Here is a 112,216-nt window from a genome sequence, read left to right on the forward strand (position 1 = left end):
AAACCCCCGCGGGGGGCCCCCCACCCGTGGGGTGGGGCCCCCCCCGGCGGCACGTTTCTGCTGGGTGCTGCGCGAGGCGTCAGGCGTCCTCGTGGGAGACCGCACGGCGCGCGTCCGCGTCGAGGACGCCCCAGCTGATCAGCTGCTCGGTGAGGACCGAGGGGGACTGGTCGTAGATGACGGCGAGTGTGCGCAGGTCGTCCTGGCGGATCGAGAGCACCTTGCCGTTGTAGTCACCGCGCTGGGACTGGATCGTCGCCGCGTAACGCTGCAGCGGGCCCGCCTTCTCGGCCGGCACATGGGCCAGGCGCTCAAGGTCGAGAACCAGCTTCGGCGGCGGCTCGGCGGCGCCACCAGGGGTCGTACCAGGAAGCAGCTCCTGCACGGGGACCCCGTAGAAGTCCGCCAGCTCCGCGAGGCGCTGCACGGTGACGGCGCGGTCGCCGCGCTCGTACGAACCGACCACGACCGCCTTCCAGCGTCCCTGGGACTTCTCCTCGACACCGTGGAGGGAAAGGCCCTGCTGGGTGCGGATGGCCCGGAGCTTGGCCCCGAGCTGTTTGGCGTATTCGCTGGACATATGGCTCCCCGGACGAAGGCTGGTGACTCACTGTGAGGTTACGCAGCGTGACTCTGCCCCGTCAAGCCGGATGGTCCGGACCGACTCTTCCGTGGTAACCGCGTTCCGTTGGGCCAGGGGGGTGATCAGGGGCGTTGCGGGGCCTGATAACGTTGACGGCGCAAATCCGACGTCCTTTAAGGTCCGTCCCGTGAGGCGGAGAAGGAGGTCCGTTTCCTATGGACACGCACGACCCGCAGCACCTGCCCCAGGACGCGCAGTCGTCCGATGCGAGGCCCGTTCTCGAGGGCCCCGACATCGCGCGCGTACTGACCCGCATCGCCCACGAGATCGTCGAACGCGCCAAGGGCGCCGACGACGTGGTGCTCCTCGGCATTCCGACCCGGGGCGTCTTCCTCGCCCAGCGGCTCGCCGCCAAGCTCGCGGAGATCACCGACCGCAAGATCCCGGTCGGCTCGCTCGACATCACCATGTACCGCGACGACCTGCGCATGCACCCGCCGCGTGCGCTGGCCCGCACCGAGATCCCCGGTGACGGCATCGACGGCCGTCTGGTCGTCCTCGTCGACGACGTGCTCTTCTCCGGCCGCACGATCCGCGCGGCGCTCGACGCGCTGAACGACATCGGCCGCCCGCGCGCCGTCCAGCTCGCGGTCCTCGTCGACCGGGGCCACCGCGAACTGCCCATCCGCGCCGACTACGTCGGCAAGAACCTCCCCACGTCGCTGCGGGAGACGGTCAAGGTCCAGCTCGCCGAGGAGGACGGTCGGGACACCGTCCTGCTCGGTGCGAAGCGGACCGCCCAGCAGTAGCACGCGCGCGTGCGGCCCCGCGCCGTACGTCCCCTCGCGATGCCCCTGACTGCCCGTAATCTCCCGAACTGCCTTACGGAGCCTGAAAGATGCAGCGTCATCTCATCTCGGCCGCCGACCTCACCCGTGACGACGCCGTCCTGATCCTCGACACCGCCGAGGAGATGGCCCGGGTCGCCGACCGGCCGATCAAGAAACTGCCGACCCTGCGCGGCCGCACGATCGTCAACCTCTTCTTCGAGGACTCCACCCGCACCCGGATCTCCTTCGAGGCCGCCGAGAAGCGCCTCTCCGCGGACGTCATCAACTTCACCGCCAAGGGGTCGAGCGTCTCCAAGGGCGAGTCCCTGAAGGACACCGCCCAGACGCTGGAGGCCATGGGCGTGGACGCGGTCGTCATCCGGCACGGCGCCTCGGGGGCCCCGTACCGCCTGGCGACCTCCGGCTGGATCGACGCCGCCGTGATCAACGCGGGCGACGGCACCCACCAGCATCCCACCCAGGCCCTGCTCGACGCCTTCACCATGCGCCGCCGGCTCGTCGGCCGGGACGCCGGGCTCGGCCAGGACCTGTCCGGCAGGCGCATCACGATCGTCGGCGACGTCCTGCACAGCCGGGTCGCCCGCTCCAACGTCGACCTGCTGCACACCCTCGGCGCCGAGGTCACCCTCGTCGCCCCGCCCACCCTGGTGCCGGTCGGCGTCGAGAGCTGGCCCTGCGAGGTCTCCTACGACCTCGACAGCACGCTCGCCAAGTCCGACGCGGTGATGATGCTGCGCGTGCAGCGCGAGCGGATGAACGCCGCGTTCTTCCCCACCGAGCGCGAGTACTCACGGCGCTACGGCCTCGACGGCGACCGCATGGCGCGGATGCCCGAGCACGCCATCGTGATGCACCCCGGCCCGATGGTCCGCGGCATGGAGATCACCGCCGAGGTCGCCGACTCCGACCGCTGCACCGTCGTCGAGCAGGTCGCCAACGGTGTCTCCATCCGCATGGCCGTGCTGTACCTGCTGCTCGGCGGCAACGAGCCCGCCGTCGCCCACGCCCGCACCCCCGAGGAGAAGTAAGACCATGAGCAAGATCCTGATCCGTGGCGCGAAGGTGCTGGGCGGCGAGCCGCAGGACGTCCTGATCGACGGCGAGATCATCGAGCGGGTCGGCGCCGGACTCCCCGACGACGACGCCCTGGTCGTCGAGGCCGAGGGCAAGGTGCTCCTGCCGGGCCTCGTCGACCTGCACACCCATCTGCGCGAGCCCGGCCGCGAGGACTCCGAGACCGTGCTCACCGGCACGCGCGCCGCGGCCTCCGGCGGCTACACGGCCGTCTTCGCCATGGCCAACACCTTCCCCGTCGCCGACACCGCCGGTGTGGTGGAGCAGGTCTACCGGCTCGGCCAGGAGCACGGCTACTGCGACGTGCAGCCCATCGGCGCCGTCACCGTCGGACTGGAGGGCAAGAAGCTCGCCGAGCTGGGCGCGATGCACGAGTCGGCCGCCGGGGTCACCGTCTTCTCGGACGACGGCAAGTGCGTCGACGACGCGGTGATGATGCGGCGCGCCCTGGAGTACGTGAAGGCCTTCGGCGGGGTCGTCGCCCAGCACGCGCAGGAGCCGCGGCTGACCGAGGGCGCCCAGATGAACGAGGGCGTCGTCTCCGCGGAGCTGGGGCTCGGCGGCTGGCCCGCGGTGGCCGAGGAATCGATCATCGCCCGGGACGTCCTGCTCGCCGAGCACGTCGGCTCCCGCGTCCACATCTGCCACCTCTCGACCGCCGGGTCCGTCGAGATCGTCCGCTGGGCCAAGTCCCGCGGCATCGACGTCACCGCCGAGGTCACCCCGCACCACCTCCTGCTCACCGACGAGCTGGTGCGCACCTACAACCCGGTCTACAAGGTCAACCCGCCGCTGCGCACCGAGCGCGACGTGCTGGCCCTGCGCGAGGCGCTCGCCGACGGCACGATCGACATCGTCGCCACCGACCACGCCCCGCACCCCCACGAGGACAAGGACTGCGAGTGGGGCGCGGCCGCCATGGGCATGGTCGGCCTGGAGACCGCGCTGTCGGTGGTCCAGGAGACGATGGTCACCACCGGTCTGCTCGACTGGGCGGGCGTCGCGGACCGTATGTCGTTCAAGCCCGCGAAGATCGGGCGGGCCGCCGGTCATGGACGTCCCGTCTCGGCAGGTGAGCCCGCCAACCTCACGCTCGTCGACACGGCATACCGTGGGTCGGTGGATCCCGCGGGCTTCGCCTCGCGCAGCCGCAACACCCCCTACGAGGGCCGCGAGCTGCCGGGCCGTGTCACGCACACGTGGCTGCGGGGCAAGGCCACGCTCGTCGACGGGAAGCTCACGTGACACCTGTAATTCTGCTGGCCGCCGAGAAGGAATCGGCCGAGGTCACCGACTGGGCCGCGCGCATCGGCTGGGTCGTCGGACTCGCCCTCTTCGTCGCGCTCGTCTACTGGCTGATGCGTGAGGGCTGGAAGTGGCGCGGCACGCTCCAGAGCGATCTTCCGGAGCTCGCCACCGCGCCGGACGAGCCCGGTGCGGCCAGACTGAGCATGAGCGGCCGCTACCACGGCTCCACCACCGCCGGGCAGTGGCTCGACCGCATCGTGGCGCACGGCCTGGGCACCCGCAGCCGGGTCGAGCTGACGCTGACGGACGCGGGCCTGGACGTCGTACGCCCGGGGGCGACGGACTTCTTCGTCCCCGTCGACGCCCTGCGCGAGGCCCGGCTCGACAAGGGCATCGCCGGGAAGGTCCTCACCGAGGGCGGCCTGCTGGTCGTCACCTGGGAGCACGGCGGCAAGCTGCTGGACTCCGGGTTCCGCTCCGACCGCGCGGCCGAGCACAACGAGTGGGTCGAGACCATGAACCAGATGATCGACAAGACGGAAACGGAAGGCGCACGATGACGACCTCCACTCAGGGGAACGCCTCGCAGAGGAAAGGGGCGCTTCCCGCCGTACTCGTCCTGGAGGACGGCCGGATCTTCCGCGGCCGTGCCTACGGGGCCGTGGGGGTGACCTTCGGCGAGGCCGTGTTCTCCACCGGGATGACCGGCTACCAGGAGACCCTCACCGACCCGTCGTACCACCGCCAGGTCGTCGTCATGACCGCCCCGCACGTCGGCAACACCGGCGTCAACGACGAGGACCCCGAGTCCAAGAAGATCTGGGTCTCCGGGTACGTCGTCCGCGACCCCGCGCGCGTGCCGTCCAACTGGCGCTCCCGGCGCTCCCTGGACGACGAGCTGCGCGCGCAGGGCGTCGTCGGGATCTCCGGCATCGACACCCGCGCCCTCACCCGCCACCTCCGTGAGCGCGGCGCCATGCGCGTCGGCATCTTCTCCGGCAACGCGCTGCCCGACGCGGGCGTCATGCTCACCGAGGTCCGCGAGGCCCCCGAGATGAAGGGCGCGAACCTCTCCGCCGAGGTCGCCACCAAGGAGACGTACGTCGTCCCCGCGATCGGCACCAAGAAGTTCACCGTCGCCGCCGTCGACCTCGGCATCAAGGGCATGACCCCGCACCGCATGGCCGAGCGCGGCATCGAGGTGCACGTCCTGCCCGCCACGGCGACGGTCGACGACGTGTACGCCGTGAACCCCGACGGTGTGTTCTTCTCCAACGGTCCGGGCGACCCGGCCACCGCCGACCACCCCGTGTCCGTCATGCAGGCGGTCCTGGAGCGCTCCACCCCGCTCTTCGGCATCTGCTTCGGCAACCAGATCCTGGGCCGCGCGCTCGGCTTCGGCACCTACAAGCTGAAGTACGGCCACCGGGGCATCAACCAGCCGGTGCAGGACCGTACGACCGGCAAGGTCGAGGTCACCGCGCACAACCACGGCTTCGCCGTCGACGCCCCGCTCGACCAGGTCTCCGACACCCCCTACGGCCGCGCCGAGGTCTCCCACGTCTGTCTCAACGACAACGTCGTGGAGGGGCTCCAGCTCCTCGACCGGCCGGCCTTCAGCGTCCAGTACCACCCCGAAGCGGCAGCGGGCCCGCACGACGCCGCCTACCTGTTCGACCGCTTCGTATCCCTGATGGAGGGCCAGCGTGCCTAAGCGCACCGATATCCAGTCCGTCCTGGTCATCGGCTCCGGCCCGATCGTCATCGGCCAGGCCGCCGAGTTCGACTACTCCGGCACCCAGGCGTGCCGCGTCCTCAAGGCCGAGGGCCTGCGCGTCATCCTGGTCAACTCCAACCCGGCGACGATCATGACCGACCCGGAGATCGCCGACGCCACGTACGTCGAGCCGATCACCCCGGAGTTCGTCGAGAAGATCATCGCCAAGGAGCGCCCCGACACCCTCCTGCCCACCCTCGGCGGTCAGACGGCCCTCAACACGGCCATCTCGCTGCACGAGGCCGGGACGCTGGAGAAGTACGGCGTCGAGCTGATCGGCGCCAACGTCGAGGCCATCAACAAGGGCGAGGACCGCGACCTCTTCAAGGAGGTCGTCGAGGCCGTCCGCGCCAAGATCGGGCACGGCGAGTCCGCCCGCTCGGTCATCTGCCACTCCATGGACGACGTGCTGAACGGCGTCGAGACACTCGGCGGCTACCCCGTCGTGGTCCGTCCCTCCTTCACCATGGGCGGCGCCGGCTCCGGCTTCGCCCACGACGAGGAGGAGCTGCGCCGCATCGCCGGCCAGGGCCTGACGCTCTCCCCGACCACCGAGGTGCTCCTGGAGGAGTCCATCCTCGGCTGGAAGGAGTACGAGCTGGAGCTGATGCGCGACAAGCACGACAACGTCGTGGTCGTCTGCTCCATCGAGAACTTCGACCCCATGGGCGTCCACACCGGCGACTCGATCACCGTCGCGCCCTCGATGACGCTCACCGACCGCGAGTACCAGGTGCTGCGTGACGTCGGCATCGCGATCATCCGCGAGGTCGGCGTCGACACCGGCGGCTGCAACATCCAGTTCGCGGTGAACCCCGAGGACGGCCGGGTCATCGTCATCGAGATGAACCCGCGCGTGTCGCGCTCCTCGGCGCTCGCCTCCAAGGCGACCGGCTTCCCCATCGCCAAGATCGCCGCGAAGCTGGCCGTCGGCTACACGCTCGACGAGATCCCGAACGACATCACCGAGCAGACCCCGGCCTCCTTCGAGCCGACGCTCGACTACGTCGTCGTCAAGGCGCCGCGGTTCGCCTTCGAGAAGTTCCCGTCCGCCGACTCCTCCCTGACCACCACCATGAAGTCGGTCGGCGAGGCCATGGCGATCGGCCGCAACTTCACCGAGGCGCTCCAGAAGGCGCTGCGGTCGCTGGAGAAGAAGGGCAGCCAGTTCACCTTCGTCGGCGAGCCCGGCGACAAGGCCGTCCTCCTCGAAGAGGCCGTCCGGCCCACCGACGGCCGTATCAACACCGTCATGCAGGCCATCCGCGCGGGCGCCACGCCCGAGGAGGTCTTCGAGTCGACCAGGATCGACCCGTGGTTCGTCGACCAGCTCTTCCTGATCAAGGAGATCGCGGACGAGCTGGTCGCCGCCGACAGGCTCGATCCCGAGCTGCTCGCCGAGGCCAAGCGGCACGGCTTCTCCGACCAGCAGATCGGCGAGATCCGGGGCCTGCGCGAGGACGTCGTGCGCGAGGTCCGGCACGCGCTGGGCGTACGCCCGGTCTACAAGACGGTCGACACCTGCGCCGCCGAGTTCGCCGCGAAGACGCCGTACTTCTACTCCTCCTACGACGAGGAGTCGGAGGTCGCCCCGCGCGAGAAGCCGGCCGTGATCATCCTCGGCTCGGGCCCGAACCGCATCGGTCAGGGCATCGAGTTCGACTACTCCTGCGTCCACGCCTCCTTCGCGCTGAGCGACGCGGGCTACGAGACCGTGATGGTCAACTGCAACCCGGAGACCGTCTCCACGGACTACGACACCTCCGACCGGCTGTACTTCGAGCCGCTGACGCTGGAGGACGTGCTGGAGATCGTCCACGCCGAGTCGCTGGCCGGGCCGATCGCGGGCGTCGTCGTCCAGCTGGGCGGCCAGACCCCGCTGGGCCTGTCACAGGCGCTCAAGGACAACGGCGTGCCCGTCGTGGGCACCTCCCCGGAGGCCATCCACGCCGCCGAGGACCGCGGCGCCTTCGGACGCGTCCTCGCCGAGGCCGGCCTCCCCGCGCCCAGGCACGGCACCGCGACCACCTTCGCGGGCGCCAAGGCCATCGCCGACGAGATCGGCTACCCGGTCCTCGTCCGCCCGTCCTACGTGCTCGGCGGACGTGGCATGGAGATCGTCTACGACGAGGCCCGCCTGGAGTCGTACATCGCCGAGTCGACCGAGATCAGCCCTTCCCGGCCGGTGCTCGTCGACCGCTTCCTCGACGACGCCATCGAGATCGACGTGGACGCCCTGTACGACGGCCACGAGCTCTACCTCGGCGGCGTGATGGAGCACATCGAGGAGGCCGGGATCCACTCCGGCGACTCGGCGTGCGCCCTGCCCCCGATCACCCTCGGCGGCTTCGACATCAAGCGCCTGCGCGCCTCCACCGAGGCCATCGCCAAGGGCGTCGGCGTGCGCGGACTGATCAACATCCAGTTCGCGATGGCCGGCGACATCCTCTACGTCCTGGAGGCCAACCCGCGCGCCTCTCGCACCGTCCCCTTCACCTCGAAGGCGACCGCGGTGCCGCTGGCCAAGGCCGCCGCCCGGATCTCGCTGGGCGCGACCATCGCCGAGCTGCGGGCGGAGGGGCTGCTGCCGGCCAACGGCGACGGCGGCGAACTGCCGCTCGACGCGCCGATCTCCGTCAAGGAGGCCGTCATGCCGTGGTCGCGCTTCCGCGACATCCACGGGCGCGGCGTCGACACCATCCTCGGCCCGGAGATGCGCTCCACCGGCGAGGTCATGGGCATCGACTCGGTCTTCGGCACGGCGTACGCCAAGTCGCAGGCCGGCGCGTACGGGCCGCTGCCCACCAAGGGCCGCGCGTTCATCTCGGTCGCCAACCGTGACAAGCGTTCGATGATCTTCCCGGCGCGCGAGCTGGTCGCCCACGGCTTCGAACTGCTCGCCACGTCCGGCACGGCCGAGGTCCTCAAGCGCAACGGCATCAACGCCACCGTCGTACGCAAGCAGTCCGAGGGCACCGGCCCGAACGGCGAGAAGACGATCGTCCAGCTCATCCACGACGGCGAGGTCGACCTCATCGTCAACACCCCCTACGGCACCGGTGGCCGCCTCGACGGCTACGACATCCGTACGGCCGCCGTGGCCCGCTCCGTGCCGTGTCTGACGACCGTGCAGGCCCTCGCGGCAGCCGTCCAGGGCATCGACGCGCTCAACCACGGCGACGTGGGCGTGCGCTCGCTCCAGGAACACGCCGAACACCTGACCGCGGCCCGCGACTAGCAGCCGAAGAGGGGGACACCGGAAACGGTGTCCCCCTCTTCATGAGGACACCACCATGTACAAGCTCTTCTTCCGCCTGGTCTTCACACGGATGGACCCCGAGGAGGCCCACCACCTGGCCTTCCGCTGGATCCGTCTCGCCGCCCGTGTCCCCGTGCTGCGCACCTTCCTGGCGGCGGCCCTCGCCCCCCGCTACGAGGAACTGCGCACGGAGGCCTTCGGGCTGCGGATGCACGGCCCCTTCGGACTCGCCGCCGGCTTCGACAAGAACGCGATCGCCGTCGACGGGATGTCGATGCTCGGTTTCGACCACGTCGAGATCGGCACGGTGACGGGCGAGGGCCAGCCCGGCAACCCCAAGCAGCGGCTGTTCCGTCTGGTCGCCGACCGCGCCCTGATCAACCGCATGGGCTTCAACAACGAGGGCTCGCTCGCCGTCGCCGCCCGCCTGGCCTCCCGTACGCCCGTCTTCAGGACGGTCGTCGGCGTCAACATCGGCAAGACGAAGGCCGTCCCGGACGAGGAGGCCGTCGGGGACTACGTGAAGTCCGCCGAGCGCCTCGCCCCCTACGCCGACTACCTCGTCGTCAACGTCTCCTCGCCCAACACGCCGGGTCTGCGCGATCTCCAGGCCACCGAGGCGCTGCGGCCCCTGCTGACGGCCGTCCGTGAGGCCGCCGACCGCACGGTCCGCACCCGCCGTGTGCCGCTGCTCGTGAAGATCGCGCCGGACCTCGCCGACGAGGACGTCGACGCCGTCGCCGACCTCGCCGTGGAGCTGGGCCTGGACGGGATCATCGCCACGAACACCACCATCGCGCGCGAGGGACTCGGTCTCACCTCCGGGCCCTCCCTCGTGAAGGAGACGGGCGGTCTCTCCGGCGCCCCCGTCAAGGCCCGCTCCCTGGCGGTCCTGCGCCGCCTCTACGCGCGCGTGGGCGACCGGATCACCCTGGTGGGCGTCGGCGGCATCGAGAACGCCGAGGACGCCTGGCAGCGCATCCTGGCGGGCGCCACCCTGATCCAGGGCTACAGCGCCTTCGTCTACGAGGGGCCCTTCTGGTCGCGCGCCCTGCACAAGGGCCTCGCGGCCCGTCTGCGCACGAGCCCCTACGCCACCCTCGCCGACGCGGTCGGCGCCGACGTGAGGAAGACGGTATGACCGAGCCCTTCGGCGCCCGCCTGCGCCGAGCCATGGACGAGCGCGGGCCGCTCTGCGTCGGCATCGACCCGCACGCCTCCCTGCTCGCCGACTGGGGCCTGAACGACGATGTCGCGGGCCTGGAGCACTTCAGCCGCACGGTCGTCGAGGCGCTGGCCGACCGGGTGGCGGTCCTCAAGCCGCAGAGCGCCTTCTTCGAGCGCTTCGGGTCGCGCGGCATCGCCGTCCTGGAGAAGTCCGTCGCGGAGGCGCGGGCGGCCGGCGCGCTGGTCGTCATGGATGCCAAGCGCGGCGACATCGGCTCCACGATGAGCGCGTACGCCGAGACCTTCCTGCACAAGGACGCGCCCCTCTTCTCGGACGCGCTGACGGTCTCGCCCTACCTGGGCTACGGCTCGCTGAAGCCCGCGGTGGCCCTGGCGCGCGAGAACGGGGCCGGACTGTTCGTGCTGGCGCTCACCTCCAACCCGGAGGGCGGCGAGGTGCAGCACGCGGTGCGCCCGGACGGCCGCGACGTCGGCGCGACGATGCTGGCGCACCTGGCGGCCGAGAACGCGGGGGAGGAGCCCCTGGGGTCCTTCGGCGCCGTCGTCGGCGCCACGCTGGGTGACCTCTCGTCGTACGACCTGAACATCAACGGACCTCTCCTCGCGCCCGGGATCGGTGCCCAGGGCGCCACACCGGCCGATCTTCCGGCGGTCTTCGGTGCCGCCGTGCGCGATGTGGTGCCGAACGTCAGTCGGGGTGTCCTTCGTCACGGTCGCGACATCGTCGCGCTGCGTGACGCCGCGTGTCGTTTCGCGGACGAGATCCGCACCGCGACGACGGGGGGCCGAGACCTCCGATGAGTGCCTGAGGGTCGGTTACCGGACGCCTTGAGTCTGAATACATTCTCAAATCCAGGGCGATATGCCGGTTATGTCCGACTCCAGGGAGGCTGACCAGGACTTTTCCGCTGTTCTCGCTGACTCTGGCGGAGTTGCCCGCTAGTCTCCGAGCAGGGTGAACGGGCGAGCGTGTTGCTCGTGGCACCCCAGGTGTGGGGCGACTAGGTTCCTCACCGGTCCGTATCCGACAGTTCGACATCCGAGGTGACGTAGGCGTGGCTCTTCCGCCCCTTACCCCTGAACAGCGCGCAGCCGCGCTCGAAAAGGCCGCCGCGGCTCGCCGGGAGCGGGCCGAGGTCAAGAATCGACTCAAGCACTCCGGCGCCTCCCTGCACGAGGTCATCAAGCAGGGCCAGGAGAACGACGTCATCGGCAAGATGAAGGTCTCCGCCCTGCTCGAGTCCCTGCCGGGCGTGGGCAAGGTCCGCGCCAAGCAGATCATGGAGCGACTCGGCATCTCCGAGAGCCGTCGTGTACGCGGCCTCGGTTCCAACCAGATCGCTTCCCTGGAGCGTGAGTTCGGCAGCACCGGTTCCTGATCCCGCCCTCTGGTGGGAAGGCAGTCCCGGGCACTCCGGGATTGCTGGAATAATCGCTGCATGGCTGCAACATTCCGGGGGACGACCCCCGAGCCCCCGGACGTACGTCCGCGGCTGACCGTGCTCTCCGGCCCCTCCGGGGTCGGCAAGAGCACGGTCGTCGCCCATATGCGCAAGGCGCACCCCGAGGTCTGGCTCTCGGTGTCGGCGACGACCCGCAAGCCGCGCCCCGGCGAACAGCACGGAGTCCACTACTTCTTCGTCACCGACGACGAGATGGACAAGCTGATCGCCAACGGCGAGCTGCTGGAGTGGGCCGAGTTCGCCGGCAACCGCTACGGCACTCCCCGGGCCGCCGTGCTCGAACGCCTGGAGCGGGGCGAGCCCGTCCTGCTGGAGATCGACCTCCAGGGCGCACGGCAGGTCCGCGAGACCATGCCGGAGGCCCAGCTGGTCTTCCTGGCGCCTCCCTCCTGGGAGGAGCTGGTGCGCAGGCTCACCGGACGGGGCACCGAGCCGCCCGAGGTGATCGAACGCCGTCTGGAGGCGGCCAAGATCGAGCTGGCGGCCGAGCCGGAGTTCGACGTCACCCTGGTCAACACCTCCGTCGAGGACGTGGCCCGCGAGCTGCTAGCCTTGATGGATGTTGTGTGATCACGGCGTCTGTCCGTTTTCTGTGATCACGACCGGTCTTTTCCCATCCATCGGAAGGTAGAGCGTGTCCTCTTCCATCTCCGCGCCCGAGGGCATCATCAACCCGCCGATCGACGAGCTCCTCGAGGCCACCGACTCGAAGTACAGCCTCGTGATCTACGCGGCCAAGCGTGCCCGCCAGATCAACGCGTACTACTCGCAGCTCGGCGAGGGCCTCCTCGAGTACGTCGGTCCCCTCGTCGACACCCACGTCCACGAGAAGCCGCTCTCGATCGCCCTGCGCGAGATCAACGCGGGTCTGCTGACGTCCGAGGCCGTCGAGGGCCCCGCGTAAGTCATATCGGCAGATCGCAGTAGGTTTTTCCACAGGCCCGGCAGTGCGACTGTCGGGCCTGTGGTGTGTCATTGAGGCGCCACACAGAGGCGTACACATCCGAGTGCGGGGAGGCCCGGTGGGCAAGCCGAAGGTCGTTCTGGGGGTCAGCGGTGGGATCGCCGCCTACAAGGCGTGCGAGCTGCTGCGCCGACTGACCGAGTCCGGTCATGACGTACGGGTCGTGCCGACCGACTCCGCGCTGCACTTCGTCGGCGCCGCCACCTGGTCCGCGCTCTCCGGCAACCCGGTCTCCACCGAGGTCTGGGAGAGCGTCCACGAGGTGCCGCACGTACGCATCGGGCAGGAGGCCGATCTGGTCGTGGTCGCCCCGGCCACCGCCGACATGCTGGCCAAGGCCGCCCACGGCCTGGCCGACGACCTCCTCACCAACACCCTGCTCACCGCTCGCTGTCCGGTCGTCTTCGCCCCCGCCATGCACACCGAGATGTGGGAACACCCGGCCACCCAGGAGAACGTGGCGACGCTCCGCCGCCGGGGCGCCCTCGTCATCGACCCCGCCGTGGGCAGGCTGACCGGCGTCGACACCGGCAAGGGCCGACTGCCGGACCCCGCGGAGATCTTCGAGGTGTGCCGCCGGGTGCTGGCGCGGGGCGTCACGGAGCCGGATCTCGTCGGCCGGCATGTCGTGGTGACCGCCGGCGGCACCCGAGAGCCCCTCGACCCGGTCCGCTTCCTCGGCAACCGCTCCTCCGGCAAGCAGGGGTACGCCCTCGCCCGCACGGCCGCGGCGCGAGGCGCCCGGGTCACGCTGATCGAGGCCAACACCGGACTGCCGGATCCCGCGGGAGTGGACGTCGTCCGGATCGGGACGGCGGTCCAGCTGCGCGAGGCCGTGCTCAAGGCGGCGCCCGACGCGGACGTCGTGGTGATGGCGGCCGCGGTGGCGGACTTCCGCCCGGAGAACTACGCCACCGGGAAGATCAAGAAGAAGGACGGCCAGGAACCCGAGCCCATCGTGCTGGTGCGTAATCCGGACATCCTCGCGGAGATCTCCGCGGACCGTTCGCGCCCCGGCCAGATGATCGTCGGCTTCGCCGCCGAGACCGACGACGTCCTCGCCAACGGCCGCGCCAAACTGGCCCGCAAGGGGTGCGATCTGCTGGTGGTGAACGAGGTGGGGGAGCGCAAGACCTTCGGCTCCGAGGAGAACGAGGCCGTGGTGCTGGGAGCCGACGGAAGCGAGACCCCGGTGCCCTACGGCCCCAAGGAAGCCCTGGCCGAAACGGTGTGGGACCTGGTGGCGAGCAGACTCGGGTGACAGTGGTATTCGCGTCAGGCCTCACTCGAACCACGCACATTCGGGCGTGGCGACCCTGGCGGACAGCGACGACCATTGGGCAGAATGCACGTGCCGCAGGTCACAGGGCTCCCGAGAGGCGAGACAGGTGGGCCGGTGGCCGAGCCCGACCGATAAACTGTTCTCGGACGACGCCGGGCGCAGCCCCCGAGCACGTCCGCCCATGATCAGCCAGCAGCCGCTGCAACCCCAGGGAGCGTTGTGTCCCGTCGTCTGTTCACCTCGGAGTCAGTGACCGAGGGTCACCCCGACAAGATCGCTGACCAGATCAGCGATGCCATTCTCGATGCGCTCCTGCGCGAGGACCCCACGTCCCGTGTCGCAGTGGAGACGCTCATCACGACCGGCCTGGTGCACGTGGCCGGCGAGGTCACGACCAAGGCGTACGCGCCGATCGCCCAGCTGGTGCGCGACACCATCCTGGACATCGGCTACGACTCGTCGAAGAAGGGCTTCGACGGTGCTTCCTGCGGTGTCTCGGTGTCGATCGGAGCGCAGTCCCCGGACATCGCGCAGGGTGTGGACACGGCGTACGAGTCGCGGGTCGAGGGCGATGAGGACGAGCTGGACAAGCAGGGTGCGGGCGACCAGGGCCTGATGTTCGGCTACGCGTCGGACGAGACGCCGACGCTGATGCCGCTGCCGATCTTCCTGGCGCACCGCCTGTCGAAGCGCCTCTCCGAGGTCCGCAAGAACGGCACCATCCCCTACCTCCGTCCCGACGGCAAGACCCAGGTCACCATCGAGTACGACGGTGACAAGGCGGTCCGTCTGGACACGGTCGTCGTCTCCTCGCAGCACGCCAGTGACATCGACCTGGAGTCCCTCCTCGCCCCGGACATCCGCGAGTTCGTGGTGGAGCCGGAGCTGAAGGCCCTCCTGGACGACGGCATCAAGCTGGACACCGAGGGCTACCGCCTGCTGGTCAACCCGACCGGCCGCTTCGAGATCGGCGGCCCGATGGGCGACGCCGGCCTCACCGGCCGCAAGATCATCATCGACACGTACGGCGGCATGGCCCGCCACGGCGGCGGCGCCTTCTCCGGCAAGGACCCGTCCAAGGTCGACCGCTCGGCGGCGTACGCGATGCGCTGGGTCGCCAAGAACGTCGTCGCGGCGGGCCTCGCCTCCCGCTGCGAGGTCCAGGTGGCGTACGCGATCGGCAAGGCCGAGCCCGTCGGTCTCTTCGTCGAGACCTTCGGCACCGCCAAGGTCGACACCGACCGGATCGAGAAGGCCATCGACGAGGTCTTCGACCTCCGTCCGGCCGCCATCATCCGTGACCTCGACCTGCTGCGCCCGATCTACGGCCAGACCGCCGCGTACGGTCACTTCGGCCGCGAGCTCCCCGAGTTCACCTGGGAGCGCACGGACCGCGTCGAGGAACTGCGCAAGGCCGCGGGCCTCTGAGCCTCCTGGCTCACCGTCTCTCCGGCTCTGGACGAGGCCCGGCATCCCCGAGGGGATGCCGGGCCTCGTCGCGTTCCTCAACCCGTGACCGCCGGGCCGCCGGGTGTGCCCCCGCCGGCCCGCTCCTGCCGTGATCTCGGGCGGCGTCGGCTGTCAGTGGGGTTTGGGAGGATGGGGGTGTGAGCAGCGAGGATGGGACGAGGGGCGGGGGCGCGGCGGGGGACGGGGAGCCGGAGCAGCTGGCTCTTGTTCGCGAGGCTGTGCGGAAGGCCAAGGTGCCGCGCGCGAAGCCGCGGACCTGGCGGGGGGCGGCGCTGGCCAAGGAGCTGCCGGTCGCTCGGGTGCTGGTCGACAAGGGTGTGCTGCATCTCGACCGGTACTTCGACTACGCGGTGCCGGAGGAGTTGGACGCGGTCGCCCAGCCGGGGGTGCGGGTGCGGGTGCGGTTCGGTGCCGGGGGGCGGAACGTTCGCGACGGGCGGCGCGAGGGCGGCTCGCTGATCGACGGGTTCCTCGTCGAGCGGGTAGCCGAGTCGGACTACTCCGGTCCCCTGGCCGCGCTCGCGCAGGTCGTCTCCCCGGAACGGGTGCTGGGACCCGAGCTGTTGGGGCTGGCGCGGGCCGTGGCTGACCGGTACGCGGGAAGTCTCGCCGATGTGCTGCAGTTGGCCGTTCCGCCCCGGCACGGCCGGGCGGAGGCGGCCCGGACGGGTGAGCCCGCGCCCCCGCCCGTCGCGCCGGAGCCGGGGTCGTGGCTGCGGTACGGGCGCGGGGAGGAGTTTCTGCGGGCGCTGGCCGCCGGGGGCGCGCCTCGGGCCGTGTGGACCGCGTTGCCGGGGCCGGAGTGGGCCGAGGAGATCGCACGGGCCGTGCAGGCGACGCTGGCGTCGGGGCGCGGGGCGCTCGTCGTCGTACCGGCCGGGCGGCCCGCCGCGCGGGTCGACGAGGCGCTCGGGCAGTTGCTGGGGGAGGGGCGGCACGCGCTGCTGACCGCCGACGCGGGGCAGGAGAAGCGGTACCGGGAGTGGCTGGCCGTGCGGCGGGGGGCCGTACGGGCCGTGGTGGGGACCCGGGCGGCCATGTTCGCGCCGGTCCGGGATCTCGGGTTGGTCGTCGTCTGGGACGACGGCGACGCGAGTCACAGTGATGACAACGCCCCCTTTCCCCATGTGCGTGAGGTGCTGGAGCTACGGGCCTCCAGGGACAAGTGCGGCTTCCTGCTGGGTGGTTGGACCTGCACGGTCGAGGCGGCCCAGCTCGTCGAGAGTGGCTGGGCCGCGCCGATCGTGGCCGGGCGGGAGCAGGTACGGGCCGCCGCGCCGCTGGTGCGGACGGTGGGGGACGCGGATCTCGCGCGGGACGAGGCGGCTCGGGCGGCGCGGCTGCCGAGCCTCGCCTGGCAGGTCGCGCGGGACGGGTTGCGGGACGGGCCCGTGCTCGTGCAGGTGCCCCGGCGCGGGTACGTGCCGCGGATGGCCTGCGCGCGGTGCCGTGAACCCGCGCGGTGCCGGCACTGCGCGGGACCCCTGGAGGCGCGCGACGGCACCGGAGCGCTGCGGTGCGGATGGTGCGGGCGTGAGGAGGGCGGCTGGCACTGCCCCGAGTGCGGGGGCCGGCGGCTGCGGGCTCAGGTCGTGGGGGCGCGGCGGACCGCCGAGGAACTGGGGCGGGCCTTTCCCGCCGTGCCCGTGCGGACCTCCGGCCGGGAGCAGGTGCTCGACACCGTGCCGGGCACACCCGCGCTGGTCGTGAGTACGCCAGGGGCCGAACCGGTCGCGGAGGGCGGGTACGCGGCGGCCCTGTTGCTCGACGGCTGGGCCATGCTCGGGCGGCCCGATCTGCGGGCCGGGGAGGACGCGCTGCGGCGGTGGATCGGCGCCGCGGCGCTGGTGCGCAGCCAAGGGGTCGGCGGCACGGTTGTGGTGGTCGCGGAGCCGACCCTACGGCCCGTGCAGGCGCTCGTGCGGTGGGATCCCGTGGGGCACGCGGTGCGGGAACTCGCCGAACGGGCCGAGTTGGGCTTTCCCCCGGTGTCGCGGATGGCCGCCGTGTCGGGGCCGGTCGAGGCCGTGGTCGATTTCCTGGCCGCGGTCGAACTGCCGCCGGACGCCGAGGTGTTGGGTCCCGTGCCCGTGGCCGGGCCGACGGGACCCGGTTCCGGCGCCGGTCCTGCGGCGGGTGGGGGAAGAGCTCGGCGGCCCGCCGCGCCGGCGACGGCGGAACAGTGGGAGCGTGCGCTGATCCGGGTGCCGCCGGGCAGTGGGGCGGCGCTGGCCGGTGCGTTGAAGAGGGCGCAGGCGGCGCGGATGGCGCGCGGGGTGCCTGAGGGGGCTCGCGTGCGGATCCGGATGGATCCGTTGGACATCGGGTGAGCGATGCGGGCGGGGCAGCTCCCGGCAGAGGTCTGCCTCCCGGTCGGGGACCGGGAGGCAGACGTGTTCGGGCGGTTCAGCCGTTGCGAGGGCCGGGGAAGGCCGTGGGTCTCACGTCGTCGCGGAGGGTCGGGCTGCCCGAGGTCGGCTGGGTCGGCATGTGCGCGGGCACCGGGGCGGGCAGGGGGGCGGGCATGGAGCGGGCGGCCGGGACCGTGGGAATGCCGGAGCCGACATTGACGGTGCGAGTGCTCTGGGGATCCCCCGTGCGCTCCGCTTCCGCGGCGGCCTGTGCGGCGGCGCGGCGGGCGCCGTAACGGCGGTGCACGGCCTGCTTGGTGACACCGAGGGCCGAGCCCACCGCGTCCCAGGAGAAACCGAGCGAGCGGTCGAAGTCCACGGCTGCCGTGACCAGGGTCTCGACACTGTCCCGCAGCTCCTGGGCGAGGCGGACGGTCGGGGCGGGGGCGCGTCCGTAGACGACGAAGCCCGTGGAGGGGCCGGAGCGGCGCGGGCGGTAGACGTTGCCCAACTGGGCGGTGAGGGTGCGCAGTGCGTCCACCTGCCGGCGGACCCGCTCGATGTCCCGCACCAGCAAGTGCAGGCTGGCCCGAGCCTGGGCGTCGTGGGTTGCGTGGTCGGCCATGAACAAGCCTCTCGAACCGGCGTTGAAAAAGGGGAGGTGCCGCGATTGCGGCGCGTATCGGTCAACTCTTTCTTGACCAACGCGAATTCGCTCCGCTGGTAACGGGCTGGGGGCGCGGGGGCATATGCGTGGGGCGCGTGGGTCGGGGTGCGCCCCTGCTGCCACTGGGCCGTGGGGCTGTTTCGTCGTCGGCGGCCGTGGGCGCCGGAGGGGGCGGGCGGGGCGCTCGTGTGGAGTGCGGACCATAGACTGGGGCGTTGTCCCTCGTTGTCGCGTGGGGGCGTACGAACTTCCGTCCGAGAGGCCGTCAGACATCCATGAAGCTTGTCTTCGCCGGTACCCCAGAGGTCGCTGTTCCCGCGTTGGACGCGTTGATCGCGTCGGGGAGGCATGAGGTGGCCGCGGTCGTGACGCGGCCGGACGCGCCGGCGGGGCGGGGGCGGCACCTGGTCGCGAGCCCGGTGGCGCAGCGGGCGGAGGAGGCCGGCATCGAGGTGCTGAAGCCCCACCGGCCCCGGGACGAGGCGTTTCTCGCGCGGCTCCGGGAGATCGCGCCCGACTGCTGTCCCGTCGTCGCCTACGGGGCCCTGCTGCCCCGGGTCGCCCTCGACGTGCCCGTCCACGGCTGGGTCAACCTGCACTTCTCCCTGCTGCCCGCCTGGCGGGGCGCCGCTCCGGTACAGCACTCGATCATGGCCGGGGACGAGATCACGGGGGCGTCCACCTTCCTCATCGAGGAGGGGCTCGACTCCGGGCCGGTGTACGGGACGGTCACCGAGGAGATCCGGCAGACCGACACCAGCGGGGATCTGCTGACCCGGCTCGCCTTCGCCGGCTCCGGGCTGCTCGCCGCCACGATGGACGGGATCGAGGACGGGACCCTGAAGGCCGTGCCCCAGCCCGTCGACGGGATCACGCTCGCGCCGAAGATCACCGTGGAGGACGCCCGGATCGACTGGGCCACGCCCGCGCTGCGCGTCGACCGGGTCGTGCGCGGCTGCACGCCCGCGCCGGGCGCGTGGACGACGTTCCGCGGGGAGCGGCTGAAGCTCGTCCAGGTCGTGCCGGTGCCCGAGCGGACCGAACTGGCGCCGGGCGCGCTCGAAGCCGGCAAGAACCACGTGTACGTCGGGACCGGGTCGTACGCCGTGGAACTGCTCTGGGTGCAGGCACAGGGCAAGAAGCCGATGCGGGCCGCCGACTGGGCGCGCGGGGTACGGATCGAGTCCGGCGAGTCGGTCGGAGACTGAACCACCCCGTTCCGACCCCCTCGCCACCCTGCCCGTAGGTCCACACGGCCGGCGCCCGGTGGTCCGCGCCCGCGGCGTACCCTGGCCGTGGTATCTCATCCCGTATCCGGAGCACCTTTTTCGTGAGTGAGCAGTCCCGTCCGCGTAAGCCGGGCAAACCGTACCGCCGTCCCCAGAAGGACCCCGTCCGTATGCTCGCCTTCGAGGCGCTCCGGGCCGTGGACGAACGGGACGCGTACGCGAACCTCGTTCTGCCGCCGCTGCTGCGCCGGGCGCGGGAGAAGGAGGGGCCCGACAAGTTCGACGGGCGGGACGCGGCGCTGGCGACCGAGCTGGTGTACGGCACGCTGCGGCGCCAGGGGACGTACGACGCCGTCATCGCGGAGTGCGTGGACCGGCCGTTGCGCGAGGTCGACCCGCCGGTGCTCGATGTGCTGAGCCTCGGTGTGCACCAGCTGCTGGGCACCCGGATCCCGACGCACGCCGCCGTGTCCGCCTCCGTCGAACTCGCGCGCGTCGTGCTCGGTGACGGGCGGGCCAAGTTCGTGAACGCCGTGCTGCGCAAGGTCGCGCGGCACGACCTCGACGGCTGGCTGGAGCGGGTCGCGCCGCCCTACGAGGACGACCCGGAGGACCATCTCGCGGTCGTGCACTCGCATCCCCGCTGGGTCGTCTCCGCACTGTGGGACTCCCTCGGCGGCGGGCGCGCCGGGATCGAGGATCTGTTGGAGGCCGACAACGAGCGGCCCGAGGTCACCCTGGTCGCCCGGCCCGGACGATCCACCGCCGAGGAACTCCTCCGGGAGGAGGCCGCGGTGGCGGGGCGCTGGTCGCCGTACGCCGTGCGGCTCTCCGAGGGTGGGGAGCCGGGTGCCGTGGACGCCGTACGGGAGGGACGCGCGGGGGTGCAGGACGAGGGCAGCCAGCTGGTGGCGCTCGCCCTCGCCCACGCCCCGCTGGAGGGTCCCGACAAGGCGTGGCTCGACGGGTGCGCCGGGCCCGGCGGCAAGGCCGCGCTGCTCGCCGCCCTCGCCGCCGAGCGCGGGGCCGTGCTGCTCGCCTCCGAGAAGCAGCCGCACCGGGCCGGGCTCGTCGCCAAGGCGCTGGACGGCAATCCGGGGCCCTACCAGGTGATCACCGCCGACGGGACCCGCCCGCCCTGGCGTCCGGGGACGTTCGACCGGGTGCTGATGGACGTGCCCTGTACGGGGCTGGGTGCCCTGCGGCGGCGGCCCGAGGCCCGCTGGCGGCGGCGGCCCGAGGACCTGGACGGGTTCGGCCCGCTCCAGCGGGCCCTGCTGCGGACCGCGCTGGAGTCCGTGCGGGTCGGGGGAGTCGTCGGCTACGCCACGTGCTCGCCGCATCTCGCCGAGACCCGCGCGGTCGTCGACGACGTGCTGAAGCAGTACGACGGCGCGGCCGACCTGATCGACGCGCGGCCCCTGCTGGAGGGCGTACCGGCGCTCGGCGAGGGGCCCGACGTCCAACTGTGGCCGCATCTGCACGGGACGGACGCCATGTATCTGGCCCTCATCCGCCGGGTCGCCTGACGCTCAACCCCGTTTGTACGTTCGCGACATCGTGCCCGTCTCTCATTTTGGTGGCCGGTGTGTCCGACCCCGCGGCGCACCCGTCAGACGGGCACGCGGCGGGCACGGCCGAGGGCTTGGCATGGTCGGCTGCGCAAGTCAGTTGACCGGAGGAGCCGCGGTTGCTCTACTGCCATGCCGGACCGGGGAGGATGTGTGGCAGAACTGCCGGAGAGCGTAGATCGCGACATTCTGGAGGGGCGCACCATCCTCGCAGTCGAGGCGATTCGTGAGGCACAAGGATGCCCGCTCCGCGAAGCGGTCGATCTTTACCATCAGCGCTACGGAGAGCTTCACCCTGGGCCGGACTCGGCCCAGGAAGCTCCCCGATCCCGTGTACTGCGGTTCGAGCGGGATGGCTCTTTGGTTGTGTTCGAGGGACTGCGAGACGGTCAGCAGCCGAAGAAGTGAGGGGCCGGCGGGCTCTCGGCAACTCCGGCAGTCACGGATAGGTGTCTGGCGGCCACGACCGAACTCGCCGGCCGGCATCCGCCACACGCCGCGGAGGTCAGGACTCGGCACCGGGCATGAGACGCGAGAACCTCCGCCCGTCAGCCCTCCGGCCCCGCCGCGCTGCCCGCCGGTTGCTTCGGGGGCGGCGGTGGTGTGCCGCCGTCCTCCCGGGCCAGCCGGTGGGGCCACCACACCTTCGGGCCGATGTCGAGGAACAGGGCCGTGACCAGCACGGAGCGGACGACGAAGGTGTCCAGGAGTACGCCCAGGGCGACCGCGAAGCCGATCTCGGCGAAGGCGACCATGGGGAGCGTGCCGAGGGCGGCGAAGGTGCCGGCGAGGACCAGACCGGCAGAGGTGATCACCGCGCCGGTCGTCGCGAGACCCGTCACCACGGCCTTGCGGGTGCCCTGGTGGGTGGCCTCCTCGCGGATACGGGTGGTCAGGAAGATGTTGTAGTCGATGCCCAGGGCGACCAGGAACACGAAGACGAACAGGGGGAAGTCGGTCGACTCGCCCGCGTAGTCGAAGAGGTGTCTGAACGCGAGCGCGCTGATGCCCAGCGCGGCGGCGAAGGACAGGATCACCGTCCCGATCAGCAGGAGCGGGGCGATCAGGGCGCGGAGCAGGGCACAGAGGATCAGCAGGACCACGAGCAGCACCAGCGGGATGATCAGGATGTTGTCGTGGGTGGTCGCCTCGTCCATGTCCAGCAGGGCCGCCGTACCGCCGCCCACCTGGGCGTCGGCGTCCGGCACCGCGTGCACGGCGTCCCGGACCCGCTCCACGGTCTGCTTCGCCGCCTCGCTGTCGGCGGGGTCGGACATCGTCGCCTCGAAGAGGACCCGGCCCTCGTGGGCGGGTTTCGTGCCCGGCGGCAGGCCGAGCGAGTCCGCCACGACCCCTTCCGTGTCGGCCACGGTCCGCCCCACCTCCCGGGCCTGCTCCTGATTGCTGATGATCACGAGAGGATCGCCGCTGCCCGCGGGGAAGTAGCGCGCGGAGACCTCCTGGCCGACGATCGAGTCCGGTTTGCCGGTGAAGGCGTCGGCGTTGCTGATGCCCTCCGCGCGCAGCTGGATCAGACCGAGCGAGCACAGCGCGAGGGCGGCCGCCGTCGCCACCCAGACCGTGCGGGGGCGGCGGGAGAAACGGTTGCCCATCCGGGCCCACACACCACGCTCGGTCGGGTCGGCGCTGCCGAGGTGCGGGATCACCGGCCAGAAGATCCAGCGGCCGAAGATCACCAGCAGGGCGGGGAACAGCGTCATCATCGCGACCAGCGCGACCGCGACGCCGATGGCCGCCACCGGGCCCAGGCCGCTCGTGGAGTTCATCTCGGCGGCCAGCAGCACCAGCATGCTCAGCACGACCGTCGCGCCGGACGCCAGCACGGCCGGGCCCGCCCGGTGCAGGGCGAGCGCCATCGCCTCGTGGCGGTCCTCGTGACGGCGCAGTTCCTCGCGGTAGCGGGCCACGAGCAGCAGGGCGTAGTCGGTGCCCGCGCCGAACACGAGGACGGTGAGGATGCCCGCGCTCTGGCCGTTCACGGTCAAGCCGGCGTGTTCCGCCAGCAGATAGATCAGGGCCTGGGCCGTGAACAGGGCCGCGATGACCGCGAGGAGCGGCACCAGGATGAGGGTCGGACTGCGGTAGGTGAGCAGGAGCATCACGATCACGACGGCCATCGCCGACAGCAGCAGCGTGGAGTCGATGCCCTCGAACGCCTCGGAGAAGTCGGCGGACGTACCGCCCGGACCCGTGATGTGCACGGCCAGCCCGTCGCCGCCTTCGCCCACGTCGTCCCGGATCGAGTCCACGGCGGGTGCGATCCGCTCCCAGCCCTTCTCGTCCATCGTGATCGGCACGTAGACCTGGGCGGCCCTCGGGTCGACGGCGCGGTCGTAGACGGGACCACGGGTCTGCTCACCGATGATCTTGTGGGCGGTCAGCTGTTTGAGCTCCCGTACGTCCGCCTCGATCGTCGCGCGGTCCTCGGCGGTCAGACCGCTCTCCCGGGCGTAGACGACCACGGCCGGGATCTGCTCGGGCCGGAACCCCTCGGAGATCTCCAGGACCTGGGTGGATTCCGCCGAGCCCGGCAGCCACGAGGAGGCGTCGTTGTCCTGTGCGTCGGTGAGCTTCGTGGCGAACGGCGCCACCACGAACAGCACCACCAGCCACAGACCCAGCACGACCCACTTGGCGCGCCGCCCGCAGACGAGATGCCCGATGCCCCGCTTGCCTGTCATGCCCACCTCCAGGGCCGCACCCCGAGAGGGGCGCGGGGAACTGTGCGAGCGACCACCGAGGGCCCGCGGCCGGGATACCACCGTCCCCACGCGGTACCGATGCCCGCAACCCCTGGACGGCATGGCAGTCTTGGCCCATGGCCGCGCAGATCAACCCCAGCATCCTGTCCGCCGACTTCGCCCGTCTCGCCGACGAGGCGAAGGCGGTCGAGGGAGCCGACTGGCTCCATGTAGACGTGATGGACAACCATTTCGTCCCGAACCTCACGCTCGGTGTGCCGGTCGTAGAGTCCCTGGCCCGTGCGACGGAGACGCCGCTGGACTGCCATCTGATGATCGAGGCCCCCGATCGGTGGGCGCCCCAGTACGTGGAAGCAGGTGCCGGGTCCGTCACCTTCCACGCGGAGGCGGCCGCCGCACCGGTGCGGCTCGCCCGCGAGATCCGGGCCAAGGGTGCCAGGGCCTCCATGGCGCTCAGGCCCGCGACGCCGATCGAGCCGTTCGAGGACCTGCTGCCCGAGCTCGACATGGTGCTGATCATGACGGTCGAGCCGGGCTTCGGGGGCCAGGCCTTTCTCGACATCATGCTCCCGAAGATCCGCCGGACCCGCGAGTTGATCAGCAAGCACGGCCTCGACCTGTGGCTCCAGGTCGACGGCGGCGTCGCCGAGTCCACCATCGAGCGCTGTGCCGAGGCAGGCGCGGACGTCTTCGTCGCCGGTTCCGCGGTGTACGGGGCGGAGGATCCGGCCGAGGCGGTGCGGGCGCTGCGGGCGCGGGCGGAGGCCGTGACGGCGACCGCCGGCTGGGCCTGCGGCCACTGAATCACGGCGGTACGGCCGTGTGAACGCCGAGGCGGGCGGGGCACGTCGTGCGTCCAGAGGGCCAAGGAAACGTGAACGGCTTTCCTTCGGGCTGATCGAAAACGCCGGATCTGCAAGGATGAACGGCGTATCCATGTGTGAAGAGCAGTGAGGAGATGGCCGTGTCGGGTATGTCGGCGGGCCGATCAGCTATGCGGATGGGACCCGCTGAGCTGGTACAGGCGGCGGCCATGGCTCGCCGCTTCTACCTCGAGGGCAAATCCAAGATCCAGATCGCCGAGGAGTTCGGCGTGAGCCGCTTCAAGGTGGCCCGGGTCCTGGAGACCGCCCTCGAGCGGGATCTCGTACGTATCGAGATCCGCGTCCCCGCGGAACTGGACGCGGAGCGCTCCGACGCGCTGCGGGCCCGGTACGGGCTGCGGCACGCCGTGGTGGTGGAGTCCCCGGCCGACGCCGAGGAGTCGCCCGATCCGGAGAACCTCGGCGAGGTCGCCGCGGACCTGCTCGGCGAACTGGTCAACGAGGGCGATGTGCTCGGCCTCGCCTGGGGCCGCTCCACCATCCACATGGCGGCGGCTCTCGACCGGCTGCCGCCGTGCACGGTGGTGCAGCTGACCGGGGTGTACGACGCCGGGACCGCCGAGCGCGGCTCGGTCGAGGCGGTACGGCGGGCCGCGCAGGTGTCGGGCGGCGACGCCCACCCCATCTACGCGCCGATGCTGCTGCCGGACGCGGCCACGGCTGCCGCGCTGCGCCACCAGACCGGGATCGCGCGGGCCTTCGAGTACTTCGACAAGGTCACCGTCGCCTGTGTCTCCATCGGCTCCTGGGAGGCCGGCATCTCCACGGTGCACGACATGCTCAGCGACGAGGAGCGCGGCCACTACGCCTCCCTCGGGGTCGCCGCCGAGATGTCGGCGCACCTCTTCGACGCCGACGGCCGCCGGGTCGGGCGCGACCTCGGCGAACGGTGCATCACCGTCAAGGCCGACCAGCTCCGCCGGATCCCCGAGGTCGTCGCGATCGCGGGCGGGCAGCGCAAGGCGGCCGCGATCGACGCCGTCCTGCGCTCGGGGCTGGTCACCAGCCTCGTCACGGACACCTCGGCGGCGGACTACCTGCTGACGGCCGGGCAGACGCCGCGTCCGGCACTCAACCGGGCGGACCCCGACGGGCCGTAGCGCTCCGCCGGTGGCGGGGGGCGCGTGGTCGAGCGGAGCGGGGTCGGGGGAGAGCCGCGGATTCGTCATGGCTGGACGCGCGATTCCCCGCGCCCCTTCGGGGCCGCGCCACTCGATCGGGACGGTACGGAAACGACCGACGGCGCCCTCCTGGAGGCCCTGACCGCGGGCGGCGGGGCGCACATCCGGCTGGAGTTCGGCGGTGTCACCGACAAGCCCGGCCCTTCATGGATCGCTCCTTCGTGCTCGCTCTCGGAGGATCCTCCTAGGCAGCCCACCGCCCCTCTGGACGATCCGTCGGGGCCGCTCGTACCCGCCGACATGGGACAATGAAGTACGTGCTCTTCCCCCTGGCGGTCCTGTCAGGGGGTCACCTCTGATCGACTGGGATGTGCGGCACGTGCGTTTCCTCAATGACATCCAGCCCGCGTACGACCTGACGTACGACGACGTCTTCATGGTCCCGAGCCGTAGCGCCGTCGGATCGCGGCAGGGAGTGGACCTGGCCTCCCCGGACGGCACGGGCACCACCATCCCGCTCGTCGTCGCCAACATGACCGCCATCGCGGGCCGCCGGATGGCCGAGACGGTCGCCCGCCGCGGCGGGCTGGTGGTCATCCCGCAGGACATCCCGATCGAGGTCGTCACCGACGTCATCTCCTGGGTGAAGAGCCGCCACCTCGTCCTCGACACCCCGATCGTGCTGAACCCCCACCAGACGGTCGCCGACGCGCTGGCCCTGCTGCCGAAGCGCGCGCACAACGCCGGCGTCGTCGTCGACGAGGCGCTGCGGCCCGTCGGCGTCGTCACCGACGCGGATCTCACCGGCGTCGACCGCTTCACCCAGCTCGAAGTCGTCATGTCCCGGGACCTGTTGCTCCTCGACGCCGACATCGATCCCCGGGAGGCCTTCAACCGGCTCGACACGGCCAACCGCCGGTACGCGCCCGCCGTCGACAAGGACGGCCGTCTCGCGGGCATCCTGACCCGCAAGGGCGCGCTCCGCGCCACGCTGTACACCCCCGCCGTCGACGCCGACGGCAAGCTGCGCGTGGCCGCCGCCGTCGGCATCAACGGTGACTTCGTGGGCAAGGCCCAGCAGTTGCTCGACGCCGGCGTCGACACGCTCGTCATCGACACCGCGCACGGCCACCAGGAATCGATGATCAACGCGATCAAGCTGGTGCGCGACCTCGACCCCCGGGTGCCGATCGTGGCCGGCAACATCGTCGCCGCCGAGGGCGTACGGGACCTGATCGAGGCCGGTGCGGACATCGTCAAGGTCGGTGTCGGGCCGGGCGCGATGTGCACGACCCGCATGATGACCGGGGTCGGACGGCCGCAGTTCTCCGCCGTCCTGGAGTGCGCGGCCGAGGCGAAGAAGTACGGGAAGCACGTGTGGGCCGACGGGGGTGTGCGCCACCCCCGCGACGTCGCCATGGCGCTGGCCGCGGGCGCGTCCAACGTCATGGTCGGATCGTGGTTCGCGGGGACGTACGAATCACCGGGCGACCTGCAGCAGGACGCCGGCGGCCGGCTGTACAAGGAGTCGTTCGGAATGGCGTCCGCGCGGGCGGTCCGCAACCGTACGAGCGAGGAGTCGGCCTACGACCGGGCGCGCAAGGCGCTGTTCGAGGAGGGCATCTCGACGTCGCGGATGTTCCTGGACCCGGCGCGGCCCGGCGTCGAGGACCTGATCGACTCGGTGATCGCGGGAGTGCGGTCCTCGTGCACGTACGCCGGGGCCGGGTCCTTGGAGGAGTTCGCGGAGCGGGCGGTCGTGGGGATCCAGAGCGCGGCCGGGTACGCCGAGGGCAAGCCGCTGCACGCCAGCTGGAGTTAGGACGCCTTCGAGCTCGGGGCGCGTCGGGTTCCGGCGGGTGCGGGTCTCGTCGTCGCTGGTCGCACGGGTCCGCGCGGCCCTGGTTCCATCGACGCCGCGCAACGGCTTTGAGGCGGCGTGCAACGAAGCTCCGCGCACCGGCGAGTAACGCAACGATCTTGCGTCGGCGCGCAAGGTTGCCGCATTACGCTCGTGAAGCTCTGGCTCATAGGGTCAGGCGCTGTACGTGGCGTGGCGGGGACCTCCTGCTCGGTGGCCCCCTGCTGTCCGGTGCTGTCGGTCCTCACCCGCCCTGACCGGCAGCGATGAAGGAGCCACGCGTGCTCGACCAAGGCGCACCCCCGCAGCGAGAGAACCGGCCCGCCCCGCCGTCCGGAGGCGTCGGGGCGCGGCTGATGCGCCGCAAACCCGTGGAACGCCTGGTCGCGGAGGGTGGCCAGGGCGAGGGAGGGTCGCTGCGGCGCTCCCTCGGACTGTGGCAGCTGACGATGATCAGCATCGGTGCCACGCTCGGCACCGGCATCTTCGTCGTCCTCGGCGAGGCCGTCCCCAAGGCCGGTCCCGCCGTCACCCTCTCCTTCGTGATCGCCGGTCTCACCGCGCTGTTCTCCGCGCTGTCGTACGCGGAGCTGGCCGGCACCATCCCGGTCTCCGGGTCCTCGTACTCGTACGCGTACGCAACGATGGGCGAGCTGGTCGCGTGGGTCTGCGGCTGGTGTCTGGTGCTGGAGTACGGGGTGTCGGTGTCGGCCGTCGCCGTGGGCTGGGGCGAGTACCTCAACGAGCTGCTGGACGGAACCCTCGGCGTGACCATTCCGGCCGCGCTGTCCGCGCCGCCCGGCGACGGCGGGATCTTCAACCTGCCCGCGCTGATCGTCGTGCTGCTCGCGATGGCGTTCCTGCTGGGCGGGGCCCGGGAGTCCGCCCGGGCCAACACGATCATGGTCGTGGTGAAGATCGCCGCCCTGCTGCTCTTCTGCCTCATCGGCCTCCAGGGCTTCCGGTCCGGCAACTACGAGAACTTCATGCCGCTCGGCATGGCGGGCGTCAGCGCGGCCGGGGCCACCCTCTTCTTCTCGTACATCGGGTTCGACGCGGCCTCGACCGCCGGTGAGGAGGCGAAGGACGCGCAGCGCGACCTGCCGCGCGCGATCATGCTGTCGCTGATCATCGTCACCGCGCTGTACGTGCTGGTCGCCGCCGTCGCCATCGGGGCGCGGCCGTGGGAGCGGTTCGGCGAGTCCGAGGCCGCGCTCGCCGGGATCATGAAGGACGTCACCGGGGACGCGTTCTGGGGCACGCTGCTGGCGGCCGGGGCCGTCATCGCCATCGCCAGTGTGGTGCTCACCGTGCTGTACGGGCAGACCCGCATCCTGTTCGCCATGTCCCGCGACGGGCTCGTGCCCAAGGTGTTCTCGCGGGTCCACCCGAGGACCGGCACGCCGCGCGTCAACACCGTGATCGTCTCGCTGTTCTGCGGTGTCCTCGCCGCCGCGATCCCGCTCGGGCAGCTCGCCGACGCCACGAGCATCGGTACCTTGTTCGCGTTCGCGCTGGTCAACGTGGCGGTCGTGGTGCTGCGGCGGACGCGGCCGGACATGCCGAGGACCTTCCGGGTGCCGCTGTCGCCGGTGCTGCCCGCCCTGGGACTGGCGTTCTGCGTCTGGATGATGGGCAGCCTCGACACCGTGACCTGGGTCGTCTTCGGGGTCTGGATGGCCGCCGGGCTCGTGTTCTACTTCAGTTACGGTTACCGCCGTTCCCGTCTCGCGACTCCAGAGAAGTGATCCACCCGCAGTGCTGAACGATCTCGACGAACGCATCGTGCACGCCCTCGCCGAGGATGCCCGCCGCTCCTACTCCGACATCGGCCAACTCGTGGGACTCTCCGCGCCCGCGGTCAAGCGGCGGGTGGACCGGCTGCGGGCGACCGGGGCGATCACCGGCTTCACCGTCCGGGTGGACCCGGCCGCGCTCGGGTGGGAGACCGAGGGGTTCGTCGAGATCTACTGCCGGCGCAACACCTCGCCGGAGACGATCCAACGGGGGCTGGAGCGGTATCAGGAGGTCGTGGCCGCGTCCACCGTCACCGGCGAGGCCGATGCCCTGGTGCAGGTCTTCGCCTCGGACATGCGGCACTTCGAGCGGGTGCTGGAGCGCATCGCGGGGGAGCCGTTCGTCGAGCGGACGAAGTCGGTGCTGGTGCTGTCGCCCTTGCTGCGCAGGTTCTCGTCCGGCTCGCCCGCCTGAGCGTTCGGAGCGGCCGGTGCGTCGCCGGGTGGGGGTTCGCCGTGGCTGATCGCGCCCGTCGAGTTGTACGGCTGCCCGGCCACCGCCTCCGCCGCCGAGTTCGTCGGCACCTCGACCGTGGTCCCGTCCAGCCGGAGACGGTCACCGTGCGGCCGGACGACACCCTGTGACGCCGGGGTCGTCGCCACCGCGTTCCTCGGCGCCGCCACCCGCCTCACCGTTCGGCTCGCCGACGGCACCGAGGTCAAGGCCGACCTGCCCACCCACGATGCGGCGGCCCTCGGCGCCGGGTTCACCGTGACCGTGAGCCTCCCCGCGCGGCCGGTGCTCGTCGCCGCGCGCCCCACCCGCTGAGACACGGCCGCCCTGCCCCCCCCCACAACCGGGCTCCCGCCCTGACGCCCACGGAACCGACGCTCCACGGAACCGACGCCCCCACGGCAAGAGCGTCCCTTGTCCCGATCCGACTGGCCGTCGGACCACACCGCGGTGATCACCACGTTCGCGCTGGACCCCGTGGTCCGGGAGTGATCCCCGAAAACCCCCTGGGCCGGACGGGGCGGCCCGGCTAACATCGGTGCCATGACCTGGCGACATTGATCCACCCGCCGCGCCTCCCGAGGACCGCCTCGGACGCCGCTTCGACGACGTCCGATTCGCTCCTTCGGGAAGGCCTCATGACTCTCTCACCTGCGCGTGCGCCCGGTGTCGCGACCAGTGGTGTCCGGCGGCTCACGGCCACGCTGTACGGGTACGCGTTCCTCGACGACTTCGTGCTGCTCTACCCGGTGTACGCGCTGCTGTTCAGCGACACCGGGCTGTCGCTCTGGCAGATCTCCTCGCTGTTCGCCCTGTGGTCCGTCACCGGGATCGTGCTGGAGGTGCCGTCCGGCGCCTGGGCCGACGCCGTCTCCCGGCGTCTGCTGCTGTGGGTGGGGCCGCTGCTGACCGCCGTCGGCTTCGCGCTGTGGCTGATCGTGCCCTCGTACTGGGCCTTCGCCCTCGGGTTCGTCCTGTGGGGTGTGCGGGGCGCCCTCGGTTCCGGTGCGCTGGAAGCGCTGGTCTACGACGAACTCGACCGGCTGGGCGCGGCCGACCGGTACGCCCGGGTCGTCGGTCGGGCCCAGGCGGTCGGAATGGTCGCCGTGATGGCGGCGATGGCGCTGGCCGGACCGGTCCTCGACCTCGGCGGATACCCGGCCGTGGGCGCGGCGAGCGTCCTGGTCTGTGTGCTGACCTCGATGGCGGCCACGCGGTTCCCCGAACACCGGGAAGCGGTGCCGGGGCCGAAGCACGCCTCGACCCTCTCCACCCTGCGGGCGGGGCTCACCGAGGTCCGCCGGGACCGTTCCGTGCGCGGCGCGATGCTGCTCGTTCCGGCGGTCGGGGCGGTCTGGGGCGCGCTCGACGAGTACACGCCGTTGCTGGTCCGGGAGACCGGGGTGGCCGAGGAGACGGTGCCGTATCTGCTGCTGTTGATCTGGGTGGGGCCGGCGATCGGCAGCCTGCTGACCGGGGCGGGGGAGCGGCTGGGCACGGCCGGGCTGGGGGTGGTGCTGGCGGGCTCGGCGGTCGCGCTGGCCGTGGGGGCGCTGTTGGGCACCCCGGTCGGCATCGGGCTCGTCGCCGTCGCCTTCGGGGGCTTCCAGCTGGTCAATGTGCTCGCCGACGCGCGGTTGCAGGACCGGATCGAGGGGGCGCGGCGGGCGACGCTGACGTCCGTCGCGAGCATGGGGACCGAGACGGCGACGGTCGCCGTCTTCGCGGCCTACGCCGTGATCGGCGCGGGGCACGCGCACGGGGTCGCGTTCGCGGTCTTCGCGGTGCCGTATCTCGTGACGGCGGGTGTGCTGGTGGCGCGGAGGGGCGCGTAAGGGTGCCCATGGCTGGGGTGTGAGGGGCGCGCAACGAATCGTCGTGCGGTCCGTCCCGCACGCAACGAATCCCCCATCGGTGCGCAATGGCCGCCGCTTGTCCGGTTCGGCGCGGCGGCCGTACCGTCTTTCTGGCCCCCGAATCCCCCTTTGTCCCCGTGAGGAACACGCATGCGTACCGCCCTGCTCCAGAGCTCCGGCCAGCCCGGCTCGGTCGTCGGGAACCTGAAGGTGCTCGACGAGGCCGCGGGGCGGGCCGCAGAGGCGGGGGCGGGGCTGGTGGTGGCGCCGGAGATGTTCCTGACGGGGTACGCGATCGGGGACGACATCGCGCGGCTCGCCGAGGCGGCCGACGGCGAATCGGCCGACGCGGTCGCCGAGATCGCGGGGCGTCACGGGGTCGCGGTCGTCTACGGCTACCCGGAGCGCGCCGGTGAGGCGGTCCACAACTCGGCGCAGCTCGTCTCCGCCGACGGCGTCCGGCTGGCGAACTACCGCAAGACCCACCTCTTCGGCTGCTTCGAGCGCGACCACTTCACGCCGGGCGAGCGGAGCGTCGTCCAGGTCGAACTGGGCGGGCTCCGCGTCGGGATCCTGATCTGCTACGACGTGGAGTTCCCGGAGAACGTCCGCGCCCACGCCCTCGCCGGCACGGATCTGCTGGTGGTGCCGACGGCCCAGATGCATCCGTTCCAGTTCGTCGCCGAGTCGATGATCCCGGTGCGGGCCTTCGAGAGCCAGATGTACGTCGCGTACGTCAACCGGGTCGGCCGCGAAGGGGAGTTCGACTTCGTCGGGCTCTCCACGCTGGCCGGGCCGGACGGGATCGCGCGCACCCGCGCCGGACGCGGGGAGGACCTCGTCCTCGCCGACGTCGACCCCGCCTTCCTCGCGGCCTCCCGCGAGGCGAACCCGTATCTCCAGGACCGTCGCCCCGGGCTCTACGGCTCCCTCGTCTGAGCCCCGCCCCCACTTCGCACACCCGTTTCGCCGCAAGGAGCCCGTACCCCATGACGTCCACCGTGCCCAACGCCGTCGAGCACGCAGACGAGCAGCAGCCGCCGATCACCATGTTCGGCCCGGACTTCCCGTACGCGTACGACGACTTCCTGGCCCACCCGGCCGGTCTGGGTCAGATACCGGCCACCGAGCACGGCTGTGAGGTCGCGGTCATCGGTGGCGGACTGTCCGGCATCGTGGCGGCGTACGAGCTGATGAAGATGGGGCTCAAGCCGGTCGTCTACGAGGCCGACCGGATCGGCGGGCGCCTGCGGACGGTCGGTTTCGACGGGTGCGATCCCTCGCTCACCGCCGAGATGGGGGCGATGCGCTTCCCGCCGTCCTCCACGGCTCTGCAGCACTACATCGACCTGGCGGGTCTGGAGACCCGCCCGTTCCCCAACCCCCTCGCGGAGGCCACGCCGTCGACCGTCGTCGACCTCAAGGGCGAGTCCCACTACGCCGAGACCATCGACGACCTGCCCCAGGTCTACCGGGACGTGGCCGCCGCCTGGAAGGCCTGCCTCGAAGAGGGCGCCGACTTCTCCGACATGAACCGGGCGCTGCGCGAGCGGGACGTGCCGCGCATCCGGGAGATCTGGGCGAAGCTCGTCGAACGGCTCGACAACCAGACCTTCTACGGCTTCCTCTGCGACTCCGAGGCCTTCAAGTCCTTCCGGCATCGCGAGATCTTCGGCCAGGTCGGCTTCGGCACCGGCGGCTGGGACACCGACTTCCCCAACTCCATCCTGGAGATCCTGCGCGTCGTCTACACCGAGGCCGACGACCACCACCGCGGCATCGTCGGCGGCAGCCAGCAACTCCCGCTGCGGCTCTGGGAGCGCGAGCCCGAGAAGATCGTGCACTGGCCGTACGGCACCTCGCTGAGGTCCCTGCACGCCGACGGGGAGCCGCGGCCCGCCGTGACCCGGCTCCAGCGGACCGCCGGCAACCGGATCACCGTGACGGACGCCAACGGTGACATCCGGACGTACCGCGCGGCGATCTTCACCGCCCAGTCCTGGATGCTGCTGTCGAAGATCGCCTGCGACGACTCGCTCTTCCCGATCGACCACTGGACGGCCATCGAGCGGACCCATTACATGGAGTCCAGCAAGCTCTTCGTCCCCGTCGACCGGCCGTTCTGGCTCGACAAGGCCGTCGACGACCAGGGGAATCCGACGGGCCGTGACGTCATGTCGATGACGCTCACCGACCGTATGACGCGCGGGACCTACCTCCTCGACGACGGCCCGGACAGGCCCGCCGTCATCTGCCTCTCCTACACCTGGTGCGACGACAGCCTGAAGTGGCTGCCGCTGTCGGCGAACGAGCGGATGGAGGTCATGCTGAAGTCGCTCGGCGAGATCTATCCGAACGTCGACATCCGCAGCCATGTCATCGGCAACCCGGTGACCGTCTCCTGGGAGAACGAGCCCTACTTCATGGGCGCGTTCAAGGCGAACCTGCCCGGCCACTACCGCTACCAGCGGCGCCTGTTCACCCACTTCATGCAGGACCGGCTGCCCGACGACAAGCGGGGCATCTTCCTCGCCGGCGACGACATCTCGTGGACGGCCGGCTGGGCGGAGGGCGCGATCCAGACCGCGCTCAACGCGGTCTGGGGGGTCATGCACCACTTCGGCGGCACCACGGACGCGACCAACCCCGGTCCTGGAGACGTCTACGACACGATCGCCCCCGTCGAACTCCCGGAGGACTAGGGCGTTTCGATGTCGTACCGCCGCCTCTTCCCCGGTCGAACGTCTGACGTTCACATGAGGGGGCGGCAGTCGGCCCGCTCGGGCATCGGGGTCAGCAGCATGCGGCCCGCGAGGCCCACCGCCGCGTCCAGCCGGTGGGCGAACTCCTCGGCCAGATCGGGCAGCGCACGCAGCGCCCACAGCGCGCGGGCGGCCGACCAGCTGGCCTCGCGCGCGCGTTCCAGGCTCCACGCGCCGAGCAGATGGGTGAGCGGATCGGCGATCTGGAGAAGATCGGGACCCGGCATCAACTCCTCGCGGATACGTTCCTCCAGCGAGACGAGGACGTCGCCCACCTGCTCGAACTCATCCTCCAGATCGGCCGGTTCGCAGCCGAGCGTACGACAGGTGTCCACGAGCGCCAGCGCGAGATCGTGCCCGATGTGCGCGTTGATGCCGCAGAGGGCGAACTGCAGCGGCCGTACCCCGGGATGGCGCCGGAACTGCAGCAGCGGCCGCCAACACGCGGGTGCGCGGCCGCCCTCGGCGACCCTCAGATACCGCTCGGCGAAGAGCACGTCCAGGGTGATCGCGGCCTCGGCGTCCGGGAAGTGACCCGTGTCCAGGCGCCGCCCGATGGCTTCCGTGACGGCGAGGTAGACGCCGTTGAAGACGGCGATCCCGTCCCGCTCGGGAAGGGCCGCGTCCACGGCGCGCATACGGGAGACGACCGTGTCCACGGCGCCGGCCCGGGCTGCCGTGTCCGCCGCCTCCCTCACCTCGACCAGGTCCACGGAGGTGTCCGTCGAGTCCACGGAATTGGTGAATTGTTCCCACTGCGCCATAGGGGGCAGGGTCGCAGGCCTACGCTGGCACCGGTGCCGCCGTGCCCGGCGCGTCCCCGGAACGGGGTAACGCGGGCGCGGCGGGAAGTGCCGGGAAGCCGACGGAGCGCGGTCCGGGGAGCAGGGGGGAGCACCACGTGTCAGGCTCACGCGCCCAACGTCTGGCCGCACGCCGAGCCGAACGCCGGCGGGCGGCGAGGCGCAGCGCCATGACGGCTGCGGCAGCGGTCTTGGCCGTCGTCGGGACGATCACCGGCATGGTGGCGGCGATGGGCGGTGAGAGAACCGCCGACGAGGCCCGGCCGCTGACGAGCCGCTCAGGGGCCCTGCCGTCCGACCCCGCCACCCTCTCCAACCCTTCCGGTCTTTCCGGGCCGACCCGAAAGGCGGGGCCGGCTCCGGACGGCCCCTCCCCGCGGCGGACCTCGCCGCCGCCCTCGAACTCGCCGGGCGCCTCGACGAAGGCCGGCGTGCGGCCCTCGGCGGAGCGGACCGGACGGCGTGCGGCGCCCGGGACCGGCCCCGGCGTGCTCTACCGCCATCCCGACTCCCAGGTCCTCGACTGGGTCCGTGACCACCCCGGCGACCCGCGCAGCGCCGCCATCGGGACCGGCATCGCCGACCGGCCCGCCGCCGTCTGGTTCACCGACCCCACGCCCGCCGTCGTCACCGCGCGGGTCGCGGCGGTCGCCTCCGGGGGAGCCGCGCGGGACCAGGTACCGGTCCTCGTGGCGTACGCGATCCCCGACCGTGACTGCGGCGGTGCCTCGCAGGGCGGGGCGCGGAGCCTGGACGCGTACGACGCCTGGATCGACGCGTTCGCCGCCGGACTCGGCTCGGACGACGTCATCGTGATCCTGGAACCGGACGCGATCGCCCAGTCCGACTGTCTCTCCGCCGACGGCCGCGCCGACCGCTTCGCCTCGCTCGCCCGCGCGGGGAGGGTCGTCAAGGCGGCCAACCCGGACGCCCGCGTCTACCACGACGCCGGGCACTCGGAATGGAACACCCCGGGCAAGCAGGCCGCGCTCCTGCGACAGGCGGGCGCCGCCGACCCCGCCGGCTCCGACGGCGTCTTCAGCAACGTGTCGAACTTCAACCGCACGGCAGCGGAGGTCGCCTACACCCGTCGGGTCCTCGACGCCCTCGGCGCTCCCGCCGGTCTCGGCGCCGTCATCGACACCAGCCGCAACGGCAACGGCGCCCCGGCCGACGGCGAGTGGTGCGACCCCAGCGGCCGTGGCCTCGGCCGCCCGCCCACCCTCACCACCGGCGAGCCCGGCGTCCACGCCTACCTGTGGGTGAAACTGCCCGGCGAGTCCGACGGCTGCCGGGGGCGGGCGGGGACGTTCTCACCGGGGTACGCGTACGAGCTGGCACGTGGGTGAGCGGGCCGGTGGCGGGGTGGGAGGCGAGCGGCGTTCGGTGGTGGGGCCGGTGAGGCGGGGAGGGCCGCCGGTCGGGGGCGGCCGGATCAGGACTTCGGATCGGGAAGCGTCACGTTCGGCCGGGACACCTGGGGGCGGTCCTTCTCGCTGGTGCGCAGGACGCCCGCGAAGGCGACCAGGCCGCACGCCAGCACGGTCACCAGGCCGAACGACACGACCAGGCTGGTCAGTTGCGCCAGACCGCCGATCGCGCTCGGCGCGACGAGCCCGGAGGTGTACGTGATGGTCGCGACTCCCGCGATGGCCTGACTGGGGTTCGGCCCGCTGCGTCCGGCGGCGGCGAAGCAGAGCGGTACGACGACCGCGATGCCGAGGCCCATCAGGGCGAACCCGGCCATCGCGACCGCCGGCTCGTTCGCGACGACGATGAGGACTCCGCCGACCGCGGCCAGGACACCACTGGCCCGGACGGTACGGACCGAGCCGAAGCGGTCGACCACCGAGTCGCCCGCCAGCCGGGCCACCGCCATGGTCAGCATGAACCCGGTGGTGCACGCCGCCGCGAGCCCCGCCGAGGTCTCCAACTGGTCCCGCAGATAGACCGCCGACCAGTCCAGGGCCGCCCCCTCCGCGAACACTGCGCAGAACCCGACCGCGCCGATCAGCAGCGCCGACTTCGGCGGCAGCGCGAACCGGGGCGGCGGCTCCTCGTCCTCGGTGGGCCGCAGATCCAGTACCCACTGGCAGGCGACCAGCCCGAGGGCGGTGAGCGCGACCGCCGCGAGCGCGTGGTGCAGCCGGGCGTCCGACCCGAGGTGCGCGGCGAGGGTGCCGCCCGCCGAGCCGACGAGGGCGCCCGCACTCCACATGCCGTGCAGGCCCGACATGATCGACTTCCCGAGGCGGCTCTCGACCTCGACGCCGAGCGCGTTCATGGCGACGTCCGCCATGCCGGCCGAGGCCCCGTACACGAACAGCGCGAAGCAGAGCGTCCAGAGGTTCGGCGCGAGGGAAGGCAGGACCAGCGCGAGCGTCCACAGCGAGAGCAGTCCGCGCAGCGCCGTACGGGCGCCGAAGCGGTGACTGATCCGGCCCGCGAGCGGCATCGCCAGCGAGGCGCCGATCGCCGGGAAGGCCAGGGCGAGACCCAGCTGGCCCGCGCTGACCCCCGCATGGTCCTGGATCCACGGCACGCGGGTCGCGAACGAGCCGGTGACGGCGCCGTGCACCGCGAACACGGCCGCCACGGCGTACCGTGCCCGCCTCACTTCGCGCTGCTCGTAGATCACCGCACTCATTCTCCGCCTCCCTGAATCCTCATCCTCGGCGCGCCGCGAGGGCGCCGCGCCCGCTTGCGCTCCGCCATGAGAGCACCGACGCTCGCCCGCGGCCGCCGTGTCGGACGGCGGCCCGCTCGACCTGAGCCGTCCTGGGACGGCGGTGCGCCCGGCCCTGGCTCAGTCACCCGGCCGCACGGCCCTCCGGTTTCCACGAAGTCCTCGGCCCACGCGGACCGGTAGCGCTGACGTAAACTATCAGGAACCCTGCCTGATAGATAGGGAGCCGAGGCGGAGAGCACGCGCCCAGGGTCGAGCGCCCGGCCGTGCCGCCTATCTGGGAGGATCCCGCCATGCCCGCATCACCCAGCACCGCCCGAGCCATCAACGACCGGCTCGCCCTGCGGCTGCTGCAGCAGGAAGGGCCGCTGACGGCAGGCCAGTTGAAGCAGCTCACCGGTCTGTCGCGGCCCACCGTCGCCGACCTGGTGGAGCGCCTCACGGTCGCCGGGCTGATCGAGGTGGTGGGGGAGTCAGGGGAGCAGCGGCGCGGGCCCAACGCCCGCGTTCACGGCATCGTCGCGGACCGCGCGCACCTCGCCGCGCTCGATGTGCGCACCGAGGGGGTCTCGGTCGTCGTGGCCGACCTGATCGGTACGGAGCTGGCGCGGGCGTCCGTCCCGATCGCGGACGACGCCGGCACCGGGCCCGCGGTGGAACAGGCGGTCGCCCTGGTCGAGCGCGCCGCCAAGGAGGCGGGCGCCGACCGGCTGCACACGGTGGCGGTCGGCGCCCCCGGTCTGATCGACCCGGCCACCGGCGAACTCCGCGACTCCAGCGGCCTCCCCGCATGGCATCGACGCCTGGTCGCCGCCCTCGGTGAACGGCTCCCCGCCCGCGTCCTCGTGGAGAACGAGACCAACCTCGCCGCACTCGCCGAACAGCGCGACGGCGCCGCCCGCGACCGCGACACCTTCGTCCTCCTCTGGCTGGGCCTCGGCACCGGCGCCGCCGTGGTCCTCGACGGCCACCTCCGGCGCGGTGCCTCCGGCGGCACCGGAGAGATCGGCTTCCTCCCCGTCCCGGGGACGGCCACGGTCCCCTCGGCTGTCGACTGCGAGGGCGGCTTCCACTCCCTCGGTGGCGCGGCGGCGGTGGTCGCGCTGGCCGCCGCGCACGGCCTCACGGCCGAGGCCGCGACGCACGAGCCGTACGCCGCGACGCTGGTGCGCGCGGCGGCGACCGCCCTCACGGCGGGCGGCGCGGCGAACTCGTCGACGCCCACCCCTCACACCGCCTTCCTCGACGCCCTCGCCGACCGCCTGGCCATCGGCGTGGCCTCGGTCGTCGCCGTGCTCGACCCCGGTTGTGTGGTGCTCGGGGGTGAGGTCGGGCAGGCCGGAGGTGAGGAGCTCGCCGTCAGGGTGGGGAGGCGGCTGGCGGCGATGTCGCCGCTGCCGACCGAGGTCAGGGCCGGCGGCCTCGGCGGGGCCGCCGTACTGCGCGGCGCGCTGCTGATGGCCCGGGAGACGGCCCAGGACGACTTGTTCGGACCGCCCGCGCGGTAGCTCGGACGGTCAGCCCGGCCTCGCCCCGAACCGCTGCTCCAGGTACTCCGCGAACGTCCCCCGCCCCACGGCCCGCCCCGGGGTGAGGTGACCGCCGTCTCTGAAGCCCCGGTAGGCCTTGCCGAACAGGGGGACGTTCAGGAGGGGGCGGCGGCGACCGGTGGCCGTCAGGTAGGCGCGGGCCAGCTGGGGGAAGGTGAGGATCTCGGGGCCGCCCATGTCGTCGACGCGGCCGGCGGGGGCGCCCACGGCCAGTTCCGCCAGACGGTCCGCGACCTCGGTGACGGCGACGGGCTGGTCGCTCACCCCGGCGGGGAGCATCATGACCGGCGGCTTGGAGAGACTCTGGAAGAGCAGCACGAGAAGATCGTGGAACTGGGTGGCGCGCAGGATCGTCCAGCCGAGGCCGGACCCCTCGACCAGCTGCTCGACGGCCAGCTTGGACCGGTAGTAGCCGAGCGGCACCCGGTCCACGCCGACGATCGAGATGTAGACCAGATGGCGTACCCCGGCCCGCCGCGCCGCCTCGATCAGATGCTCCGCCGCCCTCTCGTCGCCCCCGCGCGGCGAGGTCGCACAGTGCACGATCGTGTCCACCCCCGCCACCGCCGCGTCCAGCCCGCTCCCGCCCGCGACGAGATCGACGGCGTACGTCCCCGCGTGCCGGCTGAGCACCCGCACGTCGTGTCCGTCCGCCCGCAGCCGTCGGGTGACCGGCCGGCCGAGGACACCGGTGCCACCGGTCACCAGGATCGTGGTCATGCTGTCCATCCCCTTCGCGTCGACGAGTGGCGTCGACGAGTCGCGTCGACGGGAACGGGCGCGGCGGAAAGCGATCGGAACCGCCCCGCTCGGCTGCCGTCCCGCGACTCCAGCTTGCGGCTCCCGGCCCGGGCCGGCAGCGCGGGGGACCCGGCGGCGGGGCAAGGGCCGTCGTCACCGCCGCCGGGCCGTTCGAGGCGGGTACCGCGACGGCAGACTTTAAAAGGACTAGACCAAGCTGGTCAATGGTCGTGACCCCTTCGAGTGGAGTCCCCGTCACGGAAGTTGACCCTTGGTCAGTAATAGCCGAAACCCGTCGCTGCCCGCCGGAGAAGTCCAGCGATGTCGTCTGTGAGCCACCCCACAGCCCTCACCCGCATGGGTGCAGACCGGGCGTGGCAGACTGGCCCTGTACCAGAAGCAGCGCACTCCGGGGTCGGTGAAAGTCCGAACCGGCGGTTACAGTCCGCGACCCGGTCGCTTCCAGCGGCCGGTTGACCAGGTGAAATTCCTGGACCGACGGTTAAAGTCCGGATGGGAGGCAGTGCGCGGCGGGCGGGCATTCGTGCGCGCCGCCGTCTGTTTTTGGCCCACCTCGACAGGGGTGGGTCTTTCACACGGCGTCGCTCCCTGTGCCGTGGTCCGCTCTGTCTGTCGTCTTCGACAGCCCCGGAGTCCGTGCCCCATGAGGCAGGAGGACCCGGGAAGTGTTCACCGGAATCGTCGAAGAACTGGGTGAGGTCACCGCCGTCGAGAATCTCGGCGACTCCTCCCGCTTCCGTCTGCGCGGCGCCGTCGTCACCCAGGGCGCGAAGCACGGCGACTCCATCGCCGTCAACGGCGTCTGTCTCACGGTCGTGGAGCACGAGGACGACTGGTTCACCGCCGACGTCATGGCGGAGACCCTCGAACGCTCCAGCCTCGGCGCCCTCGGCGTCGGCTCCCGCGTCAACCTCGAACGCCCGATGGCCGTCGGTGAGCGCCTCGGCGGGCACATCGTGCAGGGGCACGTCGACGGCACGGGCCAGGTCATCGAGCGCAAGCCGTCCGAGAACTGGGAGATCGTCAAGATCTCGCTCCCGGCGGACCTCACCCGGTACGTGGTCGAGAAGGGCTCCATCACCGTCGACGGCATCAGCCTCACCGTCGTCGACGCCGGCTCCGACCACTTCACCGTCAGCCTCATCCCGACCACGCTCGACCTGACCACCCTCGGCCGCAAGCAGCCCGGCGACCCGGTGAACCTGGAGGTCGACGTCATCGCCAAGTACGTCGAGCGCCTGCTGGGCAGCCAGGGGGCGGCGGGCACCCGGGGAGCGGGGCAGTGAACTCCCTGAACACCGTCGCCTTCACCGCCTTCGGCCAGCAGATCCTGTGGTCGGACATGATCGGCAACATCCTCGGGCTGATCGCCCTCGCCCTCGGCGCGATCCGCTCCCTCTGGAACTGGCCCGTGCAGTTCCTCTCCGGCCTGGTCCTCTTCGGCGCCTTCGTCGGCCACCTCACCGGCAGCGCCGGCAAGCAGGTCATCGTCATGGCCGTGGCCGCGTACGGCTGGTGGCAGTGGAACCGTACGAAGGGGCAGTCCGCGGACGGCGCCATCACCCCGCGCTTCGCCACCTGGCGAGAGCGCGGCTACCTGGTCGCCGGCGCCGTGCTCGGCACCCTCGCCGTCGGTGGCCTCTTCACCGCCTTCCCGACCCTGTCCTGGGACCCGTGGCCGGACGCCTACATCTTCACCGGCACCATCGTCGCCATGTACGCCCAGGCGCGCGGCATGGTCGAGTTCTGGTTCGCCTGGCTGCTCGTCGACCTCGTCGGCGTACCCCTCAACTTCGCCAACGGTTACGCGTTCTCCGGTTTCGTCTACATCATCTACGGCGCGCTCGTCCTGTGGGGCATGCGCGACTGGTGGCTGCGCTCCCGCAAGCCCGCCCTGGAAGGAGCTCCCGCATGAGCACGGCGCCGATCCTGTACAGCACCGACGGCATCGAGGACTTCGGGCTCGACCCGATCGAGCAGGCCATCGCCGACATCGCGGCGGGCCGGCCCGTCGTGGTCGTGGACGACGAGAACCGCGAGAACGAGGGCGACCTCGTCATCGCCGCCGAGAAGGCGACCCCCGAGATCATCGCCTTCATGATGAGCGAGTGCCGCGGCATGATCTGCGCCCCCATGGAGGGCGAGGAACTGGACCGGCTCGAACTGCCGCAGATGGTGCAGCAGAACACCGAGTCCATGCGCACCGCCTTCACCGTCACCGTCGACGCCGGCCCTCAGCACGGCGTGACCACCGGTATCTCCGCATCCGACCGGGCGACCACCCTCCAACTCCTGGCGAGCGGCACCGCCGAGCCCGGCGACTTCGTCCGCCCCGGCCACATCTTCCCGCTGCGCGCCCGCACCGGCGGGGTGCTCGTGCGCGACGGCCACACCGAGGCCGCCGTCGACCTCGCCCGCCTCGCGGGCCTGCGTCCGGCCGGCGCGATCGTCGAGATCGCCGGCGAGGACGGCCGCATGCTGCGCCTGCCCGAGCTGATCCCGTTCGCCCGCAAGCACGGCCTGACGATCATCTCCATCGAGGACCTGATCGCCTACCGCCGCGACTCCGAGCCCACCGTCAGGCGCGAGGCGAAGACCCAACTCCCCACCGCCTTCGGTGACTTCACGGCCTACGGCTACCGCTCCACGGTCGACGGCGTCGAACACGTCGCCCTCGTCCACGGCGAGATCGGCGACGGCGAGGACGTCCTCGTCCGTGTCCACTCCGAATGCCTCACCGGCGACATCTTCCACTCGCTGCGCTGCGACTGCGGCCCCCAGCTGCAGACCTCCCTCCAACGCATCGCCACCGAGGGCCGGGGGATCGTCGTCTACCTGCGCGGCCACGAGGGCCGCGGCATCGGACTGCTGTCCAAGCTGCGCGCGTACGAACTGCAGGAGCTCGGCCGTGACACCCTCGACGCCAACCTGGAGCTGGGCCTGCCCGCCGACGCCCGCGACTACGGGGCCGGGGCGCAGATCCTGCGGGACCTGGGTGTGCGCAGTCTGCGCCTGATGACCAACAACCCCGAGAAGACCGACGCCCTCGTCCGGCACGGCCTCGACGTCACCGACCGCGAGCCGATGCCCGTCCGCGCGGGCGAGCACAACCTCCGCTACCTGCGCACCAAGCGGGACCGGATGGGCCACGACCTGCCCTGGCTGGACACGACCACCGCGTCCACCTGCGGCAACCAGTAAGACCAGCGAGTACGACTTTCAAGCACGGCGTTTTCAGAACCAAGGAGCAACGTGAGCGGCAAGGGCGCACCCGAACTGTCCGTACGCAACTGCGGCGACCTGCGCGTCGCGGTCATCGCGGCCCAGTGGCACGAGAAGGTGATGGACGGCCTCGTCGAGGGCGCCCTGCGTGCCCTGCGCGACCTGGGCATCGACGAGCCGACCCTCCTGAGGGTCCCCGGCAGCTGGGAACTCCCCGTCGTCGCCAAGGTCCTGGCCGGCCGCGGCTACGACGCGATCGTCGCCCTCGGTGTCGTCATCCGCGGCGGCACCCCCCACTTCGAGTACGTGTGCCAGGGCGTCACCCAGGGCCTCACCCAGGTCTCCGTCGACACCGGAGTCCCCGTCGGCTTCGGCGTACTCACCTGCGACACCGAGGAGCAGGCCCTGGACCGGGCGGGCATCGAGGGCTCGAACGAGGACAAGGGCCACGAGGCGGTGACGGCGGCGGTGGCGACCGCGGCCACCCTCCGCTCAGTATCTGAACCCTGGCGATGAGGCAGGGGCGGTTGCGCGTAGGCTGAGCCTCACCATGTCCAAGAAGACGTTCGAGGAGCTGTTCGCCGAGCTCCAGCACAAGGCCGCCACCGGCGACCCCGCCACTTCCCGCACCGCTGAGCTGGTCGAGAAGGGCGTCCATACCATCGGCAAGAAGGTCGTCGAAGAGGCCGCCGAGGTCTGGATGGCCGCCGAGTACGAGGGCAAGGAAGCAGCCGCCGAGGAGATCTCGCAGCTGCTCTACCACGTCCAGGTGATGATGGTCGCCCGCGGCATCTCCCTGGACGACGTGTACGCCTACCTCTGAGCCGTACCCCGCACACCACGCTGTACGAATCCGTACGAAACCGAACGAAGGAAGCTCGCCTCATGCTGCGCATCGCCGTCCCCAACAAGGGTTCCCTGTCCGGACCTGCGGGGGAGATGCTGCATGAGGCCGGCTACCAGCAGCGCCGGGAGTCCAAGGAGCTTCGGATCGTCGACCCGGCCAACGAGGTGGAGTTCTTCTACCTCCGCCCCCGCGACATCGCGATCTACGTCTCCTCCGGCCGCCTCGACATCGGCATCACCGGCCGGGACCTGCTCATCGACTCCGGCGCCAAAGCCGAGGAGATCCTCCCGCTCGGCTTCGCCCGCTCCACCTTCCGCTTCGCCTCCAAGCCGGGAACGGCGAACGGCGTCGCCGACCTCAAGGGCAAGACGGTCGCCACGTCCTACGAGGGCATCGTCGCCGGACACCTCGCGGACAACGGCATCGACGCCTCGGTGGTCCACCTCGACGGAGCCGTCGAGACCGCCATCGAACTGGGCGTCGCCGAGGTCATCGCCGACGTCGTCGAGACCGGCACCTCCCTGCGGAACGCCGGCCTGGAGGTCTTCGGCGAGCCGATCATGAAGTCCGAGGCCGTCGTCATCCGCCGCGTCGACGCCGACACGTCCTCGGAGAACGAGCCCAAGGTGCAGCAGTTCCTGCGTCGCCTCCAGGGTGTCCTCGTGGCCCGGACCTACGTGATGATGGACTACGACTGCCGCGTCGAGCAGTTGGAGAAGGCCGTCGCCCTCACGCCGGGCCTGGAGTCCCCGACCGTCTCGCCGCTGCACAACGAGGGCTGGGTCGCCGTCCGGGCGATGGTCCCGGCCAAGGAGGCCCAGCGGATCATGGACGACCTCTACGACATCGGCGCCCGGGCCATCCTGACCACCGCCATCCACGCCTGCCGCCTCTGACGGCCGGGGAGTCGTACGTCATGCCGGACCAGTCCGCCCTGCCCGCCCTGCCCGTCACTTTTCGGCCGAGCCGTACCCGGGCCGTGCTGCTGACCGCCGCGGGCGCGATCTTCGTGGTCATCACGGTCGTCGCGCTGCTGCTGCCCACGCTCGGCCCGGGGGAGCGGCTCAGCTTCGTCTTCACGGCGGCCATGCTCGCCGGGGTGCTGTGCATGCTGTCCCGGCCCAAGGTGGTCGCCGACGAGTCGGGGGTGACCGTCGTCAACATCACCGCCAGGCGGCAGTTGGGCTGGGCGGAGATCGTGCAGGTGAACCTGCGGGTCGGCGACCCCTGGGTCTTCCTCGACCTCACCGACGGCACCAGCCTGCCCGCGCTCGGCATCCAGCCGGGCATCGCCAAGCAGCGCGCCATCGAGGACGCCCGGACGCTTCGGGCGCTGGTGGAGGACCGCTCGGTCGCCGATCCCGAGCAGCGCCGGGGCTGAGCCGACACGACGGCCGGGACGGCCCCGGACCCGCGTCGGGGACGCTCCCGGACAAGATCAGGGCCGACTCGTGGCCGTCGCCCCTGCCGCACCGGCCCCTGTCTTGATTAATCTGTTTGCGGAGGCGTTTTCGTTGCGCCTCCGCCTCTGTCGTTCCACCCCGGAAGGCAGGGGCTCCCTGCTATTCGAGGAGTGACTCCCTCCAGCGATGGACGGATCGTCCTGTAGTACCTGCGCCGCCCCCTCCCGGCATATCGAGGCGGCGGCATGACCATCCCCCTGCTGCTCCTCGGAGCCGCGTTCCTGCTCATCCTCGCCAACGGCTTCTTCGTGGCCGCCGAGTTCGGCCTCGTCACGGTCGAGCGACCGGAGGCCGAGAAGGCCGCCGCCGAGGGCGACCGCCGGGCCCTCAAGGTGGTGAGCGCGCTCAAGGAGCTGTCGTTCCAGCTCTCCGGCACGCAGCTCGGCATCACCATCACCTCCCTCGTCGTCGGCATGCTCGCCGAACCGGCGCTCGCGGAGATACTCCACGGCCCCTTCACCGCCCTCGGCATACCCGAAGGCGCCGTGTCCGGGGTGTCCGTGGTCGTCGGCATGCTGCTGGCCTCCGCCGTGCAGATGGTGATCGGCGAACTGGTCCCCAAGAACTGGGCGGTGTCGAAGCCCATGCAGGTCGCCCGCTTCGTCGCGGGCCCCCAGCACGTCTTCTCCCGTCTCTTCCGTCCGGTCATCGCCGCCCTCAACGCGGTCGCCAACCGCCTGGTCCGCGCCTTCGGCGTAGAGCCCACCGACGAGCTGGCCTCCGCCCGCACCCCCGGCGAACTGGTCTCCCTCGCCCGGCACTCGGCCCAGGCCGGCGCCCTGGAACAGGACACGGCCGACCTCTTCGTCCGCACGCTCTCCCTGGGCGAGCTGACCGCGGAGAACGTGATGACACCGCGCGTCAAGGTCAGCGCCCTGCAGTCCTCGGCCACCGCCGAGGACGTGGTCAACCTGACCCGCGCCACCGGCCTGTCGCGCTTCCCCGTCTACCGGGAGCGGATCGACGAGATCGTCGGCATGGTCCACCTCAAGGACGCCCTAGCGATCCCGGCCCACGACCGGCTGCACACCCCGGTCGGCCGCATCGCCAGGACCCCCCTCCTCGTCCCCGAGTCGCTGCCCGTGCAACCGCTGCTGGCCCGGCTGCGCAGCGAGCAGCCCATCGCCGTCGTCGTCGACGAGTACGGCGGCACGGCCGGTGTGGTGACCCTGGAGGACATCGTCGAGGAACTGGTCGGCGAGGTGCGCGACGAGCACGACGGGCACGAGAGGCCCGAACTCGCCGCGGCCCCGCCCGAGGACGGCCGCCTCGCCTGGGACGCCGACGGCAGCTGCCGGGTCGATGTGCTCCAGCGCATCGGCCTCGACGTCCCGGAGGGCCCCTACGAGACGGTCGCCGGCCTCGTCGCCGACCTGCTCGGCCGTATCCCCGCCCCCGGCGACCGTGCCGAGCTGCCCGGCTGGCGGCTGGCGGTGCGCCAGGTGGGGCACTACCGCGCGGAGCGCGTACGCCTCGTCCGCACCACTCCCGTCACGGACACCGTCCCCGTCACGAAAGGGGCGCGCGGCCCGGAACCCACCCCCGTGAAGCGAGCGACCCGTGGCAGGGGACCGGGACCCATCCCCGTCCCGGACCCCGCCTCGGCCGTGGAGGCAACCCGATGAGCATGCTCCAACTCCTGTTCGCCCTGCTCCTCGTGCTCGCCAACGGCTTCTTCGTCGGCGCCGAGTTCGCCCTGGTCTCCGTCCGCCGCAGCCAGATCGAACCGCTGGGCACCACCCGGGCCCGCCAGGTCCTCTACGGCCTGGAGAACCTGCCCCAGATGATGGCGGCGGCCCAGTTCGGCATCACCGTGTGCTCGCTGACGCTGGGCGCGGTGGCCGAGCCGACGGTGGCCAAGCTGCTGGAGCCCCTGTTCGAGGCGATCCACCTGCCGCACGGCGTGATCCACCCCCTGGGTTACGTCATCGCGCTGGCCGTGGTCGTCTTCCTCCACCTCGTCATCGGAGAGATGCTGCCGAAGAACCTGGCGATGGCGGCGCCGGAGAAGACCGCGCTGTGGCTGAGCCCGGCGCTGGTGGCCTTCGCGAGGCTGTGCAAGCCGATCACGATCGGTCTCGGTGCCTGCGCCCGCCTGGTCCTGAAGCTCTTCCACGTCGAGCCCAAGGACGAGGTCGAGGCCGTCTTCACCAGCGTCCAGCTGGTCCGGCTGGTCGAGGACTCCGGTCAGGCCGGGCTGCTCGACCCCGAGGAGCAGGAGCGCCTGGAGGACGCGCTGGAGCTGGGCTCCCGCCCGGTGACGGACGTCCTGCTCAAGCGGGACACCCTGGTGACGGTGGTGCCCTCGGTGACCCCCGCGCAGGTCGTGGCGCTGACCGCCCGTACCGGCTACTCCCGCTTCCCGGTGGTCGCGGAGAACGGCGCCTTCATGGGCCGCTATCTCCACGTCAAGGACGTCCTCGACCTGGAGGACTCCGACCGTGCCGTCCCCCAGCAGATCTGGCGCCCCATGACCACCCTGCGCGCGGAGCTGCCGCTGGACGACGCGCTGACGGTCATGCGGCGGGCCGCCACCCATCTGGCCCAGGTGGCGGACGCCTCCGGCAAGGTGCTCGGCCTTGCCGCCCTGGAGGACGTCCTGGAGCTCCTGGTCGGCGAGGTCCGCGACCCGGCCCACCGAGAGATCCAGCCGGTCCGCGTGACGGAGCCGAGGGGCAGCGAAGCCGCGGAGGAGGCCCTCGCAAGCTGATTCCGCCCCAGCTCGCGCGGTTCCCCGCGCCCTTCTCAAGGGGCGCGGGGAACTATGCGAACGGGGTCCGGGGGTAAGGGCGCGGGGGCGAGGAACTCACATCGCCGACGGATCCTGCGGCCCCCGCCCCGACAGGACCTCCCCGTACGCCTGCATCAAGTCCGGCAACCGAAGCGTCGACAGATCGTCCCGCGTCGGAATCGACGGGTACCCCGACAGCCGCAGATCCCGATACGCACAGCTCTTCTCGTACAGCGTCCGCAGAAACCGCCCGTTCCCGAGCTCGTCGATCCACCCCTGCTCCACTACATGCCCGGAGATGGACCGCAACTCGTCGAGCGCCTCCTCGTCCCACACGTCCCCGTTCTCCGCCGCGAGCACCTCCCCGATGGAGGTCAGCTCCAGCGGCCGGTAGGAGGGGAAGTCGACACGCGTGGTGAACCGGGACGACAGCCCGGGGTTCGCGGTCAGCAGCCGGTCCATCCCCTCCGGATAGCCGGCCAGGATCACGACCAGATGATCCCGGTTGTCCTCGGCCCGCTTCAGCAGCACCTGAAGCGCCTCGTCCCCGTACGCGTCCCCCTTCCCGTACCCGGAGTTGGACAGGGAGTACGCCTCGTCCACGAACAGCACCCCGCCGATCGCCGAGTCGATCAGCTCGTTGGCCTTCACGGCGGTCTGCCCGAGGTACTCGCCCACGAGATCAGCGCGCTGCGCCTCGACGAGGTGGTCACCGCCCAGCAACCCGAGCGCGTAGAAGACGCGGCCCAGTATTCGCGCCACCGTCGTCTTCCCGGTCCCCGACGGCCCGGAGAAGACGAAATGCCGCTTGGGCGGCTGCACGGGCAACCCCTGCCCCGCCCGCAGCCGCGCCATGTTCAGCTGCGCGGACAACGCTTTGACCTGCCGTTTCACCGGCTCCAGCCCGACCATCCGCTCCAGCTCCGCCAGCGCCTCCTCCAGCAGCTCCGGATCCGTCGGCCCCGCCGGCAGGGACAGCGGCTCCACCGGCACGACGGACTTCTCGCGTACGAAGGTGTCGCCGGCCTCCGGCGGCAGCCCGCCCGAGGGCGGCGGTCCGGGCTCGGACACCTTCAGGTCCCGGCCCTCGGCGTCGAAGAAGGGCTCCAGGCCGTCGCCGTCGAGCACGTCCTGCCCGATCCCGGCGAGCGCGATCGCGGCGAAGTCGCTCGCGTCGTCGTCGTACCCGTCGCCCTCGGAGATCGCGGCCAGCCGCGCGGAGGTGTCCATGAAGGCGGGGTCGACCCGGTGCACGGCCCGGTACAGCGGCAGCGCGGCCGCGCTGCGTCCCGTGCCCTCGTGCGCGCGGGCCAGCCAGTACCGCAGCTCCTTGCGCTGCGGCTGCTCGCTGCGGCAGCGCATCAGCGCCGCGGAGAGCAGCGGCTCGGCCTGCCCGTACGTCTCCAGACGGACGCGGGCCATCCCGCCGAACAGGCCGGCCTCGATCCCCAGCAGGGGATCGTCGAGCAGCGGATCGGTGTGCCGGACCAGCTGCTCCCAGTCCTTGACCAGGTAGGCGCGGCAGGCGTGCAGAAACCGCACCTGGTGGTCCGCGTCGACCGGCGGGAGCCCCGCGAGCGCCCGGTCCAGCTCGGGCACATGGCGCCCGTCCAGCCAGTGCGAGGCGTGCGCGAGGAGCAGATCACGCGGACTCTCCAGCACCGGCTGCACCCACCAGCCCAGCCAGTACCAGGAGTTGAGGGTGCGGCGATGCCGGGAGCGCTGCTCCCCGAAGCGCTCCCGGTGCCGGAACATCCGCAGCAGCGCGGTGGTCGTGTCCACCCGCAGCGCGTGCAGCCCGAGCCAGCCGTCGGCCATTCCCGGATCCATCCGCACCGCGGCGCGGAACTCCTCCTCCGCCTGCGGATAGGCGCCCATCGTGTAGGCGTCCACGCCTCGCAGCCAGGCGAGGTCGGCCGGTGCCTCGGGGCCCCGCGAGCCGAAGTCCATCACGTCCCCCACAAACCGTGCCCCCGCTGGAAACCGAACGGGCCGGTGCCCGTCGGCAGCCTTCGTCGAACCGCTGTGCCGCGGACGGGAGTTGCGCCGGTGCGTTGCTGCAGCCGTCCGAAGGTCGCACCCTGGGCATCGTACCTGCGGGTCGGTCGCCCTTCGAAGGGTGCCGCAGCCCTCGTTCCCCGAGGTCGGGGCAGACGGGGCGCATTGCGGACGGTGACCGAGGGTGAAGGAATGGTGTCCCAGGAGTTCCGGAAAGCCGCGAAAAGGCAGAACGAAGCCCCCGATCACGGGGGAACAACCGGGGGCTTCGCGTATATGGGCGGTATCGAATGACCGCACATTGAGAACGTAAGTCCTGTACGGCCCCTCGGTCAAGCCGAGTTGGGGCACTCGGGGAACTTCCCGGACGGCTGTCTTCACAAGTTCAGCACATTGCGGATGGCCCGTCACCCTGAGTGAGGTGAGATGCCGATCCAGGAGTCGTCGCAGGTCCCGTGAGCACCTCGTACCCCTTCTTTCCCGGCCGAATCAGCAGATCGGCGAACGGCCGAGAAGGATCCTCGGAGAAATGCCGACGTTCCGCCCGGACCCAGCCGGCCCAGAAGTCGCCCTGTTCCGCCCCGTCCCGTTCCTGCCCCCGCGCCCAGGCCTCCCCTTCCGCCACCTCCATCCACACCAGCCACGCCAGAAACGGCCGCAGCACCCGCCGACCCGCACCCACCCCCTCGACGACGACCACGGGCGCGCTCGGCAGCACGCGCGCCGGACCGAAGCGGCGCTCCCGCCAGTCGTAGGGGGCATAGCGCGCGATCCGCCCGTGGCGCAGCGGCTCGATCACCTGGTCCCTCAGGCGGTCCGTCCACGTGAACAGTTCCTCGTGCGTGGCGATGTCGTCGAGGTGCAGCACCGGGGCGCCGCCGAGCGCGTCGGCCAGCCGCCCGGCGAAGGTGCTCTTCCCGGACCCGGCGTGCCCGTCGACGCCCACCAGCCGGACCGGCCCGCAGGAGGGCGACAGCCGCCGCAGCCGGGCGGCGAGCTCTTCGACGGCGGGGTCCACGGGAGCGGGGGAGGCGTGCATACGTGGATTGAACACCGTGCCGCGCGGCCTCGGGTACGCCACTGGTGTCGACCAATATTGGCGGGCGTGGCGCGGCGCGCGGTGCTGGCAAAGGTCGTTCCCCGGCGTCCATAGTGGGCGAACAGCCGTGCGTCTGAACTGTTCCTTCCGGACCACTGGGGGTCACCCACAGATGACGAGCCTCTCCGAGCCGTCCCGCAGGACCGTCCTGACCGCAGCCGTCGCCACCACCGCCGCCGCGGCGGTCGGAGGGGCGACGCACCAGGCGGTCGCAGACACCACGAGCGGCCGGGGCGAAGCCCTCGCCCGCCCCGCGCGAGCACCGGAACGCTTCACGGACTACCGCGCCTGGACCTCATACACCGACTGGTGCTCGGGCAGTGCCCGGGGCACCCTGGCGAAGGCGGGGACACGGCCGGGGCTGGTGATCGACACCCCGCTCGGGACCGCCGACTACACCGATCCGCACACCGGGCGCACCGCCGCCTGGGAGTACGCGACCTGGACCTCCCCGGCGCACCGGCTCACGGTGCCCGCCACCGAGGCCATCGCGTCCTGGAACGCGCACACACCCGAGGGCACCTGGATCGGGATCGAGTTGCGGGGCACGTACTCCGACGGCACCGACACACCCTGGTACGTGCTCGGCCGGTGGGCGGCCGGCGACCAGGACATCAGACGCACGTCCGTCGACGACCAGAAGGACGGCCGGAGCAGCGTCTGGACGGACACCTTCGCGATCGACGACCCGGCGACCGGCCTGCGCCTGGCCTCGTACCGGCTGCGCCTGACCTTGTACCGCACGCCAGGCACCCGGCTCTCTCCCACGGTCTGGCGGCTCGGCGCGATGGGCTCCGACGTCCCCGACCGCTTCACCGTCCCCGCCTCGACGCCCGGCCTCGCCCGGGAGCTGGACGTTCCGCGCTACTCGCAGGAGATCCACAAGGGCCAGTACCCCGAGTACGACAACGGGGGCGAGGCCTGGTGCAGCCCCACCTCCTCGCAGATGGTCATAGAGTTCTGGGGCCGGAAGCCCAGCGCCGCCGACCTGGCCTGGGTCGACCCGGCGTTCGCGGACCCGCAGGTGTGCCACGCGGCGCGGTTCACCTTCGACTACCAGTACGAGGGCTGCGGCAACTGGCCCTTCAACGCCGCGTACGCCGCCACCTACAAGGACATCCAGGGCGTGGTGACCCGGCTGGGCTCGCTCACCGACCTGGAGACGCTGATCGCGGCGGGGATCCCGGCGATCACCTCCCAGTCGTTCCTCGCGGAGGAGCTGACGGGCGCGGGCTACGGCACCGCCGGGCATCTGATGACGGTGATCGGCTTCACCGCCGACGGCGACGTCATCGCCAACGACCCGAACTCGCCGACCAACGAGGCGGTGCGCCGGGTCTACCGGCGGCGCGAGTGGGAGAACATCTGGCTGCGGACCAAGCGGTACAACGCGGCCGGCAAGGTCGTCTCCGGCACCGGCGGCGTCTGCTACCTGTACTTCCCGGCGCGTCCCACGGCCCGCCAGCGCGCGGCGCTCTCGGCGGTGGGCATCCGCTGACGCAGCGGGTCATGCACGGCGCGGCTCCCGGACGGCGGGGGCCGCGCCGATGTGTGACCAAGGTCTCGGCCGCGAACCGCCCATGCGGTGGCAAGGTGGACAGGCGGTGGGGGGAGCCCATCGCACACCGATCACACCAGCGAGCTGCCATGACCGCGACCTCCGCCACCGCCGCCCGCGTCCGGACCCGCACGGGCGGGCCCGAGGACGACGGCCCGAAGATCGTCGAGCACGTGATGGGCTGGACCCTGGTCGTGGTCGTCGCGATGCTGGTGGCCCAGCTGGGTCTGCTGTGACCTGATCCGCCGGTCGATTCTGTCGATCAGAGTCGAACAAGCTGGTGGTGAGGGTCTGCCATACTGCGGTTGTCCCGCTGGCAGTTGGAGACCAGGACCGAAATTGAATAGCAGTCAACAGCGTGGAGTCGAACCGCCGCGGGCCCGCGGCACCGACCGTTCGCTGGCGCGCCGCGCCGAACTCATCTCCATCGGGCGCAGGTTGTTCGCCGACACCTCCTACGACACGTTGTCGATGGACGACATCGCGCGACAGGCGCATGTGGCCAAGGGACTGATCTACTACTACTTCAAGTCCAAGCGCGGCTACTACCTCGCGATCGTCGAGGACTCGGTGGCCGATCTGATCACGTTCGCGGCGAGCGGGCTCCAACTGCCGCCCGTGGAACGGGTCCACCGGACCATAGACTGCTATCTGCGGTACGCGGAGGACAACCAGGCCGCCTACCGCACGATCGTCAGTGGCGGTGTCGGTTTCGACACCCAGGTGCACGCCATCAGGGACGGCGTCCGCGAGGCGATCGTCGCCACCATCGCCGAGGGCGCGTACGGCAGGACGGACATCGAACCGGTCGCCCGCATGGGCCTGCTCGGCTGGGTGTGCGCGGTCGAGGGTGCCACCCTCGACTGGATCGATCGCCCGGAACTGCCCCGCGACACCATGTGCGACCTGCTCGTCAAGATGCTGGGCGGCTCGCTGCGCGCCATCGAGGAACTCGCCCCGGCCTATCTCGCGCCGGAGCCGGCCCGGCGGGACACCTGAGCGCACCCGGGGTGGGGGTCCGCCGACCGACCCCCACCCCTGTCCCCCGTCGCGGTGGCTACTTGATCGCCTTGATCAGCTCACCGTCGGCGGTGTCGCCGCTCAGCTCCCAGAAGAAGGTGCCGCCGAGGCCCTGGGCGTCCTTGTACGCCATCTTCCCCTTGATGGTCCGCGGGGTGTCGTAACTCCACCAGTCGTCACCGCACTTGGCGTACGCGGTGCCGCCGACGATCCCGTTGGCCGGGCAGGTCTCCTTGAGCACCTTGTAGTCCTCGTAGCCCGCCTCGTACGTTCCCGCCGCCGGGCCGGTCGCCGTGCCGCCGGGCGCCGACCGGGTGACCCCGGTCCAGCCGCGGCCGTAGAAGCCGATGCCGAGCAGCAGCTTGGAGGACGGGATGCCGAGGCCCTTCAGCTTCTGGAGGGTGGCGGCGGTGTTGAAGTGCTTGTCGGCGATGCCCGGGTACGGGTACAGCGGCGAGTGCGGGGCGGTGGTCGAGTCCCACGCGCCGAAGTAGTCGTACGTCATCGGGTTGTACCAGTCGACGTACTTGGCGGCGCCCGCGTAGTCCGCCGCGTCGATCTTGCCGCCGGGCTTGGCGTCGGCCGTGATCGCCGCGGTGACGAGCTCCTTCTTGCCGAATCGTTTGCGCAGTGCGGCCATCAGATCCTCGAAGGCCTCGCTGCCGCTGGTGTCGCAGGTGAGGCCGCAGGCGTTGGGGTACTCCCAGTCGATGTCGATCCCGTCGAAGACCTCCTTCCATCTGGAGTTCTCGACGAGGTCGTAGCAGGAGTTCGCGAAGGCCTCCGGGTCCTTCGCCGCCTCACCGAAGCCGCCGGACCAGGTCCAGCCGCCGAACGACCACACGATCTTGAGGTTCGGGTGCAGCTTCTTCAACTTGAGCAACTGGTTGAAATTGCCGCTCAACGGCTGGTCCGCGGTGTCCGCGACCCCGTCCACGGACTCCTCGGCGGTGAAGGGCTTGTCGGTGTCGGCCCAGGCGTCGCCGAGGGCGCACTTGCCGTCGACGACGTTCCCGAAGGCGTAGTTGATGTGCGTGAGCTTCTTCGCCGAGCCGGACGTCTCGATGTTCTTGACGAAGTACTTGCGGCCGTAGATGCCCCAGTCGATGAAGTAGCCGACGACCTTGGACCGGGCGGCACCGGGCGCGGGTTGCCGGGAGTCGGGCTTCGCGGAGGCGGAGGTCGCGGTCGCGGTGCCCGCTCCGGCGAGGAGCCCGGCGCCGAGGGCGGCGCAACACGTGGCGGCGACGAGCGTCCGGACGGGGACGCGGGGGCTGTGCGGTCTGAGCATCGTGACTCCGGGGGAGGGGCGCGAGGCGGGGAGGGGTGCTGCCTGGACCTGCTGTGCCGATGGCATGAACGCGATGGCGCGTTGTTGGGGGAGAACGTAGAGGACTAGACCACTGGGGTCAATGGTTCGGACCAATTCGAGCCGGGGTGTGGCGATCGCCGAATGTGTCCTAATGAACGGTCGTTAACCGGTGACTGGCTGCTCCGGATCGGGCATACTCCAAGCGCCACCGCCGCTGATCAGCGGCTTCCGTGATCCGGAGGAGGACCATCGGCTGTGGCACGTGAGACCCGGCGGCACCACCTCATCCCCGGTGCGTGTCCGCCGCAGTGCCCGACAGGGAGGAGAGCGTCGCCATGCCCGACCGCGCCGCGCAGCCGGTGGAACGTCAACTGCCCACGGAAGAGGCCCGGGATCTGATCTCGCTCGTCCGTGAGATCGCGCAGCGGGAGATCGCCCCGCACGCGGCCGAGGAGGAGGACGCCGGCCGCTTCCCTCGTGAACTCTTCGGCCTGCTCTCCGAATCGGGACTGCTCGGCCTGCCGTACGACGCGGAACACGGCGGCGGAGACCAGCCGTACGAGGTCTATCTGCAGGCGCTGGAAGAGCTGGCGACGGCCCGTCTCACCGTCGGCCTCGGGGTCAGCGTCCACACCCTCGCCTGCCACGCCCTCGCCAAGTACGGCACCAAGGAGCAGCAGATCGAGCATCTGCCGGCGATGCTCGGCGGCCGCCTGCTCGGCGCGTACTGCCTCTCCGAGCCCTCGTCCGGCTCGGACGCCGCCTCCCTGCGGACCAAGGCCGTCCGCGACGGCGAGGACTGGGTGATCAGCGGCACCAAGGCCTGGATCACCCACGGCGGCGTCGCGGACTTCTACACGGTGATGGCCCGCACGGGGGGCGAGGGCTCCGGTTCCCGGGGCATCACGGCCTTCCTGGTGCCGGGTGACGCCGAGGGGCTGAGCGCCGCGGCGCCCGAGAAGAAGATGGGCATGAAGGGCTCACCCACCGCGCAGCTCCACTTCGACGAGGTGCGCGTCGCCGACAGCCGACGCATCGGCGAGGAGGGCCAGGGCTTCGCGATCGCCCTGTCCGCTCTCGACTCCGGGCGCCTCGGCATCGCGGCCTGCGCGATCGGCGTGGCCCAGGCGGCACTGGACGAAGCGGTCGCCTACGCCACCGGGCGGCAGCAGTTCGGACGGCCGATCTCCGACTTCCAGGGACTGCGCTTCATGCTCGCGGACATGGCGACACAGGTGGAGGCGGGCCGCGCGCTCTACCTCTCCGCCGCACGGCTGCGCGACGCGGGCAGGCCGTTCTCCAAGCAGGCGGCCATGGCGAAGCTGCTGTGCACCGACGCCGCGATGAAGGTCACCACGGACGCCGTCCAGATCCTCGGCGGCTACGGATACACGGCGGACTTCCCCACCGAGCGGTACATGCGCGAGGCCAAGGTGCTCCAGATCGTCGAGGGCACCAATCAGATCCAGCGGATGGTCATCGCCCGTCACCTCGCGGGGCCCGAGTCACGCTGAACGAACCCCGGAAGGAGTCGGGCGCCGTGAAGGGGTCCGAGGGGGTGCCGAACTGGTCGAGGCCGCTCGGCGGCGTCGCCAGTCGCACCCACTCCGGATCGTGACGCCCCGGCAGGGTGCGGCCTCGGTCGGCCCAAGTGCGCATCAGCGCCCGGTAGATGGGCGGGTCCTGATGCTGGGCCGACCCTTGCGGAAGCGATTCTGCCGAAGCCGGCACGAAGATGTGACGCCGACTCCCGGTCACCGAAAAAGTTGGGGTCATACCGGGACAACGCGCACGAGGGCGAGCCGGTCACCGTTCCCGGGAATCGTGTCTGAGTTCGCGCCGGAACCGAACGGGGCAGGACGGGCCCGCCCGCCGGGCGCTGAGGTGGTGGGCCGAACGGGGCCCGGAATCAGGCGGCTTGGCGCTGATCGGCCTGGCGCTGATCGGGCTGCTGACGCCGCATCACCGGTACGCGCATCGGGCGCGAGCCCGGGCCGCCGACGTGCGAGAAGGGCTGGGTCCGCCAGTCGAGTCCCTGAGGGAGCGTCAACAGGAGCGCGGTGTCCTGCTCCTGCGGCTCCACGGACTCGTCCGCCGACCGGGCCTCGTTCGCCGAACGACCGGTGCCGGCGCAGGCCGTGAGCCCGAACGGATTCCACGGCGACACGACGCGCGCATGCTCGGGCAGGCTGTCCTCGTCGGACAGCAGCGCGATGGGCTGAGCGCAGTCCGGGCAGATCACCCGGTACATCTCGAAGGTGTCGTACGCGTCGAACTCGTCGTCCGGTTCGACGCCCTCCGGCTCGGGTTCGACGACTGCCTGGAGACGCTTGGGTGCGGTACGACCAGGGCGCTTAAGACTCTGCATGGGATTCTCCCCCTCGGGCTGGGCCGTGAAGGCACTGCGGCCTCGACCACAGCAAGCACTTCCCGCCCCGTCTCGGCGGTAATCACGAGATCATCACGAAGCCTGTTCGGGTGCTGTGGTCTTCGTCACATGCCGCTCGCAGGTGCCCCACATGGTCCGGCTGTCACCCGTATGGCGCACAGGTGGCTCTCAGGCACATCACGAAGCGGGTATGACCTGCGCCGCTCAGGTATCGGAGGAGATCAACCGCCCTGTAGGTTCTTGCGCCATGGAGGAGCTGGACCGACAGATCGTGCAGCTGCTCGTCGCGGACGGGCGGATGAGCTACACCGACCTGGGCAAGGCCACGGGCCTGTCCACGTCGGCGGTGCATCAGCGTGTGCGCCGACTCGAGCAGCGTGGCGTCATCCGGGGCTATGCCGCGGTCGTCGACCCGGAGGCCGTGGGGCTGCCGATGACCGCGTTCATCTCGGTCAAACCGTTCGACCCCAGCGCCCCCGACGACATCGCCGAACGCCTCGCCGGCGTCCCGGAGATCGAGGCATGCCACAGCGTCGCCGGCGACGAGAACTACATTCTCAAGGTCCGCGTGGCGACCCCGCACGAGCTGGAGGAACTCCTCGCGAGGCTGCGCTCCCTGGCGGGCGTCTCGACCCGCACGACCGTGGTCCTGTCGACCCCTTACGAGGCCAGGCCCCCGAGGATCTGACGCTCGTTCGCCGCTGTGGCCGTTCGTTGCGAGGGGAACGGTGGGCGCGGCGGCGGCACCGGGTGCCTCGGAACCGCGGCCCTGGTGCGACGAGGCGGCCGGCACACGCGAGACTGTCCCCATGAGTGATCGCACCGCCCCGTCGAACACCGTGTTGCTCCGCGGTGGAGAAGTCCACAGCCCCGCCGACCCGTTCGCCACCGCGATGGTCGTGGAGCACGGCCAGATCGCCTGGGTCGGCTCCGAGGGCGCCGCCGACGCCTTCGCGGCCGGCGTCGACGAGGTGGTGGACCTCGAAGGTGCCCTGGTCACCCCGGCCTTCACCGACGCCCACGTGCACACCACCGCCACCGGCCTCGCGCTCACCGGTCTCGACCTCTCCGCCGCCCCCTCCCTGGAGGCCGCGCTCCTTCTCGTACGGGAATTCGCAGGCGCCCGTCCCTCCGACCGCGTCCTCCTCGGTCACGGCTGGGACGCCGCCCGCTGGCCCGGGGGCCGCCCCCCGACCCGCGCCGAACTCGACGAGGCCACCGGCGGACGCCCGCTCTACCTGAGCCGGATCGACGTCCACTCGGCCGTCGTGAGCACCGCCCTGCTGGACCTGGTCCCGGGTGCCGACGCCTTCGCGGACGGCCCGCTCACCCGCGACGCCCACCACGCCGTACGGGCCGCCGCCCTCGGGGCCGTCACCCCCGGCCAGCGCATCGAGGCCCAGCGTGCCGCGCTCGCCCACGCCGCCGCGCTCGGCATCGGCTCGGTCCATGAGTGCGCGGGACCCGAGATCTCCTCCGAGGACGACTTCACGGGCCTGCTGCGGCTCGCCGCCGAGGAGCCCGGCCCGCGCGTGGTCGGCTACTGGGCGGAGCGCGACGTCGAGAAGGCGCGCGCCCTCGGCGCGCTCGGCGCCGCCGGCGACCTCTTCGTCGACGGCGCCCTCGGCTCGCACACGGCGTGCCTGCACGAGCCGTACGCCGACGCCGCTCACACCGGCACGGCCTACCTGGACGCCGGCGCCGTCGCGGCCCATGTGGTCGCCTGCACCGAGGCGGGGCTCCAGGCGGGCTTCCACGCCATCGGGGACGCCGCGGTGGCCTCGGTGGTCGACGGTGTGCGGGAGGCGGCCGAGAAGGTCGGCCTGGCCCGTGTGCGGGCGGCCCGGCACCGTGTCGAGCACGCCGAGATGCTCACCCCGGACACCGTCGCCGCCTTCGCCGAACTCGGCCTCACCGCCTCCGTGCAGCCCGCGTTCGACGCGCTGTGGGGCGGGGAGGAGGGCATGTACGCCCAGCGGCTCGGTGTCGATCGCGCCCGCACCCTGAACCCGTTCGCGGCCCTGCTGCGCGCCGGCGTACCCCTGGCGTTCGGCTCCGACAGCCCGGTCACGGCGCTGGACCCCTGGGGCACCGTCCGCGCGGCTGCCTTCCATCGCACGCCGGAGCACCGGGTCTCCGTGCGCGCCGCGTTCACGTCGCACACTCGGGGCGGCTGGCGGGCGATCGGGCGGGACGACGCGGGGGTCCTCGTGCCGGGCGCCCCCGCGGACTATGCGGTGTGGCGCACCGGCGAACTCGTCGTCCAGGCTCCCGACGACCGTGTGGCCCGCTGGTCCACCGACCCCCGTTCGGGCACCCCCGGCCTGCCCGACCTCAGCCCCGGCTCCGACCTGCCCGTCTGCCTGCGGACCGTGGTCGCGGGGCGGACGGTTTTCGTACGGCCGGGCGAGTGATCTCGCCGGACGACAGGAAACCGATCATGGCCGTTCGGCGCGCCGCGCGACCTGCGGATCCTCCCCACCGACCAGGCATTTGAGGGAATTGTCGCAGGTCAGACGGCAGTTGACAGTGGACGGCAGCGGGCGGGTAGGTTCTGCCGGGTCCACCACCGGACGTCCGACCGGGGAACTTCCGCGCGGTCGTCGAAGCGCCGCTGGGTCAGGGGCGGTGTGCCGCACCGGCGCACCACCGCTGGCAGCCAGGCCCAGGGTTCGCGCTTCGACGAGGGAACGTTCCGGCCCGGTCGGGTAGGTGCGACCCGGGTGGGGCCCGGACGCTCAGTAGACAACGGCTTTCGGTCGACCCGCAGCCAGCGGGCCCCAGGTCGGCCCGAAGGGCGTCGGGCCCCCATCCGCAGCGACGGTCCCGCACCCGTGGCCGCCTCGCCGAGCGTGCGAGGTCTTCTTCGGCGGCGCGCAGGCTACACAGAGCGCGCTCCCGCACACCCCCTGTTGACCCGACACCCCTCTGGACACCGTCCGACACTCCATCGCAGGCCGCGGCCACTATGGTGGTCCCCTGCGTACGGAGGACTCGAAGGGGCAGCAGTGAACGACGGCGACGGGACCCTCGCGGCTCAAGGCCAGGAGAGGCGGTTCGGCCCGCTCGGCACGGCCTTGGTGATCATCCCGACCTACAACGAGGCGGAGAACATCAAGGCGATCGTGGGCCGGGTGCGCAAGGCCGTTCCCGACGCGCACGTGCTGGTGGCCGACGACAACAGCCCCGACGGCACCGGCAAGCTCGCCGACGAGCTGGCCGTCGAGGACGATCACGTCCAGGTGCTGCACCGCAAGGGCAAGGAAGGGCTCGGCGCGGCCTACCTCGCGGGCTTCCGCTGGGGCATGGAGAACGGCTACGGCGTCCTCATCGAGATGGACGCCGACGGCTCGCACCAGCCCGAGGAACTGCCGCGGCTGCTCACCGCGCTCAAGGGCGCCGACCTCGTCCTCGGCTCCCGCTGGGTGCCGGGCGGCCGCGTGGTGAACTGGCCCAGATCCCGCGAGTTCATCTCCCGCGGCGGCAGCCTCTACTCCCGTGTCCTGCTCGACGTCCCCGTCCGTGACGTCACCGGCGGCTACCGGGCGTTCCGCCGCGAGACCCTCGAAGGGCTGGGCCTCGACGAGGTCGCCTCCCAGGGGTACTGCTTCCAGGTCGACCTCGCCCGCCGCGCGATCAAGGCGGGCTACCACGTCGTCGAGGTGCCCATCACCTTCGTCGAGCGCGAGCTGGGCGACTCCAAGATGAGCCGCGACATCCTCGTCGAGGCGCTGTGGCGGGTCACGGCGTGGGGCGTGGGGGAGCGGGTCGGCAAGGTGCTGGGACGGGACGGCAAGAAGGCGTGATCATCCCCTTATCCCGTGCTGAGCCTGGGCCAGGCACACTGGGAGCATGACGACAGGCGTTCCGTCCTCGACGCACCCCGCCCGGCCCCGGCGTTCCCGGCTGCGCACGTTTCTGCCGCTGGGCGTCGCCGCGTGGCTGGTGCTGGAGATCTGGCTGCTCACGGTGGTCGCGGGCGCGGCCGGCGGGTTCACGGTCTTCCTGCTGCTCGTCGCCGGTTTCGTCGGGGGCTCGGCAGTGGTCAAGCGGGCCGGGCGGCGGGCGTTCCGGGCGTTGTCCGAGACGCTGCAACAACAGCAGGGCGGGGCGGCCGATCCCGGCACCGGCTCTGGCTCCGGCTCCGGGAAGAGTGAGGGCAACGGTTTCCTGATGCTGGGGGGCCTGTTGCTGCTGCTGCCGGGGCTGGTCTCGGACGCGGTGGGGCTGGTGCTGCTGATTCCGCCGGTGCAGAAGGCGTTGGGACGCTATACGGAGCGGACCTTCGAGCGGAAGATCCGTGAGGCCGGTGGGGGGACCTTCGGGGACGCCTTTCAGCAGGCGCGTATGCATCGGCCCGACGGGAAGGTCGTGCAGGGGGAGGTCATTCGGGACGACGCTGGTGCCGGGGAGCAGTCGCCGGAGGGGCCTCGTCCTCCGCTGGATCGCTGAAGCGGGTCCTCGCCCCGCCACCTTACCCGTCCCGTCCCGTACTCGAGGGGGCTGCGCCCCTTCGACTTCGACCCCGGCTGATCGTCCGGTGGGGGTTCTCTCGCGCAGTTCCCCGCGCCCCTAGCGGGCCGGCCTGCGGCCCCTTGGGGTCCCGACGTACGCATGCCGATGACCGCGGGCGCCGTACATGATCGTACGGCGCCCGCGGTCATCGGTTGCGCTGTGTGCCCGTCCGGCCCCCGCAGGGGTCAGGCGGACTTGCGGCTGTCTCGCGGATGTACCGCGATGTTCATCGCGCCGGAGCGGAGAACCGCCAGGCGCTCTTCGAGGACCTCTTCGAGCTCCTCACGGGTGCGCCGCTCCATCAGCATGTCCCAATGCGTACGCGCGGGCTTGGCCTTCTTTTCCTCAGGGCCGTCGCCGTCCACGAGGAGTGCCTGGGCCCCGCAGACCTTGCACTCCCACTCCGGCGGAATCTCCGCCTCGACCGAGAAGGGCATCTCGAAGCGGTGCCCCTTCTCGCATGCGTACTCCACGGCCTGGCGCGGAGCCAAGTCGATGCCGCGGTCCGTCTCGTAGCTGGTCACCACGAGGCGCGTGCCGCGAAGAGCTCGCTCACTCATGAATCGTGCCTCCCGGGCTTGTCGCCCACAGGACAGGTGTCGCTGTCGTCGTCATCCGGTCAACGTCCGGTCGGCGGTAAAGATTCCCGTTCCGTGTCCCGTTCCGGGTAGTGCGTCGCCGTCGTAGCCGCAGCCTTGTCAACCAGTGCAGTACCCACCGGCGCCCGGTTTGTCACATCTGACAGCAGATGTCACCCAGCGTTTCGGCATCTTTGACGCGCAGTAACGGTACGCCTGGCAGGCCAAACGCGTACACTACAGCCCTTTCGCCTCCAGCGCTAAATCCTGTCCGGCACGGGATTGCCCGCGTCGCTGATCGCCCGGCGCACGGGGACCCTCGTGAGCAGGGCGAACCCAAGGACGAAGAAGGCCACCAGCGAGATGATCGCGTCTCGATAACTTCCGGTCAGCTGATAGGTCACGCCGAACAACAGCGGGCCCAGCCAGCTCATGCCGCGGTCGCTCATCTCGTAGGCGGCGAAGTACTCGGCCTCCTTGCCGGGCGGGACGAGATGGGAGAAGAGGGAGCGGGACAGGGCCTGGCTGCCGCCGAGGACCAGGCCGATGCCCGAGGCAAGGACGAAGAACCACAGCGGGGCGTTCGCGGGGAGGAAGTAGCCGGCGGCGAGGATCAGGGTCCAGGCGACCAGGGAGCCGAGGATCGTGCGCTTGGCTCCGTAGCGCCGGGAGAGCCGCCCCATGCCGAGGGCGCCGCCCACCGCCAGGACCTGCACCAGCAGGACCGCCACGATGAGCGTGGACTGTTCCAGGCCGAGTTCTTCGGAGCCGTACACCGAGGCCTGGGAGATCACCGTCTGGATGCCGTCGTTGTAGACGAGGTAGGCGAGGAGGAAGCTCAGGGTCAGCGGGTGGCGCCGCATGTCACGGACGGTCGCGGCCAGTTGACGCAGCCCTGGGGCTGTCGCTCCTTCGGCGCCCGCGGACTTTCCGGCCGGGCGGCGCCGGTCGCGCAGGCGGTTCAGCGGGATCAGGGTGAAGGCGCCCCACCACAGGCCCGCCGAGGCCAGACAGATGCGGACGGCCATGCCCTCGGAGATGCCGAAGGACTCGTGGGCCGTGAAGAGGATCAGGTTCGCGACCAGCACCAGGGAGCCGGCCGCGTAGCCGAAGGCCCAGCCGCGGGAGGAGACGGCGTCGCGTTCCTCGGGCGGTGCGATCTGGGGCAGGTAGGAGTTGTAGAGCATCATCGCCACGGACTGCGCCGCGTTCGCCACCACCAGCAGGGCGCCGCCGAGCAGATAGCGCTCGCCGTCCAGGAAGAACATCCCCGCCGTCGCGGCGGCGCCGACATAGGCGGTCGCGGCCAGGAGGGGCTTCTTGCGGCCCGTACGGTCGGCGGCCGCGCCCACCAGCGGCATGATCACCACGGCCAGGATCACCGACAGGGAGACCGAGTACGCGAAGAAGGAGCCGGCGCGGACCGGTATGCCCAGTGGGTGGACGTAGCCGTCGGTGTCGGCGGCGGCCTTGGCGACCTCGGTCAGATAGGGGCCGAGGAACACGGTCAGGACGCTGGTCGAGTAGACGGAGCAGGCCCAGTCGTAGAAGTACCAGCCGCGCTGTTCGCGCCGTCTGCCCGCGGCCTCGTCGGCCGCGTCCGTCCGCACGGTGTCGGTGCCCACCCGTGCCCCTCGCTTCCCCGTGAACGGGCCGCGCGAGGGTGTCAGACCCAGGTCCCCCGGTCCTCCAGCACCTTGCGCAGCGTGTCGATGTGATCGGTCATGATGCCATCGACGCCCAGGTCCAGGAGCCGGTGCATGCGTTGCGGTTCGTTCACGGTCCAGACGTGCACCTGCAGCCCGCGCGCGTGGGCCGCCCGTACGAAACGGTGGTCGACCACGGGCACTCCGGCGTGCGACTCGGGCACCTGGGCGGCGACCGCCGAGCGGCGCACCGTGGCGGGGACGCCCCACGACCGCAGCCGCAGCGCCAGCACGCCGCTCGTGCCGTACGAGGTGGCCAGGCGCGGACCGGCGAGGCGCTGGGCGCGGGCCACCCGGGACTCGGAGAAGGAGCCGACGCAGACCCGGTCCCAGGAGTCGGTACGGGCGATCAGATTGAGCAGCGGGTGCAGCGCGGGCTCCGCCTTGACGTCGACGTTCCAGCGGACGTCGGGAAACTCTTCGAGGAGCTCCTCGAAGAGGGGGACCGGCTCGACGCCCGCCACGCGCGCGTCGCGGATCTCCCTCCACGTCAGGTCGGCTATCCGGCCGGCCCCGTCGGTCATCCGGTCCAGGGTCGCGTCGTGGAAGGCGGCGAGCTTGCCGTCGCGCGTGGCGTGGACGTCGGTCTCGATGTAGCGGTAGCCCGACTCCACCGCCCGCCGGAACTGGGCCGTGGTGTTCTCCAGGCCGTCGGCCGCCCCGCCCCGGTGGGCGAAGGCGATCGGGCCCGGGTGGTCGAGGTAGGGGTGGCGTATGAGGGCGGTCACCCGGGCAGTATGGCTCGCCTCGATGGACCGGTGGCAACGACCGTGCTGCCGGATTCCGAGGGCACGGCGAACACCCGCAGGAAGAACTGGGCGAGGGGGCCTATACAGAGGGCGTAGAGCAGGGTGCCCACCCCGACCGTGCCGCCGAGGGCGAAGCCGCCGGCCAGCACCGCCACCTCCACAGCCGTCCGCATCAGCCGGAGCGAGCGGCCGGTACGCCGGTGCAGCCCGGTCATCAGGCCGTCACGCGGGCCCGGGCCGAAGCGGGCCGCGATGTAGAGGCCGGTCGCCGCGCCGTTCAGTACGATCCCGGCGGCCAGCAAGGGGATGCGTACGACCATGGTGTGCGCCTCCGGCACCAGCGCCAGGGTGGCGTCCATCGCGATGCCCACCACGAAGACATTGGAGACCGTGCCGAGGCCCGGGCGCTGGCGGAGCGGGATCCACAGGAGCAGCACCACCGCCCCCACGACGATCGACACCACCCCGATGGTCAGCCCGGTCAGCTCCGCCAGGCCCTGGTGCAGCACGTTCCAGGGCTCCAGCCCGAGACCGGCCTGTACGAGGAGCGCGGAGCTGGCGCCGTACAGCGCCAGACCGATGTAGAGCTGGACCAACCGGCGAGCTCGATGCCGCTGGGCGGATGCCCGCGCGTCCTGTCGTGGGTCCTGCTGTGGCTGGTGCGGTGGCTCGTGCTGTGCGGGCAAGACGTTCCCCCTGGTGGTGCCGGTGGCCTGACGCATGACACTCTGTGGCTTGAAGAAAGTTGGCATCCATGGCCAATTCGCGGAAGGTGGACTGGAATCATGGCGCAGTGGACTTCGGCGGTCGGCGCGGCGCAGCTCGCGCGGCTGCTCACCTCGCAGCAGGAGCGTCCCGCCGGCCCCGGCACCCGCCGCCCGCCCGCCTACCGTGCGCTCGCCGACGGGATCCGTCTGCTGGTGCTGGAGGGGCGGGTGCCCGTCGCCGCCAGGCTGCCCGCCGAGCGGGAGCTGGCGCTCTCCCTCTCCGTGAGCCGTACGACCGTCGCGGCGGCCTACGAGGCGCTGCGCACGGAGGGGTTCCTGGAGTCCCGGCGGGGAGCGGGCAGTTGGACCGCGGTACCGGCGGGGAAGCCGTTGCCCGCGCGGGGCCTGGAGCCGCTGCCCCCCGAGGCGCTCGGCTCGATGATCGACCTGGGCTGTGCCGCCCTGCCCGCGCCCGAGCCCTGGCTCACCCGGGCCGTGCAGGGCGCGTTGGAGGAACTGCCGCCCTACGCCCACACGCACGGCGACTACCCGGCCGGACTGCCCGCCCTGCGCTCCATGCTCGCCGACCGCTACACCGCGCGCGGTATTCCGACGATGCCCGAGCAGATCATGGTGACCACCGGCGCGATGGGCGCCATGGACGCCATCTGCCACCTCTTCGCGGGGCGCGGTGAGCGGATCGCGGTGGAGTCGCCGTCGTACGCCAACATCCTGCAGTTGATGCGGGAGGCGGGGGCGCGGCTGGTGCCGGTGGCCATGGCGGACGGGCTCGCCGGCTGGGACATGGACCGGTGGCGTCAGGTACTGCGGGACGCGGCGCCCCGACTGGCGTACGTCGTCGCCGACTTCCACAACCCGACGGGGGCGCTCGCCGACGAGGACCGTCGGCGGGGGCTCGTCGACGCGGCTCGGGGCGCCGGGACGGTGCTCGTCGCCGACGAGACGATGAGCGAGCTGTGGCTCGACGACGTGAAGATGCCGCGGCCCGTGTGCGCCTTCGATCCGGCGGGATCCACGGTGATCACGGTCGGGTCGGCCAGCAAGGCGTTCTGGGCGGGGATGCGGATCGGATGGGTGCGGGCGGCGCCGGATGTGATCCGGAGTCTGGTCGCGGCTCGGGCGTACGCGGATCTGGGGACACCCGTGTTGGAGCAGTTGGCCGTGAACTGGCTGATGAGCACGGGGGGTTGGACGCAGGCCGTGGGGGTGCGGCGGGAGCAGGCCAGGGGGAACCGGGACGCCCTGGTGGCCGCGGTGCGCCGGGAGCTGCCGGACTGGGAGTTCTCGGAGCCTCGGGGTGGGCTGACGCTGTGGGTCCGCACCGGGGGGCTGTCCGGCTCGCGGCTCGCCGAGGTGGGGGAGCGGGTGGGGGTTCGGGTGCCGTCCGGGCCTCGGTTCGGGGTGGACGGGGCCTTCGAGGGGTATGTGCGGCTGCCGTTCACCGTGGGGGGAGCGGTGGCCGAGGAGGCGGCGGCCCGGCTGGCGGCGGCGGCGCGGTTGGTGCGGGACGGGGCGTCCGGCGGAGGCGAGGGGCCGCGGACGTTCGTGGCGTGAGGGTCCGGTGGCGGCCAGTCGTGCCGCCAGGGGACGGCGCGGGTGGGGAGCGGGGAGGAAGCCTGCGGCGGGGACGGTCGTGCGCCTGGGACCGGACGGGACGTGCTGGGCTCAGGTCTCCACCGGGGCCGTCTTGGTGAGGGCGTCCGCCGGGGTCGTGTGCGGTGGGAGCAGGTCGAGGACCGCCTGGCGGTGGGGTTCGGGGGTGATGTCGTCGTAGGGGTCCGGGGTGGTGGGCACCTGGAGGCGGAGGGCGGGGGCGAGGCCCAGGCGGGCGTAGCCGCGGCCCGGAGGCATGTCCGGGGTGGGCGTGGTGGGGGGTGCGGCACCCAGCACCGTCTCGACCTGCTCGGGGGAGGCGGGACCCAGGACGACACGCGCGCGGGTGTGCTGACGTACCGCCTCCGTGAGGGCGTCCAGGTGGTCGAACTGTTCGGTGATCACGACGGTGACGTCGACCGCGCGGCCGTGCCTGAGGGGGATCTGGAGGTGGGACTGCGGGTCGGGCCGGCCCTCGGCCGCGGCGAGGTGGGTCAGCACGCTCGGGCGGTCCAGGAGGAGCCAGAGGGGGCGGCGGATGTCGTCCGGCGCCGGACGGCCCGCCTGGCGGGCACGGTTCGTGGCGATCAGCCGGCGCTCCGTCTCCTGGGACGCCCACTCCAGGCTCGCCAACGCCCCCGAGAGCCCGTTCTCCACGGCGAGCACCCCGTCGCGGCCGGTCAGGCACGCGTACTCACCGCTGCCGCCGCCCTCGACGATGACGACGTCGCCGTGCTGGAGCGCCTGGAGGGCGATCGAGCGGAGCAGGGTCGTGGTGCCGCTGCCGGGTTCGCCCACGGCCAGCAGATGAGGTTCGGTGGACCGGGCGCCGGTGCGCCAGACGACCGGCGGCACATCCCGCTGCTCCTCCCCGAAGGAGAGGGGCAGGGTGCGCTGGACGTGGGTCTCGTCGGTGAAACCGAGGACCGTCTCGCCCGGTGCCGTCACGAACCGCTGGGCGGCGATGTCGGTGGCGAGCGGGGGGAGGACGGCGACGGTGAGCTCGTTGCCCTCCTCGTCCCAGGTGAAGCGGTACTCGCGGCCGCGTCCCGCCTTGGTGTGCAGCAGTTGCTCGATGCGCGCGCGGGCCTCGGGATCGCCGTCCGTGAAGTACGCCGGGTAGCGGATCAGCAGATGGCAGACCCGGCCGGTGCCGTCGAACGCGTAGGTGGGGAAGGCCTTGTCCCAGGCCCCGCCGTGCGCGTAGAGCGGTTCGGGGTCCTCGGCGGCCGAGAAGCAGGGGACCAGGGCCTCGTAGAGGGAGCGCAGGCGCTGGGTCTGGGACTCGTCGGGGCCGGGCGGCTCGGCGGCTGCGCTCCCGCGGCCCGCCCAGGCTGCCGCCGCCATCAGGGCGATGACGGCGAGCAGCAGGCCGTACGGCACCAGGGTCACGACCAGGACGATCGAGGCCGCCAGGAAGAGCAGTGACCCGCGACGGTCCTTCGGGGTCTCGGCCCATCTGCGGCGCCCGGCGGCGACCAGCCGGCGCAGTCCACGCGTGATCGTGATCAACGGGTGGAGGACGTCGGTGGCGCCGTCGGCCGCAGTCCGGGCCAGCTCCCGGCTCCTGGCGAGGTGCGCGCCACCGGTGCTCAGAATGCGGGGGAGGGGGACCCGGGCCACGGCTGTCTCCTGGGGGTGCGTGCGGAAGGGGGGCGGGTCAGAACTTGATCCCACCGAGGAGGCTCGCGAGGCTCTCGCCGCCCGCTGTGATGCTCGGGGCGATGCCCGTGCTGGCGAGGTAGAAGCCGAAGAGCGTGACGACGATGCAGTGCGAGGCCTTCAGTCCGTCCTTGCGGAAGAACAGGAAGACGATGACGCCGAGCAGGACGACGCCTGAGATGTTCAGGATCATTTGGGCTCTCCTGGTTGATGGGGACAATCACCATGAGTTCTTCCAAGGTCACAGCATGTATCCATACTATAAAAGGTGCATATGGGTGAAATTCCAAAGATTTCGCCCTGGTGGCCGAATCGGCGTTGGGCCGTCCGAGCTGGGCTGTTGCGCGCGGCGGGACTCGGTGTGATCTTTGCCTCGGCTCTGTCCCCTGATGTGCGCTTCGAGCCAGTACCCTGGCGATTCACCCGTTCGGCTCGAAGCGCGTATGTGAGAGGTGGTCCCGGCGATGAGCGAAGCCCCCGACCCGGAGGTCGTGGAGCTGGCGACCAAGATCTTCGATCTGGCCCGGCGGGGCGAGACCGAGGCGCTCGTGGCGTACGTCGACGCGGGTGTGCCGGCCGACCTCACCAACGACCGCGGCGACTCGCTCGTGATGCTCGCCGCGTACCACGGTCACGCCGACGCCGTACGGGCCCTCCTGGCCCGCGGCGGGGAGGCCGACCGCGTCAACGACCGCGGCCAGACCCCTCTCGCGGGGGCGGTTTTCAAGGGCGAGGAGAGCGTCATCCGGGTCCTCCTGGACGGCGGGGCCGACCCGGCCGCGGGCACTCCGAACGCGGTCGACACCGCCCGCATGTTCGGCAAGACGGAACTGCTCGAACTGTTCGCAGCACACTGAGCAACACGTTCTGACCAGGCAAAACACGAAAGACGGGGGAGGCGGTACGGGGCCGCCGGAAATTTCGGTCGCGGCAGCGAGAACCGCCGGGTCATCATGACGTCGTGATTCACGGACATGATGGCTGGGCAGGTGTTGCCGCACCGCGTGGGCCGTGATGCGGTCCACATGGGCCACCGACGAGAGGCAGAGGAAGATGGTCTTCAGCAAGCAAGAGACGGCGGGCGCTCCGACGTGTGGTCACGCGGCCAGGTAATGCAGGATTCCCGGTTGCGTCGACGCTTGATGTGAGGCTGTTTCCCATGTTCGAACCGGTCATAGCGCCCAGCGGTACGCTGCTCGGCCTGCTGCAGCGGGGCCGCGGCGACGGCACCCTGCACGCGCTCACCGCCCCGCGGGCCGAGGCGCTCGCGGCACTGAACCACTGTGTGCTGAGCGACCCCCGCCACGACTGGCAGGTGGAGAACCGCTCCCTGTACTACGCCCGTCTCTACCTCGATCTGAGCGGCGAGCTCGACGAGATCGAGCGGCACCTCTTCGACGCCGAGGACGTGCTCGACACCGACGAGTCGCGCACCGGGCTGGCCCTCGCGGTCCTCGGGCACCTCGCCTCGTACGGCAGGCGGGACGCGCTCGAACTGCTGCGCAGGTACGCCGCCGTGGGCACCAGCTGGGCCTGGGCCCTGGACGAGTTGGCCCTCAGGGACGACGACGAAGGGCTGCGCTCCCTCGCCGAGCCCGTCCTGGCCCGCTTCCCCACCGATCCGGAGGGCGAGGCCGAGCTGGCCGCCACCGTCCGGGACGCCTTCGAACCACGGCCCTGGCGGCTGTGGGCCGACGATCCCCGCGAGGCGATCGCCACCCGCGTGCGTGCCGCCCAGGAGACGGGCTGTTTCGACCGCTGGCAGCGACAGATGCGGCCGAGCGGACCCCGGCCGGGGTGGAGCGTCAGGGCTGTGTTCGAGTGGGCCCAGCAGGGCATCGAACGCGGTGCGGTCCTCCATGTGCCGGCGGCCCGGTGCCTGACCGCCGTCGCGGGCCCCGAGGACCGGCCCGAGATCCTCTCCGCCGCCCGCTCGGGCGACGACGGCGCCCGTTGCACCGCGTTGCGCTACCTCGCCGACGGCAACGATCCCGACGCCCTCGACCTGATCGAGGGCGCCGTGACCGACGGCACGGCGATGGTCGTGGAGGCCGCCGTCGACGCCTTCGAACGGATGCGCAGTATGGCCGCCGTCGACCGGGCACGCGGCTGGGTGCACCGGCCCGATCCGCTCGGCGCCGCGGCCGGACGGATGCTCGCCTGTCTCGGTGGGGCCAAGGACAGCGACCTGGTCCTCGGCGCACTGCGCGAGGCCGTGCGCGGCGAAGGACCGGACGCGACGACCCTGTGGACGCTCGTCGACGGCGCCGGACGCCTCGGCATCGTCTGCGCCGCGCCCGTCCTGCGCCACATCTACCGCGAGACCGCCTCCTCCCACCTCCGTGGCCGCGCCGCCCGAGCGCTCGCCGCCACCGACCCTTCCTTCGCGGCCGGCTTCGCCGTCGAGTGCCTCTGGGACTGCGAAGAGACCACCCGCGAGATCGCCGCCCGGCACGCCGAGACGGGAGACACGCGAGTCGTCGAACAACTCCGCAGGCTCGCCGCCGACCCGGCCGAGGAGGACGACGTCCAGACAGCCGTTCGCAGTCGAATCGGTCCTGACATGCCCGCAGTGTGAACATCCGGCGACCCGGAGGTCAGGGGGGCATGGACACGGCCTGACCTGGACAGGTGTGCAGCGCAACGCTCATGGGACGTTCCCCGCGCGGAAAGATCCACGTTGACGCGGCCACGTCCAGCCCGAGGACAACACGGGTATGCGTGTCGTCATCGTGACCGAGTCCTTTCCCCCCGATGTGAACGGCGTGGCCCACTGCGCCCTGCAGACCGCGCGGCACCTCGTCGCGCGGGGGCACGCCCCGCTCGTCGTGGCCCCGGCCACCGCCCAGGGGGCCGGAGCCGACCTCCAGGCGCCGTGCCCCGTCGTCCGCGTCCCCTCCCTCCCGCTCCCGGGCTACCCCCAGGTCCGCGTCGCCCTGCCCAGCCGCCGGGTCGCCGCGGCGATCGTCGAGCACCGGGCCGACATCGTCCACCTGGCCAGCCCCTTCGTCCTCGGCGTGCGCGGCATGGCGGCCGCCGCCCGTCTCGGTGTCCCCGCCGTCGCCATCTACCAGACCGACCTCGCCGGATACGCCCGCACCTACGTGCACGCCGGTGAGGCGGCGGCCTGGCGCCGCATCCGCTCCGTGCACGCCGCCGCCGACCGCACCCTCGCCCCGTCCAGCGCGGCCCTGCGCGACCTGGAGGCACACGGTGTGCCCCGGGTCAGCCTGTGGCCGCGTGGTGTCGACACCGTCCGGTTCCGCCCCGACCTGCGCGACGAGGCGTGGCGCCGCGAGCTGGCGCCGAACGGTGAGCTGATCGTCGGATACGTCGGCCGTCTCGCGCCCGAGAAGCAGATCGAACTGCTCGCGGGAGTGTGCGGTCTGCAGGGCGTGCGGGTCGTGGTCGTGGGCGACGGGCCGAGCGAACCCGGGCTGCGCGAAGCCCTGCCGGGGGCTGTCTTCCTGGGCCGCCGCACCGGCGACGAACTCGCGCGGATCTTCGCCTCGTTCGACGTCTTCGCCCACACCGGGCCCTTCGAGACCTTCTGCCAGACCGTGCAGGAGGCCATGGCCAGCGGGGTGCCGGTGGTGGCTCCCGCCGCCGGGGGCCCGCTGGACCTCGTCGCCCACGGGCGCACGGGGCTCCTCGTCCCGCCGCGCGACGCGGCCGCCGTACGCGATGCCGTGTGGTCGCTCGCCGCCGACCCGGCGCTGCGGGCCGCCTACGGGGCCGCCGGACGGGCCATGGTCGAGGGACGCACCTGGGCGGCCGTCGGCGATCAGCTCATCGGGCACTACGCCGACGTGCTGACGGCGCGGACGGCGGTGGCGGCATGAGCGGGGCCGCTGTCGAGGGGGCACCGAGGGACGGTGCCCGGACGGGGCTGCGGATCGTGCGGCTCGCCAACTTCGTGGCTCCCTCCTCGGGGGGTCTGCGGACCGCCCTGCGGGAGTTGGGACGGGGGTACGAGGCGGCCGGGCACGAGGCCGTGCTGGTCGTGCCCGGCCAGCGGTACACCGACCGCGCGACCGAGCAGGGCAGGGTGATCACCCTGCCCGGACCGCTGCTGCCGGGGACCGGCGGCTACCGGGTTCTCACGGACAAGGGACGGGTGACCCGCCTCCTGGAGTCGCTGGGGCCCGACCGGCTGGAGGTCTCCGACCGGACCACGCTGCGCTGGACGGGGAAGTGGGCGCGACGGGCCAGGGTGCGCGCGGTGATGGTCTCGCACGAGACCGCCGACGGCGTGCTGCGGACCTGGGGGCTGCCGGAGGGCATGGCCCGGCGGGCGTCGGACGCCCTCAACGTCCGTACGGCCCACACCTACTCGCGGGTGGTGTGCACCACCGAGTTCGCCGAACGGGAGTTCGTACGGATCGGAGCGCGCAACGTCGTACGGGCGCCCCTGGGCGTCGACCTCGTGGGACGGCACCCCTCCCTGCGCGACCGGGGGCTGCGGGAACGGCACGCGCGCGTGGACGAGGTCCTGCTGGTGATGTGCTCCCGGCTGTCCGTGGAGAAGCGGCCCGGCACGGCCGTCGACGCCCTGCAGGCGTTGCTCGCGCGCGGGCGGCGGGCCGTGCTGGTCGTCGCCGGGGACGGGCCGCTGCGCGGCAGGCTCGAACAGCGGGCCAAGGGGCTGCCGGTGACCTTCCTGGGGCACGTGGGCGACCGCGAGACCCTGGGCGCGCTGCAGGCCTCCGCCGATGTGGCCCTGGCCCCCGGGCCCGCCGAGACGTTCGGGCTGGCCGCTCTGGAGGCCATGGCCTGCGGTACGCCCGTGGTGGCCAGTTCCTCCTCCGCGCTGCCGGAGGTCATCGGATCGGCCGGCGCCACGGCGGCCGACAACGGGGAGTCCTTCGCGGACGCCGTCGAACTGCTGCTGGACCGGTCCGAGGGCGAACGCAGGGAGGCGGCACGCGCGCGTGCCGAGTGCTTCGGCTGGGGGACCGCGGTGGACGCCTTCCTCGCCGCGCACGACGCGACCGTCGGGCGCCCGGTGCGGGAGGGCGTGGGATGAGAGCCCTGCGGTTCGTGGCCCTCGGCGACTCCCTCACCGAGGGCGTGGGCGATCCCGTCGCAGGCGGCCGGCGGGGCTGGGCCGCGCTGCTCGCCGAAGGGCTCGGAGCGGACGGGGGGCCGGGGGAGGGGCCGGGCGTGGGCCTGGGCGCGCGGCCGGGCGTGGAGTTCGTCAACCTGGCCGTCAGCGGCTCCCAGACGCGCGACGTCCTGGACCGGCAGCTGTCCGCCGCGCTCGAACTCCGTCCGGACGTCGCCTCGGTCGTCATCGGTGTCAACGACACCCTGCGGTGCACCTTCGACATCCACGCCGTCACCGCCCGCCTCGACGTGGTCTACGGGGCCCTCCGGGAGCGCGGGGCGGTGCTGCTCACCGCCTGTCTGCCCGACCCCGGGGCGATGCTCGGCCTGCCCGGGGCGCTCGCCAGGCCCCTCGCCCGACGGCAGCGGGCCGTCAACACCGTCGTGCACGCCCTGTCCGAGCGCCACGGAGCCGTTCATCTGCACGCCTCGGAGGGCGCCTGGCTGACGGACCGCGCGATGTGGAGCGCGGACCGGCTGCACCCAGGCGAGCGGGGGCACCGGCAGCTCGCCCTCCGCTTCCACGCCCTGCTCACCGAGGCGGGGATCGCCCTCGGCCCCGCGCCCTCCGCCGAGCCCGAGTTCGCGGCACCCGGCCGCGGCGCCGGCCTCTGGTGGCTGGCCACCGCGGGCACCGGCTGGGTGGCCCGGCGCTGCACGGACCTGCTGCCGCAGCTCCTGGCCCTCGCCGCCGCCGAGGTACGCCACAAGGCGCGCGGCACCAGCGCCCGGCTGGACCTGTCCGCCTCCCACGCGGTGGCCTCGGCCCTGGCCGCGCTGTCCGCCCCCGAGCAGCGGCCGGAGCCGGCGTGAGGCGCCCCGGCACGACCGACCCGACGCCGCGCGCCGCCCCCGGTCAGCGACGGTGCCGTACGGCGACGAACCGCACCGGCGTGCCCGGCGCGGCCTGGGCCGCGGCGGGCAGGTCCGCCGGGTGGACGACAGCGATCACGGGGTAGCCCCCGGTGGTCGGGTGGTCGGCGAGGAAGACGACAGGACGGCCGTCCGGCGGCACCTGGACGGCGCCCAGCACCATCCCCTCGCTGGGCAGTTCACCCGCCCGGGAGCGTTCCAGCGCGGGCCCCTCCGTGCGCAGTCCGATGCGGTTGCTCGCGGACGACACGGCGTAGGGGTGCCTGGTGAGGGTGCGCAGCGCCGTGTCCGAGAACCAGTCGTCGCGCGGTCCCAGGGTGACGCGCAGCACCAGCTCCGAGGGCGGCGCCGGGTGCGGGACGACGTCCACGCGCGCGTGCGGGGGACGCGGGCGGCCGAGCGGGAGCACGGTGCCGTCCGTCAGCGGGGGCGGGCCGAGGCCCGACAACAGGTCCGTGGAGCGGCTGCCCAGCACCGGTTCGACGGCCACTCCACCGGCGACGGCGAGATAGCCCCGTACGCCGGAGCGTGCGTGGCCGATGTCGAGGAGGGCCCCGCCGGGAACCCGTACCGGCGCACCCCACGGGGCCGGGCGGCCGTCCACGGTGACCGGACCGGGGGCACCGCCGACGGCCACCGTGACCGCCGAGCGGGGCCGTACGGAGCAGCCGTTGAGGGTGGTCTCCAGCACGGCCGCGTCCGGGGAGTTGCCCACCAGACGGTTGACCAGGGCGGCCGCCGGTGCGTCCAGGGCGCCCGATCGGGGCACGCCGAGGTGGGCGTGGCCGGGGCGCCCCCGGTCCTGGACGGTGGTCAGGGCGCCCGCGCGGACCACCACGAGGGCATCGTCCGTCACGGCGTCTCCAGGGGGATGAAGCGGACCCGGGTGCCCGGCGCCAGCAGCGCGGCCGGCACGCGCGCGTGGTCCCACAGCACCGCGTCCGTCGTACCGATCAGCTGCCAGCCGCCCGGGGACGCGCGCGGGTACACGCCGGTGTAGGGGCCGGCCAGGGCGACCGACCCCGCCGGGACCGATGTGCGCGGAGTCGCCCGGCGCGGGACCTCGTGGGGCAGTCCCGTGAGGTAGCCGAAACCGGGGGCGAAGCCGCAGAACGCCACGCGGTACTCGGCCCCGGCGTGGATGCGGGCCACCTCGCCCTCGTCGACCCTCCAGTGGGCGGCGACGTCCGACAGATCGGGGCCGTCGTACCGGACGGGGATCTCGACGACGTCCTCCGTGCGCGGCGGGACGGGCGGGATGTCCCAGGAGGCCAGGCGTTCGGCGAGGTGGGAGGGAGCGTCGAGGCCGTCCAGGAGGACCGTACGGGCGGCCGGGACGATCTCGGTCGCCGACAGGTCGCCCGTCGCGCGGCGGCGGAGCAGCTCGGCGTGCAGTGCTTCGGCCTCCTCGCCCGTCGCCATCTCGATCAGCAGGGCGCGGTCCCCGACCGGCAGGGCTCTCATGAGAACGCCTCCACGCGGACCCCCGCCGTCGTCAGTGCGTCCCGCACCCGCCGGGCCAGCTCCACCGCGCCCGGTGTGTCGCCGTGCAGACAGAGGGAGCGGGCCCGGACGGTGATGCGCGCGCCGGAATGGGACGTGACCGTGCCGTCGCCGGCGAGGCCCACCGACCGGGCCACCACCGCGTCGCCGTCCGTGATCACGGCACCGTCCTGGCCGCGCGGCACCAGAGTGCCCTGGTCGGTGTACGCGCGGTCCGCGAACGCCTCGGTGACGGTGGGCAGCCCGGCCGCCTCCGCCAGTTCCAGGAGCCGTGAGCCGGGCAGTCCGAGGACGGGCAGCGTGGCGTCGGCGAGGAGCACCCCGTCGACGACCGCCGCCGCCTGCCGCTCGTCGTGCACGACACGGTTGTAGAGCGCTCCGTGCGGCTTCACGTACGACACGCGCGAACCCGCCGCGCGCGCGAAGACCTCCAGGGCACCGATCTGGTACGCCACCTCGGCCGCCAGTTCGGCGGGCGGCACGTCCATCGCGCGCCGCCCGAAGCCCGCCAGGTCGCGGTACGAGACCTGGGCGCCGATCCGGACACCGCGCTCGGCCGCCAGTTCGCAGACCCGCCGCATGGTGACCGCGTCCCCCGCGTGGAAGCCGCAGGCCACGTTGGCGCTGGTGACGACGGACAGCAGCCGCTCGTCGTCGGTCAGCGTCCAGCGGCCGAAGCCCTCGCCGAGGTCGGCGTTGAGATCGATGGAGCTCATGAAACCCATTCTCCTGCTCGTGCGTCAGAGGACGCGGTACTGCTCGTCACGGGCGTCGGTCAGGAACATCTGCCCCGGGGCGTGCGTGATCGCGAACGGCGGGCGTGAGGCCATCACGGCCGCCTGGGGCGTCACCCCGCAGGCCCAGAACACCGGGATGTCGTCCGGTTCCGCGTCGACGGGGTCGCCGAAGTCCGGACGGGACAGGTCCGCGATGCCGAGGCCCGCCGGCTCGCCGCAGTGCACCGGGCCACCGTGCACGGCCGGGAGCAGACTGCTCTCCCGGATCGCCGCCGCCAGATGCTCGGGCGGCACCGGACGCATCGACACCACCAGCGGGCCACGCAGCCGCCCGGCGGGCCGGCACCGACGGGCGGTGAGGTACATGGAGACGTTGCGGCCCTGCTCGATGTGGCGCATCGGGACACCCGCCTCCGTCAGCGCCGACTCGAAGGTGAAACTGCAGCCGATCAGGAACGACACCAGGTCCTTCCGCCAGACGTCGACCACGTCCGTCGGCTCCGCCACCAACTCGCCGCGTTCCCAGACCCGGTAGCGCGGCAGGTCGGTGCGCAGGTCCGCGCCCGGGGCGAGCGGGGTCGTCCACGCGCCGGCGTCCGTGACGTCGAGCACGGGGCACGGCTCGGGATTGCGCTGGCAGAACAGCAGCATGTCGTACGCCCAGTCGGCGGGCACCGAGATCAGGTTCGCCTGGGTGTGCCCGGCGGACACGCCCGCGGTGGGGCCCGCGGCACCCGTACGGAACCGGGCGCGCGCCTCTTCGGGTGTCCACGCGTGCGCGTGCGGGTCGATGACGGCGAAGGGACGGTCGTGCGAGGTGGTGGCCGGGCCGGGGTCGTGCGGGGCGGTGGCCGGGCCGGGGTCGTGCGTCGTGGTGGCCTGGTCGGGGTCGTGCGTGGTCGTGTGGTTCACAGGAGTTCCCTTCCGCGCGTCTCCGGGAGGCCGAGCAGGGCCACCGCCGCCAGGCCGTACCCGATCGCGCCGAAGACCAGCGCGCCGCCGACGCCCCAGCTGTCCGCCAGGAAGCCGACCGTGGTCGGGAAGACGGCGCCCACCGCGCGCCCGGTGTTGTACGTGAAGCCCTGTCCGGTGCCCCGGACGGCCGAGGGGTACAGCTCGCTGAGGAACGAACCGAAGCCGCTGAAGATCGCCGACATGCAGAACCCGAGCGGGAAACCGAGCACCAGCAGCAGGGTGTCGGCGCCGTTCGGGATGTTCGCGTACGCCAGGATGCACAGCGCCGAGAGCACGGCGAAGAGCCATATGTTCCGGCGGCGGCCCAGCAGGTCGGTGAGATAGCCGCCGGTGAGGTAGCCGATGAAGGCGCCCGAGATCAGGAACGTGAGGTAGCCGCCGGTGCCGACGACCGACAGACCGCGCTCCGTCTTCAGATAGGTGGGCACCCAGGTCGCCAGCGTGTAGTAGCCGCCCTGGACGCCGGTGGAGAGCAGCACCGCGAACACCGTGGTGCGCAGCAGCCCCGGAGCGGCGGCCGTGCCCGGCCGGAAGATCGCGGCGAACGAGCCCTTGTCGGCGCTCTGCTCGCGTGCGGCAGCGGCCTTCGGGGCGTCCTCGACCGAGCGGCGCACCCAGATCACGAGCAGTGCGGGCAACGCGCCGGTCCAGAACATCACGCGCCAGGCCAGGTCGTCGTCGAGGAACGAGAAGACCATCGTGTAGACGATCACCGCCAGACCCCAGCCCACCGCCCAGGAGCTCTGGATCGCGCCGAGCGTACGTCCCCGGTGCTTGGCGCTCGCGTACTCGGCGACGAGGATCGCGCCGACCGCCCACTCGCCACCGAAGCCGAGCCCCTGGAGGGCGCGGAAGACCAGCAGGGTCTCGTAGTTGGGCGCGAAGCCACAGGCCACGGTGAACACGGCGTAGGTGATCACGGTGATCATCAGCGCCTTCACCCGGCCGATCCGGTCCGCGAGCACACCCGCGGCGGCTCCGCCGATCGCCGAGACGACCAGGGTGACCGTGGTGAACAGCCCGGTCTGGCCGTTGTCCAGGCCGAAGTAGGCCGTGAGCGCGACCATGCTCAGCGGCAGCGTGAAGTAGTCGTACGAGTCGAGGGCGTAGCCGCCGAACGCGCCGCCGAAGGCGCGGCGGCCACGCGGGCCGAGCGCCCGCAGCCAGCCGAAGGGGCCGTCGTCGTCGGCGGGGCGGCCGTCGGGCGCGGGCTTGTCGGTGGAGGGCAGGGCCTGAGAGGGAGGGTTCGTGCTCATGGGCACCTCGCGGTGAGGGGGAGGGTGCGTGAGGACTGAGCCGTGGTGATGAAGGGCGCCTGTCCAGCAAGGTAGAGGATCGTTGAACGATCCTTCAATACCCCTGTTGTTTCGTTCTCGTGTCTGCGATTGAATTCCGGCATGGCCGCCGAACTGACGGGACTTGCCGACGACCGCGCCCTCCTGGGGCGCACCAGCACCGCCGAGCGGGTTTCGGACATCCTCCGCAGCCGCATCGCCGAGGGCTTCTTCCCGCCCGGGACCCGGCTCTCCGAGGACAGCATCGGCGGCGCCCTCGGTGTCTCCCGCAACACCCTGCGCGAGGCGTTCCGCCTGCTCACCCATGAACGCCTCCTCGTCCACGAACTCAACCGGGGCGTCTTCGTACGGGTGTTGACCGTCGAGGACGTGGAGGACATCTACCGCACCCGCCGCCTCGTCGAGTGCGCCGTCGTGCACGGGCTCGGCAAACCGCCGTACGGCCTCGAAGGACTCGCCGAAGCCGTCGCGGAGGGGCAGCGGTTGGCCCACGAAGGCGACTGGAAAGGTGTGTCCACCGCCAACATCCACTTCCACCGCGAACTGGTCGCCCTCGCCGGCAGCGCCCGCACCGACGAGCTGATGCGCAGCGTCTTCGCCGAACTCCGGCTCGCGTTCCACGTGGTGGACAATCCGCGCAAGCTGTACGAGCCGTATCTGGCGCGCAACCTGCTCATCCTGCGGACCCTGCAACGGGGGGAGCGGGACGAGGCCGAGCGGATGCTGGCGGCGTATCTCGACGACTCGCTCCGGGGACTGGTCGAGGTCTATGGGCGGAGGGTGCGGGACAGCGCCCCGTGAGCGGCGCGGGGCCCGCCCGACGGCGCGTTTGGGCCGATGTCAGACCCAGGACCTAGTCTGTGCACCGTGACTTCACCCGCATCGACGGACAGTGTTCCGCCCCAGCTCAGCGCGGGGCCGCGCCCCGCGCCGGGGCCGGCCGCCGACGAGGGACTGGCGCGGCGGCTGCGCGCGCTCGCCTGCACCGCGCCGCTGCACGACCTGGACGCGCGCAAGGCCAACCTCGCCGGTGAGTACACGGTGTACGGCATGGCCGAGGTCGCCCTCGCCGCCATCGACCTGGTCACCCTGAACATGGACTTCGACACGGGCGCGGACCACGACCAGATCGTCGCCCGCCTCATCCCGCGCATCGCCGCCCAGGCGCCCCGGCGGCCCGTGGAGGAGCACGAGCGGGTGGCGCGCTGGGTCCTGGAGAACCTGATCAACGTCGGCAGCGTCGACCGCGGTTTCCGGGCCGTGTACGGGACCTTCGCGTCCGACGGCACCTATGTCCGCCGCGACTACGACTTCAAGCTGATCGAGGAGGTCCCCGGCTACGGGGGCGGTGTCTACCTCCGCACGACCGACGAGGCCGTCAACGTCCTCGTGGGCGCCCTCGACACCGACGTCACCAGCGCCCAGATCGCCGCCGAGGTCAAGCTGGAGGTCCTGATCAGCCGGGGCCGCCTCGCCGACGCCCAGCTCGCCGCCGAGCAGGCCCGCTACCGGACCGTGCAGTACTCCGAGACGCTGCGCAAGGCCCTGGACGCCACCCGGCGCAACGTCCGCGCGGTCGACTGGCTCCAGACCGTGCCCGACATGATCGCCGAGGCCCTCGACCACGTCGCCGACCGCTACCGCCACGAGAACGCGATCCTCACGAACATCCGCAAGGCCCGGGACGAGTCCGAGGAACCCGAGCAGAAGCGCCGCGCCGCCGAACTGGTCGACATCGTCAAGGACTGCATCCGGCGGCACACACAGTTGCAGTCCCGGCTGCTGGAGGCCGGGCCGCTGTTCCGCGCCGAGCAGGACCGGCAGGCCTTCGCCACGCCGATGACGACCTCCGGGATCGACCTGTACGGCCATCTCTTCGGACCCCTGCTGCCGCTGCCCGTGGAGCGGGCCCGGCGGGTGACCGACGCGTTCTTCGCGCGCGGCACCGGGTTGCGCACCCCCGGGTCCGTGCGGGTGGGGGACCTCGTGGAGCTGCTGTTCACCCCGCCCGTCGAGCGGGAGCACCTCGGGGCGGAGATGCCGGAGCCGGATCTGATCGCCACGCCCGACGACAGCCGGTTCAGCGAGGAGCAGCTGGCGGCGGCGAAGGAGCTGCTGGATCTGCCGGCGGACGCGCCGCGGCGGCTGTCCGGGCTGCTGGCGGAGGCGCGGCTGCAGGATCCCGAGCTGCCTTATCTGGTCGCCCTGTTGGCCGTCCACGCGGCGAGCCCCCCGGTCGGTACGGCCTACCGACAGGGGGAGAAGAAGCTGCTGTTCGCCGTGGACGACGGGACGGAGCTGGACGATCCCGAGTTCGGCGGGGCGGATCTGATCGTGGGGATGGCGTTGCTGGACTCCGCCGGAATGGCAGCGGACCGGGAGGCGGCGTGAGGACGCCGCCGAGGGCCCGGCCGTTGTTCCGGGGGTCCGGCTGTTGGTGCGGGTGCGGGTGCGGATGCGGGTCGTCCGTGGTTGATCGCGTGGTTTCCCGCGCCCCTGGAGGGGTTGACGTACCCCTTGGCTATGAGATCGAGGAGTTCCTGTCGTGAGTGAGCACGTCGAGTGGAGTGAGCCGGAGACGGCAGCCGCTCCGGTGGCTGCCGCCCTCACTCCCGCCGATGCCGCCGACGCCGCTCGGCTCGTCGCCTTCGGGCTGCAGCCGAAGCTGCAGCCGGCCCGTGACCAGGAGTACGGCGAGCTGTTGCGCCGGTACCGCGAGGATCCGGCGTTCGCCCGGCTCGCCGATGCCGTCGCCACCGGGCTGGGACTGGTCGTCCTGGAGGTGTCGCCGCGCGCGGGCATGGCGGTGACGGCGGCCGAGGACTCGGTGTTCGCGGTGCGGATGGGGGACTACGCGCGGCGGACGTCGGCGGACTCGGTGGACCGCTTCCTGCACGGGCTGGCGCATCTCGCGGTGGCCGCGATGGCGTTCCCCCGTCCGGAGGACCTCGCGGACGACGGATACATCGGCCGGGTCTCGGTCAACGGGGTCGACGCCTTCGTACGGCAGGCCTGTCGGCGGCTGGAGGAGCGGGCCGAGGAGCAGGGGGAGAACACCGACCCGGCGACCGACGCGCCCGGCCTGGAGTCGGCCTGGCGGATCTGGGCGAGACGCAGCTCCACCGGGGCCACCAAGGACGCCCGCCGACTCGCCGGGTCCACCACCGGCATCATCGGCAAGGCGGTGGGCTTCCTGACCGACTCGGGCTTCCTCCAGCGCACGGGGGACGACAACGGCGGTACGTATCGCACGACCGCGCGGTATCAGCTCCAGGTGCGGGACATGGCGGGCAGCGCCGCGATGGCCGAACTGCTGGAGCTGGGCGTCGTGCCGGTCACCGACGGCTCGGCCACGCTGCTGCCCGCCGAGGACACCGACGACCTGGAGCTGGTGGCCGACGCCGGACTGCCGTTCCACTCCTGATCCCCCCACCCCCGCACCGATTTTTTCCCCCGCACGATCCACCGTCACGACCGCGAAAGTCCGCCGCCATGTACGAGCTGTCCCGGGTCCGCCTCTACTCCATCGGGCCGGCCGGTGCGCGTTACGCCGACACCGTGCTGGACCTGAGAGGTGTGGGCGAGTACGTGCCCGACCCCGCGCCGCAGCAGGCGGAGTTCTTCGAGGAGGAGCCGACGGGACCGCCGCGCCGGCCGGCGCCCGCCGGGGTGCTCTTCCTGGAGAACGGCGGCGGCAAGTCCGTGCTGCTCAAGCTGATCTTCTCGGTGATGCTGCCGGGCCACCGGAACACCCTCGGCGGTGCCAGCTCCGGAGTGTTGCGGAAGTTCCTGCTGGCGAACGACTGCGGACACGTCGCCCTGGAGTGGCAGCACACCCTGACCGGCGAGTGCGTGGTCGTGGGCAAGGTGAGCGAGTGGCGGGGGCGACAGGTCTCCAACGATCCGCGGAAGTTCGCCGAGGCCTGGTACTCCTTCCGGCCCGGCCCGGGGCTGAGCCTCGACAATCTGCCCGTCGCCGAGTCCACCGCCGTACGGCCGACCGTCGAGGGCGCGTCCGGCGCGCAGGGGCGGCGGCGCACCATGAAGGGTTTCCGGGACGCCCTCACCGAGGCGGGCAAGGCGTATCCGCACCTCGAAGTGCACTGGGAGGAGATCCACGACCGCTGGAACGAGCATCTGACGGACCTCGGTCTCGACCCCGAACTCTTCCGTTACCAGCGGGAGATGAACGCCGACGAGGGCGAGGCCGCCGGCCTCTTCGCGGTGAAGAAGGACTCCGACTTCACCGACCTGCTGCTGCGGGCCGTGACCGACACCCGGGACACGGACGGCCTGGCCGACCTCGTCGCCGGTTTCGGCAACAAGCTCGGCCGGCGCGCGGAGCTGATCGCCGAACGGGACTTCACGGCCGGGTCCGTGGATCTGCTGCGCCGGATCGTGGAGGCGGCCGAGGGCCGGTCCCGGGCCCGGGACGTCCACGCGGGCGCCGAGCGGCGCACCCGCACCCTCGCCCGACGGCTGTCGGCACGCGCCGCCCGGGAGCGACTGCGGGGCACCGATCTGGCCCAGCGGGTCACCGCCGCCGCGTACGCGGTCACGCATTCCGAGGCCGCCCGTGACCGCAGTGCGCTCATCGCAGCCGAACTGGCCTACCGGCACGCGTCGTTGGCGCTCGCCGCCGCCGAGAAGACCGCCGCCGCGCAGAAGCGGGAACTGGCCGACGCGCGCACCCTGCACTCCGCCTGGCAGGCCGCCGAGGCCGTGCTCAGGCACCGGGCCGCCGCCGACCGCGTCGCCCGGGTGGCAGCCGCCATCCAGGAGGCCGAACGGGACGCCGCCCCCGCGCTCGCCGCCCGCGCCAAGGCGGCCGTCGACCTCGTACGTGCCCTGCACGCCGCCGCGGAGAGCGCCGAGAACCTCGCCAACGAGGGCGAGGAGAAGTCGGCCGCCCTTCAGGAGGTCGGCGAGGCGGCCCACCGGGACGCGACCGTCGCCGCCACCGAGGCACAGCGCGCCCGCAGCGAGGTCGGACACCTGAAGCAACGGCTCAGCGAGGTCGAGCAGGAGACCGCAGAGGCGGTCCGCGCGGGCTGGCTGGACGACAGCGCGCCCGACGCCGACCCGGCCAGGGCCGCCCTCGCCGCCAGCGACGCCGAGAAGACGGCCGTCGCGGCCTGGGACACCGCCCGCGAGGCCTCACGCCGCGCCTCCGAGCACGCCCGGGAGGCGGCCTCCGCCGAGTCCCGCGCGGAGCTCACGGCCGCCCGCGCGGCGGACGCGGCGATCGCAGCCGAGCGCGCCTACGACGGGGAGCGACGCACCGCGGAGGCCCTCGCGGGGGAGGAGCGGCTGGCGGAGCTGCTGAGTCTGCCGGGTGCCGTGGGCAGGACGTCCGGCGGGGTGCCGGGCCCTCGTAGGGGTGGGTCCGACGCCGACGGCGCGACCGGTGTCGGCGGCGCGGCCGGCGGTTCGGTTGATTCCGCCACCGGCCGGGACGGAGCCGAGACCGGCGGGAACGGTTCCCCGCAGGGCTCCGGCCGCGTCCGGCGCCCCGGCCCCGACGGCTCCTCACGCGATCCCGCAGACGGCCCCCTCACCCCCGAGGAACTGGACCGCTTCGCCGACGAACTGCGCGAACTGCTCGACGAGAACGTGTCGTCCGCCGAGCGCCACCTCTTCGAGCTGCGCACCGCCGCGGCCGACGACTCCCGCATCCTCGGCGCCCTCGGCGACGGCGGTCTGCTGCCGCCGGGCCCGGACGTCCTGGCGACCGTCGAGTTCCTCGGTGAGCACGGCATCCCGGCCCTCCCCGGCTGGCGCTACCTGGCTCAGGCCGTCGACCCCACCGATCACGCGCGCGTGCTCGCCGCGCGCCCCGAGCTGGTCGACGGTGTGATCATCACCGACCCCGACTCGCACGCCCGGGCCCGCGAGGCACTGAGCGACGCCGCGCTGCTGCCGAGGTCCGCCGTGGCCGTCGGCACGGCCGCGGCCCTGCTGGCACCGACGCCGCCCATGGACGAGGGCGACGCGCACTCCTCCGACGTCTTCCTCGTCCCCCCGAACCCGGCCATGCACGACGAGCACGCCGCCGACGAGGAGCGACAGGCGCTGCGCGCGCGGGCCTCCGAGCGCGACGAGGAGATCCGGGTGCTGGCGGCCCGGCTCGGCAAGGACCGGGAGCTGGCGGCCCGGCTCTCCTCCTGGCGCACGGGCTGCCCCGCGGGACGTCTCACCGAGCTGGCCGAGGCCGCGCGGGAGACGCGCGCGTTCGCCGAGGAGGCCGAGGCGGAGCTCTCGGAGGCGCGGACCGTGCGGGCCGAGGCCGAGGAGGCGGCCGCCGAGGCGGCCCAGGTGCGGGACGAACGTCAGGAGGCCGCACAGAAGTCCCGTCGTGCCGCCGACGCTCTCGCCGGACTGGCCTTCCGCCTGCGCGAGCGGGCCGGTTGGCAGGTGAAGCTCCGTGAACTGGCCGACGAGGCCGCCGAGTCCGAGGCCCGAGCCCAGTCCTGCCTGGAGCGGGCCCGCGCCGCCGACGAGGACCGGCGGGCCACCCAGCGCGGCGCGGACGACGCCCGCCGCACGGCGCGTGCGCTGCGCGCCGAACGCGCCGAGATCGCCGGCGCCCCCGACGACGTGCCGGAGACGGACTCCGACGCGCCCAAGCAGCCCCTCGCGGCCCTCCGCGAGGCCTACCGCGCCGCGTCCCAGGTGTACGAGAAGGTCGGCGTCGGCGCCGATCTGCGAGCCGAGCAGGCGCGGGCCGAGAGCGACGAGAGCGCCGCCATCGCCGAGCTCGACCGGCTGACCAACAAGGTCCGCAACCGCGCCGAGCAGCTGCTCCAGTCGCCGGACGGCTCCGACGGGCCCTCACGGCAGGCGGCGGCAGCGCGTGCCGAGGAACTCGTCCAGCTCCTGGAGACCCGGGTGTCCACCGCGAGCGAGCAGCTCGGCCGGTTGCGCGGCGAGGCCGAGCGGCACGCGCCGGAGGACGGCGAGGCCCACACCGAGCTGCCCGAGGAACTGCTCCCGCGCGACGCCGAGCACGCCCAGGCCCTGCTGCGCACGGCCACCGCCGAACTGGCGTCCCACGCCGAGGCGTTGACCCAGGCCCGCGAAGCCCACGCCGAGCTGCTGGAGTCCCACCGCGCCGCCGAGGACGCGGCCGGCGGCTTCGAGGAGACCGCCGCCCTCCTGCGGGACCTTCTGCGCGACCACTCCACGGAGGACGACCAGGAGGAGCCCGAGCCCTACCCGGGCGGGCTCGAAGAGGCCCGCAGGGCCGCCGGGGAGGCCCGCCGCTCCCTGCGCGGCTGCGCCGCCGACCTCTCCGCCGCCGAGGGTTCCGTGCGCGAGGCGAGCGACGTCCTCGTACGCCACGCCAACTCCACGCGCTACGAGCAGGTCCGCACGCCGGCCCGCCAGCAGATCCGGGAGCTGCCCGCCTCCTCGCTCCCCGAGCACGCCCAGAAGTGGGCGGACGCGTTCGCGCCCCGACTCCGGGTCCTCACGGACGAGTTGGCCCAGCTGGAGCGCAACCGGGACTCGATCGTCGACCGGCTGCGGGGCCTCGTGGAGTCGGCCCTCGCGACCCTCCGCTCCGCCCAGCGGCTCTCCCGGCTCCCCGAGGGCCTGGGGGAGTGGTCCGGTCAGGAATTCCTCCGGATCCGCTTCGAGGAGCCCGACCAGGCCACCCTCACCGAACGTCTCGGCGAAGTCGTCGACGAGGCGACCTGCGCGGCCGTGAAGAAGAACTCCGACATGCGCCGCGACGGCATGTCCCTGCTGCTGAGGGGCGTCGGCGCCGCGCTCCAGCCCAGGGGCGTCGCCGTGGAGATCCTCAAGCCGGACGCGGTGCTGAGGGCCGAGCGCGTCCCCGTCGGCCAGATGGGCGACGTCTTCTCCGGCGGGCAGCTGCTCACCGCCGCCATCGCCCTGTACTGCACGATGGCCGCCCTGCGCAGCAACGACCGGGGCCGGGACAAGCACCGCCACGCCGGCACCCTGTTCCTGGACAACCCCATCGGCCGCGCCAACGCGACGTACCTGCTGGAACTGCAGCGCGCGGTCTCGGACGCCCTCGGCGTCCAGCTCCTCTACACCACCGGTCTCTTCGACACGACGGCTCTGGCGGAGTTCCCCCTGGTCATCCGCCTCCGCAACGACGCCGACCTACGAGCGGGCCTCAAGTACATCAGCGTGGAGGAGCACCTCCGCCCGGGTCTCCCCCAGCAGCCCCAGCCGGGAGAGACGGCCCACACGGAGATCACGGCGACCCGCATGTACAAGAGGCCGACGACCAACAGCGCCCCGTGAGGGGCGCGGGGAACTGCGCGACCAGCCCCAACGGACCGGCAGTTCCCCACGGCCTTGTCGGCGCCGCGACTACGCGTCGGCCTTCAAAAGATCCGCACACTTCTCGCCGATCATCATCGTCGTGATGCACGGGTTCACGGTCACCAGATCCGGCATCACCGAGCCGTCCGCCACCCGCAACCCCTCGATCCCCTTCACCCGCAGCCGTGCGTCCAGGGGAGCCGAGGCGTCGTCGTCCGCACCCATCTTCACCGTGCAGGCGGGGTGGTAGACGGTGTTGTGGGTCTTGCGGATGTAGTCGAACAGTTCCTCGTCGGTCCGTACGTCGGGCCCGGGCGCCAGCTCGGCCCCGGCCCACCCGCTCAGCGCCGGCTGCGCCGCGATCTGCCGGGCGAGCCGAAGACCGTACGTCATCACGCGCACGTCGTGCTCGTGCGTGAAGTAGCGCGGGTCGACCTTCGGCTTGTCCCGGTAGTCACGGGTACGCAGCCGCACGGTGCCCCGGGACTTCGCCCGTGTCACGTTCGGCGTCAGACAGAACGCGTTCTCGGACGTGGGGTAGCCGTGCCGGGCCGTGTTCATGTCGAACGGCACGGACCCGTAGTGGAACATCAGGTCCGGCCGGTCCAGGCCCGGTTCGGTGTCGTAGAAGATGCCCGCCTCCCACCACTGGTTGGACGTGGTGGGCATCGGCTGTGCGGCCTCCCACATGATGACGCCCTCGGGGTGGTCCTGGAGGTTCTCGCCGACGCCCGCCGAGTCCACGACCACGTCGACGCCCACCTCGCGCAGCTGTTCGGCGGGGCCGATGCCGGAGAGCATGAGGATCTTCGGGGTGTCGATGGCGCCGCAGGAGACGATGACCTCACGCCGGGCGCGTACCGTCCGGGTGTGGATCAGGTCCGGGTCCAGATACTCGGCGCCGACGCAGCGGCGCCCGTCGAGCACCAGCTTCTTGGCGCGGACGCCGGTGCGCACCTCCAGGTTCGGACGACGGCCCATGATCGGGTGCAGGTACGCCACCGACGAGGACTGGCGGATGTTGTTCTCGTCGGAGTTGATCTGGAACCAGTTGGCGCCCCGGACCACCGTCGTCCCCGTGTTGAACGGCGTCGTCGGGATACCCGCCTGGACGCATGCCTCCAGCAGGGCGTTGCCGCACGGGTCCTCGCTCTTGATGGTGCGGAGCTTCACCGGACCGGTGCGGCCGTGGTGGTCGCCGGGCGCGTCGTTGGTCTCCAGCCGCTGGTAGAGCGGGAAGAGGTCGGCCGCCGACCAGCCCGTGCAGCCCGCGGCCGCCCAGTCGTCGAGGTCCTCCGCCGGTGCCCAGAAGGCGATGCAGGAGTTGTGGGACGAACAGCCGCCGAGGACCTTCGCCCTCGCGTGGCGCATGAAGCTGTTCCCGCTGTCCTGCGGTTCCACCGGGTAGTCCCAGTCGTAGCCGGACTCCAGCAGGCCCATCCAGCGTTCCAGCTTCAGGACGTCGTCGTCGCCGACGTCACTGGGGCCCGCCTCCAGGACACATACCGTGACCGACGGGTCCTCGGAGAGTCTGGCCGCCACCACGTTTCCCGCTGTTCCGCCGCCGACCACGACATAGTCGAACTCGTCTTCGATCATGGGGGGTTGACCTCCTGGGTGCTGTGCTGTCGAGCTGCTGTGCTGAGCTGGGTGGTGGTGCGCTGCCGCGCTGTTGCGCCGTGCTTCGCAGGCGTGGCTTCCGGCGTGTTGTGCCGTGCTCCGCGAGCCGTGGCTCTGCCGTGCCGCTCTGCCGCGTGAAGCCCGGTGAGTGAGGGGCTCTCAGTCCGCCGCAGGGGTGGCGAGAGGGGCGGCGGGGGCCACCGGCGGTGTGGTCCTGGCCTCGGAGGCCACGCGGTGCTCGGCGAGCACGCCCGTCCTGTGCCGCTGGATGAACCAGTAGTAGGCGAAGCCACCACCGGCGATGATCCCGACGAAGAGGACAGCGCCCCACTGCAGGTACCAGTGGAACGGGGCGGCCGCGTTGTAGACCGCGGCGCGCGGCCAGATCAGGTTGAGGGTCATGCCCGCGCCCCACAGCACGGCGAGGATGTTCACGGGCAGGCCCCAGCGGCCCAGCGAGAACCGGCCGTCCCCGGCGGGCTGCCACTTGCCGCGCAGCCGCGCCACCAGCATCGGCACGGTGACGCCCAGATAGGCCAGGTAGATCATGATGATGCCGATGCTGGTCACCACGGTGAAGATCTGCGGCTGACGGATGTTGACCACCAGGATCCCCAGCGCCAGCACGCCGATGATCACGGTCGGCAGCACCGGCGTCTGGAAACGCGGGTGGATCTTGGCGAGCTTCGAGGAGGCCGGCAGGTTGTTGTCCCGGGCCATGGCGAAGGTCAGCCGGACGGCGGCGGTGTGCACGGCCAGGGCGCACACGGTGACCGCGATCAGGACGCACCACAGCATCGCCTTGCCGGCCGTCGGGCCGAGCACATTGAGCACCACGTACTGCAGACCGTCCGTGGACAGCTGCTCGCCCTTCAGGCTGGAGACGCTCATCAGCGCCAGCAGCAGGATCAGACCGCCGAGGACGAACGAGGCGACGATCGCCCGGATGATGGCACGCGGGGCGTTCCGGGTCGGGTCCAGGGACTCCTCACCGAGCGAGGCGGCCGTGTCGAAGCCGTACATGACGTACGCCGACGCCAGCGACGCCACGAGGAACGCGCCCAGGTAGCCGTTGCCGTAGCTCGCGCCGGTGCCGTTGGTCTCCAGGACCACCTGCGGGCCACGGGTGATGTGGACGGCGAACAGCACGATCAGCACGACGGTGGCGATCAGCTCGATGAACACGCCCGCCGTGTTGATCCGCGCCATCAGCTTGACGCCGAAGGCGTTCACCAGGGTGGTGAACAGGATCAGCACCGCGGCCAGGATGACCGCGTTGGTCGCCACGTCGTACTTGCCGGTGCCGTCGCCGACGATCTGGAACACGTCGGAGATCTGCGGCAGCGTCAGCTGGTAGGCCAGCGCGACCGCCGCGATCGACACGATGGAGGCGGTCAGCATCATCCAGCCGGCGAGCCAGCCCAGATGCGGATTGCCTATCTTCTTGGACCAGTTGTAGACCGAGCCCGCGACCGGGTAGCGGGCCGCCAGCTCGGCGAAGCAGAGTGCGACCATGAACTGGCCGACGAACACCATCGGCCACGACCACCAGTAGGCCGGGCCGCCGCTGGCGAAGCCGAAGTAGAACAGCTGGAAGGTACCGGTCAGGATCGAGATGTAGCTGATCCCGGCGGCGAAGGTGTGGAAGTTGCCCAGGGTGCGTTTGAGCTCGGGTTTGTAGCCGAACTCGGTGAGTTCGGTGTCATCGGACGTCTTCTTCGGTCCGGTGGGTTGCTCGATGGTCGTCATGAGCGGACTCCTGGTGAGCCTTGGGGAGGGGAGGGGGGAGTGGCTCTGCGGGTGCCGAGAACGACGGACTAGGCGAACCAACCCTGGGGGGCCGGGGCCGTGTTGCGCCAGATGTGCTTCGCCTCGCGGTACTCGGCGAGCCCCGCCGGCCCCAGCTCACGGCCGAAGCCGGACTGCTTGTAACCGCCCCACTCGGCCTGCGGCACATACGGGTGGTAGTCGTTGATCCACACCGTGCCCATCCGCAGCCGGGCCGCCATCCGCTGGGCCTTGGCCTCGTCGGTCGTCCACACGGCACCGGCCAGACCGTAGATGGTGTCGTTGGCCAGTCGGACAGCCTCGTCCTCGGTGCTGAACCGTTCCACCGTCAGCACGGGCCCGAACGACTCGTCCTGGACCACGGACATCGTGCCCGTGCACTCGTCCAGCACGGTCGGCAGATAGTAGAACCCCTTGTCGTACGCCTCGCCGCTCGGCCGCTCGCCGCCGCAGCGCAGCACCGCGCCCTCGGCGATGCCGCGGGCGACGTACTCCTCGACCTTCGCGCGGTGGGCGGCGGAGATGAGCGGGCCGGTCTGCGCCCGCTCGTCGAAGGGCCCACCGAGCCGGATCTCCCGCGCCCGGCGGACGACCTCGTCGACGAACCGGTCGTGCAGCGAGTCCTCCACCAGCAGACGGGCGCCCGCCGAGCAGACCTGCCCCGAGTGCAGGAAGACGGCGGTCAGCGCCATGTCGACGGCCGTGTCGAAGTCGGCGTCGGCGAAGACGATGTTCGGGTTCTTGCCGCCGAGCTCCAGGGCGACCTTCTTCACGCTCGCGGCGGCGTTGGCCATCAGCCGACGGCCGGTCTGCAGGCCACCGGTGAAGGAGACCAGGTCCACGTCCGGGTGCTCGGAGAGCGGGGCTCCCGCCTCGGGCCCGGCGCCCAGGACGAGGTTGGCCACGCCCTCCGGCACCCCGGCCTCCGCCAGCAGCCTCATCAGATGGATCGCGGTGTGCGGGGTCAGCTCGCTCGGCTTCAGCACGAACGTGTTGCCGGCCGCGAGCGCCGGGGCGACCTTCCAGGCCGTCTGGAGGAGGGGGTAGTTCCAGGGGGTGATCAGCGCGCACACGCCGACCGGCTCGTGGACGACCCGGCTGTCGACGCCCGGCTGCCCGGTGTCGACGACCCGGCCGGTCTCGGCGGTGGCCGCCCGCCCGAAGTAGCGGAAGCAGTTCGCGATGTCGTCGATGTCGTACTCGCTCTCCACCAGCCGCTTGCCGGTGTCGAGGGACTCGGCGCGGGCGAGCGCGTCCTTGTCGCGTACGAGGAGGTCCGCCACCCGCAGCAGCAGATCACCGCGGTCGGCGGCCGAGGTGGTGGGCCACGGGCCCTCGTCGAAGGCGCGCCGCGCGGCGGCGATGGCCTCCACGGTGTCCTTGGGGCCGGCCTCGTCGACGACCGCGACCAGGCTGCCGTCGGCGGGGCAGCGGATCTCACGCGTCCGGCCGTCGAGCGCGGATCGCCATGCTCCACCGATGAAAAGTTCGGGCATGTCTCTCGTTCCTCCTGGTCAGCGCCGTACGGCAGGCGCCCTCGCGGCAGGGCGCCTAACCGGAAGAGTGAGTTCTATGCCCAAGAGGGGGTCAAATGTGACAGTCGACACGCCTGGTCACAGCACGGACTGCGCCTGGCGGGAGGCCACAGGAGGAGGCGGCCGTCTCGCCGCCCGGAGGCCGGCGGGCCCTTTCGGGAGGCGCCGGAGGGGCGGGCCCTTGCGGCACCGCCCGGAGGGGCGGGCCCTTTCGGCAAGGGTCCGCCCCGGCTGTCCTACGGGTGCGACAGCTGCCCGGTGCCACCCCGACGGCGTATGCGCTCCTGCGTGCGCTCCGCCGCCCGCGCCTCGCGGCGGGCGCGCCGCCGCTCCCGGCGCAGGGAGCGCGCGGTGCTGCTGGGGGTGGAGACCACCCCGTTGCGCTGGTTCCACACCTGGCGGGTCACCCAGACGTCCAGGACGCCCCAGGTCGCCGCGATCGTGCTCACCACGCTGCTCAGCACCATCGGGAACGCCAGCCAGGAACCCGCGAGGGTGCACAGGAGCGCCACCATCGCCTGCAGCAGCGTCACCGCGATGATCAGGACCGCACGCACCGCCGCCGTCCGCACCGGATCGGGCAGCCGCCGCCTGCGCGCCGTCTCCTCGATCCACAACGGCCGGTAATACACCCGCTCTTCGTCGGCGCGCGGGGAGAGCCCCCGTTCTTCCACCGCGACGCCGACCCCCGTCAGGAGGCCGCGATCCGGTGTTCGAGCGCTCCGCGCCGCCACCTCGGGCGTCGCCGCTCCGTCCCCGGACGCTGCGCGCCGCTCCGCCGTGCCCATCAACTCGTCACTCCCCACCGCCGGTGGACCAACAGATCCGGATCCATGGACCCGGCCCCCCACTGGTGCCCGACTTCCTCTGGTTTACGCCGCCTGAGAGCGGCCTGCGGGATCTGTGGCCGATTCCGCCTTCAATTCCCGTACAGAAAGACGATCGACGTGCACCGAAGATTCCCGCGGAACGAAAAAATCCGGCCAACCGGCAGACTTCCCCGACGGGATGTCATTGGTTCAACTGCCGGACAGGGGGCGGCAATCTCCCCCAATGAACGGACAACTCCCCCTGTCCGGTTCGCCCCTGGTACCGCGGGAGCCCGGTCGGCTCTTCGAGATACGTGCGAGTCGGTAGTAGGCTCACGCCGTTTGTTGACGCACATGTGTGCCCCCGGGCCTGGCGGGGGTCGAGCTGGGGGAGGCCATGCGCTTTCGCGGGAAATCGATCCGCCGGAAGATCGTGGCGCTGTTGCTCGTGCCCTTGGTGGCCCTGACGGGTGTCTGGACGTTCGCCACGGTGCTGACGGGCCGTGAGGCGAGCGACCTCTTCAGGGTGGCGGACATCGTCGAGAAGATCGGCTTCCCCACCGAGGACACCATCCGTGTGCTCCAGCAGGAACGCCGCCAGACCCTTGTCCACCTCGCCGACCCGCGGTCCTCCGAGGCCGTCACGGCACTCGACCGCAGCCGGGCCGCCACGGACAAGGCCGTCGAGGAGTTCCGGGAACACGCCCGTGACGCCGAACTGCGGGACGAGATGGGCGAGGCCACCTCGCTGCGGCTGACGACGATCCTGGACGCCCTCGACACCCTGCCCTCCCTGCGGACGACCGTCGAGAGCGGCACCGTCACCGTCACCCAGGCCCTCGGCCACTACAACGAACTCGTCGACCCCTGCTTCACCCTGCTGTCCAACCTGCCCGCGCTCGACAGCGTGGAGATGGACAAGCAGGGCCGCGCCCTGGTCAACGTCGGCCGCGCCCGCGAACTCCTCTCCCGCGAGGACGCCCTGCTCAGCTCGGTGCTCGTCGCGGACCGCATCACCAAGGACGAGATCCGCGACTTCTCCGACCTCGTCGCCCAGCGCACCCTGATGTACGAGGTCAGCCTGCCGCAGCTGCCCACCGCCGACCGCGACCGCTTCGCCGACTACTGGAACAACGCCAGTACCGCGCCCCTGCGTTCGGTCGAACAGGCCGTCATCGCCTCCGACCCCGGCAAGCCCCGCACGTTCACCGCCAAGAGCTGGGACACCTCGGTCGAGCCCGTGCTGGCCGACCTCCGCGACCTCAGCATCGAGGCGGGCGACCGTTACCAGGACCGGGTCCGCCCGCTGGTCACCGACGTCATCCTGAAGGCCGCGATCGCCGGTGTCCTCGGCCTCTTCGCCCTGCTCTTCTCGCTCTTCATGTCCGTCCGCATCGGCCGCGTCCTCATCCGCGACCTGCGCCGGCTCCGCCAGGAGGCCCACGAGACCGCCGGGGTGCGGCTGCCCAGCGTGATGCGCCGGCTCGCCGCGGGCGAACAGGTCGACGTGGAGACCGAGGTGCCGCACCTGGAGTACGACAAGAACGAGATCGGCGAGGTCAGCCAGGCCCTCAACACCCTCCAGCGGGCCGCCGTCGAGGCCGCCGTGAAGCAGTCGGAACTCCGCAGCGGCATCTCCGAGGTCTTCGTCAACCTCGCCCGCCGCAGCCAGGTCCTGCTCCACAAGCAGCTCACCCTCCTCGACACCATGGAACGCCGGACCGAGGACACCGACGAACTCGCCGACCTGTTCCGTCTGGACCACCTGACGACCCGTATGCGCCGCCACGCGGAGGGCCTGGTCATCCTCTCGGGCGCCGCCCCCTCCCGGCAGTGGCGCAAGCCCATCCAGCTCATGGACGTCGTCCGCGCGGCCGTCGCCGAGGTCGAGGACTACGAGCGGATAGAGGTCCGCCGGCTGCCCAGGGTCGCCGTCACCGGTCCCGCGGTCGCCGACCTCACCCACCTGGTGGCCGAACTCCTGGAGAACGCCACGGTGTTCTCGCCCCCGCACACCGCCGTGCAGGTGCACGGCGAGCGGGTCGCCAACGGCTTCACCCTGGAGATCCACGACCGAGGCCTCGGCATGTCGGCCGAGGCGCTCCTGGACGCCAACCTCAAGCTCGCCGAGACCCCCGACTTCGAACTCTCCGACACCGACCGGCTCGGTCTCTTCGTCGTCAGCCGGCTCGCCCAGCGGCAGAAGGTCCGCGTCTCCCTCCAGCCCTCCCCGTACGGCGGCACCACGGCCGTGGTGTTCATCCCCGACGCCCTGCTCACCGACGACGTCCCCGACACCAACGGCATCGGCTTCCGCCTCGACCGCGCCCACCCCACCCGCGAGGCCGAACTGGAGGAGGAGCGCAACGCGGCGCTCTCCCAGGTCCCGGTCCGCCTCCCCGGGCTCACCGCGGGCATCCTGGACGGCCCGGTGGAACTGGAGGCCCCGGTCGACCTGGAGCCCCTGGGCGGGTTCCCGGGCACCCTCGGCGACGAGGAGGCCGAGCAGGGCGGGCTGTTCCGGCCCCGCCGCTCCCTGACCGGCGTCACCGACGAACAGCGGCAGCCGGAGCGCGACGGCGACGGACGGCAGGCGCCGCTCACCGACCCCGACCCGACGCTCGGCCCCGTGCCGCTGCCGCAGCGCCGGACCCCGCATCTCGTCAGCTCGCACGGCCGTTCGGTGACAGGGGCCAGGGCCAGGCACCCGGAGGACGAGCCCGGCCAGGGCCGCGCAGCGGGCCCCGAGGGGACCGCCGACACCCGGCCGCTCACCGCCCTGCCCCCCGGCGGGTACGACGGCCCCGCGCTGCCCCAGCGCCGCCGTACGACCTCGTCGGGCGGCCCGGCCCCGACGTCGTCGCCGTACGGCGTGGGTGAGTTGACCCCGCGCGCGGACACGACGACCGACCAGGCAGAATCAGCTCCGGGCCCACTGCCGCGTCGCGTCCGACAGGCCAGTCTGGCACCGCAGTTGAAGGAGGGCCCCGACCGGCGTACCGAACGTGAGGGGTCCCGCCCCGAGCGGCACCAGGAGCCGGCCGAACGCGACGCCGACGAGGTACGCAGCCGTATGGCCTCGCTCCAACGGGGTTGGCAGCGTGGCCGCGAGGAGAACGCCGGGGGCGACGACGCCCAGGGCGTCTCAGCACCACGAGGAACGACTAAGGGGGACGGTCGATGACCGCACCGAAGGCCGAGAGGACCGCGACCGGTACGTCCGGGGAGCTGAACTGGCTCCTGGACGACCTGGTGGAGCGTGTCGCCAGCATCCGCAAGGCGCTCGTGCTCTCCAGCGACGGACTGCCCACGGGCGTCTCCAGGGACCTCACCAGAGAGGACAGCGAGCACCTGGCCGCCGTCTCCTCCGGCTTCCACAGCCTCGCCAAGGGCGTCGGCCGTCACTTCGAGGCGGGCAGCGTCCGGCAGACCGTCGTCGAGCTCGACGAGGCCTTCCTCTTCGTCACGGCCGCCGGTGACGGCAGCTGCCTCGCCGTCCTCGCCGACGCCGACGCGGACATCGGCCAGGTCGCCTACGAGATGACCCTCCTGGTCAAGCGGGTCGGCGTACATCTGGGATCCGCCCCGCGCACCGATGTGTCCCAGGGCGGGTAGTGGGATGGCATGAGCCGAGACGGTCAGGGAAGAAGCCACTGGTTCGACGACGAGGCCGGACCAGTGGTGCGTCCGTACGCGATGACACGCGGCCGGACCAATCACGCGATCCAGCACCGCCTCGACCTGATCGCCGTGGTCGTCACGGAACCGCACGTCGACGACCCGGAGGAGGACCACTCCCTCTCCCCTGAGCACGTCCGTATCGTCGAGCTCTGCCGCGACACCCCTCAGTCGGTGGCCGAACTGGCCGCCGACCTGGACCTCCCCGTCGGGGTGGTCCGCGTCCTCGTCGGAGACCTCGTGGACGAGGAACTCGTCCACGTGACCCGCCCCGTACCGCCTGCCGAGCTGGTGGACGAGAGCATCCTGCGCGACGTCATCAACGGCCTCCGGGCGCTCTGAGCGACACGGAGGCTGAGCGAACACGTGAGAGACAAACCCATCCAGCAGGAGAAAGACCGATGATCCTCGGGCGTACTGAGCGCGGCACACCCCCGGTAGAGCCCGTCACGCTGAAGATCCTCGTGGCCGGCGGCTTCGGCGTGGGCAAGACCACCTGCGTCGGCGCGGTCAGCGAGATCAAGCCACTGCGCACCGAGGAGGTGCTCACCGAGGCGGGCCGCCCGGTCGACGACACCAGCGGTGTGGAGAACAAGACGACGACCACCGTCGCCATGGACTTCGGCCGCATCACCCTGCGCGAAGACCTCGTCCTGTACCTGTTCGGCACCCCCGGGCAGGACCGGTTCTGGTTCCTCTGGGACGAACTCGCCTCCGGCGCCCTCGGGGCCGTCGTCCTTGTCGACACACGCCGCCTGGAGGACTGTTTCGCCGCCGTCGACTACTTCGAGCGGCGCTCCATACCCTTCGTGATCGGCGTCAACTGCTTCGAGGACGCCGCGCGTTACCCCGCCGAGACGGTACGCCAGGCCCTCGACCTCGATCCCGAGGTGCCGGTCGTCCTGTGCGACGCCCGACAGCGGGACTCGGTCAAGGACGTCCTCGTCGCCGTCGTCCGGCACGCGATGGCCCACGCGTCGGGACACCGCCAGACCGTCACCACCTGAGGCACGGTCCGTACCCCCGCCGACAGGGGTACGAACCGTGGCTTCATGGGGCACGCGCGCGTGGAGCCCCGTTCGACGCCGCCGCTGACGCCGACGCCGCCGTACGCGCGTGCCGTCAGTCGGCGTCGTCCTCATGCCAGCCGAGGCTCTTCTCCACCGCCTTGCGCCAGTTGTGGTACTCGCGGTCGCGCACGGACGCCTCCATGGCGGGCGTCCACTCGACGTCCCTCTGCCAGTGCGACTTCAGCTCGTCCAGGTCGTTCCACACCCCGGTCGCGAGACCGGCGGCGTACGCGGCCCCCAGGCAGGTCGTCTCCGAGACCTGGGGCCGGATCACCGGCACGCCCAGGACGTCCGCCTGGTGCTGCATCAGCAGGTTGTTCTTGGTCATACCGCCGTCGACCTTGAGCGTCGTGATGGTCACCCCCGAGTCCTGGAACATGGCGTCCACCACCTCCCGCGTCTGCCAGCTCGTCGCCTCCAGCACCGCGCGCGCGAGATGCGCCTTCGTGACGTACCTCGTCAGCCCGGTCACCACGCCCCGCGCGTCCGAGCGCCAGTAGGGGGCGAACAGACCCGAGAACGCGGGCACGATGTACGCGCCGCCGTTGTCGTCGACGCTCGCCGCCAGCGGCTCGATCTCGTCGGCGGTACGGATGATGCCGAGTTGGTCGCGGAACCACTGCACCAGGGCGCCCGTGATCGCGATCGACCCCTCCAGGCAGTACACCGGAGCCTCGCCGCCGATCTTGTACCCCATGGTGGTGAGCAGCCCGTTCTTCGACGGCACGGGCCGGTTCCCGGTGTTGAGCAGCAGGAAGCTTCCGGTGCCGTAGGTGTTCTTCGCCGTCCCCACGTCGTAGCAGGCCTGGCCGAACACCGCAGCCTGCTGGTCGCCCAGGGCAGAGGCGACGGGAACGCCGGCGAGGGGGCCCACGGCGGTGCCGTACACCTCGGCGGAGGACCGGATCTCCGGCAGGATCGCCTCCGGGACGTTCATCGCGGAGAGGATCGAGGCGTCCCACTGGAGGGTCTCCAGGTTCATCAGCATGGTGCGTCCGGCGTTGGTGACATCGGTGACGTGCCGGCCGCCGTCCGTTCCGCCGGTGAGGTTCCAGATCAGCCAGGAGTCGATCGTGCCGAAGGCGATCTCGCCGCGCTCGGCACGAGTGCGCAGGCCGGGCACGTTGTCGAGCAGCCAGGCGGCCTTCGGTCCGGAGAAGTAGCTGGCCAGGGGCAGACCGGTCTGCTCACGGAAGCGATCCTGCCCGTCCGTGCCGCCGAGTTCGTTGCACAGCGCCGAGGTACGGGTGTCCTGCCAGACGATCGCGTTGTGCACGGGTTTGCCCGTGGCCCGGTCCCACAGGACCGTCGTCTCCCGCTGGTTGGTGATGCCGAGCGCGCTGATCTGCTCCGCCCGCAGGCCCGCCTTGGCGATGGCCCCGGCGACGACCGCCTGCACCTTCGACCAGATCTCCGTGGCGTCGTGCTCCACCCACCCCGGCTTGGGGAAGATCTGGCGGTGCTCCCGCTGGTCGACGGCGACGATGGCGCCGCCCTGGTCGAAGATGATGCAACGGCTCGAAGTGGTGCCCTGATCGATGGCGGCGACGTACTTCTGGGCGTTGTCCGGCATGACATCCCCTCACGTCTTGCGTCGATTCACGTCGTACGGCGGTGCGTCAGAAGGCTGCGTTGTAGACGAGGCCCGCGAGGACCCCGCCGACCAGGGGGCCGACGACCGGGACCCAGGCGTAACCCCAGTCCGAGGTGCCCTTGTTGGGGATCGGCAGGAAGGTGTGCACGATGCGCGGGCCGAGGTCACGGGCCGGGTTGATGGCGTAGCCGGTGGGCCCGCCCAGGGAGAGGCCGATGCCGACGACCAGGAACGCCACCAGCAGGATCGAGATGCCGGAACCGTAGATCCCGGCCTCCTCGCCGGGGATCTGGCCGATACCGATGCCCGTGTTCCGGCCGAAGGCGAGGATCGGCAGCACCAGGGCGATCGTCGCGATGATCTCCGTGATCAGGTTGGCGACCGGGTTACGGATCTCCGGGATGGTGGAGAAGATCCCGAGGGTCGGCGTCGGCTCGTCCGCCGTGCCCTCCGTGGTGCCCTCCTTGCGGACGTTCGCCTGGAACTGCGCCAGATAGACGAGATAGGCGAGCACGGCGCCGAGCATCGCACCGACCAGCTGGCCGAGCAGATACACCCACACCTTGTCCCAGGTCTCCGTGTCGACCGCGATCCCGAGGGTCACCGCCGGGTTGAGGTGGCCGCCCGACAGGGGAGCGGCGGTGTAGGCGCCCGCCAGCACGGCGAAGCCCCAGCCGAACGCGATGACGATCCAGCCCGACGCCCTCGCCTTGGAGAACCTGAGAGTGACGGCGGCGCACACTCCGGCGCCGAAGAGAATCAGGATCGCCGTACCGATGACCTCACCGACGAATATGTCTCCGTTGCTCATGGCGGCTCCTTGGCCCCGGTCCGGAGCGATCGGCCCCGGACCTCCGTGACGAGCGTGCCGTCGTGGCCGCATCGCCCGTGGGGGATGGCCCGTTGCAGGCGGGGAGCCCGAGCGGCGCGGTGCACAAAGACGCCCGAATCCGGCGATGCCGACCGACACCGGAAGTGTTCACCGGCACCCAGGGGGCGTCAAGGACAAGCACAACAACGGTTGAAGGCGCCTACCGGGCGCACACGTCGGCGCGAACAGCACGCCCCCGCACGGCGACCGCGCCCAGCGACGCAGTCGATCACGCAAGCGCGAGCACGGAGCCCCCACCCAGCCCTGGTCACCCAGCCGTGGTCACCCGACCGCGCGCACCGAAGCCCCCTCACCGAACCGCGATCACCGCGGACCCGTGCCCGAACAGGCCCTGGTTGGCGCTGATCCCCACCCGCGCCCCCTCGACCTGCCGATCGGTCGCCTCGCCCCGCAACTGCCGGACCAGCTCGCACACCTGGGCGATCGCCTGCGCCGGAACCGCCTCCCCGAACGAGGCCAACCCCCCACTGGAGTTCACCGGTGTCCGGCCGCCCGACGCCGTCACACCGTCCCGCAACAGCTTCGCGGCCTCGCCCTCACCGCACAGTCCCAGATCCTCGTACCACTGCAACTCCAGCGCGGTGGACAGGTCGTAGACCTCGGCGCACGAGAGATCCTCGGGCCCGACCCCCGCCTCCTCGTACGCCGCCCGCGCGATCGACGCCCGGAACGTCTCGTCCGGTGGCGGCACCGCGACCGACGAGTCCGTGGCGATGTCCGGCAGATCCAGCACCGTGTTGGGGTAGCGGGGCGTGACCGTGGACACCGCCCGTATCCGCACCGGCTCGGCCACCCCGTGCCGCCGTGCGAAATCCATGCTGGACAGCACGAGCGCCGCACCCCCGTCCGAGGTCGCACAGATGTCGAGCAGCCGCAGCGGATCGGCGACCACGGCCGAGGCCGCGACCTCCTCGGCGGTGACCCGCTTGCGATAGCGCGCGTACGGATTGAGCGCCCCCATCGCGGAGTTCTTCACCTTGACCCGCGCGAAGTCCTCCGGAGTGTCCCCGTGCACCGCCATCCGCCGTCGCGCGTACAGCCCGAAGTACGTCGGATTGGTGGCCCCGAGGACCCGGAACCGCAACCAGTCCGGATCGTCCGCCCGATCCCCGCCCGCCGGCCGGAAGAACCCCTTCGGAGCCGAGTCCGCACCCACCACCAGCACCACGTCCGCGAGACCGGCGAGGATCTGGGCCCGCGCCGTGCCCACCGCCTGCGCCCCGGACGCACAGGCCGCGTACACGCTCGTGACCCGGGCCCCCTGCCAGCCCAGCGCCCTCGCGAAGGTCGCCCCCGCCACATAGCCCGGATAACCGCCTCGCACCGTGTCCGCGCCGACGACCGAGCCGACGTCCCGCCAGTCGAGCCCCGCGTCGGCCAGCGCCGCACGCGCGGCCACCGTCCCGTACTCGACGAAACTCCTGCCCCACTTGCCCCACGGGTGCATGCCCGCGCCCAGCACCGCCACCTCGCCCGTCATACGGCCACCCCCGTCGGCCGCCACTGCCAGGTCGTCCAGGTCGTCTCCGCGTCCTCGTTCAGGACCCCCGGGACGACCTCCACCTCCATGCCCACCGCGAGGTCGGCGACGGTGATCCCGGGAACCGCCTGACCCAGCACCACCAGGCGTTCCTCGGCCAGTTCCACAGCGATCAACGCGTACGGCTCCCACGGAAGTTCCGGATCGGACACATAGGGCGACGGAGGCCGGTACCGGCCGTCCGTGTACGACCAGACCCGGCCCCGGCGCGACAGCGGGACCTCGCGCAGCTCACCGCCCGGACAGCCCGGATTGCGACAGAAGACGTCCTCACGGGGGAAGAACACCGAGGCACACGCCGAACAGCGCGTGCCGAGGAGCCGAAACTGCTCGCCCTCCCCGGTGAACCAGCCCGCGACCACAGGTGTGCGACTCCGCGACAAGGTTCCTCCCGGCGCATCAGATCTGATGGTCCGTCAGGAGTCTGGCACGGCCATCCCGAATTGGGCAGGCCCCGGGAGAACCAACGAGCCCCGCCCGGCGTCGGAGTATCGGGAGGGCCGGCCGGGGCCCACGGGGGTGGTTCCGGCCGGCCCTCACCCATGCCGACGGGCCCGCCGTGTGGCGCATTGAGCCGCCCCGACGAGACGACCAGCAGATGATCGGATACAGTCCGCCGCGTGTCCGCGAATCAACACCCAACCGCCAACTTCGCACCCGACTCGCATTGTTCGAGCTGCGGAGCGCCCTACGGAGAGGGCGTGTCCGGCTGGCCCCGCACCTGCGAGGCCTGCCACACAGTGGCCTACCGCAATCCGCTCCCCGTCGCGGTGGCCCTCCAGCCCGTGTACGACACCAAGGGCACCGCCCTCGTCGTGATCACACGGACCATCGCTCCCGCGCGCGGGGGCACCGCCCTGCCCGGCGGCTTCATCGACCACCGGGAGGACTGGCGGCACGCCGTCGTCCGTGAACTCAAGGAGGAGACGGGCATCTGCGTGGCCGACCGCGACGTACGCCTCGCCGACGCCATGAGCTCGCCCGCAGGTCATCTCCTGCTCTTCGGGCTCCTGCCGGAGCGCCCGGCCTCGGGCCTCCCGACGCCCGTCCCCACCGACGAGACGGAGGGCTGGCACCTGCTGCGCAGGCCCACCGAACTCGCCTTCCCCCTGCACACCCTGGCCGTCCAGGCGTTCTTCGACGGCCGCTACATCTGAGCCGAAGCCACACCTGAGCCGTACCCGGGCTCACTCCCGGTCGAGCCCGCGTACCCGCACGGGATACCCGGGCTCGACCGGCCCCTCGTCCCCCTCCCGTTCCACGACCAGCCGCGGCCCCTCCCAACGCGCCGTGTACCGCTCGACCTCCGGCTCGTCCCAGCCGTCGCCCGCGTCCGGCACCACGAGCCCGCCCCCCGTCCGCCCGGGCGCGGGTGCCCACACCTCCAGCTCCAGGCCGCCGTCGGCGCCCCGGACCGGCATCACGGCACCCGCGCGCGCGAGCACCGGGACACGCGACAGCGGCGCCTCCAGCAGGACCGTCCCCGGCCCCTCGTACGCCCGCCCGGTCGCCGTGTCGTACCAACGGCCCCGCGGCAGCTGCACCGCACGCCGGTCCACCCCCGGATCCAGCACCGGCGCCACCAGCAGACAGTCACCGAGGAGAAACGCGTCCTCGCAGTCGCGCAGCGTCCGGTCCTCGGGCGCACCCCACCACAACGGGCGCACATAGGGCGCCCCCGTACGACGCGCCAGATGGGCCAGCGTCATGAAGTAGGGCGACAGCCGCCGCCGCTCGACGAGCGCCACGCGCGCGTGCTCGACGATCTCGTCCCCGAACTCCCACGGCTCCCGCCGCCCCGCCCGCAGACTCGCGTGCGTACGGAACAGCGGCAGGTACGCGCCGAGCTGGAACCACCGCAGATACAGCTCCGGCGACGGACTCCCGTCGAACCCGCCCACGTCCGGCCCCGAGTACGGCACCCCGCACAGCCCCAGCCCCATCACCAGCGAGAGCGACGCCCGCAGCCCCGGCCAGCCCGTCGCCACATCCCCGGACCACGTCCCGCCGTAGCGCTGCATACCGGCCCACCCGGAGCGCGAGAAGACGAACGGCCGCTCCTCGGGCACCAGTTCACGCAGCCCCTCGTACCCGGCGCGGGCCATGCAGAGCGCGTACACGTTGTGCGCCTCGCGGTGATCACCACCCCGGCCCTCCAGATCGTGCCGGGCCGACCGGGGCAGCGTGTTCTCCCCGAACGCCGTGAACGACGTCGGCTCGTTCATGTCGTGCCAGAACCCCGCGAAGCCCTGCGCCAGGCGCTCCTCGTAGAGACCACCCCACCACACGCGCGTACGCGCGCGCGTGAAGTCCGGAAAGACCGACGTCCCGGGCCACACCAGCCCCTCCACGACCTTCCCGCCGACATCCCGCACGAACGCGTCCTCGGCCGTCCCGCTGTCGTACACCGCGTCGCCCGGCCGCGCGCCGACCGCCGCGTCGACGATCGACACCAGCCGGATCCCCTCCCGCCGCAACTCGTCGGCGAGCACCGACAGCTTCGGGAAGTTCTCCGTGTCGACCGTGAAGACCCGGTGGGAGTCGTAGTGGTCGATGTCCAGATGGACCGCGTCGAGCGGCAGACCGTGCTCCCGGTAGCCCGCGACGATCCGCCGCACCTCCTGCTCGCTCCCGAAGCCCCAGCGCGCGTGATGATGGCCCAGCGCCCACGCGGGCGGCAGCGCCGGAGCCCCCGTCAGAGCGGCCCACGCGTGCAGCACGCGCGCGGGGGTGCCCACCATCACCCAACAGCGCAGCGGTCCGCCGTCCATGCGCAGCTCGGACGTCCCGGCCCGGTCGTGCCCGGACCCGGCGCCCTCCTCGCCCTCGCGCAGCGTCACCGTGCCGTCCCACGTGGTGTCGTGGAACACCAGATGCGTGGCCGCGTCCGCCACCACCATCTGCACCGGCATCGTGATGTACAGCGGATCGTCACCCGGCGCGAACGTATGACCGGGGTCCGTGTTCCACAGCCGATACGTCCCGTCCCGCAGCCGAGGACCCGACGCCCGTCCGCCCAGACCGAAGAACCGCGCGTCCGCCGACACCTCCGAGCGCTGGACCCACCGCGCCTCACCCCCACCCACCGGCTCCCACCACCGGGGCGGCAGATCACGCCGCAGGACCACCCCACCGGGCGTACGCACCTCCACGGCACCGTGCCGCGACACGACGACCGTCACGCGCTCGGCCACGACCCGCCAGGCGCCGTCCTTGTCCGGCTCCAGCACGACCCGCGGATCCGGCTCAGGACACCGGCCCGCCAGCGCGTACGACGGCTCCGGCCCGGCCCCGTCCCAGCCCCAGAAGAGCGCGCCGTGCACATCGACGGTGATCCGCAGCTCGGACCTGCTGAACCGGACGATCCCGCCGCCGGGCCCCGGCTCCACCCCCACCACCGGACCCGGCACCCTGGCACGCTCGGCACTCCTCGCCGGCAGAGCGGCGGCGTCGGCACGCCTCCTGCGCCATGCGGCCCGCACGGTGCGCAGCCCCTGAGCCGCCCCCGCCGAACCGATCGCTTTCACCGAACGCACCAGGTCACGACCGTCCATGTGGCTCACCATGCCACTGACCGGCCGCCTCGTGTGAACCGTTCAACTTCCGTTCACTCGGGGTGGTGCCACATGTTCACGTCGCGGTCCATCAGCGGCTCACCCTGGTGCGGAAGTCGATCACGTGGCATCGTCCGTGTCAGCCGCGTCATGCGCACACCCCTGCTCGTGCGCGTCCGACGCACACCATGCGCACAGTCCCGGGAGCCGCCCCATGACCTCAGCGAACCCCTCACCGCTCTGGCAACCCGACGCGGAACGCATCGCCCGGGCCCGGATCACCGCATTCCAGTCCTGGGCGGCCGCACATCACGGAGCCCCCGCCGAGGGCGGCTACCCGGCCCTGCACCGCTGGTCGGTCGACGAACTCGAAACGTTCTGGAGGGCCGTCACCGAGTGGTTCGACGTACGGTTCTCCACCCCCTACACGCGCGTGCTCGGTGATCGCACCATGCCCGGCGCCGAATGGTTCCCCGGCGCCACCCTCAACTACGCCGAACACGCCCTCCGCGCGACCGACGCCCGCGCCGAGGAACCGGCCCTCCTCCATGTCGACGAGACCCACGAACCACGACCGGTGACCTGGTCCGAACTGCGCCGCCAGGTCGGCTCCCTCTCCGCCGAACTGCGCGCCCTCGGCGTACACCCTGGGGACCGCGTCAGCGGCTACCTCCCGAACATCCCGCAGGCCGTCGTCGCCCTCCTCGCCACGGCCGCCGTGGGCGGCGTCTGGACCTCCTGCGCCCCGGACTTCGGCGCCCGCAGCGTCCTGGACCGCTTCCAGCAGGTCGAACCCGTCGTCCTGTTCACCGTCGACGGCTACCGCTACGGCGGCAAGGAGCACGACCGCCGCGACGTCGTCGCCGAACTCCGCCGCGAACTGCCCACCCTGCGCGCCGTGGTCCACATCCCCGTCCTCGGCACCGAAGCCCCCGAGGGCGCCCTGGAGTGGTCCGCCCTGACCTCCGCGGACGTGACGCCGACCTTCGAACAGGTCCCGTTCGACCACCCCCTGTGGGTGCTCTACTCCTCCGGCACCACCGGACTCCCCAAGGCCCTCGTGCAATCCCAGGGCGGCATCCTCGTCGAGCACCTCAAACAGCTCGGCCTGCACTGCGACCTCGGCCCCGAGGACCGCTTCTTCTGGTACACCTCCACCGGCTGGATGATGTGGAACTTCCTCGTCTCCGGCCTCCTCACCGGCACCACCGTCGTCCTGTACGACGGCAGCCCCGGCCACCCCGACACCGGGGCCCAGTGGCGCGTGGCCGAACGCACCGGCGCCACCCTCTTCGGCACCTCCGCCGCCTACGTCATGGCCTGCCGCAAAGCCGGCGTCCACCCGGGCCGCGACTACGACCTCTCCCGCGTCCAGTGCGTCGGCACCACCGGCTCCCCGCTCCCGCCCGACGGCTTCCGCTGGCTCCACGACGAAGTGCGCGAGGACCTGTGGATCGCCTCCGTCAGCGGCGGCACCGACGTGTGCTCCTGCTTCGCGGGAGCCGTCCCGACCCTCCCGGTCCACATCGGCGAACTCCAGGCCCCCGGCCTCGGCACCGACCTCCAGTCCTGGGACCCCAGCGGCAAACCCCTCGTCGACGAGGTCGGCGAACTGGTCGTCACCAACCCCATGCCGTCCATGCCGATCCACTTCTGGAACGACCCCGACGGCACCCGCTACCACGACAGCTACTTCGACACCTACCCCGGCGTCTGGCGCCACGGCGACTGGATCACACTCACCTCCCGAGGTTCCGTCGTGATCCACGGCCGCTCCGACTCCACGCTCAACCGCCAGGGCGTCCGCATGGGTTCGGCCGACATCTACGAAGCCGTCGAACGGCTCCCCGAGATCAAGGAGTCCCTCGTCATCGGCGTCGAACAGCCCGACGGCGGCTACTGGATGCCCCTGTTCGTCCAACTCGCCCCAGGAGCAACCCTCGACGAGGCCCTCCTCGCCCGCATCAAGCGGACCATCCGCGAACAGCTCTCACCCCGCCACGTCCCCGACGAGGTCATCGAGGTCCCGGGCGTCCCGCACACCCTCACCGGCAAGCGCATCGAGGTCCCCGTCAAACGACTCCTCCAGGGCACCCCGCTGGAAAAGGCCGTCAACCCCGGCTCCATCGACAACCTCGACCTCCTGCGCTTCTACGAGGACCTGGCCCGCGAACGAGCCTGATTCCCGCACGTGACCGCGTTGTCAGTGCCCTCGATTACTGTGAGTGAGCATTGATCGACCGTTCGCACAGGGGGAAGACATGGCACACACCAACCAGCAGAGCATGCGACGCGTCCTGCGCCGCGAGATCGCGGGCACCATCGGCCTGCTGGCCGACGAACACGACTTCACCGCGATGCGGCGCTACCGAAGCTTCGCCTTCGACGACCACACGACCTACCTCCGACAAGTGGAAGCCCTGCTCAGGACCCTCTCCGCGCAGGGCAACCACACCACGGTCGCCCTCTTCGACCCCGAGGAATACGCCGAGTTCTGCGCCGACACCGGCCTCGAACCCGACACCCCCTCCAGCCGCACCCGCTTCACCGCCGAGCTGGCCGCGACGGGTGCCGCCGTCCCGTACGAGGGACAGCCCCTCGCCGAACTCGTCCCCGACCTGATCGACGAAGCCGTCCGCCTCGCCACCTGGGAGTACGCCACCACACGCCTAGCCCAGATCGGCGACTGCGCCTCCTGCGGCGAGGACATCGGACGCGCGGCCTTCTCCCGCGCCATGCACCTGCTCAAGCGCATCCTCGACAGCGCCGGCCCGGGCGAACGCCACCTCGTCTGCAGCGTCTCGGCCGATCCCCAGGCACTGGCCTCCGTCCTCCACGCCGACCAGGACACCGAAGGAGCCACCCGGCTCGACGAGGCCGAAGCCCTGGAGTTCGCCACCGTCCTGGCCCTCGGCATGGCCACCCGAAGCCCGGGCGGACTCGTCATGCGCACCACCGCCCCGGACCGGACCGAGCGCGTCTACGGCTGGCGTCTGCGCGGCGACGACCTCCAACCCCTGACCGCGGGAGAGGTCTTCGACGCCTACTGCACGGACATGGAATCCGGAGACCTCGTCTCCCCGGAGTCCGGCGTCGACTACTGCACCCCGCCCGACCTCGGGGACGACCTCGGCAAGGAAGGCCCGGCCACCCACGGCCACACCCACTGAACGCGCGAGGGGCGCCCCACCCGAAGGTGAAGCGCCCCTCGAAGCCGACCGGTCGGCACCGGCTACTCGCCCGACAGCACCGCCTGCGCCGCGCCACGAGCCTCTTCGGCCGTGTCCGCCGCACGCGCGGCAGCAGCGGCCCGTTCGCACTGCGCCAGCGTGTACTTCGCCAAGGTCGCCCGCACATACGGAATCGACGCCGCACCCATGGACAGGGAGGTGACACCCAGACCGGTCAGCACACACGCGAGCAGCGGATCCGACGCCGCCTCACCGCAGACACCGCAGCTCTTGCCCTCGGCCTTCGCCGCCTCGGCGGACAGCGCCACGAGGTCGAGCAGCGCCGGCTGCCACGGGTCCTGCAGCCGCGACACCGCACCCACCTGCCGGTCGGCCGCGAACGTGTACTGCGCGAGGTCGTTCGTCCCCAGCGAAAGGAACTCGACCTCCTGCAAGATCGACCGCGCCCGCAGCGCCGCCGACGGGATCTCCACCATGGCGCCGAACTTGGCCCGCAGCCCCGCCTCGCGACAGGCGTCGGCGAACGCCTTGGCGTCCGTGCGGTCCGCGACCATCGGCGCCATGACCTCGAGGAAGACCGGCAGGCCTTCGGCGGCCTTCGCGAGCGCCGTCAGCTGCGTCCGCAGCACCTCGGGGTGATCGAGGAGCGTCCGCAGGCCACGCACACCGAGCGCCGGGTTCGGCTCGTCGGCCGGGGTGAGGAACTCCAGCGGCTTGTCGGCGCCGGCGTCGAGCACCCGCACGACCACACGCCCCTCGGGGAATGCCTCCAGCACCTTGCGGTACGCCTCGACCTGCTTCTCCTCGGACGGCGCCGCCTTGCTGTCGTCCAGGAAGAGGAACTCGGTCCGGAACAGACCGACTCCCTCGGCCCCGGCCTCCACGGCCGCCGGCACATCAGCGGGGCCACCCACATTGGCCAGCAGGGGAACCTTGTGCCCGTCGGAGGTCGCCCCGGGCCCGCTCGACGCGGCCAGCGCGGCCTTCCGCGCCGCCGCGGCGGCCTCCAGTTCGGCCTTCTTCTCCGCACTCGGGTTCACGAAGATCTCGCCGGTGCTGCCGTCCACCGCGATCACCGTGCCCTCGGCGAGCTCCCCGGCACCCGGCAGCGCGACGACGGCGGGCACCCCGAGCGCCCGCGCCAGAATCGCGCTGTGACTGGTCGGGCCACCCTCCTCGGTGACGAAACCGAGGACGAGCGTCGGGTCGAGCAGCGCCGTGTCCGCAGGCGCCAGATCACGAGCGATGAGGACGTAGGGCTCGTCGCTGTCCGGTACGCCCGGCATCGGAACCCCGAGCAGCCGGGCGACGATACGATTCCGCACATCGTCGAGGTCGGCCACGCGACCCGCGAGGTACTCGCCTGCCCCGGCCAATAGCGCCCGGTACGAGGCGAAGGCGTCGTAGACACCACGCTCCGCCGTGCTCCCCACGGCGATACGTCGCTCCACATCCGCCATCAGCTCCGGGTCCTGGGCCATCAGGGCCTGGGCCTCCAGCACGGCCTGGGCCTCACCTCCGGCCAGATTGCCGCGCGCCGTCAGATCGGCGGCCACCGCGTCCACGGCCTTACGGGCACGCCCCTGCTCGCGCTCCGCGTCCTCCGCCGGAATCTGCTTGGCGGGCGGCTCCAGCACCGCCGTTCCCATGTGCCGAACCTCGCCGATCGCCACACCGTGGCTCACACCGACGCCTCGCAGCGTTGTCTCCATCTCACCTGTCTCCGATAGTGCGGCGGATACCACCGCCGCGGTGGTTGTGGAACGTGCCGTCCGGTACGGCCTCGAGGTCACCGCCAGCCGAAGAGCGTGTCGCCGGCCTTCACCTCGCCGTCCTCGCTGAGCTCCGTGAGGGAGTCGGCCGTGGCCTCCAAGGCCACCACAGGGCAGATCGGCGACCGGCCCGCGGCCTCCACGGCTGCCGGGTTCCAGCGCACCACGGCCTGACCCCGTCGCACGGTGTCGCCCTTGTTCACGAGCAGCTCGAAGCCCTCACCGTTCAGCTGCACGGTGTCGATACCGAGGTGCGTCAGCACACCGTGCCCCTCGCCGTCCACCACGACGAACGCGTGCGGGTGCAGGGAGACGATGACCCCGTCTACGGGAGCGACGGCCTCCCCTGCCTCCCGCACGGGATCGATCGCCGTGCCGGGGCCGACCATCGCTCCCGAGAACACGGGATCCGGTACGGCGGCCAGTCCGATGGCGCGTCCTGCGAGAGGGGACGTCACGGTGGTCATGGGAAGCCTCCCAGGTGGAGATCTATGAGGACGCCGTCCCCGCTTGTCCCGGGACGGCGCGCTGAGCAGCAGGGTAGGTCAGATGAAGTACCCGTTCCGCACCATAGCTCCGCATTAGAGGTCTAGACCACCCCTCCAAGCGATTTGCACGGGCTCCGCGGCCCGATGTAGAGTCGTAGACCTGCCTCGGGGCGAGCGGCACTCTGTGTCCGACCCCGGCAGCATCGAACTCGTTCAGATCGTTGAGATCCTATCCCGGGATCGTCTTCTGCATGTCTGCAGGATGGTGGTCAGGGGGCCGGAAAAACACTGATAGAGTTTGAAACACCGAAGGGAAGCGCCCGGAGGAAAGCCCAGGGAATTACTTGGGTGAGTACAAAGGAAGCCTCCGTTCCTTGAGAACTCAACAGCGTGCCAAAAATCAACGCCAGATATGTTGATACCCCGTTCCCGGCCGGTCTTCGGTTGGGGCGAGGTTCCTTTGAAACAAACACAGCGAGGACGCTGTGAATCA

At 71.7% G+C, this 112,216-nt stretch carries 95 protein-coding genes, 1 pseudogene and 1 riboswitch; of the genes and pseudogenes, 62 read left to right on the plus strand and 34 right to left on the minus strand.

The window, feature by feature from the left end; translation table 11 throughout:
* Window positions 1-79: 79 nt before the first annotated feature.
* Entirely contained in the window at window positions 80-580 is a 501-nt protein-coding gene (gene bldD, locus RM704_RS33850) for a transcriptional regulator BldD (protein WP_027751102.1), read from the minus strand.
* Window positions 581-798: 218 nt separating this feature from the next.
* On the opposite strand from bldD, the gene pyrR reads away from it, so the two are divergent.
* The 14 genes from pyrR (at window position 799) to RM704_RS33920 (ending at window position 17,489) form a co-directional block, all read left to right on the plus strand.
* Window positions 799-1,392, plus strand: coding sequence for a bifunctional pyr operon transcriptional regulator/uracil phosphoribosyltransferase PyrR (pyrR, locus tag RM704_RS33855; RefSeq protein ID WP_033532564.1), 594 nt, complete (start codon window positions 799-801; stop codon window positions 1,390-1,392).
* Window positions 1,393-1,481: 89 nt separating this feature from the next.
* On the plus strand, window positions 1,482-2,462 hold the full coding sequence (locus RM704_RS33860; RefSeq protein ID WP_033532563.1) for an aspartate carbamoyltransferase catalytic subunit: 981 nt from the start codon (window positions 1,482-1,484) through the stop codon (window positions 2,460-2,462).
* Between the two features lie 4 nt (window positions 2,463-2,466).
* Window positions 2,467-3,753, plus strand: coding sequence for a dihydroorotase (locus tag RM704_RS33865; RefSeq protein WP_033532562.1), 1,287 nt, complete (start codon window positions 2,467-2,469; stop codon window positions 3,751-3,753).
* The gene (locus RM704_RS33870) at window positions 3,750-4,316 is read left to right on the plus strand and encodes a PH-like domain-containing protein (protein WP_033532561.1); all 567 of its coding nucleotides are present in this window, start codon (window positions 3,750-3,752) and stop codon (window positions 4,314-4,316) included. Before RM704_RS33865 ends, RM704_RS33870 begins: the two co-directional genes overlap by 4 nt.
* Entirely contained in the window at window positions 4,313-5,470 is a 1,158-nt protein-coding gene (gene carA, locus RM704_RS33875) for a glutamine-hydrolyzing carbamoyl-phosphate synthase small subunit (RefSeq protein ID WP_033532560.1), read from the plus strand. Before RM704_RS33870 ends, carA begins: the two co-directional genes overlap by 4 nt.
* The gene (gene carB / locus RM704_RS33880; protein ID WP_033532559.1) at window positions 5,463-8,771 is read left to right on the plus strand and encodes a carbamoyl-phosphate synthase large subunit; all 3,309 of its coding nucleotides are present in this window, start codon (window positions 5,463-5,465) and stop codon (window positions 8,769-8,771) included. The genes carA and carB overlap by 8 nt, the downstream gene beginning before the upstream one ends.
* A gap of 55 nt (window positions 8,772-8,826) precedes the next feature.
* The gene (locus RM704_RS33885; RefSeq protein ID WP_033532558.1) at window positions 8,827-9,933 is read left to right on the plus strand and encodes a quinone-dependent dihydroorotate dehydrogenase; all 1,107 of its coding nucleotides are present in this window, start codon (window positions 8,827-8,829) and stop codon (window positions 9,931-9,933) included.
* Window positions 9,930-10,781, plus strand: coding sequence for an orotidine-5'-phosphate decarboxylase (pyrF, locus tag RM704_RS33890; RefSeq protein ID WP_033532557.1), 852 nt, complete (start codon window positions 9,930-9,932; stop codon window positions 10,779-10,781). Before RM704_RS33885 ends, pyrF begins: the two co-directional genes overlap by 4 nt.
* A 254-nt stretch (window positions 10,782-11,035) precedes the next feature.
* Entirely contained in the window at window positions 11,036-11,359 is a 324-nt protein-coding gene (locus tag RM704_RS33895) for an integration host factor (protein ID WP_003977346.1), read from the plus strand.
* A gap of 60 nt (window positions 11,360-11,419) precedes the next feature.
* Window positions 11,420-12,013 (plus strand): guanylate kinase, encoded by a 594-nt coding sequence (gene gmk, locus RM704_RS33900; RefSeq protein ID WP_052146614.1) that lies wholly within the window; start codon window positions 11,420-11,422, stop codon window positions 12,011-12,013.
* Window positions 12,014-12,077: 64 nt separating this feature from the next.
* Window positions 12,078-12,347: a DNA-directed RNA polymerase subunit omega gene (rpoZ, locus tag RM704_RS33905; RefSeq protein WP_005485492.1), complete on the plus strand. Its 270-nt coding sequence runs from the start codon at window positions 12,078-12,080 to the stop codon at window positions 12,345-12,347.
* Between the two features lie 118 nt (window positions 12,348-12,465).
* Entirely contained in the window at window positions 12,466-13,668 is a 1,203-nt protein-coding gene (gene coaBC / locus RM704_RS33910) for a bifunctional phosphopantothenoylcysteine decarboxylase/phosphopantothenate--cysteine ligase CoaBC (RefSeq protein WP_033532555.1), read from the plus strand.
* Window positions 13,669-13,908: 240 nt separating this feature from the next.
* The gene (gene metK, locus RM704_RS33915; RefSeq protein WP_033532554.1) at window positions 13,909-15,117 is read left to right on the plus strand and encodes a methionine adenosyltransferase; all 1,209 of its coding nucleotides are present in this window, start codon (window positions 13,909-13,911) and stop codon (window positions 15,115-15,117) included.
* 179 nt (window positions 15,118-15,296) lie between these two features.
* On the plus strand, window positions 15,297-17,489 hold the full coding sequence (locus RM704_RS33920) for a primosomal protein N' (RefSeq protein ID WP_033532553.1): 2,193 nt from the start codon (window positions 15,297-15,299) through the stop codon (window positions 17,487-17,489).
* A gap of 76 nt (window positions 17,490-17,565) precedes the next feature.
* On the opposite strand, the gene RM704_RS33925 is transcribed toward RM704_RS33920, so the two are convergent.
* Window positions 17,566-18,135: a hypothetical protein gene (locus RM704_RS33925; RefSeq protein ID WP_033532552.1), complete on the minus strand. Its 570-nt coding sequence runs from the start codon at window positions 18,133-18,135 to the stop codon at window positions 17,566-17,568.
* Window positions 18,136-18,452: 317 nt separating this feature from the next.
* Between RM704_RS33925 and fmt the strand changes: the two genes are divergently transcribed.
* The 3 genes from fmt (at window position 18,453) to RM704_RS33940 (ending at window position 21,385) form a co-directional block, all read left to right on the plus strand.
* On the plus strand, window positions 18,453-19,385 hold the full coding sequence (gene fmt / locus RM704_RS33930) for a methionyl-tRNA formyltransferase (protein ID WP_033532551.1): 933 nt from the start codon (window positions 18,453-18,455) through the stop codon (window positions 19,383-19,385).
* Window positions 19,386-19,507: 122 nt separating this feature from the next.
* Window positions 19,508-20,935: an RsmB/NOP family class I SAM-dependent RNA methyltransferase gene (locus RM704_RS33935; protein WP_033532550.1), complete on the plus strand. Its 1,428-nt coding sequence runs from the start codon at window positions 19,508-19,510 to the stop codon at window positions 20,933-20,935.
* Between the two features lie 195 nt (window positions 20,936-21,130).
* Window positions 21,131-21,385: a hypothetical protein gene (locus RM704_RS33940; protein WP_157856845.1), complete on the plus strand. Its 255-nt coding sequence runs from the start codon at window positions 21,131-21,133 to the stop codon at window positions 21,383-21,385.
* Window positions 21,386-21,525: 140 nt separating this feature from the next.
* Here the strand turns inward: RM704_RS33940 and RM704_RS33945 are convergent, their stop codons facing one another.
* Entirely contained in the window at window positions 21,526-23,679 is a 2,154-nt protein-coding gene (locus RM704_RS33945; RefSeq protein ID WP_033532549.1) for an MMPL family transporter, read from the minus strand.
* A 137-nt stretch (window positions 23,680-23,816) separates the two neighbouring features.
* On the opposite strand from RM704_RS33945, the gene rpe reads away from it, so the two are divergent.
* From rpe to RM704_RS33990, 9 genes and pseudogenes are all read left to right on the plus strand, one after another.
* On the plus strand, window positions 23,817-24,503 hold the full coding sequence (gene rpe / locus RM704_RS33950; protein WP_033532548.1) for a ribulose-phosphate 3-epimerase: 687 nt from the start codon (window positions 23,817-23,819) through the stop codon (window positions 24,501-24,503).
* Window positions 24,504-24,640: 137 nt separating this feature from the next.
* On the plus strand, window positions 24,641-25,684 hold the full coding sequence (locus RM704_RS33955; protein WP_033532547.1) for a sugar-binding transcriptional regulator: 1,044 nt from the start codon (window positions 24,641-24,643) through the stop codon (window positions 25,682-25,684).
* Window positions 25,685-26,084: 400 nt separating this feature from the next.
* Window positions 26,085-27,527, plus strand: a complete 1,443-nt coding sequence (locus RM704_RS33960; protein WP_033532652.1) for a GuaB1 family IMP dehydrogenase-related protein — start codon at window positions 26,085-26,087, stop codon at window positions 27,525-27,527.
* Window positions 27,528-27,847: 320 nt separating this feature from the next.
* On the plus strand, window positions 27,848-29,314 hold the full coding sequence (locus RM704_RS33965) for an amino acid permease (RefSeq protein ID WP_033532546.1): 1,467 nt from the start codon (window positions 27,848-27,850) through the stop codon (window positions 29,312-29,314).
* Between the two features lie 10 nt (window positions 29,315-29,324).
* Complete coding sequence (locus tag RM704_RS33970) at window positions 29,325-29,777, plus strand: Lrp/AsnC family transcriptional regulator (RefSeq protein ID WP_033532545.1); 453 nt, start codon at window positions 29,325-29,327, stop codon at window positions 29,775-29,777.
* Window positions 29,778-29,945: 168 nt separating this feature from the next.
* A pseudogene (locus RM704_RS45655) lies at window positions 29,946-30,131 on the plus strand (TOBE domain-containing protein); the annotation flags it as partial.
* Between the two features lie 323 nt (window positions 30,132-30,454).
* Complete coding sequence (locus tag RM704_RS33980) at window positions 30,455-31,651, plus strand: MFS transporter (RefSeq protein WP_033532543.1); 1,197 nt, start codon at window positions 30,455-30,457, stop codon at window positions 31,649-31,651.
* Between the two features lie 171 nt (window positions 31,652-31,822).
* Window positions 31,823-32,611 carry a carbon-nitrogen hydrolase family protein gene (locus RM704_RS33985; RefSeq protein ID WP_033532542.1) on the plus strand — a complete coding sequence of 263 codons (789 nt, stop codon included), beginning with the start codon at window positions 31,823-31,825 and terminating at the stop codon, window positions 32,609-32,611.
* A 50-nt stretch (window positions 32,612-32,661) separates the two neighbouring features.
* Window positions 32,662-34,374 carry a flavin monoamine oxidase family protein gene (locus tag RM704_RS33990; RefSeq protein WP_033532541.1) on the plus strand — a complete coding sequence of 571 codons (1,713 nt, stop codon included), beginning with the start codon at window positions 32,662-32,664 and terminating at the stop codon, window positions 34,372-34,374.
* Between the two features lie 50 nt (window positions 34,375-34,424).
* On the opposite strand, the gene RM704_RS33995 is transcribed toward RM704_RS33990, so the two are convergent.
* Window positions 34,425-35,198: a DUF5995 family protein gene (locus RM704_RS33995; protein ID WP_078937577.1), complete on the minus strand. Its 774-nt coding sequence runs from the start codon at window positions 35,196-35,198 to the stop codon at window positions 34,425-34,427.
* A 209-nt stretch (window positions 35,199-35,407) separates the two neighbouring features.
* Here RM704_RS33995 and RM704_RS34000 point away from each other — a divergent pair, with 209 nt between their 5' ends.
* On the plus strand, window positions 35,408-36,586 hold the full coding sequence (locus RM704_RS34000; protein ID WP_033532540.1) for a glycoside hydrolase family 6 protein: 1,179 nt from the start codon (window positions 35,408-35,410) through the stop codon (window positions 36,584-36,586).
* An 86-nt stretch (window positions 36,587-36,672) separates the two neighbouring features.
* Here the strand turns inward: RM704_RS34000 and RM704_RS34005 are convergent, their stop codons facing one another.
* On the minus strand, window positions 36,673-37,884 hold the full coding sequence (locus RM704_RS34005; protein ID WP_033532539.1) for an MFS transporter: 1,212 nt from the start codon (window positions 37,882-37,884) through the stop codon (window positions 36,673-36,675).
* Between the two features lie 332 nt (window positions 37,885-38,216).
* On the opposite strand from RM704_RS34005, the gene RM704_RS34010 reads away from it, so the two are divergent.
* Window positions 38,217-39,431: an ROK family transcriptional regulator gene (locus RM704_RS34010; RefSeq protein WP_033532538.1), complete on the plus strand. Its 1,215-nt coding sequence runs from the start codon at window positions 38,217-38,219 to the stop codon at window positions 39,429-39,431.
* A 9-nt stretch (window positions 39,432-39,440) separates the two neighbouring features.
* Here the strand turns inward: RM704_RS34010 and RM704_RS34015 are convergent, their stop codons facing one another.
* The gene (locus RM704_RS34015) at window positions 39,441-40,193 is read right to left on the minus strand and encodes an SDR family oxidoreductase (RefSeq protein ID WP_033532650.1); all 753 of its coding nucleotides are present in this window, start codon (window positions 40,191-40,193) and stop codon (window positions 39,441-39,443) included.
* 421 nt (window positions 40,194-40,614) lie between these two features.
* A riboswitch (FMN riboswitch) is annotated at window positions 40,615-40,745 on the plus strand.
* Window positions 40,746-40,900: 155 nt separating this feature from the next.
* Between RM704_RS34015 and RM704_RS34020 the strand changes: the two genes are divergently transcribed.
* The 9 genes from RM704_RS34020 to RM704_RS34060 all read left to right on the plus strand — a co-directional run bounded on the left by RM704_RS34020 (window position 40,901) and on the right by RM704_RS34060 (window position 48,477).
* On the plus strand, window positions 40,901-41,521 hold the full coding sequence (locus RM704_RS34020; protein ID WP_033532537.1) for a riboflavin synthase: 621 nt from the start codon (window positions 40,901-40,903) through the stop codon (window positions 41,519-41,521).
* Window positions 41,518-42,150: a nicotinamide mononucleotide transporter family protein gene (locus RM704_RS34025; RefSeq protein WP_033532536.1), complete on the plus strand. Its 633-nt coding sequence runs from the start codon at window positions 41,518-41,520 to the stop codon at window positions 42,148-42,150. Before RM704_RS34020 ends, RM704_RS34025 begins: the two co-directional genes overlap by 4 nt.
* Window positions 42,147-43,436, plus strand: coding sequence for a bifunctional 3,4-dihydroxy-2-butanone-4-phosphate synthase/GTP cyclohydrolase II (locus tag RM704_RS34030; protein WP_033532535.1), 1,290 nt, complete (start codon window positions 42,147-42,149; stop codon window positions 43,434-43,436). The genes RM704_RS34025 and RM704_RS34030 overlap by 4 nt, the downstream gene beginning before the upstream one ends.
* Window positions 43,437-43,487: 51 nt before the next feature.
* Window positions 43,488-43,973 carry a 6,7-dimethyl-8-ribityllumazine synthase gene (gene ribH / locus RM704_RS34035; protein WP_033532534.1) on the plus strand — a complete coding sequence of 162 codons (486 nt, stop codon included), beginning with the start codon at window positions 43,488-43,490 and terminating at the stop codon, window positions 43,971-43,973.
* 34 nt (window positions 43,974-44,007) lie between these two features.
* Window positions 44,008-44,280 carry a phosphoribosyl-ATP diphosphatase gene (locus RM704_RS34040; protein ID WP_033532533.1) on the plus strand — a complete coding sequence of 91 codons (273 nt, stop codon included), beginning with the start codon at window positions 44,008-44,010 and terminating at the stop codon, window positions 44,278-44,280.
* 62 nt (window positions 44,281-44,342) lie between these two features.
* The gene (hisG, locus tag RM704_RS34045; RefSeq protein WP_033532532.1) at window positions 44,343-45,200 is read left to right on the plus strand and encodes an ATP phosphoribosyltransferase; all 858 of its coding nucleotides are present in this window, start codon (window positions 44,343-44,345) and stop codon (window positions 45,198-45,200) included.
* A gap of 20 nt (window positions 45,201-45,220) precedes the next feature.
* Window positions 45,221-45,685: a PH domain-containing protein gene (locus RM704_RS34050; RefSeq protein WP_033532531.1), complete on the plus strand. Its 465-nt coding sequence runs from the start codon at window positions 45,221-45,223 to the stop codon at window positions 45,683-45,685.
* A 267-nt stretch (window positions 45,686-45,952) separates the two neighbouring features.
* On the plus strand, window positions 45,953-47,392 hold the full coding sequence (locus RM704_RS34055; protein ID WP_311591854.1) for a hemolysin family protein: 1,440 nt from the start codon (window positions 45,953-45,955) through the stop codon (window positions 47,390-47,392).
* A complete protein-coding gene (locus RM704_RS34060; RefSeq protein WP_033532530.1) occupies window positions 47,389-48,477 on the plus strand; it encodes a hemolysin family protein in 1,089 nt (362 codons plus the stop codon). Before RM704_RS34055 ends, RM704_RS34060 begins: the two co-directional genes overlap by 4 nt.
* A 96-nt stretch (window positions 48,478-48,573) precedes the next feature.
* Here the strand turns inward: RM704_RS34060 and RM704_RS34065 are convergent, their stop codons facing one another.
* Both RM704_RS34065 and RM704_RS34070 read right to left on the minus strand, forming a co-directional pair.
* A complete protein-coding gene (locus tag RM704_RS34065; protein WP_033532529.1) occupies window positions 48,574-50,448 on the minus strand; it encodes an AAA family ATPase in 1,875 nt (624 codons plus the stop codon).
* 433 nt (window positions 50,449-50,881) lie between these two features.
* On the minus strand, window positions 50,882-51,535 hold the full coding sequence (locus RM704_RS34070) for a uridine kinase family protein (RefSeq protein ID WP_192829884.1): 654 nt from the start codon (window positions 51,533-51,535) through the stop codon (window positions 50,882-50,884).
* Window positions 51,536-51,707: 172 nt separating this feature from the next.
* On the opposite strand from RM704_RS34070, the gene RM704_RS34075 reads away from it, so the two are divergent.
* The 3 genes from RM704_RS34075 (at window position 51,708) to RM704_RS34085 (ending at window position 54,152) form a co-directional block, all read left to right on the plus strand.
* On the plus strand, window positions 51,708-53,093 hold the full coding sequence (locus RM704_RS34075) for a C39 family peptidase (RefSeq protein WP_033532528.1): 1,386 nt from the start codon (window positions 51,708-51,710) through the stop codon (window positions 53,091-53,093).
* A gap of 149 nt (window positions 53,094-53,242) precedes the next feature.
* On the plus strand, window positions 53,243-53,389 hold the full coding sequence (locus RM704_RS34080) for an SCO1431 family membrane protein (RefSeq protein ID WP_107072471.1): 147 nt from the start codon (window positions 53,243-53,245) through the stop codon (window positions 53,387-53,389).
* Window positions 53,390-53,492: 103 nt separating this feature from the next.
* Window positions 53,493-54,152 carry a TetR/AcrR family transcriptional regulator gene (locus RM704_RS34085; protein ID WP_107072470.1) on the plus strand — a complete coding sequence of 220 codons (660 nt, stop codon included), beginning with the start codon at window positions 53,493-53,495 and terminating at the stop codon, window positions 54,150-54,152.
* A 58-nt stretch (window positions 54,153-54,210) separates the two neighbouring features.
* On the opposite strand, the gene RM704_RS34090 is transcribed toward RM704_RS34085, so the two are convergent.
* Window positions 54,211-55,464: a glycoside hydrolase family 18 protein gene (locus RM704_RS34090; RefSeq protein WP_033532527.1), complete on the minus strand. Its 1,254-nt coding sequence runs from the start codon at window positions 55,462-55,464 to the stop codon at window positions 54,211-54,213.
* 356 nt (window positions 55,465-55,820) lie between these two features.
* Here RM704_RS34090 and RM704_RS34095 point away from each other — a divergent pair, with 356 nt between their 5' ends.
* Window positions 55,821-56,999 carry an acyl-CoA dehydrogenase family protein gene (locus RM704_RS34095; protein ID WP_033532526.1) on the plus strand — a complete coding sequence of 393 codons (1,179 nt, stop codon included), beginning with the start codon at window positions 55,821-55,823 and terminating at the stop codon, window positions 56,997-56,999.
* On the opposite strand, the gene RM704_RS34100 is transcribed toward RM704_RS34095, so the two are convergent.
* Window positions 56,962-57,261, minus strand: coding sequence for a hypothetical protein (locus tag RM704_RS34100; RefSeq protein ID WP_078937576.1), 300 nt, complete (start codon window positions 57,259-57,261; stop codon window positions 56,962-56,964). The genes RM704_RS34095 and RM704_RS34100 overlap by 38 nt on opposite strands.
* 133 nt (window positions 57,262-57,394) lie before the next feature.
* On the minus strand, window positions 57,395-57,853 hold the full coding sequence (locus RM704_RS34105) for a hypothetical protein (protein ID WP_033532525.1): 459 nt from the start codon (window positions 57,851-57,853) through the stop codon (window positions 57,395-57,397).
* 268 nt (window positions 57,854-58,121) lie between these two features.
* On the opposite strand from RM704_RS34105, the gene RM704_RS34110 reads away from it, so the two are divergent.
* From RM704_RS34110 to fxsA, 4 genes are all read left to right on the plus strand, one after another.
* Complete coding sequence (locus RM704_RS34110; protein WP_033532524.1) at window positions 58,122-58,562, plus strand: Lrp/AsnC family transcriptional regulator; 441 nt, start codon at window positions 58,122-58,124, stop codon at window positions 58,560-58,562.
* A gap of 121 nt (window positions 58,563-58,683) precedes the next feature.
* Window positions 58,684-60,288: an amidohydrolase gene (locus tag RM704_RS34115; RefSeq protein WP_033532523.1), complete on the plus strand. Its 1,605-nt coding sequence runs from the start codon at window positions 58,684-58,686 to the stop codon at window positions 60,286-60,288.
* Window positions 60,289-60,882: 594 nt separating this feature from the next.
* Window positions 60,883-61,680: a polyprenol monophosphomannose synthase gene (locus tag RM704_RS34120; RefSeq protein ID WP_033532522.1), complete on the plus strand. Its 798-nt coding sequence runs from the start codon at window positions 60,883-60,885 to the stop codon at window positions 61,678-61,680.
* Between the two features lie 46 nt (window positions 61,681-61,726).
* Window positions 61,727-62,326 carry an FxsA family membrane protein gene (gene fxsA, locus RM704_RS34125; RefSeq protein ID WP_033532521.1) on the plus strand — a complete coding sequence of 200 codons (600 nt, stop codon included), beginning with the start codon at window positions 61,727-61,729 and terminating at the stop codon, window positions 62,324-62,326.
* A 248-nt stretch (window positions 62,327-62,574) separates the two neighbouring features.
* Here fxsA and RM704_RS34130 read toward each other — a convergent pair whose 3' ends face one another.
* The 4 genes from RM704_RS34130 to yczE all read right to left on the minus strand — a co-directional run bounded on the left by RM704_RS34130 (window position 62,575) and on the right by yczE (window position 66,144).
* Complete coding sequence (locus RM704_RS34130; protein ID WP_003977404.1) at window positions 62,575-62,949, minus strand: RNA polymerase-binding protein RbpA; 375 nt, start codon at window positions 62,947-62,949, stop codon at window positions 62,575-62,577.
* Window positions 62,950-63,227: 278 nt separating this feature from the next.
* A complete protein-coding gene (locus RM704_RS34135) occupies window positions 63,228-64,592 on the minus strand; it encodes an MFS transporter (protein WP_033532520.1) in 1,365 nt (454 codons plus the stop codon).
* Between the two features lie 41 nt (window positions 64,593-64,633).
* Window positions 64,634-65,401: a glycerophosphodiester phosphodiesterase family protein gene (locus RM704_RS34140; RefSeq protein ID WP_033532519.1), complete on the minus strand. Its 768-nt coding sequence runs from the start codon at window positions 65,399-65,401 to the stop codon at window positions 64,634-64,636.
* Window positions 65,398-66,144: a membrane protein YczE gene (gene yczE, locus RM704_RS34145; RefSeq protein WP_192829883.1), complete on the minus strand. Its 747-nt coding sequence runs from the start codon at window positions 66,142-66,144 to the stop codon at window positions 65,398-65,400. The genes RM704_RS34140 and yczE overlap by 4 nt, the downstream gene beginning before the upstream one ends.
* Window positions 66,145-66,207: 63 nt before the next feature.
* On the opposite strand from yczE, the gene RM704_RS34150 reads away from it, so the two are divergent.
* On the plus strand, window positions 66,208-67,704 hold the full coding sequence (locus RM704_RS34150) for an SCO1417 family PLP biosynthesis transcription factor (RefSeq protein ID WP_033532517.1): 1,497 nt from the start codon (window positions 66,208-66,210) through the stop codon (window positions 67,702-67,704).
* A gap of 111 nt (window positions 67,705-67,815) precedes the next feature.
* Here RM704_RS34150 and RM704_RS34155 read toward each other — a convergent pair whose 3' ends face one another.
* Both RM704_RS34155 and RM704_RS34160 read right to left on the minus strand, forming a co-directional pair.
* Window positions 67,816-69,366, minus strand: a complete 1,551-nt coding sequence (locus RM704_RS34155) for a membrane protein (protein WP_033532516.1) — start codon at window positions 69,364-69,366, stop codon at window positions 67,816-67,818.
* Between the two features lie 37 nt (window positions 69,367-69,403).
* A complete protein-coding gene (locus RM704_RS34160) occupies window positions 69,404-69,598 on the minus strand; it encodes a hypothetical protein (protein ID WP_005485586.1) in 195 nt (64 codons plus the stop codon).
* A gap of 271 nt (window positions 69,599-69,869) precedes the next feature.
* On the opposite strand from RM704_RS34160, the gene RM704_RS34165 reads away from it, so the two are divergent.
* From RM704_RS34165 to RM704_RS34185, 5 genes are all read left to right on the plus strand, one after another.
* Window positions 69,870-70,262 (plus strand): ankyrin repeat domain-containing protein, encoded by a 393-nt coding sequence (locus tag RM704_RS34165; RefSeq protein WP_033532515.1) that lies wholly within the window; start codon window positions 69,870-69,872, stop codon window positions 70,260-70,262.
* Between the two features lie 302 nt (window positions 70,263-70,564).
* Window positions 70,565-71,983 (plus strand): HEAT repeat domain-containing protein, encoded by a 1,419-nt coding sequence (locus tag RM704_RS34170; protein WP_033532514.1) that lies wholly within the window; start codon window positions 70,565-70,567, stop codon window positions 71,981-71,983.
* Between the two features lie 139 nt (window positions 71,984-72,122).
* Window positions 72,123-73,247, plus strand: a complete 1,125-nt coding sequence (locus tag RM704_RS34175) for a glycosyltransferase family 4 protein (protein ID WP_033532513.1) — start codon at window positions 72,123-72,125, stop codon at window positions 73,245-73,247.
* Window positions 73,244-74,431 (plus strand): glycosyltransferase, encoded by a 1,188-nt coding sequence (locus RM704_RS34180; protein WP_052146613.1) that lies wholly within the window; start codon window positions 73,244-73,246, stop codon window positions 74,429-74,431. Before RM704_RS34175 ends, RM704_RS34180 begins: the two co-directional genes overlap by 4 nt.
* On the plus strand, window positions 74,428-75,324 hold the full coding sequence (locus RM704_RS34185; RefSeq protein ID WP_311591867.1) for an SGNH/GDSL hydrolase family protein: 897 nt from the start codon (window positions 74,428-74,430) through the stop codon (window positions 75,322-75,324). Before RM704_RS34180 ends, RM704_RS34185 begins: the two co-directional genes overlap by 4 nt.
* 43 nt (window positions 75,325-75,367) lie before the next feature.
* Here the strand turns inward: RM704_RS34185 and RM704_RS34190 are convergent, their stop codons facing one another.
* Genes RM704_RS34190 through RM704_RS34210 form a run of 5 tightly spaced genes read right to left on the minus strand, consistent with a single transcriptional unit; the run spans window position 75,368 to window position 79,855 of the window.
* The gene (locus RM704_RS34190; protein ID WP_033532512.1) at window positions 75,368-76,240 is read right to left on the minus strand and encodes a 5-oxoprolinase subunit C family protein; all 873 of its coding nucleotides are present in this window, start codon (window positions 76,238-76,240) and stop codon (window positions 75,368-75,370) included.
* Complete coding sequence (locus RM704_RS34195; protein WP_033532511.1) at window positions 76,237-76,848, minus strand: 5-oxoprolinase subunit B family protein; 612 nt, start codon at window positions 76,846-76,848, stop codon at window positions 76,237-76,239. Before RM704_RS34195 ends, RM704_RS34190 begins: the two co-directional genes overlap by 4 nt.
* Window positions 76,845-77,603, minus strand: coding sequence for a LamB/YcsF family protein (locus RM704_RS34200; protein ID WP_033532645.1), 759 nt, complete (start codon window positions 77,601-77,603; stop codon window positions 76,845-76,847). The genes RM704_RS34195 and RM704_RS34200 overlap by 4 nt, the downstream gene beginning before the upstream one ends.
* A gap of 24 nt (window positions 77,604-77,627) precedes the next feature.
* Complete coding sequence (locus tag RM704_RS34205) at window positions 77,628-78,536, minus strand: putative hydro-lyase (protein WP_033532510.1); 909 nt, start codon at window positions 78,534-78,536, stop codon at window positions 77,628-77,630.
* Window positions 78,533-79,855: an MFS transporter gene (locus RM704_RS34210; protein ID WP_033532509.1), complete on the minus strand. Its 1,323-nt coding sequence runs from the start codon at window positions 79,853-79,855 to the stop codon at window positions 78,533-78,535. Before RM704_RS34210 ends, RM704_RS34205 begins: the two co-directional genes overlap by 4 nt.
* 141 nt (window positions 79,856-79,996) lie before the next feature.
* Here RM704_RS34210 and RM704_RS34215 point away from each other — a divergent pair, with 141 nt between their 5' ends.
* From RM704_RS34215 to RM704_RS34230, 4 genes are all read left to right on the plus strand, one after another.
* Window positions 79,997-80,695 carry a GntR family transcriptional regulator gene (locus RM704_RS34215; RefSeq protein WP_033532508.1) on the plus strand — a complete coding sequence of 233 codons (699 nt, stop codon included), beginning with the start codon at window positions 79,997-79,999 and terminating at the stop codon, window positions 80,693-80,695.
* A 66-nt stretch (window positions 80,696-80,761) separates the two neighbouring features.
* Window positions 80,762-82,285 carry a hypothetical protein gene (locus RM704_RS34220; RefSeq protein WP_033532507.1) on the plus strand — a complete coding sequence of 508 codons (1,524 nt, stop codon included), beginning with the start codon at window positions 80,762-80,764 and terminating at the stop codon, window positions 82,283-82,285.
* A gap of 154 nt (window positions 82,286-82,439) precedes the next feature.
* Window positions 82,440-83,318: a hypothetical protein gene (locus RM704_RS34225; RefSeq protein WP_033532506.1), complete on the plus strand. Its 879-nt coding sequence runs from the start codon at window positions 82,440-82,442 to the stop codon at window positions 83,316-83,318.
* Window positions 83,319-83,386: 68 nt separating this feature from the next.
* Entirely contained in the window at window positions 83,387-88,171 is a 4,785-nt protein-coding gene (locus tag RM704_RS34230) for a hypothetical protein (RefSeq protein ID WP_033532505.1), read from the plus strand.
* A gap of 69 nt (window positions 88,172-88,240) precedes the next feature.
* On the opposite strand, the gene RM704_RS34235 is transcribed toward RM704_RS34230, so the two are convergent.
* The 4 genes from RM704_RS34235 to RM704_RS34250 form a co-directional block, all read right to left on the minus strand.
* Entirely contained in the window at window positions 88,241-89,791 is a 1,551-nt protein-coding gene (locus RM704_RS34235; protein WP_033532504.1) for a GMC family oxidoreductase, read from the minus strand.
* 180 nt (window positions 89,792-89,971) lie between these two features.
* Window positions 89,972-91,561 carry an APC family permease gene (locus tag RM704_RS34240; protein WP_033532503.1) on the minus strand — a complete coding sequence of 530 codons (1,590 nt, stop codon included), beginning with the start codon at window positions 91,559-91,561 and terminating at the stop codon, window positions 89,972-89,974.
* Between the two features lie 68 nt (window positions 91,562-91,629).
* Complete coding sequence (locus tag RM704_RS34245) at window positions 91,630-93,096, minus strand: aldehyde dehydrogenase family protein (protein WP_033532502.1); 1,467 nt, start codon at window positions 93,094-93,096, stop codon at window positions 91,630-91,632.
* A 275-nt stretch (window positions 93,097-93,371) separates the two neighbouring features.
* On the minus strand, window positions 93,372-93,923 hold the full coding sequence (locus RM704_RS34250) for a hypothetical protein (protein WP_033532501.1): 552 nt from the start codon (window positions 93,921-93,923) through the stop codon (window positions 93,372-93,374).
* A gap of 418 nt (window positions 93,924-94,341) precedes the next feature.
* On the opposite strand from RM704_RS34250, the gene RM704_RS34255 reads away from it, so the two are divergent.
* From RM704_RS34255 to RM704_RS34270, 4 genes are read left to right on the plus strand one after another with little or no spacing between them, the layout of a single operon-like run.
* Window positions 94,342-97,128, plus strand: coding sequence for a sensor histidine kinase (locus RM704_RS34255; protein ID WP_033532644.1), 2,787 nt, complete (start codon window positions 94,342-94,344; stop codon window positions 97,126-97,128).
* A complete protein-coding gene (locus RM704_RS34260; protein WP_033532500.1) occupies window positions 97,125-97,559 on the plus strand; it encodes a roadblock/LC7 domain-containing protein in 435 nt (144 codons plus the stop codon). Before RM704_RS34255 ends, RM704_RS34260 begins: the two co-directional genes overlap by 4 nt.
* A 9-nt stretch (window positions 97,560-97,568) precedes the next feature.
* Window positions 97,569-97,964: a DUF742 domain-containing protein gene (locus RM704_RS34265; RefSeq protein ID WP_005485618.1), complete on the plus strand. Its 396-nt coding sequence runs from the start codon at window positions 97,569-97,571 to the stop codon at window positions 97,962-97,964.
* 59 nt (window positions 97,965-98,023) lie between these two features.
* Window positions 98,024-98,629, plus strand: a complete 606-nt coding sequence (locus RM704_RS34270; RefSeq protein WP_033532499.1) for a GTP-binding protein — start codon at window positions 98,024-98,026, stop codon at window positions 98,627-98,629.
* 115 nt (window positions 98,630-98,744) lie between these two features.
* Here RM704_RS34270 and glpK read toward each other — a convergent pair whose 3' ends face one another.
* From glpK to RM704_RS34290, 4 genes are all read right to left on the minus strand, one after another.
* Window positions 98,745-100,265 (minus strand): glycerol kinase GlpK, encoded by a 1,521-nt coding sequence (gene glpK / locus RM704_RS34275; RefSeq protein WP_033532498.1) that lies wholly within the window; start codon window positions 100,263-100,265, stop codon window positions 98,745-98,747.
* A gap of 46 nt (window positions 100,266-100,311) precedes the next feature.
* A complete protein-coding gene (locus tag RM704_RS34280; protein ID WP_033532497.1) occupies window positions 100,312-101,097 on the minus strand; it encodes an MIP/aquaporin family protein in 786 nt (261 codons plus the stop codon).
* Between the two features lie 370 nt (window positions 101,098-101,467).
* The gene (locus tag RM704_RS34285; RefSeq protein ID WP_033532643.1) at window positions 101,468-102,658 is read right to left on the minus strand and encodes a lipid-transfer protein; all 1,191 of its coding nucleotides are present in this window, start codon (window positions 102,656-102,658) and stop codon (window positions 101,468-101,470) included.
* Window positions 102,655-103,080, minus strand: a complete 426-nt coding sequence (locus RM704_RS34290) for a Zn-ribbon domain-containing OB-fold protein (protein WP_033532496.1) — start codon at window positions 103,078-103,080, stop codon at window positions 102,655-102,657. Before RM704_RS34290 ends, RM704_RS34285 begins: the two co-directional genes overlap by 4 nt.
* A 258-nt stretch (window positions 103,081-103,338) precedes the next feature.
* Here RM704_RS34290 and RM704_RS34295 point away from each other — a divergent pair, with 258 nt between their 5' ends.
* The gene (locus RM704_RS34295; RefSeq protein ID WP_033532495.1) at window positions 103,339-103,875 is read left to right on the plus strand and encodes an NUDIX domain-containing protein; all 537 of its coding nucleotides are present in this window, start codon (window positions 103,339-103,341) and stop codon (window positions 103,873-103,875) included.
* Between the two features lie 30 nt (window positions 103,876-103,905).
* On the opposite strand, the gene RM704_RS34300 is transcribed toward RM704_RS34295, so the two are convergent.
* Complete coding sequence (locus tag RM704_RS34300) at window positions 103,906-106,272, minus strand: glycoside hydrolase family 31 protein (protein WP_033532642.1); 2,367 nt, start codon at window positions 106,270-106,272, stop codon at window positions 103,906-103,908.
* Between the two features lie 214 nt (window positions 106,273-106,486).
* Between RM704_RS34300 and RM704_RS34305 the strand changes: the two genes are divergently transcribed.
* Together RM704_RS34305 and RM704_RS34310 are read left to right on the plus strand one after the other, a co-directional pair.
* Window positions 106,487-108,454 carry an acetoacetate--CoA ligase gene (locus RM704_RS34305; RefSeq protein WP_033532494.1) on the plus strand — a complete coding sequence of 656 codons (1,968 nt, stop codon included), beginning with the start codon at window positions 106,487-106,489 and terminating at the stop codon, window positions 108,452-108,454.
* 79 nt (window positions 108,455-108,533) lie between these two features.
* Entirely contained in the window at window positions 108,534-109,442 is a 909-nt protein-coding gene (locus RM704_RS34310) for a DUF8829 domain-containing protein (protein ID WP_033532493.1), read from the plus strand.
* Window positions 109,443-109,504: 62 nt separating this feature from the next.
* On the opposite strand, the gene ptsP is transcribed toward RM704_RS34310, so the two are convergent.
* The 3 genes from ptsP to RM704_RS34325 all read right to left on the minus strand — a co-directional run.
* The gene (gene ptsP, locus RM704_RS34315; protein WP_033532492.1) at window positions 109,505-111,175 is read right to left on the minus strand and encodes a phosphoenolpyruvate--protein phosphotransferase; all 1,671 of its coding nucleotides are present in this window, start codon (window positions 111,173-111,175) and stop codon (window positions 109,505-109,507) included.
* A 77-nt stretch (window positions 111,176-111,252) separates the two neighbouring features.
* Complete coding sequence (locus tag RM704_RS34320) at window positions 111,253-111,702, minus strand: PTS sugar transporter subunit IIA (RefSeq protein ID WP_033532491.1); 450 nt, start codon at window positions 111,700-111,702, stop codon at window positions 111,253-111,255.
* A gap of 290 nt (window positions 111,703-111,992) precedes the next feature.
* Window positions 111,993-112,216, minus strand: a 224-nt coding sequence (locus RM704_RS34325) for a hypothetical protein (RefSeq protein WP_311591885.1), incomplete at its 5' end; no start/stop codon positions are given.

The organism is Streptomyces gottesmaniae (assembly GCF_031845845.1).
In the GTDB taxonomy this organism is placed as follows: domain Bacteria; phylum Actinomycetota; class Actinomycetes; order Streptomycetales; family Streptomycetaceae; genus Streptomyces; species Streptomyces akebiae.

What these genes read in the sequence shown, in the direction of transcription:
- RM704_RS34050 (WP_033532531.1), top strand. Translation starts at nt 45,221, where the DNA reads ATGCCGGACCAGTCCGCCCTGCCCGCCCTGCCCGTCACTTTTCGGCCG.
- RM704_RS34175 (WP_033532513.1), top strand. Translation starts at nt 72,123, where the DNA reads ATGCGTGTCGTCATCGTGACCGAGTCCTTTCCCCCCGATGTGAACGGC.
- RM704_RS33885 (WP_033532558.1), top strand. Translation starts at nt 8,827, where the DNA reads ATGTACAAGCTCTTCTTCCGCCTGGTCTTCACACGGATGGACCCCGAG.
- fmt (WP_033532551.1), top strand. Translation starts at nt 18,453, where the DNA reads ATGAAGCTTGTCTTCGCCGGTACCCCAGAGGTCGCTGTTCCCGCGTTG.
- RM704_RS34300 (WP_033532642.1), bottom strand. Translation starts at nt 106,272, where the DNA reads ATGGACGGTCGTGACCTGGTGCGTTCGGTGAAAGCGATCGGTTCGGCG.
- RM704_RS34040 (WP_033532533.1), top strand. Translation starts at nt 44,008, where the DNA reads ATGTCCAAGAAGACGTTCGAGGAGCTGTTCGCCGAGCTCCAGCACAAG.
- RM704_RS34015 (WP_033532650.1), bottom strand. Translation starts at nt 40,193, where the DNA reads ATGACCACGATCCTGGTGACCGGTGGCACCGGTGTCCTCGGCCGGCCG.
- RM704_RS33995 (WP_078937577.1), bottom strand. Translation starts at nt 35,198, where the DNA reads ATGGCGCAGTGGGAACAATTCACCAATTCCGTGGACTCGACGGACACC.
- RM704_RS34150 (WP_033532517.1), top strand. Translation starts at nt 66,208, where the DNA reads ATGGCGCAGTGGACTTCGGCGGTCGGCGCGGCGCAGCTCGCGCGGCTG.
- RM704_RS34070 (WP_192829884.1), bottom strand. Translation starts at nt 51,535, where the DNA reads ATGCACGCCTCCCCCGCTCCCGTGGACCCCGCCGTCGAAGAGCTCGCC.
- bldD (WP_027751102.1), bottom strand. Translation starts at nt 580, where the DNA reads ATGTCCAGCGAATACGCCAAACAGCTCGGGGCCAAGCTCCGGGCCATC.
- RM704_RS34280 (WP_033532497.1), bottom strand. Translation starts at nt 101,097, where the DNA reads ATGAGCAACGGAGACATATTCGTCGGTGAGGTCATCGGTACGGCGATC.
- rpe (WP_033532548.1), top strand. Translation starts at nt 23,817, where the DNA reads ATGGCCGCGCAGATCAACCCCAGCATCCTGTCCGCCGACTTCGCCCGT.
- RM704_RS33925 (WP_033532552.1), bottom strand. Translation starts at nt 18,135, where the DNA reads ATGGCCGACCACGCAACCCACGACGCCCAGGCTCGGGCCAGCCTGCAC.
- RM704_RS34080 (WP_107072471.1), top strand. Translation starts at nt 53,243, where the DNA reads ATGACCGCGACCTCCGCCACCGCCGCCCGCGTCCGGACCCGCACGGGC.
- RM704_RS34285 (WP_033532643.1), bottom strand. Translation starts at nt 102,658, where the DNA reads ATGACGGGCGAGGTGGCGGTGCTGGGCGCGGGCATGCACCCGTGGGGC.
- RM704_RS34215 (WP_033532508.1), top strand. Translation starts at nt 79,997, where the DNA reads ATGGCCGCCGAACTGACGGGACTTGCCGACGACCGCGCCCTCCTGGGG.
- RM704_RS34265 (WP_005485618.1), top strand. Translation starts at nt 97,569, where the DNA reads ATGAGCCGAGACGGTCAGGGAAGAAGCCACTGGTTCGACGACGAGGCC.
- RM704_RS34270 (WP_033532499.1), top strand. Translation starts at nt 98,024, where the DNA reads ATGATCCTCGGGCGTACTGAGCGCGGCACACCCCCGGTAGAGCCCGTC.
- RM704_RS34075 (WP_033532528.1), top strand. Translation starts at nt 51,708, where the DNA reads ATGACGAGCCTCTCCGAGCCGTCCCGCAGGACCGTCCTGACCGCAGCC.
- ptsP (WP_033532492.1), bottom strand. Translation starts at nt 111,175, where the DNA reads ATGGAGACAACGCTGCGAGGCGTCGGTGTGAGCCACGGTGTGGCGATC.
- pyrF (WP_033532557.1), top strand. Translation starts at nt 9,930, where the DNA reads ATGACCGAGCCCTTCGGCGCCCGCCTGCGCCGAGCCATGGACGAGCGC.
- RM704_RS34115 (WP_033532523.1), top strand. Translation starts at nt 58,684, where the DNA reads ATGAGTGATCGCACCGCCCCGTCGAACACCGTGTTGCTCCGCGGTGGA.
- RM704_RS34030 (WP_033532535.1), top strand. Translation starts at nt 42,147, where the DNA reads ATGAGCACGGCGCCGATCCTGTACAGCACCGACGGCATCGAGGACTTC.
- RM704_RS34170 (WP_033532514.1), top strand. Translation starts at nt 70,565, where the DNA reads ATGTTCGAACCGGTCATAGCGCCCAGCGGTACGCTGCTCGGCCTGCTG.
- RM704_RS34060 (WP_033532530.1), top strand. Translation starts at nt 47,389, where the DNA reads ATGAGCATGCTCCAACTCCTGTTCGCCCTGCTCCTCGTGCTCGCCAAC.
- RM704_RS34200 (WP_033532645.1), bottom strand. Translation starts at nt 77,603, where the DNA reads ATGAGCTCCATCGATCTCAACGCCGACCTCGGCGAGGGCTTCGGCCGC.
- RM704_RS34160 (WP_005485586.1), bottom strand. Translation starts at nt 69,598, where the DNA reads ATGATCCTGAACATCTCAGGCGTCGTCCTGCTCGGCGTCATCGTCTTC.
- RM704_RS34110 (WP_033532524.1), top strand. Translation starts at nt 58,122, where the DNA reads ATGGAGGAGCTGGACCGACAGATCGTGCAGCTGCTCGTCGCGGACGGG.
- pyrR (WP_033532564.1), top strand. Translation starts at nt 799, where the DNA reads ATGGACACGCACGACCCGCAGCACCTGCCCCAGGACGCGCAGTCGTCC.
- RM704_RS33865 (WP_033532562.1), top strand. Translation starts at nt 2,467, where the DNA reads ATGAGCAAGATCCTGATCCGTGGCGCGAAGGTGCTGGGCGGCGAGCCG.
- RM704_RS34130 (WP_003977404.1), bottom strand. Translation starts at nt 62,949, where the DNA reads ATGAGTGAGCGAGCTCTTCGCGGCACGCGCCTCGTGGTGACCAGCTAC.
- RM704_RS34195 (WP_033532511.1), bottom strand. Translation starts at nt 76,848, where the DNA reads ATGAGAGCCCTGCCGGTCGGGGACCGCGCCCTGCTGATCGAGATGGCG.
- RM704_RS34240 (WP_033532503.1), bottom strand. Translation starts at nt 91,561, where the DNA reads ATGACGACCATCGAGCAACCCACCGGACCGAAGAAGACGTCCGATGAC.
- RM704_RS34245 (WP_033532502.1), bottom strand. Translation starts at nt 93,096, where the DNA reads ATGCCCGAACTTTTCATCGGTGGAGCATGGCGATCCGCGCTCGACGGC.
- RM704_RS33985 (WP_033532542.1), top strand. Translation starts at nt 31,823, where the DNA reads ATGCGTACCGCCCTGCTCCAGAGCTCCGGCCAGCCCGGCTCGGTCGTC.
- carA (WP_033532560.1), top strand. Translation starts at nt 4,313, where the DNA reads ATGACGACCTCCACTCAGGGGAACGCCTCGCAGAGGAAAGGGGCGCTT.
- RM704_RS34100 (WP_078937576.1), bottom strand. Translation starts at nt 57,261, where the DNA reads ATGACCCCAACTTTTTCGGTGACCGGGAGTCGGCGTCACATCTTCGTG.
- RM704_RS34310 (WP_033532493.1), top strand. Translation starts at nt 108,534, where the DNA reads ATGGCACACACCAACCAGCAGAGCATGCGACGCGTCCTGCGCCGCGAG.
- hisG (WP_033532532.1), top strand. Translation starts at nt 44,343, where the DNA reads ATGCTGCGCATCGCCGTCCCCAACAAGGGTTCCCTGTCCGGACCTGCG.
- RM704_RS34065 (WP_033532529.1), bottom strand. Translation starts at nt 50,448, where the DNA reads ATGGACTTCGGCTCGCGGGGCCCCGAGGCACCGGCCGACCTCGCCTGG.
- RM704_RS34255 (WP_033532644.1), top strand. Translation starts at nt 94,342, where the DNA reads ATGCGCTTTCGCGGGAAATCGATCCGCCGGAAGATCGTGGCGCTGTTG.
- RM704_RS33945 (WP_033532549.1), bottom strand. Translation starts at nt 23,679, where the DNA reads ATGACAGGCAAGCGGGGCATCGGGCATCTCGTCTGCGGGCGGCGCGCC.
- RM704_RS34095 (WP_033532526.1), top strand. Translation starts at nt 55,821, where the DNA reads ATGCCCGACCGCGCCGCGCAGCCGGTGGAACGTCAACTGCCCACGGAA.
- RM704_RS34260 (WP_033532500.1), top strand. Translation starts at nt 97,125, where the DNA reads ATGACCGCACCGAAGGCCGAGAGGACCGCGACCGGTACGTCCGGGGAG.
- RM704_RS34210 (WP_033532509.1), bottom strand. Translation starts at nt 79,855, where the DNA reads ATGAGCACGAACCCTCCCTCTCAGGCCCTGCCCTCCACCGACAAGCCC.
- RM704_RS34165 (WP_033532515.1), top strand. Translation starts at nt 69,870, where the DNA reads ATGAGCGAAGCCCCCGACCCGGAGGTCGTGGAGCTGGCGACCAAGATC.
- RM704_RS34055 (WP_311591854.1), top strand. Translation starts at nt 45,953, where the DNA reads ATGACCATCCCCCTGCTGCTCCTCGGAGCCGCGTTCCTGCTCATCCTC.
- gmk (WP_052146614.1), top strand. Translation starts at nt 11,420, where the DNA reads ATGGCTGCAACATTCCGGGGGACGACCCCCGAGCCCCCGGACGTACGT.
- RM704_RS34010 (WP_033532538.1), top strand. Translation starts at nt 38,217, where the DNA reads ATGCCCGCATCACCCAGCACCGCCCGAGCCATCAACGACCGGCTCGCC.
- RM704_RS34320 (WP_033532491.1), bottom strand. Translation starts at nt 111,702, where the DNA reads ATGACCACCGTGACGTCCCCTCTCGCAGGACGCGCCATCGGACTGGCC.
- RM704_RS34090 (WP_033532527.1), bottom strand. Translation starts at nt 55,464, where the DNA reads ATGCTCAGACCGCACAGCCCCCGCGTCCCCGTCCGGACGCTCGTCGCC.
- fxsA (WP_033532521.1), top strand. Translation starts at nt 61,727, where the DNA reads ATGACGACAGGCGTTCCGTCCTCGACGCACCCCGCCCGGCCCCGGCGT.
- RM704_RS34000 (WP_033532540.1), top strand. Translation starts at nt 35,408, where the DNA reads ATGACGGCTGCGGCAGCGGTCTTGGCCGTCGTCGGGACGATCACCGGC.
- RM704_RS34105 (WP_033532525.1), bottom strand. Translation starts at nt 57,853, where the DNA reads ATGCAGAGTCTTAAGCGCCCTGGTCGTACCGCACCCAAGCGTCTCCAG.
- RM704_RS34235 (WP_033532504.1), bottom strand. Translation starts at nt 89,791, where the DNA reads ATGATCGAAGACGAGTTCGACTATGTCGTGGTCGGCGGCGGAACAGCG.
- RM704_RS34185 (WP_311591867.1), top strand. Translation starts at nt 74,428, where the DNA reads ATGAGAGCCCTGCGGTTCGTGGCCCTCGGCGACTCCCTCACCGAGGGC.
- RM704_RS33990 (WP_033532541.1), top strand. Translation starts at nt 32,662, where the DNA reads ATGACGTCCACCGTGCCCAACGCCGTCGAGCACGCAGACGAGCAGCAG.
- RM704_RS34250 (WP_033532501.1), bottom strand. Translation starts at nt 93,923, where the DNA reads ATGGGCACGGCGGAGCGGCGCGCAGCGTCCGGGGACGGAGCGGCGACG.
- RM704_RS34180 (WP_052146613.1), top strand. Translation starts at nt 73,244, where the DNA reads ATGAGCGGGGCCGCTGTCGAGGGGGCACCGAGGGACGGTGCCCGGACG.
- RM704_RS34230 (WP_033532505.1), top strand. Translation starts at nt 83,387, where the DNA reads ATGTACGAGCTGTCCCGGGTCCGCCTCTACTCCATCGGGCCGGCCGGT.
- RM704_RS33980 (WP_033532543.1), top strand. Translation starts at nt 30,455, where the DNA reads ATGACTCTCTCACCTGCGCGTGCGCCCGGTGTCGCGACCAGTGGTGTC.
- RM704_RS34005 (WP_033532539.1), bottom strand. Translation starts at nt 37,884, where the DNA reads ATGAGTGCGGTGATCTACGAGCAGCGCGAAGTGAGGCGGGCACGGTAC.
- glpK (WP_033532498.1), bottom strand. Translation starts at nt 100,265, where the DNA reads ATGCCGGACAACGCCCAGAAGTACGTCGCCGCCATCGATCAGGGCACC.
- RM704_RS34305 (WP_033532494.1), top strand. Translation starts at nt 106,487, where the DNA reads ATGACCTCAGCGAACCCCTCACCGCTCTGGCAACCCGACGCGGAACGC.
- yczE (WP_192829883.1), bottom strand. Translation starts at nt 66,144, where the DNA reads ATGCGTCAGGCCACCGGCACCACCAGGGGGAACGTCTTGCCCGCACAG.
- RM704_RS33860 (WP_033532563.1), top strand. Translation starts at nt 1,482, where the DNA reads ATGCAGCGTCATCTCATCTCGGCCGCCGACCTCACCCGTGACGACGCC.